Raw genomic sequence first — 115,343 nt, forward strand, 5'->3', positions numbered from 1 at the left:
AGCATCTGGTGAAAGCCTTTCCGTTACCCATTCAATGTATCCAAACTGATAATGGAGCAGAATTTACAAATCGTTTTACCACTCACCGTGACAAACCCACACTATTTCAAGTGCATCTGAAGCAGCATGGGATTCGCCATAAAGTTATACGACCTTTTACACCACGACATAACGGGAAAGTTGAAAGAAGCCACCGAAAGGATAATGAGCGTTTTTATGCAACTCATACTTTTTATTCTTTTGAGGACTTTGCCAAACAGTTGAAAGTGTATAATCGCAGGGATTATAACAACTTTCCTATGCGTCCATTAGGATGGAAATCTCCAAATCAGGTACTAAAGGATTATCTGGCATCTGTGTAACATATGTTTGACAAACCTACAGTTTTTACCTTCCCTTAAAGATTTTCCATATAGTACAAAACGACCACCACACAGGCGCGTCCTGCATGATGGTCGTTCTGTCAATATATTGGTATATAAGATTTACGCAAATCTTGTTGTGTTAATCTTTACACCAGGACCCATTGTTGAAGCAATTACAACGCTCTTAAGGTACTGTCCCTTAGCAGCTGATGGCTTTGCTTTTACAATAGCATCCATTAAGGTCTGGAAGTTTTCGTCTAACTGTTCCTCTGTAAAGGAAGCTTTTCCCACTGGCACATGGATAATATTGGCTTTATCAAGTCTGTACTCTATCTTACCAGCTTTGATATCATTAACTGCTTTTGTTACGTCCATTGTAACTGTACCAGCCTTAGGGTTTGGCATTAAGCCCTTAGGTCCAAGTACACGACCAAGACGTCCAACAACACCCATCATATCAGGTGTAGCTACAACAACATCGAAATCTAACCATCCGTCTTTCTGGATCTTTGGAACTAATTCCTCACCACCTGCGTAATCAGCACCGGCAGCAAGAGCTTCGTCTACCTTATCTCCCTTAGCGAATACGAGAACCTTAACTGTCTTACCTGTTCCATGAGGTAATACAACTGCACCACGTACCTGCTGATCTGCGTGACGTCCATCAACGCCCAGTCTTAAGTGAGCTTCGATTGTCTCATCAAATTTAGCTGTAGCCATCTTCTTTACCAAAGCAACTGCCTCTTCGAATTCGTAAACGGCTGTTTTGTCATAGAGCTTGCTTGCATCTATATATTTCTTACTCTTCTTCATTATAAACCTCCTGTGGTCTTATCGGGAGCGACCTCCCACCAAAATGTTTTTATTCTTAATTACTCTTCAACTGTAACGCCCATTGAACGAGCTGTTCCAGCGATCATGCTCATAGCAGTTTCAAGGCTTGCAGCATTTAAATCTTTCATCTTAAGTTCGGCAATTTCCTGAACCTTAGCCTTTGAGATAGTTGCAACCTTTGTCTTCTTTGAGTTAGCTGAACCGGATTTGATATTACAAGCCTTCTTGATCAGAAGTGCTGCAGGAGGAGTCTTAGTGATAAAGCTAAAGCTCTTATCCTGATAAACTGTAATAACAACAGGAATGATCATATCTCCTTCGTTAGCAGTTCTAGCATTGAATTCTTTTGTAAATGCAACGATATTAACACCATGCTGACCAAGAGCCGGTCCAACAGGTGGTGCAGGTGTTGCCTTTCCTGCAGGGATCTGTAATTTGATATATCCTTCTACTTTCTTCGCCATCTTAGCGCACCTCCAAAAATATTGTGGTAATAACGGGGGATACCCTTCCACTCACTCTTACAATTTCTTGATATCAGCGAATGCAATCTCTACAGATGTTGCACGGCCAAATATTTCTACATCGATGGTAATGGTCTGTTTACTTGGGTTAATTGCCTTAATACTACCCACGGTACCTTCCCAGGCACCTGCTGTAACCTCAACCATATCGCCTACTTCCGCATCGATCACGATTGTCTCCTTGTTGATTCCAAGGTACTTCATCTCATCATCTGATAACGGAACCGGTTTTGATCCCGGTCCTACGAATCCTGTAACACCTCTTGTATTACGAACTACATACCATGTAGCATCGTTCATAATCATATTGAGCAGGACATAGCCGGGAAACAGTTTTCTGGTAACAGCTTTCTGTACACCGTTCTTAACCTCAATGGATTCTTCTACGGGTACAGATACTTCTAATATCTGGTCCTGTAATTTTCTGTTTTCAATTGTTTTCTCAATATCAGCTTTAACCTTATTTTCATAACCTGAGTAGGTATGGACTACATACCATTTTGCGCTTTCTGCATCTGCCATATAATTCACCAACCTTTACTCATTATATTATGAAATTCAAGCCTATTTGTATAAGCCAGTCAACGACTGCAATAATAGCTCCGAGGATTACCGTTGAAACGATTACTACGGCTGACTGCTTAAACAGGGTTGTTCTGTCAAGCCATGTGATTTTCTTGAATTCACCCTTTAGTTCCTGGGTCCAGCTTTTCTTGAGAGCTGTTGATTTTTCTTCACTTTTTGCCATTAAACCAATCCTCCTTCACTGGTCCGGAACTATTTTGTTTCCTTGTGTACTGTATGCTTCTTGCAGAATCTGCAGTACTTCTTTGTTTCCATTCTGTCTGGATGCGTTTTCTTATCCTTTGTCATATTGTAATTACGCTGTTTACAATCCTGACATGCCAATGTTATTTTAACGCGCACTTCCATCTACCTCCATTACTTATTTTAAGGCATAAAAAAAAGACCTCTTTCATCGCACGATTAACAATAACACAAGTATACAGTGCAAGTCAAGAAATCTTTTTCTGTTTTTAGACATATTCTCTATTTTTTAATTTTATAAAGAAATATGCCGCATTTATTGGATTGTCTGTATTTACCCCTTCAGATCCTTTAAGGTATGGAATAATTCCATATCCGATTCTGTCAGTTTTACATTTGTACAGATCTGCTTTCCCTCCGGATCCGTGATCTTTACTTCTATAATATAGTCTTCTTTGATCCCGCTTGCCATCGCAGCCTGTAAAAACATCGGAAACTTCGGATGATTGGATGCAAATTTCTCCCATGCGGATTTTATCTTAAAAATTGATGCCGGATTTACCATATCTATCTCCTTATACGCCTGCAAGTTTTGCAGCTTCTCTCGTCCTGCAGACATATCTCTTATTAAAATATTATTCCATATTTATGATATCAGAATAATGCTGCAATCGCGCCAAGCAGTCCGTAGCTTACAACTCCCACGATCAGTCCTGCAAGTACAACACCACCCATAACGGCAAGTGCACTCTTCTTCCAGTCAAGATCTAAGAAGCTGGCTGCCAGAGTACCCGTCCAGGCTCCTGTACCCGGAAGTGGAACCCCGACAAACAACATCAGTGCGATATAGACTCCGCCGCCTGTTTTCTCAAGCAGCTTCTGTCCGCCTTTTTCGCCCTTCTGAATACACCATGTAAAAAATTTCCCTATATATTTCTTATCTTTTCCCCACATCAGAACCCGTCTGGCGAACCAGTAGATCACCGGAACCGGAAGCATGTTGCCGATCATACAGATGATCAGTGCACGAAATGTCGGTATTCCGAATACCGCTGCATATGGAATCGCACCTCGCAGTTCCACGATCGGAACCATAGATATCAGAAACATGATCAGATATTTTTTAAACATTATTATCTCCTACAATTTCTTTTTTATAGAATGGCTCTGTATTCTCTGTAACCTTTTTTCCAAGTCCGTTATCTGTTCCTGTAAGTGCGATTGGAATACCAAACGCAAGCGGTTTTATCTTTGGAAGAAGGGAATCAAATAAATCTTCTTCATCACCTTCAAAATCAATTGTGATCAGATACTCTTCATCTGAATTTTCTTTTTCCATCATCTGGATATAAGCTGCCTTTACATTTGGACGTTCAGCCAGGAATTTCTTTGCTTCATCCAACATATCAACCGGCATATATTTCGGACTTCTTAAACGGATCTTTGTATTTGCCGGAATTGTATGCTTCTTGATATTCGTATTCTTATGCTCCTCAAGCACACTCTTTCTGCTCTCATCCACTGTCTTTATAAGTGCATCCGGAACCTGCATACCAACTGTGTAGGGATCGATCACGATTCCCTGGATCTGGCCATTGGAATTCAGAACCAGTGGGGCAACCTCTTTATAAGTAAGTGCCATCTTCTCAACTTCTACTTCCTTGATCGCATGCTCGAATTCTTCGTCATTTGTAAAACATGGGAAGAAGTTCTTTCCTGTATTATCTGTGATAACACGGAAATTTACTCTGAATTTTCCATCTCCCATGATCCTTCCCTGATCATCTTTTACCGGTTTTGGATCCAGTGTTGCAGGCAGGATAAATCTCGCCTGTAACAGCTTCTCGATGAAATTCTTCAGATTCTGCTGATTGTTCTCTGCTTTAAATATTTCAATCGCCTCTAACAACGCTTCATTCTTTATCTTATTGCCATTTTCCATGCTTATTTTGCACCTTTCTCCTTTAAACTATCCTTATATTCTTTATATGCAGCTTCTGCTTTCTTACTTTCTTCGCTTCGCTTGGATGCTACCATCTCCGGCATAACATCGACCATTGGTTCCCCAATATACTCTGTCAGCTTCTTAAGGAATTCTCTTCCTCCTTTATAGGTTGCTACCGGAATTGCAACAACTCCCTGCGATGTCATCATTACATACCCTCTTACCACATGATAAAATGGTTTATGCTCATTCGCCTGCTCTCTGATATCTGCAATTGCATAACGCTTCCACCTTCCCGGTATCTTGCAGCAATACAGATATTCCTTATCCAGCTTTGCCGCTGATCCAACAATGCATCTGCACATCATACCGATCAATAATCCCAGAGCAATTGCTGCCAGAAGCAAAATCCTTCCGGTTCCCTTGAATACACTGTCAAATCCCAGAAGTGCTACAACAATAAATAATACGATAGCTGTACCAACAATAAATGCCAGATACCCAACTGTAGTGTATGCCTGATACTGTCCATTCTTATTTTTTTTGCATTTCGAATAATAACTGAACGGTGAATCAATAAGACCAAGGTCAGCTCCACACAACGGACAGTATTTCTGATTCAGTGTCGCATTTGCAGGAATTGACTTCCCACAGTGCGGGCAACGGAAAAACATCTGATTGATAATACCAGACAACAGCAGCATGATAACAAACAGTCCCCATCCGTATATGATCTTTCCAACAAATGTAAATATAAACAGTCCCAGAGTACCAATCATGGGCATAATTACAATACAACCCTTGGCAATTCTTAACTTCATTTCTTCCTCCATCCACAGCAGGATATTTCCTTTGCTATTTTCTATAACAGTTCTGCTGTGGCTATCTTCTTTCTATATTTCAGACTGGTTCAGATCCTAGATCTGCGCAAATGCCTGTTCCAGATCTGCGATCAGATCTTCCGCATCTTCCAGTCCACATGAATAACGGACAAGATCAGGATATACACCGCATGCTGTCAGTTCTTCATCATTCATCTGCCTGTGTGTTGCACTTGCCGGATGCAGACAACAGGTTCTCGCATCCGCTACATGTGTCTCAATCGAACCGAGTTTTAAGTGCTTCATGAATTCTTCCGCTGCTTTTCTTCCACCCTTTACACCGAAGCTTACAACGCCACAGGAGCCGTTTGGCAGATATTTTTCTGCAAGTGCATGATATTTGTCATTTTCCAGCCCGCAGTAATTCACATAAGCAACCTTATCATTCTGTTCCAGATATTTTGCAACTGCGAGTGCATTCTCACAATGACGCTTTACTCTGACATGCAGACTCTCCAGTCCGAGATTCAGGATAAATGCACTCTGCGGAGACTGTACAGAACCGAAATCACGCATCAGCTGTGCAGTTGCCTTTGTGATAAATGCGCCCTCTTTTCCGAACTTCTCTGCATATGTAATTCCATGATAACTGTCATCCGGTGTGGTAAGTCCCGGGAATTTGTCTGCGTATTTCATCCAGTCGAACTTTCCGGCATCTACGATGCATCCACCGACAGCTGCTCCATGTCCGTCCATGTATTTGGTTGTGGAATGAGTTACGATATCTGCTCCCCATTCGATCGGACGACAGTTGATCGGAGTCGGGAATGTATTATCTACAATAAGCGGTACTCCCTGCTCATGCGCTACCTTTGCAAACTTCTCAATATCTAATACGGTCAGAGCCGGATTTGCAATGATCTCACCAAATAATGCCTTGGTATTCGGACGGAACGCTGCACGGATCTCATCTTCAGATGCGTCCGGATCAACAAATGTGAAATCGATTCCCATCTTCTTCATCGTTACCGCAAATAAGTTATAGGTTCCACCATAGATGGAATTTGATGCTACAACATGGTCACCACAATTTGCAATATTAAATACTGCATAGAAGTTTGCTGACTGACCGGAACCGGTAAGCATCGCCGCTGCACCGCCCTCTAACTGACAGATCTTCTTTGCGACCAGATCATTTGTCGGATTCTGAAGTCTGGAATAAAAATATCCATCTGCCTCCAGATCGAATAATTTACCCATATCTTCACTTGTTGCATATTTGAATGTTGTACTCTGATAGATTGGAACCTGACGTGGTTCTCCGTTTCCCGGTTCATAACCTCCCTGTACACATGTTGTATTAATCTTGTATTTACTCATTACATCCTCCTGATAACTATATCTTCTGTGTTTTATGATCTATTCCAAGTTTCTGTATTCATATCCATTATTATTTCCAGTATAAATACCTGTCTTTTCATGTACCATTTAGCACATCAATTCATTATATAAAATTTATCCCGTTCCTGCAAGCACATGTACTCCTACAAAAATTAAAAATCCGTTAAGATTTCCTTATTTTTACGAAAGTGCAAAAATCTCCTTACATAGCTTTCTTCCCGACTGTGTCCGGAAGATCTTCTCATAAGCAGACCGGACTGCTTTGATATGCTCTTTATCCTCATACAGGTTCACAAGGAAATCTGCCTCTACCAGTATCTGATAATCCATTCCGTCAATATTGGAATAGGTATGGTGATGTCCGACCAGATAACATACCCGCTCAATAAAGGCGGCATCATCTGTCAATGGAATAAGCAGTTTTTCTGCTTCCGGCGGGCCTTCCTTTTCCTGTGTCTTTCCTGTATTATATCCATATTTCTTTTCTGAGTTCTTTATGCCTATATCATGCACAAGTGCAGCGACTTCCAGGATCTCCAGTTCTTCTCCTGTGACTCCTTCCATCTCCCCGATCAGCTTGGCAAAAGAATGAACCTTCAGAAAATGATGGATCCGTCTGGCATCTCCCGCATAATATTCGATCATCTTCTCTTTTACCCGAGATTTCAGCTCCCGGCTTGCAGGAATCGTATTTTCTACATTCTGCTGCAATCTCTCACTCTGCTCTGCTTCTGTACTCTGTTTCTGCTCGGTTTCCATTTCTTTCCTCCTGACTGTCTGCCGACCGTTTTAGTATATTTATTTAACCTGATCTATTTCTGTCTTATTTTCTTTTGTTTTTATCTGTACTCACATCCCCGATTATATATGGTTGCTACAGAATACGCAACTTTTTTCCTGTACGCCCTGTTCATCCAATATTTATGTCTTATCGTCTTCTGCAGATTGTTTTGTATTGTTTTCACTTATAGGTTGTCTTTTCTTTTCATATAGTAGTATAATTTTCAAGTGCAGGTTTTTTTAGGAGGTTTTACAAATGAAAGATAATTCCCGTCCAATCGGCGTATTTGATTCCGGTATTGGCGGTATCAGTGTTTTAAAAGAAATCGTTTCACTGATGCCGGAGGAAAATTATATATATTATGGTGATTCCGCGAATGCTCCATATGGCACACGCCAGATCACTGACATTCAGCATCTAAGCCGGAACTGTGTGGAATTCCTGCTTGAACATGGCGCGAAAGCGATTGTGATCGCATGCAATACTGCAACCAGTGCTGCTGCTGCCATGCTTCGTGCAGACTATCCGGACATCCCTGTGATCGGCATTGAGCCGGCATTAAAACCAGCCGTTCTCTGGAAGGAACATGACCGGATCGCAGTTATGGCTACCCCTATGACATTAAAACAGGATAAGTTTCTATCGCTTATGCATACATACGAAGACCGATCCGTAATCTACCGTGTACCATGTCCAAAGCTGGTTGGCTTTGTGGAAAACGGAGATCTGGACAGTCCGGAGCTTCATGATTATCTGCAGGAGATTCTATCGCCTTATCTGGAAAAGGGAATCGATGCGATCGTGCTTGGCTGTACGCACTATCCGTTTGTGGAAAAAATGATCCGAACCGTTGTCGGTCCGGATATCAAGATTTTTGTCGGAAGCCACGGAACTGCCGTAGAACTGCGTCGCCGCCTGATTGCCGCAGGCTTAAAGTCAGAATCTGCTGAACAGGGTACAGTCGAGATCTATAACAGTTGTACGACCGATGGGAACGCACATGTTGCCCTCTGCAGGAAGTTGCTGGCATTATAATGTACCGTACGGAAGAAGCTGGAGGCTATCATTCATTTCGCAAATCACTTTCGTTCTATTTCGCAAAAAGATTAACAGGTATCCGGTTTTATATACCCTTTGTTTCACAGACGCTCGCGCTCTATTTTTCACGTAACGGTACTAACCTCACTGCCTTTAGCAGTTCGCTAAGGACCGACGTGAAAAAAGGTCTGTTACATAAAGGTATATAAAACCGGATACCTGTTAATCTTTTTCTATGATCCTATTAGAGATTGCCGAATTCTTATGAACATACCATTTAATACAACTCTTCATCGTAGTATCGTAATAACAGTCCGGTCACGCGGTCATAGGCTGCGAAACCGTCTGAGACACCGTTCAGGTTCAGGCTTGTTTCAGTGAAGGTATTGGATTCCTGATTGACGGTATCCGTCGATAGAATGGCCTTATCCTCTACCTTTTTCCAAGTCTCCGGGAGCAGAAAGATGTCGTCGGAAAGCACCTGTTCGGAAATCCTCTCATTTGCCAGATACTGTTCTGCATCCTCCCCGATAGCCTCATAATAGGCATTATCTACATAGGACAATACACTCAGATACCCGGAATAAATAAAGAATGGATCTTCGCTGCCGATACAGGCAAGATAAGATATAAAGTTTGCCTCATCCTCATAGATATACCCATGCAGATGCGCCAGCTCATGGCAATAGGTTGCCGGATAATTTGTGATATACATATTTGCATTACAGTTTGCTTCCATCGAAAACGGGAAATAATACCCCGCCATATAACTCTGGCTCATCAGCCCGGAAAGCATCATATGCTTGACATCCGGATAGTAACCGGACAACCGTGGATACCGGCCGGACAGTTTCTGAAGAGCATTTCGCGCCTGTTCCTGCATATCTCCATCATATGTTATGTATCCGTTTTCATCCCGCTCTACTTTAGTGCTGTATTCGTTACACTGCTTTACGATATAATTGCGAAGCGCCTGCAATTCTTCTACCTTATACTGCCGTTCCTCTGTTTCCTCATTTACAGGAAGCGAGGAACAGTGATAATAGATCGTACAGTTTCCGGTCATAATAAGACAGACCGCAACCGTTATATATGCAATAACAAGGTCATAGATCCTGCAAAATCTCCGATATCCCTTATGCTTTCTTATAAAGATCAACAGAATATTCAGGATCAGAAATGCAAGGATCAGCAGGATTGCCGTAACGATCATAAGCTCCCCGATTGAAAAGGAAAACAGATTGCCAAATCTTGCAAATACTGCAACGATAACCGGATTCACATGTTCCGCATACCAGTCGCACCAGTTTTCCCATCCCATCTTTCCACTGATCCACGGAGCAGCCCACGCTGCTACATTTATCACTATGACCAGAATTATCCCTGTAAAAAGAAGGGGTCTGTGAATATGCCTTTTTTTCTTCTTTTCCTCTATTACATTCATAATTTTATTCTTCCTGCCAGATAGTGTATTTTCTGATATGCATCCTGTCAGATTCTCATACATACAACATCCTTTTCTACCTGTTCAGTATATCATCCTGCTCTGCTTTTTACGACACACTTCACAGATTTATAACAAAAACGCCCTCAAAGTTTGACATCTTCTCTGTCTGACGGCAGACCTGTCATTCTTTGAGGGCATTCTATTTCCTGTTATACTTTTTACTATTGGCACATATTTACGATAAAATCATTTCAGGTCTTCTACCAGTTCGTACAAAGCTTCTGCGGAATTGAAATTATCAGATGTGATCTCATCACTTGGAATGATAACATCGTATTTGTCTGCAATCTCTGCAATGATCGTTATGATATCCAGAGATTCCAGTATTCCATCATCTACCAGTGCATCTTCATTTTCAAAGTCAACATTCGGTTTGATCTTCTTTAACATTGCAATAAAATCATTCATAGTTTTATTCTCCTTTATTCTTTGATTCTGCTATCTTTTTTATTTCTTTTCGAAGAAGCGAGCCTTTAAATGTCTTCGGAACTTTCTCGATATAGAATATCTTCTGCGGTAACTTATAGCTTTCAACCTGTTGCTGCATATAGCTCTGGAATGCAGTTTCGTCAAATCCATCCTCTTGCACGATCAGCATAACCGGCAATTCTCCGGTGATCGGATCCTGAACGGAACTGTAAGCACAATCTGCCACACCCGGATACCGGATTGCAACAGTCTCTACCTCTGCCGGCGAGATCTTGCTTCCACCATAGTTGATAACATCATCTGCCCGTCCAACCAGAATAATACTGCCATCTTCATCCATATAGCCAAGATCATTTGTCATAACATATCCATCCACTACCGTTTTCGCAGTAAGCTCCGAATCATTGTAATAGCCCTCCATAACAATCGGACCACCCCAGGCCAGTAAAGCAGGCTGTTTCTCAGATCCATTCTCTATAACATTCCCTTCTTCATCTATAAACCGCACTAGAGAATTGACGGTCGGATATCCGATACAACCATTCTTATTCTGACGGCTGAATTCCAGAATACAGGAGCAACCAGCTTCCGACGATCCATAAAAATTATAAAGTCTTGTACGTGGAAGATACCGGAGCAGCTTTTCCTTGTCCGTTTCCGGAAGCGGGGCTGATCCCACCTGTATATAATCGATCTGATCGGCATATCCTGCAATCCTGTCATCTGACAAATGAAAGATCATTCCAAGTGTTGCCGGAGAAATTGCCATCGATGTTGCATGGTACTGCTCAAGCATCTTCCAGAGATTGCCTATCATAGCCATACCATTCATCAGACAGACAGTTCCGCCATTAATCATATCCGACTGATACCGTCTTATACCAAAGGAATGATTGAGTGGCATCGGTATGATCTCCACATTCCCCGGTTTCATCTGCGTTCCTTTCATAACATTTCCAGCAATCGCCACATCATTCTTATGATGCATGACAACACCCTTTGAGCTGCCGGTCGTACCCGTTGTGAACAACAGCATTGAACGTGAGTCTGCATTTGGAAGCGGAACATCCAGTTCTTCTGTATTCTCCATCTGTTCCATCAGCTTCTTCGGGGATAACCAGCGAAGTCCATCTGACTCTTTGTTTGAGATCAGCCATTCTGCATCCACCTTATCCCTGATTTCCTGCATACGCTCCGGTGAAGTAGATCGCTCAACAGGAATCACAAGCGCCTGCATATACTGCAAGGCTGAAAACAAAACCATATATTCAATATTCTGTGTGCATCGTAAAATAACATGTGCATTCTTTTTTATACCATTCTGAAGCAGGACATTTGCCATCTTTCTGATTGCCGTCCAATACTCCGCATATGTCAGATGTTTTTTTAACTCACAGACAGCCAGCGTATCCGGTTGTGTCTCTGCATATTTTTTTATATAATGAAGCACGGTTTCCATATCGATCCTGTTATTTCTCCTTTTTCTTTGTAATCTTTTTTACATTTTTCTTCCATTTTTCCATAAATTTCCGATCTTCCTCATCCCATACCTTACAGGCATCTTCCCAGCTTACCTTCTGATCCTCAGTCAGAGTTTCCTGCAACTGATACTTCTCCTTCAGATATGCCCCAAGAAAGCTTGTCACCTTTTTTGATCCTGCTATATTCGTATGCTTTGGATTATAGAAATCCGTTTTAAAATCAATATCCATCTCATCAACATACTGATTTAGATCCAGGCAGTCATAGCCCTGTTTCTTACAATAGGCATCCACAGCCAGATGCTCCCGGATCTGACTCTCATCCGGTACATACGGTGTCGCTATAAACAGCACCTTTTTTCCCAGTTCATTTGCCTTTTTCTCGATTGCATCCAGAGTATCCTTAGATGCCTGTGACAGTTCAAGACTCTGATTCGTTGTATAATCCGGTTTCTTGTTTTTGAGATTTGTGATCGTTGATTTTGGTCTTGCAAATTTATCATCACTGGACGGATTGTTCAGACGATTGATCATAAATTCCCGGTCAAATTCCATCAGGTTATTATGATATTTTAATATCTGAAACATCATTTCTGCTTTCTTCACAAAGCTTCCACCATGTATAGACTGAATTGCCTGCAACCTTGTTATGGATGGATTCATGCCGGATATAAGCAATTCAAACCAATAGTCCCGTTCTTCCTGGCTGTGATCATCATTTGTATTTCTGGCGATCATGGTTCTGACCTCGATAACAAACACGTCCACGTTCTGACTTTTTACCGCTTCTTCCATAATATATGGTGCCATATTCAGATCCTGGATCGAGCTAGCCAGCATAGCCGAGGTAAAATCCTGTTCCTCATATGCCTGTGGCGGATTCCAATAACGGAATATCGCACTGGATCCGATCATCAATGCATTGACCGTATCCTTTTCTTCCGCGTAATACTCTGCCCATGCCTCTGCGTCACTCTCATCCGGTCTGGCAAACTGTCCGACCTTCGATATAGAATATAACAATATGACAAAAAACAGTAGGATTGAAATTACTTTTTTTATTATTGCCAAAACCTTTTTCTTTCCTGTTTTCATGTTTTGTTCTCCTACCCTAAAACTGTTCATAGATGAATGCGATCTGACTGCCGGAACCATATACACCAAACGTCAATACACATAAAATTCCAACGATCAGAACCAGCCAGCGCAGCCAGAGATTCTGACGTAGCAGCCAGCTTCTGATATCCTCTTTGATCCCCATCTGCTCCCGGATCTCCTGTGCAACTGATACACATAACAGGATCATACAACCGATCAGAACCAGTCCCCATTCCCGCTGGGACAAAGCAAATGTATTTATAATGTCATAAAATGTACCACGGTCAACCACACAGGAAGCTATCATATGGAAGGAAGCACGAATTCCACTTCCCATAAAAATGATACGTCCGATCACGCATAATAAAAATGTCCGAAGCATCCGGAATATATTCCAGCTTATACAGTTTGTCCGTATATTCAGTTTCTCTGTTAATTTAGCAACCGGCTGCTCAAATAATGTCGATAAGCAGATCAGGATTCCGTGAAACAGTCCCCAGCCGATATAATTCCACTTTGCCCCATGCCAGAGTCCGGTCAGAATCCATACGCACAGGATTGGTACACAAGAGGCAAATCCGGTTCCTATGGCATTTCCCAGATATTTCCGCACCTTGGTATTCCATTTCAACAGGATCTTTGAAGTCGATACCGGATAGAATACATATTCTCTGAAGAACGCTCCGAGTGAAATATGCCATCTTCTCCAGAACTCCGGCAACGTCTGAGAAAAATATGGCCGCCTGAAATTTTCTCCAAGCGTAATGCCAAAGCACTCCGACGCACCACGTACGATATCCATGCATCCGGAGAAATCACAATAGATCTGGATGGAATACATAACCGCCGCCAGAAAGAAGATCATACCTTCATACTGATCAGAATGTTTAAATACTTCTGTCACAAATGGACTGATACGGTCTGCCATCACCATTTTCTTAAGTGCTCCCCACAGAATCAACCATGTACCTTTTATCACCGTATCATAATCAAACTTATGCTTTTCCCATAGTTGATGCGCAACCAGTTCATATCGCGCAATCGGTCCCTGCGTAATATGTGGAAAATATAATACATACGACAGATATTTCAGAAAATTCTTCTGTGCATGGATCCTTCCGTTATAGACATCAACCAGATAAGAGATCATCATAAAGGAATAAAAAGAAACTCCAAGCGGTGCAGGGAAATGCCAATCCGGAATCCGCTGTATCGCTTCGTATGGAAGAAAACGTTTGATGTTCTCGATGGCAAATCCTGTCACCTTGAATACAATAAGCGCACCTATTACGATCAGCAATGCCAGCACCAGATATTTCTTTCGTTTCTTTTTCTGTGCTGTTTTTATCTTTCTTGCAGCTCTCTTATCTGCATCCAGAAGCAGCCGGTCCTGTTCCTCCAGATTTTTCTCCATCAACATTGTCAACGGATATACCAGAAATGCAGTTCCAACTACGATCAGCAGATCATCAATCCCACTATAAGCATAGAAAACCACACTTGCGGCAAGGAGCACCCACCACTGGATTTTCTTTGGTACTATATAATATATTAAAACTGTAAATGCTAAGAATACTATAAATATGTATGATACGACAGACATGCCTTCTCTCCATTTCTTTCTCTTTGTTTCACGCCTGTTTCTGTATGGCTTTTTTTACACCGTACTGAATGCGCTCCAGTATTTTAATAACAATGTGCAAATTATCGACATTACAAGAATAATGATAAGGGAAATCTTCCAGCCTTCCCGGAACATATACTTTGGTTCCAGTCCATATCCCACCGGAATCGCACGGATCGACGTTGGCAGCATATAAGACAGGTTCACACCAATGGATGCTACATATATATACGGAATCGGATTCAGCCCACATCCCTGTGTGATTGAGATCACAAGTGGAATCGCAACCGCTGCCGTAGCTGTATTTGAGGTCACATCCGACAACAGTAGTGTTGCAGTCAAAATGATCAGGATCGTTACAAAACCACCCTTCATATCAAGGGAAGAAATCACTTCTCCAAGTGCTTTTGCAACACCTGTTGCATTGATCAGGCTTCCAAGTGCCAGACCTCCGGCAAATATATACATCAGATCCCAGACGATCTTTCCCTGCACCTGTTTCCAGACCATGATCCGTTTTCCCTCTTTATTTGTAAAAAGAAAGGCGATGATCGCACAGATGATAAATACATATGCAGGCTTTAATCCCGGCAATATATCCTGATAAAGCTGTCTGGTAAATGCCAGACCTGTTGCCACTACAAACAGCACAAGTGCGGATTTTTCTTCAAAGCTCATCTTTGGAAGCTTCCGGTACTGTTCCGCAAAATATTCACTGGAACCACCTAACAGATCTGTCTTCTTTACATCACGAAGAATAAATACTACATTGATCAGCATTAGGATCAGCATAACCGGAAGGAACCGGATAACCCAGGAGGAATACATATATTCTTTTCCGGTCAACTGCTGGATATATTCCACCGTTACCAGATTCATAGCACCACCAAGTGGAGATGCCAGACCACCAAGTCCTGTCGCATAGGCGATCGTCAGCAGGATCTTCGATGCCGTCTTGCTGTTTTTCACGTCATCCATTCCAATATATTTCAGCATAGAAACTGCGATTGGCGTGATCGTTGCGCATACTACTGCATTCGGAAGCACCGCAGATAATACCATTGACAACGCAAACCAGAACACAAGCTGCATTCTAAGACTGTTTCCGATCAGACGCAGAAACGTGATTGCAATTCGTTTGTCCAGTCCTGTATTTTCCCATAATACTGTTATGATCGAAGCTCCAAGCAATAGCAGAATCGTTTCGTCCGCATAATTCGATATTATGGCCTTCATCTCCGCCATAGGAACTACTGCATTGATCGCAATCGGCAAAAACGCCGTTACTGCATAATCTACCGGACCTGTTACCCACCAGTATGCCATCCAGAATACCGTTCCAACTGCTGCCCGTTCTGCAAATGTCGGCAGAACTGCATGCGGTAAAAGAAAGCATGCCAACAGGAATAGAACCGGTCCAAGTAACAAATGAATCAATCGTTTATAATTTCTCATATAATCCTCCAAGCAAGTCCTACTCGATATATTGTTCTTTCTACATAAAAAAAGAACCCTAATATCGGATTATAAAAATCCAATATTAAAGCTCTATTAAAAATTCGACATTCTTCTATTTATTTTTAAGGTTTTGGAATAAAAAATGTGAAAATACTTCCTTTATTCTTTGTACTTTCAACATAAATCCCTCCCCCATATAACTCAGCAATCTTCATTGCCTGTGAAAGTCCCAGACCAAAACCTTCCGCATTACGATCTTTTTCTTCCCGATAAAAGCTTTCAAATATTTTGGATATATTTTCTTTCTCTATTCCACAGCCTTCATCCTGAATACGAATATACGACTTTCCGTCTTTCTCTCCACAGGACACATAGATTTTAGTTCCTTCATTACTATACTTTACAGCATTTGAAAGCAAGTTATTTATAACAATATAGATAAGATTCATATTTGCATGTATGATAGTCGGCTGAAAGGAATATTCAAATGTAATCTGTTTCGTATCAATATATGCTATATCATCACATGCAGATTCAATTACATCCCGAACATCAATATCTTCCATACTGAATGTTGTCCCCTTTCTATCTATTGCAGTCATTTGAAGCAATTGATCAACCAGATTCTTCATACGGTTTGTCTGTCGCTCAAATACCTCTATACTTTTTATTGCTTCTTTATCCTGCTTCTTTTCTGCCACCTCTCTCGACACCTGGCATTGTGCATGCATAACAGCAATAGGCGTACGAAGTTCATGGGATACATTCGCATTAAATTCTTCCTGACGTTCCAACTCCTGCTGCACTCTCTGGTACAAATGATTATTTGCATCTGTTAACATCTGAAGTTCTTTAAAACATCCTTTGTATTCCAGACTATCCGTAAAATCCAGATTCTCCCCGCTCTTTTTTATCGATTCATTCAACTGTCTCATTGGTACAGCGATCAGATATCTTAATAAAAGGGCAAATAAAATAAAAAATGCGCCAACAACTCCTATCACCAAATATGACTGATGCCACAGTCCGCGATAATTTTCTTTCACCGCCTGTTCCGACATCATAGCACATACCAGATAAAAACTGTCATCCTCCGTTCCATTCTTCCTTTTTCCTCGTCTGGTTGCTACGTAATAACGCTCTCCCTGAAAGGTTACTTTTGTAAGACTCTGTAATCCGATATCAAGCCCGGTTCTGGAATCATCCGGCATTCTGCCATCAAGAAAACTTCCGTCTCTTGACTGTAAAACACATATACATTTTCGTTATAAGTATCTTTCTCTTCCGGATCGTAAAAATCGCTTTTTATATACGGATTCTCATTCTCATCAAATCCTATATTTTTTTTTGCACGTTTCACTTCCTGCGCCAGTTCTGTATAAGCCAGATATTTAGTATCCTCTTTGATCAGATTCTTCTGCATCAACAAAAGACATATCGTTCCTGCTGCAATGATAAGTCCACAAACAATAACAGTAAAATTAATAAATGAGATTTTCCTTTTTAACATTCCAGTCTATAACCTACTCCCCGGATCGTATGTATCAGTTTTTCTTTAAAAGGATCATCGATTTTTCTGCGAAGATATCGAATATATACATCAACTACATTTGAATTGATATCATCATCAATGCTCCATATATTTGCACGGATCTGCTCTCTTGTGACAACAATGTTCCTGTTACGCACCAGATATTCCAGGATTGCATATTCCCGGACTGTAAGATCGACAGTCACACCATCCCGGACAACCCGGTGATTATTTGTATCAATCTGTAATGACCCATAATTCAATATGCTGTCATTACTTATATGTACAGTACGAAGCATTACCCTTAACCTTGCGAGCAATTCCGAAAACTCAAACGGTTTTGTCATATAGTCACTGGCTCCTGCATCCAGTCCCCTGACAATATCCTGCGTTTCGGACTTTGCAGTCAAAAAAAGCACCGGAACCTGTATTCCTTCTGCCCGGATTGTTTTTAAAACCGACATACCATCTTTTTTCGGAATCATAATATCCATTATAACTCCATCGTAACTTGCCGTCTCCAGATAATCAAGTGCTGCCTGCCCGTCAAAACAGGCATCTACATTGTATCCTTCTTTTGTCAGTTTATTACATATTATATGATTCAGATCCAATTCATCTTCAACAACCAAAATGCGCATGGACACAACCTCCCTATCTTAATATACAATGGCATACCATCATTAAAATAAGATTAAAGGGACTGGCACCGAAAAATATTTTCAATGCCAATCCCTTTTATCATGCTTATTTTAGTTGTCACCAGGCATTTACTACCTGTTTATATTACTACTTCTCATTTCTCGCTGTCAATTTCTGACCGTCATAGTCAATGATGATCGCTGACTGGGTGGATACTTCACCTGCAAGGATCATACGGGCAACCAGTGTCTCAACATTCTTCTGAATAAAACGCTTCAATGGTCTTGCACCATAGACCGAATCATAGCCCTGATCGATGATCGCACTCTTAGCCTCATCCGTAAGCTTGATCGTGATCTCCTGTCCAGCCAGACGTTTGTTCAGATCCTTGACCATAAGATCAACGATACTGCCAATATTCTCTTTGCTTAATGACTTGAAGATGATCGTCTCATCGATACGGTTCAGGAACTCCGGACGGAAGTGCTGTTTCAGTTTGTTCATAACTGTCTCCCGTATCTCATCCGTGATCTCGCCACCGCCTTCTGCGATATCCACACCACCGATATTCGATGTCATGATGATGATCGTATTCTTAAAGTCTACCGTTCTGCCCTGTGAGTCCGTGATACGTCCATCATCCAATACCTGTAATAATACATTGAATACATCCGGGTGTGCCTTCTCTACTTCGTCGAACAAGACAACCGAATATGGTTTCCTACGGACTGCCTCGGTAAGCTGTCCGCCTTCATCGTAGCCTACATATCCAGGAGGCGCTCCGATCAGTCTGGATACACTGTATTTCTCCATATATTCACTCATATCGATACGAACCATGTTCTGTTCATTATCAAATAAAGCTTCTGCCAGTGTCTTTGCAAGCTCTGTCTTACCTACACCGGTTGGTCCAAGGAACAGGAATGAGCCGATCGGCTTGCTTGGATCCTTGATTCCTGCTTTGGAACGGATAATCGCATCGCTGACATATTCAACAGCTTCATCCTGACCGACAACCCTCTTATGAAGTTCATCTGCAAGATTCAGTGTCTTACTCTTTTCACTCGCCGTCAGTTTGGCTACCGGAATACCGGTCCACTTGGATACATCTCCGAAATTTCTTCTTCTGATACGACCTCATGTACCAGCTTTCGTTCTTTCTCCGATGCAGACTGCTCTGCCAGTTCCAGCTCTTTCTGAGCTGCCGGAAGTTTGCCATACTGCAATTCGGCTGCTTTGTTCAGATCGTAATTTCTCTGGGCAACCTGAATATCATTCTTGATCTTCTCGATCTCCTCTTTCAGGTTACGGATCTTCTCAACGCCTGCCTTTTCATTCTCCCATTTGGCTTTCAGATTATTTGCTTTATCCTTTAACTCTGCAAGCTCTGACTGTATATCCGCCAGTCTCTGCTTACTCAGGTGGTCTTCCTCTTTCTTCAGTGCGGCTTCCTCGATCTCAAGCTGCATGATCTTTCTTGTGATCTCATCAACTTCGGTCGGCATGGAATCCAACTCCGTCTTGATCATCGCACAGGCTTCATCGACAAGGTCGATCGCTTTATCCGGAAGGAAACGATCTGTAATGTACCGGTTGGAAAGCACCGCTGCACTTACCAATGCACCATCCGAGATCTTAACTCCATGGAACACCTCATATCTTTCCTTGATACCACGAAGAATGGAGATCGTATCTTCTACCGTCGGCTCATCGATCTGTACCGGTTGGAAACGACGTTCCAGAGCGGCATCCTTTTCAATGTACTGTCTGTATTCGTCAAGTGTCGTTGCACCGATACAATGCAGTTCGCCACGGGCAAGCATAGGCTTTAACATATTGCCTGCATCCATTGCGCCATCTGTCTTACCGGCTCCAACGATCGTATGCAGCTCATCAATAAAGAGGATTATCTCACCTTCTGATTTCTTTACTTCATCCAGAACTGTCTTCAGACGTTCCTCAAATTCACCACGATACTTGGCACCGGCAACCAACGCACCCATATCCAGTGCGAATATCTTCTTATTCTTCAAGCCTTCCGGCACATCACCTCTGACAATACGCTGTGCCAGACCTTCTGCAACCGCTGTCTTACCTACACCAGGTTCACCGATCAGAACCGGGTTATTCTTGGTCTTACGGGAAAGGATCCGGATCACGTTTCGTATCTCAGCATCTCGTCCGATAACCGGATCGATCTTCTGCTCTCTTGCCCGTTCCACCAGATCGTATCCGAACTTCTCCATTGCTTCATAGGAATCTTCCGGATTCTCACTGTCTACCTTTTTATTTCCTCTGATATCTGCCAGAGCCTTTAAAAATGTGTTCCGATCGATCGCCCATGTTTTAAGCAATGGCTTCACATCGGAATCGGCTTTTTCGATCAGTCCAAGGAACAGATGCTCAACCGATACAAAGCTGTCTCCCATCTGCTTTGCTTCCTTTTCAGCCTGAATGAGCGCCTTTGAAAAATTATTTCCGGCATACAGATTTCCGCCACTTACTTTTGGCAGTGATGCAAGCTTATCTTCCACCCTATTTACCGCTGCTGTTACATCTATATCGAGTTTTTCAAAAATCTTCGAAATAAGGCTTTCGTCTATCTCAAGCAATCCTGCAAGTAAATGAATCTGTGCAAGCTCCTGATTATCATATTCCAGGGCTTTATCTTTCGCTTTTTCTATTACTTCAAGCGACTTTCTTGTATATTTGTCCATATCCATAATCATTTACCTCCTAACATATAAAAACTACTGTAATTCAAGATACACTTTCATTACAGTAGTTAACATAACATTTTTTGTTAGCACTGTCAAGAGGTGAGTGCTAATTATTTTTATTTTATTTTTTCACACACATTTCAGGAATGATCACTGGGTAAAACTCACATCAAAAATCGTACCTCCGGATGGATTAGACCGGACTGTAATTGTCCCATCATGCGCACTTACGATTTCATGAACAAGCGCAAGTCCAAGTCCGACACCACCAAGTTCCCGGCTTCTGGATTTGTCCACACGAAAGAACGGTTCAAACACACGCTGCCTGAGTTCCTCCGGGATTCCATTTCCAGTATCCTCTATTGACAGGTAAATATGTTTTTCCTTTTGATATGCGGTCACTGTAACCCGTCCCCCAGAATGATTATATTTTATAGCATTCTCAACAAGATTGTATACCATCCTATAAATAAGGATATCACTTCCGATCATCCTTATATCCGTGCATTTTCCAATAAGTTTTATATTTTTTTCCTGTGCAAGCGGTTCCAGATCCGCCAATACTTCATCAACAAGAGCATTGACCATTATTACATCGTCTCTCCCCACAGTTTGAAGCTCGCTCATATCCAGAAGGGTTTTTACCATTTTACCAAGTCTGTCATTCTGTTCCGTAACCATCTTTATCGTTTGCTCGGTATCTGCATCATTGCCCGGATGCGGATTGGAATTATATGAATCAAGCTGTATCTGCATTAAAGATAATGGGGTTCGAAGCTCATGTGCTGCATTTGCGGTAAATTGTCTCTGTATATCAAATGCATCCGAGAGACGTTCAAGCATCTTGTTATACGAAACACTCAGTTGGTTCAGTTCTTTAACATTGTTTTCTTCTATTCGTGAATCTGCCAGATTTTGTGCCTGTACCTCTTCAATCTTATCAGAAAACTTACCAATCGGCTTTAGGGCATGTCCACTGATAAAATACGTGGCCACACCACCCAGAAGCGCCAGCAAGGCTGAAATTATCAGGCTGTTTTTTTTGTAGTCTGCCTTGTTATTGTACACCTGAACGGAAAAATCATTTGCAAAATCATCCCAGTTATCCTCCGGAATGCTGATATATATTTCATCCGAAGAGCTTCCGTTATCATCTCCCCTGGCATCAACAGTCTCTTGCAGAGAATCAATATAGTACACACCATTTTTATAAATAAGCATAGTCAGACATCCACATATAAGCGCAATATATAATGTAATTATACATGTAAGTCTCCACTGTAGCGATATTCTTTTCATCTGTCGGCCTCCTCTCGTATTTTATACCCTTCTCCCACCTTGTTCAAAATCGGATCATATCCGAGCACTGCCTTAAGCTTTCTTCTAAGCGAAGACATATGTACTCTAATTGCTCCACTAAAGCTGTCCACGGATGCATCCCAGACATGCTCCATCAATTCTTCCTGACTTACCGGTCTTCCCAGATTGAGAAGCAGATATTCTAAAATACCATTTTCTTTTCTTGTAAGGGAAACCTTTTCCCCTTTTGCATATGCCTCACGTTTTATCGTATCAAAGCTTATCCCGCCGCTTTCCAGACATACATCCTTCTGCACAAATTTTCTTCTTGTCAGACTTCTGATACGTGCTTCAAGTTCCTTTATATGAAATGGTTTTTCCATATAATCATTTGCACCTGCATCCAGTCCCTCAACCTTATCCGCGATCTGTCCTCTTGCAGATAATATAATAACCTTTGTCTCCTCATTTTCCCGTCTGAGTTCTCTTAAGATTTCCATTCCATCCATACCGGGCAGATTCAGATCCAAAACGATCAGATCATAATCCTCCGTAAGGATACATTCAAGAGCCTCTTCCCCATCATAACAGGTATCCACTTCATACCCAACACCATACAGGCTTTTCGCAACCATATCACATATTTGTTTCTCATCTTCAACTATTAATAATCTCAAAAATCTTTCACCTGTTTCTTAACAAAAATTTTACAACAGCTATTGTATAATACCCAGGTCAGTTGGTCAACAAACACAATCAAGAAAGGAGCTGCAATATCTTGAAGTACAGGAAAATATCTCAGATCGTTTTACTCATCACAGGTATAGCAATGATCAGCTATGGTGTAGTCAGAGGTGAAGCGGCTGCCGTGCTCAGCAAAGCAATAAAATTATGTCTGGAGTGTGTAGGAATTGGATAAGAACAAATCAATATCAAAAAAAACAGCCAGAATACGCGGATGGATACAGGCAGCTGCCACGCTGCTTACTAATATTCACATCCCCAATTTATTTAAAGGCAAGATCTATCAGGGCAAAGCTAAAACAGTATGCGTACCGGGATTAAACTGTTACTCCTGTCCCGCTGCAACCGGAGCGTGTCCGATCGGGGCATTCCAAGCAGTTGTCGGCTCATTCAAATTTAAATTTTCTTACTACATAACCGGTTTTTTCATTTTACTCGGTGTGATTCTCGGAAGATTTATATGTGGATTTTTGTGTCCATTTGGATGGTTTCAGGATCTGCTTCACAAAATTCCTGGAAAAAAGTTTTCCACAGCCAGGCTGAAACCGTTAAGATACCTGAAATATATCATCCTGATTGTTTTCGTTATACTTCTGCCGATGCTTGTAACGAACTCCATAGGAATGGGAGACCCGTTCTTCTGTAAGTATATTTGTCCGCAGGGTGTTCTGGAGGGGGCTATACCACTTTCACTTGGAAATGCAGCTATACGCTCTGCACTTGGAAAACTGTTTTCTTTTAAGTGCCTTATTTTAATTACGGTTATTATACTGAGTATTTTGTTCTACAGGCCTTTCTGCAAATGGATTTGTCCTCTTGGAGCAATCTATTCATTATTTAACAAGGTCAGCCTTATGAATATCAAGGTTGAAAGCAGCAAATGTGTCGGATGCGGTAAGTGTTCAAAGGCATGCAAAATGGATGTAGATGTATGCAAAACACCAAATCATCCGGAATGCATACGATGCGGAGCATGTATAAAGGCCTGTCCAAAAGACGCGATCTGCTATCAGTTTATGGGGAGACCATGTTCCCAAAAGGGACATAAGCAATCTTCCAAAACCAATGTGTAACAATCAGCCACACTAATATTATCTAAATTATTATTTAAAGGAGCAATTATCTATGAAGACAAAAAAAACATTAATACCTATTATCACTCTCTGTGCAGCATTATCTCTCACGGCATGTAGCGGATCAGGATCTGCCACAACTGAGAGTTCACAAAAAACCCAGACAGAAGCCACCACTGAAGCTGCGGACAATTCCAACACGAAGCTGGATGATTTATATCAGCAGGAGAACCAGATTTTTGCAGATCATGCGGATGTATGGAACAAGGTATTTGGCATGATGAATAAAAGCAGCGCTGATCCAAGCGGAGATTATGCCGATTATCTGGCCGGCGCCGTGGAATCAAACAAGGAATCCTTTACAGATGATGAACTGAAAACACTTAACGATGATATTGAAACCATCAGACAGATTGAAAAGCAGATATCCGAAATCGAAAATAATAATACAGGATCAGAAAGCGCCGACCAGAACGACAGTTCCGAAGAAATCACACCTTTCAAGAGTTTCTCCGGTAAGGATTTCGATGGTAATTCTGTTGACGAAAGCCTGTTTTCCAATAATGCGGTAACGGTCGTTAATTTCTGGTTTACCGGCTGCAAACCTTGTGTCGCAGAATTATCCAAGCTTAATGAATTAAACGATGCCATCAAATCGATGGGAGGCGAGGTAGTAGGTATCAACACAGAGACCTTTGACGGAAACGAAGATGCTATCAAGGAGGCCGCAGCCATTCTTGACAGTCAGGGTGCCAAATACCGCAATATTTCCATTGACTCTGATTCAAACATAGGTAAATATGCCTCCGACATCATGGCATTTCCTACAACCATACTTGTCGATAGGAATGGTAATATCGTCGGAGATCCTATGCTCGGCGGTATCGATGACCAGAATAACTATGACACTCTTATGAAACAGATCCAATCAGTAATCGATGCTGATAAATAGAATAAATAATCAGATTCAGGGGCAGGATAAAAAGCAAACTTTTTATCCTGCCCCTGATTGCATTCTTAATCATGCTCCTTTGTCTTAATCTTATTTTGTTATCTTGACTTTCTTTACTTTACTGTATTTACCATATACTTTCCTGCCTGTAGAATCCTTCTTATATGCACGGACCCGTACATAATAGGTCTTTCCTTTTTTCAGCTTCTTTATGGTCTTCGTTCTCTTCGTTGTATTGACAACCTTCTTGCCCTTGGTGAACTTAGAATTGGTCGCGTATGTGATCTGATATCCCTTTGCTCCGGATACCTTTGAATACTTCACAACCAGATTCCTGCCATTCGTATTCGTAACCTTAAGTCCGGTTGTCTTCTTCACCTTTATCTTCGACCACTTCGCATATACGGTATAATTCTTCTTTGAGCCTTTCTTGATCGAGGTTATCTTCTTCGTATAATTACTATTTGTATACCATCCCTTGAATGCATATCCCTTCCGGGTCGGTTTCTTTAATACAACCTTCTTCGCTGATGTATAGGTCTTCGGATTCTTCTTGTTATTCTTACCCTTATTTAACTTATAAGTAATCGTATATTTTTTCTGGCTTAACTTGCTGACCTGATGTTTCTCAACCTTCTTACATACAGAGCAGGTTCTGCTTTCTTCCCCTGCATTTGAGGTAGTCGGCTTCACTGTCACTGTCCATGCAGTCCAGGTATGACCCTTTGCTGCTATACTGACATTTGTCTGCACTGTCTTTCCACAGGTATCACAAACATAATGTCCACTTCCTGCCGCCGTACAGGTTGCTTTCTTATCTGTTACCAGACGCTTCGATACATGCTTGCAGATAAGCTGTGCCAGCTCTCTTCTCTCAACCGCTCCACATACAGAACAGGTTCTTGTTTCTTCTCCTGCCGTATCATAGGTAGCAGGTGTAACAACCTTCCATTCTCCACAGGTATGTTGATCCGCAAATTCTACTATGATCTTCTGTGGTTTTGTCACATTTTTGATCGTATACTTTCCATCTGCAAATTCTATCCTTGTGCCATTTGCAGATACAAGAACACATCGACCGGCTGCAGCCTTAACTGTAAAGGAATAATCCTCGCCATAACTGATTGTTTCTCCCCCTTTCTCCGGAAGGATCGTATAATCATCCCCACCGGATGGAATCGTAACCTCATATCGGTTCGGGATCACATCTTCTGCTTTCACATCTATGATGTAGTCTTTTCCAATGTTCTTAATAGTATAGCATCTGCCATCTGTCTTAAGTGCCTCTGCCACTTCATCAGACAGTTTATAATAGTTACCATCAAATCCCCTCACCGCTTCGTATACATAGACAACCGCATGGGCATTGCTGTATCTATCTCTTGCCGATAATGTATAGTCTGAATCTTCAACTACGTCGCCACCTGTTTCTTCCAGATAGTCCTGCGCATTCTCTGTAAGTGTAACTCTGTAATACTCGATGCATCCGTCAGGTTTCGTATTTGTCGCTCTGTTCATCGAAAGCTTAAGATCCCGACCGGTTACATCCGATCCCTCTAATCTGACACCAGCGGTTTCACTCTCTGCCTTCCAGTTATTCTCATAATACTTTATGGCTGCTAACTGATATTCTGCCTCTTCTAATTTCTCAAACCGATAAGAGCCATCTTCTGCTGATGTCGTCTTTTTTGTATCACCGTTTCCTTTTAATTTAACTGTTACACCCGGTACAGGATTGCCTTCGGGATCGCGAACAGTTCCGGAGATCGCATAAGTCTCTATATTCTTTTCAAAGATTGCGGTGTAGGTCTCGCCCTCAAAAACACCGTTTACCGCAGTTGGATAGAGTCCGGTTATGGAATAGGACGGACTACCCTCCTTGCTGTCAACCCACTTCACGAAATGCCAGCCAAGATCTGCCACCGGAAGAACTCCCTTTGGTGTTCCGCTTACTGCCTTGATCGTCTCTGTCAATTCACCGGAACCGGTCTTGTCACCTACCCATTTTACTGTTCCATGCTCGCCGGCCTTGTAGGTAAATGTAACTTCTGTTTCCTTTGTTGTGATCTCTACCGTATGATTTGCTGAGATATCGGATATCGTATAATTGCCATCCTCATCCGGCTTCAGTGTCTTTCCATCCAAGCTTACCCCTTCTAATATGCATCCTGTATCCGGTGTTACTGTAAATACAACAGTCTCACCGGTCTCGGTGATAAGCTCTGTCACTTTCTTCTTATCAACGCTTGCCGATGCATAACTACCTTCCGTCAATTTAAATTCCAGAGTATACAGGTCATATGCTTCTGCATATACATCCTTATCTGTAGTTAATACATGCGTGAAATCATACAAGGTCGTATGTTCCTTATCTTCATACCAGTCGAATGTATGAATCGCATCATTCTTTCCTGTTACAGTCGGTGCCTGGGTCTCGGTAACTGCATGGTTGTAATTCGTATATCCATATCCTGCAAGATCTTTACCACCGGTCGTATAATGGAAGGTCATCTGCATAACGCTTCTGCTTGTTTCTTCCTCTGTTAAATCAAGATACGGATATCGTTCGATTTCTGCTCCGCTTATTATCTGTTTCCATACAAATAACTGCTTTCCTCCGGAAGCCTTCAGATCTTCATTGATACCATTCTGCAGTTTCCAGGCAGCCTTACCGGATTCAAAATCTTCCGCTGTCATAGCTTCATTATCAGTAAATGTCACCTTATGTCCCTTCAAATCCATGGAATATCCGTAAGCTTCCACATCAATATCTCCCACATAACAGCAGGCAGATACCACTGCATTTCCCAAATAAGATGAAACACAACCTGCAATAGGCGCTGCAAATGCATGCGGTTCATTATTCTGGAAGCTGGTTGCAACATTTGTTGTCTTTATATTCGTGGAATAATTATAGCAGTCTCTTATCAGAGCATTCTCTACCCCTCCTACAATTCCTCCGGTATGGGAACCACCTTCAACATCTCCTGTATTATAACAGCCGTAGATCGTACCCTTACTACATATTGCATAAGCAGCAATACCTCCGGCGCAACTGTCCGAAGCTGTAACAGCTCCTGTATTATAACAATAATAGATTCCATACTGTGACAGAGAAACCGGAACCAATTCCTCCGCTTCCGTAGAACCGCTTCCCGAATCATCTGAAGATCCGCCGGATGTATCTTCCCACCCCCCAATAGATGGATTTACGATTATTACATCACCGCCTTCTGCCACACCGGTTCCTGCTGCAATACCTCCGACATATGTTCCTGTAAGTGCTCCTTTATTATAGCAGTTAGCAACATATCCCTTGTTATCTCTTACAATACCGGCTGCCTGACCGGTTGATGTAATTGGCGCTTCATTATAACAGTTCAGGATCTTGCCCTTATTCCAATCACAAATTCCTCCCACATCTCCGCTAATGCGTCCTCCGGTATTATTGATTGCTCCACGATTGACACAGTTTTTTACAATGCCATAATTCATATCTACTATGCCAAAGCAATTTTCACGCTGTTTATCGATCCATTCTACATCTGCTGTATTCACACAGTCATCCATAATTCCATAATTCTTATATACAAAAACAGCACCGCCATGCCCACAATATTTTGTGCGCAGTCTTCCGGCTGTACAGTTCGTAACGGATCCATTATTGAATCCTGCAAATACTGCACATGCAGTTGCATAAGACTTCTCGATCGTCAGATTCTTTAAAGCTCCCGATCTGCCAATATATCCGATCAGTCCGCCCTGATTATCATAACCCGGATTTTTCCGATACAAGCCCCGGATCGTCTTATGATTTCCGTCAAAAATTCCCTGATATATAATGTTATATTTCGTAAAGTTTACATTATAAGATCCGAGAGATGGCCAGTTGATCACATTTGTCGTTTCATCTGTCCATACATCCCATTCACTTGTATCATTCATCTCGATATCATTGCAAAGAACGACATTCTCCGACAGATGTGCCGTAGCATCATCTCCGTTTCCATTTACATAATCAGCAAACCAGTATAACTGTCCAGCATTGCTTACTGCATAGTATCCTATGTAGTTTTCGTCTAATCCAAATGCCTTGCAATTCTCTGCCGTGACCTGCTCAGCCGGCTGATAAGAACCATCCACCGTTGCAAATCCGTTTTCATCATAGGTCAGGCTCTTGCTGACTTCTCCACATGTACTACATTCTGCCGTATAGGTATATATGCCATCCTTTACACCGGCCAATTTCCAACCCACCTTTTCCTCATGGAAAGTGATGTGATCTCTTGGCACACCAAAGGTCTCTGTCAGGCATCTGTAAACCTCAAATGAATGTACTGTATAATACATCATCTTTAAACCTTTCCCTATCGTCTCTTTCGATGTAGTTCCATAATCTGTTAAAGTTAACTGCAAAGAATCCTTATCTTTGTGCGGAATCTCTACCATCGTTCGGTTCCATGAACCACAAAATACATTCATATTTAACTCTTTTAAAGAAAGAGGCAGCTTAATCTCACGTTGTTCTTTCAGATTTGTATTATTTTCTTTATATGTAGAAAATAAGCCTTCCGGCAAGGTATTCAAGGCACATCCGTCTTCAAATGTTATGTACTTGATTTTTGCATTTCCGCCACCATCCAATGAAGTCGCTGTAAAATCCGTCAAGCATTTTGGATATTCAAGGCTTCGCAGATTACTGATGCTAAATGCCCGAGTTCCAATGGTAGTCACGTTCTGCATATACGGCAACTCGGTTATATATATATAACGGAACGCTTCATTTTTAATTGTCTTAACACTGTCCGGAATCCGGAGTGATGATACCTTTGAGCATCCCATGAAAGCCTGCTCTTCAATCATCTCTAACTGATCAGGAAGTTGTATATCGGTAACATTACCGCAATATGCAAATGCTGCTTTTCCAATTGATGTCACGGAATCCGGAATTGCGATCTCCTGTAATCCGTCACAGTCATAAAATGCACATATACCGATCGTTGTGACTGTGCCAGGAATCACAAGCTTCTCCATCTGATCCAGATTTCGGAATGCTGATTCTCCGATTGTTGTAAGTCCTTCCGCTAATTCAACATCTTTCAAAGCGTAACAGGCATAAAAAGCTTCCTTTCCTATGCTTTCAACCTTTGAGCCTTTTTCGAACCGGATCGTCTCAAGATACTGTGAATTATAAAAGCACCTCTCCGGTATCGTTTCAATGGAAGCCGGAACCGTAAATTCTTTTAAAGACTTACAACCGTAAAGTAAATATTGAACATTCTTTCCAAATGAAGTAAGCTTGCATCCTTCCTCAAATGTAATCTTCTCCAGTGACTCATCCATATAGAACATGCCATGATTGAACGAACCTGAATTGAATTCTGTAACAGATGCCGGAATCGTGATCTCCTTCAGCTTCTTCTGTTGCTGCACCAGTGCTGTTGTTAATTTCTGCATCGTACTTGGAAGATAGATATATTCATACTGGAGATTTTCTGGTGGACTATATACATTAAAATATGTCAGTCCTTCTCCAACTTCTACCTGCACGATATTGTACTTGGCAAATACGTCTTCATAATCTGAAAATAATCCAAACTGACCGGAATAGTTTGTATCTTCGCCTCCATATGTGATCGTTGCAATATACTTTTTTTCTTCTGTAGAAGCATAGATACGCCATATATTTTTATAGCTGTCTACCTGCTCTACCAATGCCTCTCCGGTCTTCTGATAATGATATCCGATTCCCTCATCGACTTCTACCTCTGCTGCATCCTCCGTCTGTGCATACGTTGTCATTGACCCATAAAGCGTTATGGGCGTCGCAATCGCAAGCATGGCAAGCATGGCGGCTGTCAGATAATGCTTTTTCTCTTTGTTTTTAATTTACTCATATTTACCTCCCTTTCATTCATGCACGTATCCCTTATATCCCTAGTACCCCTGCATCCTGTTATACAGATGCTGTCGCATAGTTTATGATCATTTCCTTTAAACGTATCAACTCCGGCATATAATCCCTGTTATCCTCTGCGCCCCATATAAAGCCTCCCGCATAGTAGGTACATGCTGCCATCATCGTATGTATGGTCACACGGATAAATTCATCCTCCGGTATATCCGTGCGAAGGGTATGATCTTCCTTTGCTTTCTCATACATCATATGCAATCGGGTATCAGCCGAATACACCGACGTATGAATATTCTCAAACTGTTCCGGGTCTACGCCCTCATGCGTGACGTAGTGATTAAAGTTATCATTGTACTGAAGCAGTTCTTTATGATTCAGATACATTTCAATATAACTGTCCAGCGTGAATATGAATCGATCGATCGCCGGAATATCCTGAACCGATGAAATCGGTCTGTTTCTATCGAGCTCGTCCAGATATGATTTCCACTGTGCCATACAGACTGCGATCACGAGTTCTGTCTTATTCGAATAACACCGGAATAAGGTCGCCCTGCCGATACCGACCGCCTCTGCGATCTCGCCCATACTTACCGCTTCAATCTTCTTTTCTACAAAGATGCGAAATGCAGTATCCAGGATCCGCTGTCGTCGTTCATTTTCTTTTGCTTTTTGTTTCTCTGATTTGTTCATTACCGTGTTCCTTTTTTGATACGTACTGTATCATTAATTTTATAAGAAATAATATATAATGTCAATACTCATAAACACATCTTATATACAAGTCAAGGATTTTTCTGACCTCAAAAAAATCAGGCAGCCCTGCTTTGTAGGCTGCCTGTCTCTATTTAAGCTCCAGATATTTCTTAAGCTTTGGCTTTTTCTTTTTATAGTATTCCTGCAGCTTCTCCACCAACAGGGTGAGGTAGCGGAACAGGGATTCTGCCGCGAATCCGAATACCACCATAAGCAGTACGCAGATATTTGACAGATCGGTCAATGCAAATAACTTCTTCAGGAAAAATCCTGAGAATATAAATCCAATGATGTTCAGTCCGATCACACCATATTTCATCTTGTTTAACGGCTCACTGATCTTAAACAGGATCATAAAGCCAACAACGCAAAGCACCATTGTTGCGATCGTACCGATGCTTTCTTCCGGCAGGGCAAATACCTCACCGCAAATCACTAACGCGCCAACCGCAATTACGTCAGTAAGGCCACCCGGAAATGCTTTGAACATGACATTTGTAAGGAAATGTCCTTTGATCCGGTCTCTGTTCGGTTCAAGTGCAAGCAGAAATCCGGGAGCACCGATCGTAAACATACTGACCAATGAGATCTGCGCCGGTTCCAGCGGATAGGTGATCATAAAGATAACCGAGAACAGCGACATCAACAGTGAGAATATATTCTTAACAAGGAACAGGCTGGCGGAACGCTGTACATTATTTACAACCCGTCGTCCTTCGTATACCACATCCGGCATATGTGCAAAATCGGAATCCAGCAGAACGACCTGTGCTGCCTGTGTTGCAGCTTCACTACCGGATGCCATCGCCACGCTGCAGTCCGCATCCTTCATTGCAAGGATATCATTGACACCATCACCTGTCATCGCCACGGTATGCCCCTGCTTTTTAAGTGCCTGCACAAGCTTTTGCTTCTGCTTCGGCGTCACACGACCAAATACCGTATATTCCCGTACGGCTTTCTTAATCTTCGTATCCGTATCAAGTGTCGTCGCATCCACATAACTTTCTGCGTTGTCAATACCCGCCTGAACTGCGATCTGTGATACCGTCTTTGGATTATCACCGGATATAACCTTGATCGCTACATCCTGACTCTTAAAGTATGCAAAAGTCTTTACCGCATTTTCACGAATCGGATTTGCCAGTGCCACAAAGCCAAGCGGTGTTACTCTGTCAGATAATCCATTTGCAATACTGCTTCCTTCATATCTTCCAAATAACAGCACACGATCTCCCTTTTCGGCATAAGGAAGGATCTCTTTCTCGATTGACGCATAATCATCCCGCATGATGAATTCCGGTGCACCAAGCAGATAGATGCCATCCGAAAATGTAATACTGCCGTATTTCAAACTGGATGAAAATGCCAGACGGTCAAGCGGTACTCTGTGTTTTCCGACACTACCGTCTGCCTCATCGGCATATTTCTTCAATGCCTCCATCGTAGCGTTATTATCCTGTGACGCTGCTGTATAATCAATCAGCAGCCCTTTTAATTCGTCCGTCGTCTTTAACGGATTCCGGCTATCCTTACTTAAGAACATATCCTTGACACTCATAACAGGCTCTGTGATCGTTCCGGTCTTATCCACACATACACATCGACACGTGCCAGTGTCTCGATACTTTTCATATCATGCAGCAGGACTTTTCGTTTTGCCAGATTCATCGTACTGAGTGCCAGTGCAATCGTAGTAAGAAGATATAAGCCTCCGGGATCATACCAAGGATAGCTGCAACCGTTGAGGTTACACTCTTCCGGATCGAGTCATCATTTACGAAATGACTCTGCCAGAACAGGATGAGCCCGATCGGAATAATGATGATACCAACCCATTTTACAATCAGATTGATCGACCGGATCATCTCGGACTGTTCACCGCTTCCCATGGTCTTTGCTTCCATGCTGAGTTTTGAGATATAAGATTCATTTCCAACCTTTTCGAGTCTGGCATAGCATTCACCAGACACCACAAAGCTGCCGGACAAAAGGGAACTGCCGCTCGTCTTTTCTACCTCGTCCGCTTCACCGGTAAGGAGGGATTCATTTACCTGAATGCCGCCATCGATAACAACCGCATCTGCACAGATCTGCTTTCCGGCTGTCAGTAAAATGACATCATCCTTTACCAGTTCTTCCGAACGGATCTGCTGTAAAACCCCATCTCTGACTACATCTGCATGAGGTGCATTTAAAAAATTCATTTTTTCCAGTGTCTTCTTCGCACGCAGCTCCTGTATGATACCGATCAATGTATTACCTATGATGATCGGCAGAAAGGTCAGGTTCCGAAAAGAACCAACAAGGATCAATAATACTGTGATAATAAGAAATATTAAGTTAAAGTATGTAAGTGTATTCGACAGAATGATCTCTTTCGTCGTTTTATCCGTCGATATATCGGTCTGATTCGTCAGCCCTTTTTCGATTCGTTTCTTTACTTCGTTTTCTGTCAGTCCCCGGATCGAGGGATTGATCTGATTTGCATTTGTATCATCCATAAGATTTCCTCTCTGGTCTGTGTTCTTAAAACTTTTACACCATTCTACTACATTCTTATGGAAAGAAAACGAAAATAAATGTTAAATTTTGTTAATTCTTTATTCAGGCGATAGCCTGTCCCTAATTTTCTCTCTATCCGTTTATTGAACCAAATTTCAGTTTCTTTTTTGTAATCAGATATGCTATTACGCCACACAGAATTCCAACCAAAATGCCACCTAAGATATCGGTCGGGTAATGCACATACAGGTATAGTCTGGAAAATGCGATCAGCACCGCGAGCACCAATGCCGGATACCGGTATTTCTCTTTTGCAAAAAACAATACAGTTACTGCTGCAAAGGAAGCTGCCGTATGACCGGATGGGAATGAATAATCTGTCGGCTTCTTCACTAACAGGGAAATCCCTGTATTTACATCAAAGGGTCTTGTCCTTGCTACCGCATTCTTCAATATTCCATTACAAAGTATAACATCAAATACCAGTGCAAGTGCCATCAGAATCCCTGTTTTTCTGTGCTTCTTACTGATCAACAGCACGACCGTAAGTGCAATCCAGATAATCCCTGCATTTCCAAGTGTTGATACAAATGGCATCCCTACATCAAGAAATGCATTTCTCATATGTTCCTGTATAAAATCCAAAATCGTTAACTCCATCTGATTCACCTTTTGTCCTCCTGCCTGTATGTAAATCACACACTGTTTCTACCGGTCTGCTCTGTTGCTTCACTTATGCAAGTGATTTTGTATGTCTTTCAGATAAGTATCACTTATTTATTTTCCCCGGAGGATCTTCACACCACGAACAATCATGAATACACCTACGATCAACAATGCCGCCGACATTACAGTTGAGAACAATGAACTCATAACAGCCATAAGGCTTGCTGTCTGAATAAGCATGACAATAAAACTAAGCACGATAATGCTGTTTGCCAATATAAAACAACCTCCGACCACAATACATATGACTCCGGCATAAATATTTGCACCTTTTTGAACTACAGAACCAACCTTTCTTGCCTTCTCCCGCTGTGCAGAATCCATACCCATGCCGTTCATCATCTGGTCAAATTCCGGTGATAGTCCACTTCCATATCCTGCAGCATCATCATTTACCTGACTGGTATAGATCTTGTTTCCAGCATCTCCTGAAAATGGTGTGCCCGGAGTTCCCTGCTGCCATTGTGAATCCTGTCTGGTATCTGTAGCCCATGGTGATGTTTTCTCGCTATTTTCTATTATTATGTCTGCGGGTTGGCTGCCATACACACCATATGGGCCGTTATATCCGGACTGACTGTTGTATCCGGACTGACTATTATATTCGCCATATTGACTGTTATATCCGGAAGTCTGAACGACATCATCGCTCTCTCCTTTTATAAAGTTACGAATTCCCTGTATCAGAAGCAGCACTCCTATACCACCGAAAAACAAAAGGAAAAGTCTCATAATGCCTAACCCTTTTGCCAAAAGACCTACAAAGCCAAAACTCATGAATACCAAAGTTCCCAGAATGCAACCCAGTAATTGTTTGACCCGATTGGATACACTTTCCATCGAATTAATAAACAATACAATTCCTGTCAATGCAAATATCAATCCGAATCCAAGTACGATCCCCCATGTTAAGATTCCTCCCTGATCATACAGGTTTGTTATGCCCCAGACTCCGAGGGCAAGCATCATCACACCAAAGCAAAAGAAAACAAATGCTCCTATTTTTGCTCCTTTTTGTTCCTGCATAAAACCACCTCCGTTTATAGAGTATCACAGAACTGTGGCTTTTTGCACTCCTCCATATATATTTTTTCGATTTTGTCACCAAAGCCCTTCGATAAAACCGCTTCCGATGATGCTTCTGCTTCCTATAAAGCAAAAAAATCCCCCGCACTTGTCTCCTGTAGTTCTTCGGGCTACAGGCAAATGCGGGGAACCTTTTCTTTATTTGTTGATTTATTCACTCTAATAAGTATGTTTCTTTGACTTTGGTGCTGCAGCTTCAACCTCCTGTGCATTATGATTAGCTGTTGCACATACCTTCTGAACTGCTTTCTTTTTCTTCAATGGATGCTTTGGATTCTTATCCATGATCTACACTCCCTTTCTTATATCTGTATACATATACATAAGGGGTCATGTTTTTTATTCGCACGGCTCGATATCAACACATTTTATTCGATGGCAATGAAGTTCTCCTTTTCGATTGCTTCCGGTGCTTTCTTTGGAAGGGTCAGACGAAGAATACCACTTTCATATTTTGCATGTATATCCTTCTGACTGATACCGTCACCAACATAGAAACTTCTGCTCATGCTGCCGGCATAACGTTCACGTCTGATATACTTACCGGTCTTCTTATCTTTCTCATCCTTATCCAGACCTTTTGCAGCGGAAATGGTGATGTAGCCATCTTCCAGTTTGACATTTACTTCATCCTTCTTAAATCCGGGAAGATCAATGTCTACTTCATAGCTGTCATCTGTTTCACGGACATCCGTCTTCATCATGTTCTTAGCATGTTTGCCATACAACGGGCTTTTCTCCGGAAACATTTCCTTTTCAAAATCTTTACCGAATGGGAAATCATCCATCCAATCATCAAATAAACTTTCTCCAAAAATACTAGGTCTTAACATAAGTCATTACTCCTTTCAATTTCAAACCAGTGTCGGAAATCTCAGCTCTTATGGAACCTTGAGGCACTTAGACTTTTGTATGTTTAGCACTGTCAGAGAAACCTGAGGTGTCGAATTTGTATGTTATAAGTTCCGGGATTTTTTCTTTTATCTTCTTTCTTAATCCCTTTCCTTATCTTTAGCTATGTTATAGCACCATTTATTAGCACTGTCAAGAGGTGAGTGCTAATTTTATGTGAAGATTTTGTGAACTATCTGATTTCTATTTCTACACTTAAAAGAAAAAGCCAGACCGGCACTCACCGGTCTGGCTCTTTCTTCTATATAATTATAGGTTATTTGTAATTTACTCTACATCCTGTAAAGCTGCAAAGTCTTCCTCACCGGTACGAACCTTAACAACCTTATCAACACTGTATACGAAGATCTTACCATCACCGATATGTCCGGTATACAGAGCCTTCTTAGCAGCTTCAATAACTGCACTGACAGGAATCTTGCTGACTACGACTTCTACTTTAACCTTTGGAAGAAGGGTTGCATCTAATTCAACACCACGGTACATCTCGCCGGCACCCTTCTGGATACCACAGCCCATAACCTGATTCATTGTCATACCTGTAACACCGAGGTCATTTAAAGCTTTCTTTAAGATCTCAAACCGTGCAAGCTTTGCAATGATAACTACCTTGTAGATACCGCTTGGAGATGCTGTAACAGGAGCTTCCGCAACCTTGACTGCTGCATTCTTTAATGTGTCAGAAGCCTTATCATAATCAGCTACACCAAGATCTGTATTTTCATTTACATCCATTGTCATTGTATTTGATACATCAACGATACTGAAGCCAGCATATGCAGATGGAAGACCATGCTCGCATGAATCCAGACCAACAATTTCCTCTTCCTCTGATACACGAAGGCCGAAGATCCTCTTAATAAGAAGGAATGCAATTGTAATCGTAACTGCTGTCCAGAGGATGGTCGCGCCCATACCTACGAACTGAATACCGAGCTGCTTGAAACCACCGCCATAGAATAAACCTTTGGCTGCAATCTGGTTTGCACCATATGTTACGCCATCACCGATACCTCTTGCAAATGCAGGAGCTGTATCTGTAGCGAAAAGACCAACTGCGATTGTTCCCCAGATACCATTTAAGCAGTGAACTGCAACAGCACCTACAGGATCATCAATATGTAATTTGTAATCTAAGAGCCATACACCGAATACAACCAATACACCGGCAACAGCACCGATCACGATAGCACCGAAAGCATCACAGACATCACAAGGAGCTGTAATTGCTACCAGACCTGCAAGAGATGCATTCAGACACATTGAAACATCAGGCTTACCATATTTTACCCAGGTAATGATCATTGCTACAACTGTTGCAACAGCAGGAGCAATTGTTGTTGTTACAAATATTGAACCAAGTTCTGAAACGGTTGTTGCTGCTGCACCATTGAATCCATACCAGCCAATCCAGAGGATAAATACACCGAGACAACCGATCGGAAGGTTATGTCCAGGGAATGCATTTACTTTTTCAACCTTACCATCCTTGCCCTTTACAAACTTACCGATACGAGGTCCAAGGATTGCTGCACCGATCAATGCACAGATACCACCAACCATATGAATACAGTTAGAACCGGCAAAATCATGGAAGCCCATCTGAGCCAACCAGCCGCCGCCCCATGTCCAGTGTGCCTCAATCGGATAAATAACTGCTGAGATAATTGCTGAATATACACAATAAGAAATGAATTTTGTACGTTCTGCCATCGCACCGGATACGATTGTCGCTGTTGTTGCACAGAACACTAAGTTAAATACGAAGTTGGACCAGTCAAAATTTGCATAATCAGTAAATATGTCAAATCCCGGTTTACCGATCAAACCAACCATGTCTTCACCAAGTAAGAGTCCAAAACCAAGAAGGATAAATACAACTGTACCAATACAGAAGTCCATCAGGTTTTTCATCAGAATGTTTCCGGCATTCTTTGCTCTGGTAAATCCTGTCTCTACCATCGCAAATCCTGCCTGCATCCAGAATACCAATGCCGCTCCGATCAGGAACCAGACACCGTACACTTCACCAGAAATTGCATCTAAAATTTCACTTGTCATAGTTCTTACCTCCTAAAACTCAAAAATGCGATACATGGAGACTTATCCTTAACAGACGCCCCATTGCATCGCATTTTACTTCATTTTTCCCCTCATCCGGTCCGCGCGTATAGCCGGATATCAGGTTTTTCTTTGTCCTGTACCGGGGAACTTATGCCTCCCGATAAAAGAAAAAGGCACTACGAATATTTCGTAGCGCCTTTGCTATGTCCATGAGTATAGCACCGGGGATTACTCATGTCAACGATAAATTTATATTTTTTTTAGAGATTATTAACCATGCCTTTTCCAACTGATCATCACAGTTTATAGTTTCGCATTCTATACAAGTATTTATCTACTTTCTCTTCATCTGTGGGATCAGTATAAAGCTGCAATACAGGATTGCTATAACTGCCATGATCCCCCCTGCAAATCCGATATACCCCATCGATGCATGTGTACATACCAGTCCTCCGATCCAGGTGCCACATCCAATTCCCAGATTATAGATTCCTGAGAACATCGACATGGCAACAGCGGAGGCTTCCTCCGGAACCGCTTTGATTGTCTCTGACTGGAAAGTAACGTTAAATGCCGTTACAGCCATACCCCACAGCATACAGATCAATATCATTGTCCACGTAAATTTCGATGCCGGTTTCAGGCAAAGCATGACAACAGCAATCAGTGTGATCGATGCACGGATAAAATGATATCTGTGTTTGTCATATACACAGGAGAACAGAAAACTTCCAAGAATTCCGGCCGCTCCAAACAACATTAAAGTTATAGTAACAAGATTATCCTTAAACATTGCAACCTGCTTCAAAAACGGCTCAATATAGCTGTAGCCTGTATAGTATGCACCCGCAACTAAGAACGACATTAATATGATCCCAAGCATAACCGGGTTCTTCAATATCACCGGCAGTTCTTTCATTTTAAAGGATGTACCGCCTTCAACCTTCGGAAATACAAATGCCATATAGATAAGAACAAGAAATGCAACAACCGCAACACAGAAAAATGTCATTCTCCATCCTACATATAAACCAACAATCCTTCCAAGCGGAAGCCCAAATATCATCGCAATGGATGTACCGGTTACTACCATACTCATCGCAAACGACCGGAACTTCTCCGGCACGATCTTAACTGCTGCCGGTGATGCGATCGACCAGAAGACCGCATGTGCACAGGCAACTATGATCCTTGCCGCCATCAGCATCGCATATCCGGTTGCAACCGCTGATAATATCTGACCGATTCCAAATAATGCAATCGTTCCCAGCAACAGTTTTCGGAAGCTGATCCTTGATGCAAGCAGCATGAGTGGCAGTGATAGCAGCATAACCGCCCACGAATATGCTGAAATCAGCATCCCCGCTTTTGCCTCCGTGATCCGAAAATCATCTGCGATATCGGTCAGAAGTCCGATTGGCATGAATTCCGATGTATTAAATATAAATGCCGCTACCGTCATTCCGATGAGCGGCAGCCATTCCCTGATAGTTAATTTCTGATTCATTCTGCAATTATATCCTTTCCTGTAAATTCCTGTATTTTTCTATTTATACATTTACTGTTTTGCAACGCAGTCCGCTAATATATATTCTGTACCATGCAACGCAGTCTGTTAATATGCCTCCGTATTATGCAACACATTTATATGAAACCGATCTTGTATTATATGGTATTTTTTCCTATGAACCGCATCTGATATTATCCGGCATTTTTATTTTTATAGTAATTTTATTATCGGATTCCCAACTCCGCAAGTCAAAAAAATAGTCTTCTTCTTGTAATTTTTGCTGTTTTTACCGCTGTTTTTTCACGAAATTAAGCAAATTCTGTTGCATTAGCGTAGAAAAGTATGTATTATATTAAAATGTTGTGTTATTTTTATAAATATTTGATTTTTTCATAATATAATTCTTTATTTTATTCATATAATTTATCAGAATAACACATCACCACAATACAAAAATGAAAAGGAGAAAATCATGTGGGCAACTGTAAATGAAATCTTAACAAAAATCGATGATTTTGTGTGGGGTCCTCCACTTATGGTCCTTATTATGGTCGGTGGAATTCTTCTCACAATCCGGATGGGCGTTCTTCAGATCCGCAAACTGCCATTAGCACTCAAATGGATGATCAAAAACGAAGAAGAAGGCGAAGGCGAGGTTACTTCCTTTGGTGCACTGTGTACTGCTCTTTCCGCTACGATTGGAACCGGTAATATCGTTGGTGTAGCAACTGCGATCGGAGCCGGTGGACCGGGAGCATTATTCTGGATGGTACTTGCTGCATTCTTCGGAATGGCAACCAAATACGCAGAAGGTCTTCTGGCTGTCAAATATCGTGTCGTTGACAAGGACAACCATGCACTTGGCGGACCATTCTACTATATCGAAAAAGGTATGGGTTCAAAATGGAAATGGCTTGCAAAAATATTTGCTTTCTTTGGTATCTGTGTAGGTCTGTTCGGTATCGGAACCTTCTCTCAGGTAAATGGTATTTCTTCCGCTGTTAATTCATTCTTTGATCCTGACATGCAGTGGACGGTTAATATTCCAGGAATCGGTACTTATTCATGGACCGTTGTTATCGCTTCCCTGATCTTAAGTGTATGTGTTGCACTCGTTCTGATTGGCGGACTGAAGCGTATCGCAAGCGTATCCCAGATCATCGTTCCATTTATGGCTGTTATCTATGTTGTTATATGTGTGATGTTACTGATCTGCAACATCACTAAAATTCCTGAGGCTGTTGTTATCATTGTAAAGAGCGCTTTCAAGCCTTCTGCTGTTGCGGGTGGTATCGCCGGTTCATTTATCGTTGCTATGCAGAAAGGTGTCGCGCGTGGTATCTTCTCAAATGAAGCCGGTCTTGGTTCTGCTCCTATCGCAGCAGCCGCTGCCCAGACAAAGGAACCGGTTCGTCAGGGACTTGTATCCATGACCGGTACTTTCATCGATACTATCATTATCTGTACAATGACAGGTCTTTCCATTGTTCTTACCGGTGCATGGAAAGTGGAAGGTTTACAGGGTGTTCAGGTTACCACATATGCTTTTAACGAGGGACTTCCGATTCCTGCAACGATATCAAGCTTCCTGTTAATGCTCTGTCTGGTATTCTTTGCATTTACGACGATCCTTGGATGGGATTATTATTCTGAGCGTTGTCTGGAATACTTATCCGGCGGCAAAAAGAAATCCATCATGATCTACAGATGGTTATACATTCTTGCTGTATTTATCGGACCTTACATGACAGTTTCTGCTGTATGGACGATCGCCGATATCTTCAACGGACTGATGGCTATTCCTAATATGATCGCCATCTTTGCTTTAAGCGGTGTGGTTGCAAGGGAAACGCGTGATTTCTTCAGCCGTCATAATAAGCAGCCTTTTGAATAATTGACCGGGATCTTTTGCATTTCTCTTATATAAAGAGGACTCGGAGGTGCAGTTCCATACCTCCGAGTCCTCTTATTTTTTTGTGCTCTGTTAATTCTTTCCCTTAGCTATATAGTTGGTGGGTATTGAACCACTTTATAACACTTCATACCACATCAAATTTTGTTTTTGGGGTATCTGCTTTTATTTTAATAATCTATACCCTTATCTCTACCTTACTTTCGGGTATTATAGCCCATAGTAAGCATCCATACCCTGAAATCATTTTATTTATGGGTATAAAATCATTTTATTTTACACTATACCCATCTTCTTAATAATTTCCGGGTATCAGGTTAATCTCATAACATTTATACCCATATATGCGTTCAGTTCAATGACGATTCCGGGTATCACATTCATCTTCCGCATATTAAGCTATCCAAACGTTTTTTTGTATCAATGCTACCTCTCCGCAACAAAATTCCTTACATGGTAAAGGACGATCTGCATCAGGCGGGTACGGGCTTCGGTGCTTGCCCAGGCGACATGTGGCGTGATGAGCAGCTTATGGCTGTCCTTTATAGCAAGCAGCGGATTGTCCGGCTGTATCGGTTCCGTCCGAAGGACATCTACGCCTGCGGCTGCGATCGTGTCCTGCTTCAAGGCTTCTGCAAGATCTTCTTCGACTACGATCGGCCCACGTCCAAGGTTCAGGAAGATTGCATCCTTTTTCATCTTTGCAAATGCCGCTTTATCCATCAGATTCCCGGTATATTCATTTAATGGCGCATGAACCGATATGACATCAGATGTCCGAAGAAGTGTATTCAGGTCAACCTGCTCATAGCCCTCCTGTGCCGGTCTGCCGGATGCTGAATAATAGATTACATGTGCGCCAAATGCCTTTGCTATATCTGCCACCTTCCTTCCGATCGCACCAAGCCCAATGATACCCCATGTCTTTCCGGCAAGCTCTGTAAACGGCTCGCCAAACCAGGTAAATACATCGTTTTTCTGATATGATCCATTCTTTACATAATCATCATAATACCGGAGCTTTTCGAGCAGATAAAAAAGCATGGCAAATGTGTGCTGTGCAACGATCGTAGTGGAATATCCGGCTGCATTTCTCCATTCAATTCCCCGTTTATCCAGATAGTTCTTATCCAGATTGTTTGTTCCGGTTGCCGCTACACAGACCAGCTTCAGATTCTGAGCCGTTCCAACCGTCTGCTCATTTACCGGGACTTTATTCACAATGATAACATCTGCATCCTTCGCCCGCTCCGGAACTTCTTCCGGCTGTGACATCTCATATGTTACAACTTCTCCCAAAGCCTCAAAGCCCGTCAAGTCAATGTCTTCTCCTATCGTCTTACGATCTAAAAATACTATCTTCATATTTATTTTTAATCCTTTCATCTATTTTTGTTATCCGACATTCCATTCGCCTGCGTCTGCTGTCAGGGTGGATAGAAAACATAAAGTGTAATTTCCGTTATGATGCCTGCACCAGCTGCCGGCACAAAGCCCTTGTCTAAACCCGTAAGGGTAAGTTAGGGCGGCTGACGGCAAATAGGCGTGCGGGCAGAATAGGAAATGAAACGTGTTTTCTATCCCCCCTGACAGCAGGCACAGGCAAATAGAATAACTGATAAGCATATAAACTTATTTAAAATATGGGAGGATCAATCAAGATTCTCCCATACTGCTACCATAATTACTTTCATATTCTTCCTGACATCGAAATCCGGGAGCACATCTCCATCCTTGAAAATACATGCCTGAATACTCTTTCTGACCGTATAGTCCTTCGCTGCATGGAATAATCCATCCGTCGAATACCACAAATTTTTTCCTTCAATGGATATGCGCAGTTTCCATCCTGCAAATCGTTTTCCCGGTACTTCGTATCCGCATGCCCGCAGTGTCTGCCCTTCGGTATGTTCCCAGATCGTCTTATCCCTGTATTCCAGATTTCCACTCTTCAACCGGGTAAGCATTCCCGCATTCTCATCTCCATCGGAAGTCTCTGGGTAATGACTGACTGCTTCCTTATGGTTGCTGTTGTACCACACCATAAACGGATATCTGCCAAATGTTTCCTTCGTTGCTTCCAGTGCTTTTTCCGTTACAAAATCTGTACAGATCATATCCACACCAAGCTGGAATAGATAATTAGCATAAACAGCATCATCTGAAACCGTATAACAAAATGCATACAGTCCAGCATCATGTACCTTACGGACATTTTCCTTTGTTACAAAATTCGTCCGCATTGCAACACTGCATATTCCATGATCCAGACAATAAGTGAGGATCGAATCCAGCTTATCGATATTTAATCCAACCAGATACATATAATTTGCAAAATGATACACGGAGTCGATCTGTTCATACATCGGCTGGCTGTATACCTGCATCAGCAGACGATCGAGCAGACCTTCATCCTGCCGGAAATCCTCCAGCATAGCGGCAACCCGTTTCTCGTTCCCTTTTTTTATATTATGGAAATCAATTTCAAATGTATAGGCAGGTTCATTCTTTACTTTTTCATAGAACTGTCTCGCGTCCATGATCGAATGTCCGTGGATCGGTATCTGCATTGCCTGTTCATATGTCATATGCGCAAATTCCGGCTTATACGAAACCCCGGTGCACTTACAATTATTCTCTGTCCATCCATGACACAATACCAGACGGTCATCCTCCGTATAGGAAAGATCGATCTCAAACGACTGATAGCCTTCCTTTTTCCCATGTTCAAATGCCTCTGCCGTATTATGATAGGTTGTACCATCCATACCGCCAAATGCATGTGCCATCAGTTTTTTCGAGAATATCTCATATCCACAGTTTCTGCGGATTCCATGTTCATCCTCCCACTGTGCAACCAGATAGATCTCATCATCCGCAGCTTCATACAAAGATTCTACCGATGCTGCGATCGGTATCAACTGCTTGCAAACCGTGCCGTCATAAAAGGAATCGTGCCAGTTATGATCCGTTCCATACCATATCCAGCCTTCTTCTGTACGCTTTCTGGCATAATAACCGATGCACTTCAGATTGGAATTGGAAAATACTGTTTCAACAGTCAAATCCCCACCATCAGTATTTGAAACAAACTTTTTTTCTTTCCCGAAGCCCCCGTCCGGAAGCCAAAATGAACGGCGGACAAAACGTTCACCGTTCTGTCTGCCGCCATTTCCATCATAGATCAATGTATATTCTTTCTTTTCCTGTTCCCGTTTCCAAGGCAGATGAAACTTCATTTTCCGCTACCATCCTTTTATTTTCCAAGATCATCTTTGATCTGGGTGGTTGAAATGTCCGGTGTTCTTGGAAGATACACGACATCACAATAGTCTTTCAGAAAATCAAACTTTCCTTCCCAGTCATTTCCCATAACAAAGGTATCAATCTTAAATTCTTTGATATCTTCTGATTTCTGTTCCCAGCATTCCTCCGGAATGACAAGGTCAACATAACGGATTGCCTCTAATAACTGCTTTCTTTCCTCATAAGAAAAATAACATTTCTTATGCTTCTGATTCCAGTTAAATTCATCTGTTGAAAGTGCAACGATCAGATAGTCTCCCAATTCCTTTGCTCTCCGTAACAGATTGATATGTCCGTAATGCAGCAAATCAAAGGTTCCATATGTTATTACCTTTTTCATATTATTCTCCTTCTCTCATCACAGCAGCGTTGATCGCCTGTGTCAGATCTTTTGCATCCTTCATATAACAAACCGGACATGCATCCCCGATCATCTGACTGATATATGCATACTGCTCTTCATTCTTCACAAATACTGCCCTCATATAAGATGCACTTACCTGTAAGGCATCCTTCAGGAATGTATTATTATTTTCTGTGATCTCCTTGTACATAAGGTCACTGATAATCATTATTTTATTTGGCTGATCCATAAATGTCAATGACAGAAGTTTTTCCGGATCTGTCACATCAAGCAATACTGCCAGATCAAAGGCAGCACGTCCCAGAAACCGCCTGGCGGCTGCTGCATAATCATATTTCCATACGGACATTGCCTGTCCTATCGTAATCTTCCCACTTTCGTAAAGCTTCTTCGCTGTACGTCCCATCGCACTTGGGAAATAATCAGCGGTTGTTCCGATAACCGGAACTTTATTCAGTAACGGATATGCTGAATCCTTATTCTCATTGACCATATCCTGATTGCAGGAAATAAACAATTCCACCGTATCACTTCCGGCACAGTTTTCCGCTGTTTTTCTAAGCCACTGTGTCTCCGTACACTCGGATAGCGCATCTGAATAGATCATTACTTTCTTTTTCTTATTTTTCGGAATCGCTTCTACTTCAACTTCATCCTCGGTTCCCAGGAATAAACTGCAGAGCTTGTGCGCATTCTCAACAGAATCGTAAGCACAGAACTCCTGATATGCTGCTTCATCATCATAGGTCTTACCACGGTTGATCGCCGCAAGTACCTCTTCCGGTGTTACGGCCTTATCAAAAGGAAGCTCCATCAGATCCATATAAGTGCCACGTTTCTTACGATACAGCTCATAGTCAGCGCAATATAAAACAATCTGCCGGCGAAGTGCCAGATAATCATAGAATACACTGGAGTAATCCGTGATCAGTGCATCCGTCAATGCCAACAGCTTATAGCTGTCCACTGTCGGAGGAAACTGGCGGATCCTCTTAAACTGACTGTAATCCAGCGAATCGCTGACTCTGTGATGCAGATTTACATACAGGATCTGATCCTCTCGGAGATTTGCATCCAGATAATCCAGAAGCTCCTTTGATTCCGCAACAACCTGATCGACCTTAAGGTAATCCTTCCAGGTTGGCATGTAGGCATAAATGTGCTCCCCGTTCGGTGCAAGCATCTTGCGCAATTCTGTCTGGTCACTCTGCGCAGCCTCTAACATACCACCGGTTCTTGGATAACCGAGCTTTAAGACCTTACCCGGCATCAGGTCTGCAACCTTATAGGATTCCAGCATATGTTTTTTTGTATAATCATTTGGATATAACAGATAGTCTGCATCAATGAAATTGCTCTGCTGAATGCCATTCTTATGCTTTCCTTTTGCATTCTTTGCAAGTCCCAGCTTTTTAAGCGGGGTTCCATGCCAGATATTAATGTACATCTGACCTTCTTTCTTCACCCATGCAGCCGTTAAATACACCTCAGTCAGAAGAAACTGTGCCGTTTCGATCAACTCCATATAGACAGAATCCGGAGTCACCGCTTCTGTACGGCTCCATCCGTTCTGTCTGATATAGGTCTTTACAATCTCTTCTGTATCTTTGGCTGTTTTGACATAGATATGAAAATCTTTAAATGCATCGTTATGATTTAATTCATTTAAAATATACTGCATACTGCCACGGACATTTTTTCCGAGTCCCATCAGTACAACCCGTCCCGGTACGATCTTACTGTCATAGTAATAATCGGTCACCGTACGCTTGCCGACCGGAATCTGGTTCTCTTTCGCCCATGCCTCCATCTGCTGTAAACTGTTTTGTCGTTCCTGATACTCCGGTGTTCCTTCTCCGGTTACAGCATGATAATCCACCAGCCCATCTGATGATGGTTTCTTCCATATGTCTGTCTGAATTATGGAGCCGGTTCTTTTTCCTGACCTGCATCTATATTCTGCGGCTTTTTTTCTTCCTTTACATGCCGCTTAAATAATCCTGTTATCGAAAGCTTCATATCGTGTTAAAACTCCTTATCTTTTTAACCTGTTTTACCACTTATAGTATATCTATTTACAGGTAAACTTTCAATAACATTTTCCCCTGTGCCAGGTTCTATTTTCTGACTTTGTCTGAATTACACCGTCTGTTTCTTCTCCGTATCCATATCCTGCTTTCTTAAAAGCTGATGAAAAGCATCTCCGGCTTCCATATATGCTTCCTCGTAAAAATATTCCTGGGAATTTAAGACAGGTCCCACCATTGACAGTTTCTGATAACTGCCATCCGGCTGCTGCTCTCTGGCTTTCACATTATCGCGAAGCATCGTTGCAAACATCTTCCTGACTTTATTCTTCACCGTCTCATCATAAAGCGGCGCTGCGACCTCCACACGACGAAGTGTATTTCTCGTCATAAAATCAGCCGATGCGATATATACCTTATCCCTGTCATGCGTTCCGAAAATATAGATTCTGGAGTGTTCCAGGAAACGTCCTACAATACTTACAATATGAATATTATCGGTATCTCCCGGTATTCCACTTCTTAAGCAGTTAATGCCACGGATCGCCATGTCGATCTTTACTCCGGCTCTGGATGCATCGATCAGCTTATCTATGATCTTCTTATCCGTCAGTGAATTGATCTTGATTCCGATATAGGCGGGCTTTCCTTCCTTTGCGATCTGAATCTCATTCTCGATCATGGCAAGAACCTTATTCTGGAGACATTTTGGTGCAACCAGCAGATGTTCCATATCTTCTACTACAGAACCAAGCAGGATCGCCTGAAATACCTTTGCTGCTTCTTCTCCAATTCTCTTATCTGCTGTGATCAACGACAGATCCGTATATAATCTGGAAGTCTTTTCGTTATAATTTCCGGTTCCGACCTGCGTAATATACTGAATCTCATCTCCGACCTTTCTGGTGATCAGACACAGCTTTGAATGAACCTTTAAGCCATCAATTCCATATACGACATGGCAGCCTGCATCCTCTAACGTACGGCTCCACTCAATATTATTTGCCTCGTCGAATCTCGCCTTTAATTCAACCAGTACATCGACCTGTTTGCCATTTTCAGCAGCTTCGGTCAGTGCCTCTACCACCTTGCTGTTTCTTGCCAGACGGTAAAGTGTCATACGAATAGAGATAACCTCCGGATCACGGGCAGCCTCCTGAAGCATCTGCAGAAATGGTTTAATGCTCTCATACGGATAGGATAATAAAACATCATGATCCAAAATCTGTGGTATGATATGTTCATTGCTCTTTAACATCGGAGATGGCTGTGGGACACGTCTCTGATAGACCAGATTTGCATCTTTTCTCAAAATATCCTCAATCTGGAACAGGAATGAAAGATCGAGCGGAGCCTGATTTAAGAATACATGTGGCTCTTCCATCTCTGCATACTCACATACCTGTTTTATCATATCTTCATTGATATCACGGGATAATTCCAGCCGTACCGGTGCAAGCTTCTTTCTGAGCTTTACGATCTGTGCCATCTTATCTCTGTAATCAAGATCTTCATCATAGACGGCATTAAAATCAATATCCGCATTTCTCGTTACGCGGATCACAGATTTTTCCAGAACCTTATAGCCCTTATACACCTTTGGCAGGAAATGCAGGATCAGTTCCTCGACCAGCATATAGGTATCATCCTTTGTCGGAATCCGGATCAGCCTTGGAAATACAGAACTGCTGCATGGAATGATCCCGATTTTTTTCTTACCATTTCTTGTACCAAGAACAGCAAGCGCGTAAATCTCCTGTCCCTTCAAAAACGGAAATGGCTGCTTTCTTCCAACGATCATAACCGATAACAACGGTACGATCTCTTTCATGAAATAATCTTCCAAATATTTGCTCTCTGATTTTGCAAGTTCTTTAAAATCCGTCAGATGAACGCCCTTCTCACCAACCTCCTTCATAATGGAAGCATAGACGGCATCCTTTCTTTCGTTTAGTTCTGCAACTCGTTTTAAGATTGCCTCGATCTGCTCTCCCGCTGTCATATTTGTCTTGTTCTCCCGAAGTTTCTGGCTTAACAGCTTCTGATCCTCCAACGAACCGACACGCACCATAAAGAATTCATCCAGATTGCTCTGAAAGATAGACAAAAATGTCATCCGCTCGCACAATGGAACACTGGTGTCCTCGGCTTCTTCCAGCACTCGTTCATTGAATTTCAGCCATGATAATTCACGATTTTCATACAATCCGATATGATTCACCTTTTTTACCCGCTTTTCTTGCTGTATTTTCTCATTTGCCACTTCTGCATTTTTCAGATTCTTTTCTCCGTTATTCATTCTTTTTATCGCTCCTGTTATTTTCTCTTTTATGTACTGAAATATTCTTTGAATCGCCATACACCCCCTGTCAGATTACCCGTTGTTTATTGATCGTAAGCCAGAATTTCAGCCCAAGCACCTCGGCTGATTTCCTACACAGGATCATACGTTGTAAAAAGATCTCAAAATAATCCATAACGGCACACATAGATTTATCGATCTTTAATTTCAGCCCAATATGTGAATCCCTGGTAATCTTCAATTTGTTTTCTTTTACGGCATAGTTCACCCTGTCATGAATATCAAAGGATGAAATGTCCGTATTTCTGACTCTCGAATTTCTCACATCACTTTTATCCGCGATCAGCAATGCTGCTGCGATCGGATTTACCGGAAATGCCGCCGACTCATCGTGATTGCCTATTGCTGTTATGATCGTCGCTGTATCCTCCGGATCTGCACCCATATCATCCAATATCCGAAACGCCATGACCGCACCGGACTGCGCATGTCCTTCCCGGTTTACAACATTTCCAATATCATGCAGATACCCTGCAATACTCGCAAGCTCCGCTTCGCGCTCGGAATAGCCAAGCGTCAGCAGTATCTCCCTTGCCGTCTCTGCTACACGTTCCACATGTGCAAATCCATGCTCTGTATATCCCATTGCATGTAAGGATTCGTCTGCCATCCTTATATATGTCTGAACCGCTCTGTTCTTTTTTACATCTTCAAATGTTACTTTCATACGTCATCTATCTCTCTTCTACTTCACTGTTCTTCAATTTACACCATCCCATTTTTTGCTGCTATCAACCACTTGAAATTTTTTTGTAAAATTATGGTAAAATCATTCATTTTCCATGTATTACCAGCATTCTCCAAATGATTCCCCGTATTTCCGGCACTTTCGGCACCCCACCTGAAAAGCATCTGATAATTTTACATTTCTTTCTAAGTATATGTGATTCGCTGCTTTTCTATTTATGTAAAATGTATGTTTATGCAGATTCCTTCTGTATATTTTCTTCTGTATTATCTGATTTATTTTATAGTCGATACAGCGATCCATACATAAAAACAGACAGATTATAAGAACCTCAATGGGCTCTTATAACCTGTCTGTTCTCATGTTATAACTACGCTTTGTTTTTGGCTTTTGTTTATATCTGGGGATTTTTCTCCATGATACTCATATATGCCGGACGCATGATCCGGTTATTCGTGATCAGCTCCTCGATCCTGTGTGCGCTCCATCCAACGATACGTGCAACTGCAAACATCGCTGTATAAAGCTCCATCGGGATTCCCAGCATGTCATATACAAATCCGCTGTAGAAATCCACATTTGGACTTACACCCTTGAAGATCTTGCGCTGCTTTGCGATCAGCTCCGGGGCAAGCTCCTCTATGTTCTCATACAACCTGAGATCTTTTTCCCTGCCCTTTTCATGAGCCAGCTTAACGACATAATCCTTGAACACCCGCTCTCTCGGATCTGACAAGGAATATACGGCATGTCCCATACCATAGATCAATCCCTTATTGTCAAATGCTTCCTTGTTCAGGATCTTGCTTAAATATGCTTCTATCTCATCTTTATCTTCATAGTCTTTTATATGTCCGCGAATATTATCCATCATTTCCATAACCTTGATATTGGCACCACCATGCTTTGGTCCCTTTAAGGATGACATAGCAGCCGCCATTGTGGAATAGGTGTCCGAACCGGAGGACGTAACAACTCTTGTTGTAAAGGTTGAATTATTACCACCACCATGCTCCATATGAAGGATCAGTGCCGTATCAAGTACCTTTGCCTCTACCTTGGAATATTTCTTATCCGGACGAAGCAGCATGAGAATATTCTCAGCCGTTGACAGATTCTTTGCCGGACGATGGATGAACATACTGTCATTCTTTACATAATGATTATATGCATTATATCCATATACAGCCAGCATCGGAAATTCACTGATCAGCTGGATACACTGACGCAGAGAATTATTCACACCGGTATCCTTTGCATTCTTATCATAGGATGCAAGCGTCAGGATACTACGTGTCATGGAATTCATGATATCCTCTGTCGGCGCTTTCATGATAACATCTCTTGTAAAATTCGATGGCAGCGTACGAAGCCCACCGACGATCTTCTCAAATTCATGCTGTTCTTCTGCATTTGGCAGCTCACCCATCAACAGAAGATATGCCACCTTTTCAAACCCCAGTTCATCTTCTCCCAGACTTCCGATCAGATTCTCCACCCGATAACCCCTGTACCAGAGTTCTCCATCACAAGGTACTTTCTTGCCATCCTGCACCTTAGAGGATACAATCTTTGAAATGTTCGTCAGACCGGTCAATACACCAACTCCGCGGTCATCGCGAAGTCCGCGGTTTACCCCATATTCATCATATAATCTTGGTGCGATATAATCATTTTTCTCGCATATCTTTTCCTGTATTGCCACATACTCATTCATTTTCATCAGACTCATCATCGTTCTTCACCACCTGCATTTCTTCAATCTCACTCTCCATAACCGTATCCAGCTCCTTCATCAGGATCAACAGATTGATCATATTCTCTTTGCCGAATTTGTTAATTACATTTCCGTAAAAGTCCTTAATGATCGTTTCCTGCTCATGAAGCTGTTTCGCACCGGCATCCGTGATCGTTACATAAGTGCCGTCCGTACCATTTCCATCATGTGACCATTTGACATAGCCGCAATCTCTGAGATCCCTTACCGTCTTTGATGTCCTGCGAATGCTCATCTGCATCCGGACGGACAGATCAGTCAGATATGCCTTGCCGCCATAAATAGCAGAATCCCCGCTGATCGCCTCTATACTTTGCAGCGCGACATATTCCGCAACACTTAATTTAGAAAATAAATGCCGTACGGAGTCCCTGCTCATCATGTATTTTCTGTAGGTAAATTCATTCGATAATTTCGTAATATCAATTTCCTGTTCGACTTTCTGTTCCTGCATAAACAACCTCCCTTTCCGGTACACATATAAAAGCCCCTGTTATCGCTCCAACGTATATTGTTTCACTGAATTGTACACAACAACAAGTATAAGTGTCCCTTTGCTCTGTCAACTCTCTGTCCCTATGTAGTTTTATTTCCTGATCTTTTTATAGATTTTTCGTATCTGTTCCAAACATGAACGGAACAATGAATGAAAAGATTTTATTGAAATAATAGATTTAAATATACTCTACTTGATATGATAAATGAAACTTCCGGCTTCTGTCAACCGACTTTATCCTTATTTAAGAACTGCGCCGAAAATTTTAGAATTATGATAGAGAGGGATGGCGGCAGACAGGAATCCATGTAAGATACACATATATAGTTTTATTTGCAAGTAGCTGCCCTTAATGAATTAAAAATGAATAAGAATATACATATTATTCCGTAAGACGCTTCCACTCGTATCCTCGTGCAGCGGTACATAAAGTTGCAAAAGACGCAACTTAAGTACCGGCCTCGGATAAGGCTTACTCCATAATAGTATATCTCTCATCCATTTTATTCATTAATGGGCAGCTCAATATAATCTATACTCTACATATGTGTATCTCATTTTATTGCCCTGTCTGCCGCCATACCCTCTATCTATAAAAAGCAGCGTTATAAAGGCACTTAGATACAAAAATAAAGATACATTATCATCATGCAGCAAGCACGTTCGGACACGAATACTTAAAGTACAAATGGAAAATAGCATTACTATTATGTAGCAAGCCTTTTCCAACGCCGGTTCTTAGTGAGTCGCCATAGGCGAGGAACTTAGTACCGTTGCGTTGGAATAGAGTGCAAACGACTTGCGTAATAATATGTAATGTATTTTCCATTTTGTTTCAAAGGCTCCCGAACGTGACTTGCGTAATAATAAATAATGTATCTTTATTTTTGTTACATAGCCTTTATAATGCTGCTTTGATCTGCTTATAGATGCCCTCTGCGTCGAGTTCATACTTATGAAGCAGGTCCTTTGCCGGGCCGGACTCACCGAAGGTATCGCGAACACCGATCCTTGTTACCTTAACCGGATTCTTCTCTGCCAGACATTCCATAACCGCTGAACCGAGTCCACCGATGATCGAATGCTCCTCTACCGTGAACACTCTGCCGGTTGCCTGTGCTGCCTTTACGACAAGTTCCTCGTCAAGCGGTTTGATCGTGTGGATATTGATCACCTGTGCATCGATACCGTCCTCTGCCAAAAACTTCGCAGCTTCTAAGCTCTCAGATACCGGAAGTCCGGTTGCTATGATCGTGATATCCTTTCCAGGCCGTAATTCTACGCCCTTGCCGATCTCAAACTTGTAGGTTGTCTCATCATTAATGACCGGTACTGCCAGTCTTCCAAATCTCATATAGACAGGTCCTACATATTCATATGCTGCCTTTACGGCTGCTCTTGCTTCTACATCATCACATGGATTGATAACCACCATGCCAGGGATCTCTCTCATCAGTGCAAGATCTTCATTACACTGGTGGGTTGCTCCGTCTTCTCCTACGGAGATACCTGCGTGAGTTGCTCCGATCTTTACATTCAGATGTGGGTATCCGATACTGTTTCTTACCTGCTCAAAAGCTCTGCCTGCCGCAAACATCGCAAAGGAGCTCATAAACGGCACATATCCACAGGTTGACATTCCGGCTGCGATGCCTGCCATATTACATTCTGCGATACCACAGTCTACATGACGTTCCGGAAATGCTTTCTTGAAGATTCCGGTCTTTGTTGCTGCTGCAAGGTCTGCATCCAGTACGATCAGGTTCTCATGTTCTTTTCCAAGCTCAACCAATGCATTACCATAGCTGTCTCTTGTTGCGATCTTCTTTACTTCTGACATAACACGTCACCTGCCTTTTCCAGTTCTTCCATTGCAATCGCATACTCCTCGTCATTCGGAGCTTTACCATGCCATCCCACATTGTTCTCCATGAAGGATACTCCCTTACCTTTTACGGTATGGGCGATGATCGCTGTCGGCATTCCCTTGGTTGCCTTTGCTTCCTTGAATGCTGCATCGATCTGATCAAAATCATTTCCGTCGATATTAATTACATGGAAATTAAATGCTTCAAACTTCTTATCGATCGGATATGGGGAACATACATCCTCAACGGTTCCGTCGATCTGAAGGTTATTATTATCTACGATCACTACAAGGTTATCCAGCTTTCTGTGACCTGCAAACATAGCAGCCTCCCAGATCTGTCCCTCCTGGATCTCTCCGTCTCCGCACAGGCAGTAGGTTCTGTATTCCTTACCGGACATCTTTGCTGCAAGTGCCATACCGACTGCTGCAGAAAGTCCCTGTCCGAGAGAACCGGATGACATGTCCACACCAGGAATGTGCTTCATATCCGGGTGTCCCTGTAAATAAGAACCGATATGACGCAGGGTCAGAAGATCCTCAACCGGGAAAAATCCTCTCTCAGCAAGGGCTGAATAGTAACCCGGTGCTGTATGTCCTTTGGATAATACAAAACGGTCTCTGTTCTCATCCTTTGGATTCTTCGGATCCACATGTAATTCCTCAAAATAAAGATAAGTAAAAATGTCTGCTGCTGAAAGTGATCCGCCCGGATGTCCTGCTTTTGCAGAATGTACGGAGGAAACAATTCCCTTACGGATGTCAACAGCCTTTTTTTGAAGGTCTAGTTTGTTCATGTCTTTCTCCATTTCGTTTTATTTTCATTTTTATAATTGTCCCAGCACTTTTCCGATCTTGTCAGCGATCAGAAGATCTGCCTGACTGTCCGTCTGTGTCGGCGACATATTAATAACTACCAGGTGTTTTCCTCTGAAATACCGAATCAGTCCGGCGGCAGGATAAACAACCAACGAGGTTCCGCCAATGATCAATGTATCTGCCTCCGAAATATACCGGATCGCATTCTCAATGTCGTCATTGTTCAGACCCTCTTCATATAATACTACATCCGGCTTAATTATTCCACCACAACTGCATTTTGGTACACCATCTGATTGAATAATATAATCCAGATCATAGAATTTGTGACATTTTGTGCAATAATTTCTATGGATCGAACCATGCAGCTCAATCACATTCTTACTTCCTGCCATCTGATGCAGGCCGTCAATATTCTGTGTTACGATCACTGCAAGTTTCCCCTGCGCTTCCAGTTCTGCAAGTTTTTTATGTGCCATATTCGGCTTTGCATCTTGATAGATCATCTTATCCTTATAGAAACGGTAAAACTCTTCCGGGTCACGCATATAGAAGCTGTGACTGATGATCGTTTCAGGTGGATATTTGTATTTCTGATTATACAATCCATCCACACTGCGGAAATCCGGAATCCCGCTCTCTGTAGAAACACCCGCTCCACCAAAGAAAACCATACGTTCCGAACCTGCAACAATTTCTTTTAACTTTGCAATTTTCTCATTCATTTGTTCCATATATCAGTCTCCCTTCTGCATAATACAGGATCAGGCAATAGCGCAACCTTCCTATTGTAGTTCTACTATTGCCTGTCCTTGCTGTGTCACGGCATTGCCGTAACTTCTATATCCACTTTACAGGTACTGTCCACTGTGTATGTATCGCTGTCTTTTATCGACAGCTCAACCGTATTTGCACCAATGGATAATGTTTCCGCATCAATCGTTATCTTCAGATCCTTCGCTGTAAGCTTGGCAACCTCATCAGAAAGCCTGATATCACAACTGTATTTCCCTCCGGAAACTGAACAGCATAATCATAGTCCGTCAGTTTATTCTCAATCGTAATATCATTGGCTGATATCGTCATTGTTCTGCTGATATTCCGTTCAATCGCTACATGGACGCTGATGCTTGTATTCTCATCTGCCAGAACAACTCCATCAGGCAAATACTTGGATATCTCGATCGTACTTTCCAAATCTTCACTGCATCCGGATACATCGATATCATCTACTGTTATCTCCGTGAGATTCTGCAGCACATCTGCCGGTCCTCCAACTGTTATCTCATTCGGCACATATTCTACGTTCACTACTTTATAATTATCTGCCGGAACACCGGTTGTGTCCAGCTTTACTGCTACCGTTTTCGTCTTATAAACCGGTATAGTTACAGACACTCCGGTCACCTTGCTTTCCAGCTTCTTACCGGATACCGCGTCACCATTTGCATCATAGAAGATTGGTGTGCAGGTTGCTGTTACATCTGAAGTCCGTCCGGATACGTCCACCTGTACCTCTGCCTTCTCAATCCGTTCGATCACGCTTGCTGCTCCCTTTACCGTTATCAGATTCGGCGTAGATACCGGAATACCGGTCGTATATCCTTCTGCCGTTTCACCCTTTGTCGTAACCGTTACCGGCAGGGATGCCGTCTGTTCCTCCTCCAGTTCTACCTGGAGTACATTATCTACGATCGTAATGCTGATATTGTTATTTACAGACGATGAATTCGCTGTCACCGTAATATTTACAGCATTTGTGATCGACAATTTTGACATATCCGCAACTGCTGTAAAATCAGAAGCTCCAAGTGCATTTACAACTGAACGTCTGCCCTTTACGATGATGTCCACTGTTTCACCGGACACAATATCATACAACTGATTCTTGTCCGTGATCGCATCTGTATTGATCAGAGTAACCGGTATATCTCTGATCTGCCGTGTGGTTGAATAATCATCCACATTTAAAACTGTGACCCAGACAACAAATCCAAGGATCAATGATAAGAGTTTCCATCCCCAGTTACTGAATAATTTATCTTTCATTGCCGTCAGCCTCCTTTCTCTTATCAGAAGACTTTCCACTTTTTACATTACCTGAACTGGTCTTTTTCTCAGTACTCTTCTTTTTGCGTTTGCCATCCCTCTGCCGGCGTTCATCCTTTTTCTTTCCATCCTCCTGATTTAACAGTTCCAGATGGTTCCGGACACTTTCTGTATCCAGGTTTCGATACAGCTCGCCACCCTTTGCGATCGAGATCGAGCCGGTCTCCTCTGATACGATCAGTGTTACACTATCGGACACCTCACTGATACCTACACCTGCACGATGTCTGGTTCCCAACTCCTTGTTGATAGAGAGATTGGCTGACAATGGAAGATAACAGGTTGCTGCAACCACTCTGTTATTTCTGAGGATGACTGCACCATCATGAAGCGGTGTATTATGCTCAAATATATTAAGCAGAAGCTGGTTCGTTACAACCGCATCAACAGGGATTCCCGTATCAATATATTCACCCAGTGCGACCTTGTCTTCAATAACGATCAATGCACCTGTCCGGTTCGCTGATAAAACAGTTACTGTCTTGATCAGCTCATAAATCGTTTTGTCACTCAACTTTCTTTCATCTGCATCTTCATGCATGATATAATCAAAAAATTTCTTTCGTCCAAGTGTTTCCAGACCTCGCCGGAACTCCGGCTGGAATAAAATGATAACTGCCAGAATACCTATGCTGAACACATTTTTCAATATATACAGAATCGTATTAAACTGGAACAGGGATGCCAGAATCGTAAATAACAGGATTAGAACAATACCCTTTAACAGTGTCCATGCACGATTGCTCTTAAACCACATCAGTATCTTATAGATCACATATGAAAGGATCAGGATCTCAATAATGTCACTGATATCCGGTGTGGTAATGTAAAACCAGTCAAAATATGTTCTCATAAATGCCAGGATCTTATCCATTCGATATCTCTCCTTTCTGAATATTCCGGATATACAAAGGCTGTATCAGCCTTCCTATATGGTGGGATAAAGATATGACCTGACAAAAACGTCAGGTCATATGCAAGAATTCATTTTACCTCGTAACACCACTTACTGAATCTTCATCAGCGATATTCTGTGATACTGTATTGATCTTTTTTACGTTCTTCTGCTGTTTCGTCATAACGATCTTTGGAACAGCTTTTACATAATAATAATATTCCTCATCTTCAAACTGTGTATTCTCCACTCTTGAATAATCCACAACTGTTTTGAAGAACTGCGCTACAACCGCAATAATCACTGCACAGATCGAACCCAGCAGAATCTCTCCAATCGAGATGCTTGCATTGAGTACAACATTTCCAACCAGGAATAAGATAATCTCAAACAGACCACCAACAATAATTGCCGCATACCATGAATATTCAACCGATAATCTGTATATCACATGCGTAATAATAAGAACAACTGCAAATACAACAATCGTAAGCAGAAGATCTTTATTATCAATCAAATGCTGGAATATATATTTATAACTTTCAAGCATATTTTCTGTATCTGTTGTCTTACTCAGTTCTGCAAGATAATTGGATGCATCTAATGAAAAATAATAGAAGACAGCACCAAAAGCTAACGGAACGATCGCGATCGGTCCTACAAACATACCTGCAAGAATCGGAAGCACATACTGCATTTTAATAATGAAAAATAATGGGGCATACATGACCACCCATGTTGCTTTCGGGAAAAACCGGATATACAGGCAATACATGATAATAAATAAAACAATAAATGATATGCCTGTTTCTTTATTGCCCGAAAAATAATTCATAAATGCAACAACTCCACCAATTGCATAAGTAAGACTTTCCGGAATAAATGCACATACAACAGCAAGAAGAAAAATAACCAGCCCGCTGGATATCGTTTCATTATGTCCGCCTGTAATATGTACAATGGACCAGAACATCAGCAATGCGAGAATGAACCGGATAGCCGGTGCTACGATCCTATCGTATTTACTGCAAAAATTCTTAATTCCATCTCTGAATGTCAAAAGTGATGCCATGTTTACTTCCTCCTCTTCTTCCCTTTGGTTTTGTCCTCTTTCTCATAGAAAGCAATCAGCTTCTTCAGATCCTGATTGTACTTTATGATATGAGGCTTTGCCTTGGTGTATCTATAGGAGTATAGAAACCATGCAAGAACCATAAATACTACGCAAACAACCGCATATACTATAAGAAGTTTATATGCCAGACCGAACAGATCTATATCTACAAGCTCCGTGATCAGTTTGCCCATATTGTAATAAATATAGGCCGCTACCACGATCACAAATAATATCGTTGTCGATACCAGGGTCTTCAGACAGTTGTATTTTACATAGTCTGATTTGAAATATCTGCCTTTTTCCAGATCTTCTTTTCCTGTAGATTGTTCGTACATGGCAAGTCTGGTCATCAATCTGACCTTTTCTTCGTTTACCATCTTGTTTTCTCCTACTTCTTTTCTTTCTACAAAAATCAGCTTTTGTTATTATAATCCATACGAAAAGAATAAGCAAGCATGCGCCGGAAAAAGTTTCTTAAATAGAATTAACGCCTTAAAAATATTTCTTGAGTTCAGCAAATACCGGTTTCAGACGATCAGCGCGAAGGTCGAAGTCCATCTCCTTGTATGACCATGCCGCACGGCCGATACCATATTTTGCAAATACTTCATGGATGGCTTTATACCATAATACAGTGTTTGCCGGATCTGCGTTTTCGATCACACCATATTCACCACAATAAAGTGCTACATTTCGCTCCTTTGCAACAGCGATCGCATCGGCAAACAGGTCTTCAAAATATGCTGAATCAAGATTGCCCTTATAATCAAGGATCGACAGCGTTCCCGCAAGTTTTGCAGGCAGGTGTGCTTTTGCATATGCACAAAAATCTTCCATGCTGCCTTTGAATTCCATATGATAATCCGCCGGCATATCATCTACCACTGTGCGCCCTGATGTGTAAAAAGAAGAGGGTCATAGCTGTGGAAATTATATATGATATGTTCATCCATCGGCATCGGAATATCTCTGACTGCCTGCACGCTGTTATGCCAGTAACCACCGATCAGAATATCAGTTGCCGGTGCATATGCACGGATACGTTCGACACACTTTGGTGCGATCTCTGCCCATACAGCACCATCTTCTTTATCTACTACCTCATTTAATAATTCAAATGCAACTTTATCTCCATATCCGCCAAAGCGCTTTGCAAATTCTTCCCATAATCTGTAGAAGCGTTCCTGAAGAGCTTCGTTTCCAAAAAATCCACTCTGTTTTTCTCCCGGATCAAAAGAATAACCGGCGGTCTTATGCAGGTCAAGAATCATATTGAAACCATATTTATGTCCGAGTTCCAGTGCACGTTTGATCCGTGCAAAACCTTCTTCCTTATACTGTCCGTCTTCTGTCTCTACCAGATTATAATCCACCGGCAGTCTGAGATGATCCAGTCCCCAGCTTGTAAGCTCTTTAAAATCATCTTCCGTAATAAAATTATTGAATCTGTCCTCGGAATAATCACACTGGGAAAACCAGCCTCCCAGATTAACACCCTTCTGATACCCTTTCCATGTCTTCATATGCATGATCTCCTTTTCATTTAGCAAATAATAAATTTGTAATTGTTATTTTCTGAATTTATGATACTATAAATGCATATGTAGGGAATATAATATATCCGATTTTTATATCGCATAGCTGACCTTCATTGTTCTGATTGTATTTTTAGAGATGGACAATCCGTTCATTTGATAAAATAATGCCTATATGCAAATATTTTTATAGCTGTATATTATATGAAAGGAGTATTTCCATGAATAAAGAATTACAGAAACTGTTATTAGCGCAGCAGGAGGAACAGTCTTATCACCTGCCGATGGAGGCAGAGTATTCATTTTACCGGCGGATCGCAAATGGGGATATGGAGCTGCTGAAGCTAAATATGAATGCAGATACCATGGAAGGCATGGGAAAGCTGTCTTCATCCCCACTGCAGAACAAAAAGTACCATCTGGTCATTCTGACTGCCATGATCACACGTTTCTGTATCGAGGCCGGGTTGGATCCGGAACAGGCCTATACTTTAAGTGATATGCATATCCGAAAAATCGACGCATGTCTGACACCGGAACAACTGAATCCGCGAAAAGGAGCTGTTGTGAAGGATTTTGTACTTGCCATGCACGAGCTTCATAACAGTCCCGGACTGTCTTATCATGTCATGCAGGCCGTCTCCTACATCAACAACCATATCACAGAACCGATCCGGGTATCGGATGTCGCCGATGCAGTGAAGCTCCACCCGGACTATATGACCCGTCTGTTCAAAAAAGATATGAACTGCAGTCTCTCACAATATATCATAAAAGAAAAATGCAGGACGGCTCGCTACATGCTGTTAAACAGCCAGGCGAGCTGTACAGAAATCAGTTCATTTCTGTATTTTGCGTCCTGCAGTCATTTTGTAAATTGTTTTAAAAAAGAATATGGCCTGACACCGAATGCCTACCGCAAACAGATGGGTGGTCTGTCAAATGAGCGAAGCGATGCGTTCTAATACAACAGCAACGCCGTCTTCATTATTTGACAGAGTCTCATTCATGGGAATACCAAGCATCACCGCAAGTGTCTGAAGTCCTGCTGCTTTAGTTGCATCTGACCGGTTAAATTCAAGGTTATCACAGCCACCATCTACAGCATGGACACCCGGCCTTGTATTCAGATATTCTCTGGTTTCATCCCAACCGATCAGAATGCCATCCTCAGAGGAAGAAAAGAGAATGGCTCCTTTCTGAACATCGCGGGATTCTTTTCTAACATATCCTGCCAGATCATCCACCAGATGCATAATAGATATCTAACGCTTCCAGATCCCTGTATTCGCTGATCTCTGCGAAATCTGCATTTGTCATACCGAGTTCTTCACCTTCATATACATAAGGAGTTCCCTGCATCATATGAAGACAGGTTCCAAGCATCTTGGCTGAGATCACACGGTATTTCTCAGAATCATTTCCGAATCTGGAAACGGCTCTTGCAAGCAGGTGTTCAAAATCTGCCATTGTTCCAAGGCTTGGATCTATATCTTTATAATCTGCGATATCATATCCGTTATCCACCTGTGGAGATACTCATCGAAATCATCTCCCTCTGCTTCATATGTTCCTGCTCCGGCAACTGCTGTAGCTGCAGGGGCATTTGCTTTTTCAGTTCACTTGTGAAATACCAAAATGCTGCTGCAAATCCTACGATCGCAATACCGAGCACCGGTACGGAAAGGTATGCGGAAAGGACAAATCCGATCAGCACGAATGGAAGAAATTTCTTGATCGGCATGTAACGCATCAGCATACCGATACCGACAACAGGAAGGATACCTGCTGCGATGGAAAGACCATCCGTTACCCATTCCGGAATTACCTTTAAAATGAAGTTGACTACATTTGCACCAAAGATTACAACAATAAGCGTCGGAAGTGCTGTCTGTAAGGAACAGAGCAGCGGCCCGCACCATGCAAGGCGGTTCATGCTCTTCCATTTGCCTGCATTGTTATCATTCTGCATACGATGAGCAACAAAGTTGTCATCAATAAATATATATTTTGTACCAAGTCCACTTCCTATTTTTCTCAAAATATCATTCTGAATCATTTTATCTAGCAACTTACATGCACCTGCTCGTGTTTTATATTCACACAGTTCCATTGCCTGTTGTGTTGAAATACTATCATGGTTTTTAAGATAACGCATTACTCGTTGCTCTTTATTCATATTGCGTATTTCATCTGCTTCTGTTGCTGCACATGGAGAAAAAGCAAAAAAACAAGCAGAACTTGCCGACAGAGAATCAGGTTATACACTGACCTGGAATGACAATAAAGGACGATTTATCTGTAAAAAAAACGGCTCCAAATTGAATAATGGCTGGAGTTTCGATTCATCGAAAAGAATCGCCTATTGCACTGGGAAAAATGGTTATTTGTATGCCAAAATCAAAGACGGCAAATACTACACATATACTGCTAACAATAAAAAACCATCTTCAAAAGTATTCAAAAACAAGAAAAATACCATCATTCGGCTACATAAGAAAAATTTCTATGTAGGGGCTAACGGTCTTATTAACCTAAACAAAGGCTGGAAACTAAATAATAACGGATTATATACTTACTATGTTGAAAAAAACGGTACTGTTTCTGTAAAAATATCAAATGGTAAATTTAGAGCCTGGAACGGAAATAACACTAGATGGGATAAGAAAGATTTAAAGAAATATAAGGGAAAAATTTATACCTATAATGAAAAAATTTTTTTCGTGAATACGAACGGAAACATTTCAAGAGCAATGGGTTGGCAGGGATCTTATTTCATCGACAATGATGGCTGTGTAAAGTATTATGATGACGGAAGCACTTCTTACCGGATCACAAAAAATGGTGACATCAAGGCGTTGAAAGATGGCTGGAACGATGATGTCTATGTAAAAAATGGCAAGATACAGCGGTCAACAATCGTTAAATCAAGTGGCTGCAATTATTTTGTAGATAAAAATGGTAGCAGACAGGATTTTAAAGTGAAGAATAATCAGATTGTAAGACCGGATAATAGTATGGCGGTTTCATCCGGGATCTATACTGCAGCCGGAAAAAAATATCCGGTTGATAACCAGGGGAAGATCCAGAAAAACAGCACTGTGTTTATCAAGAATAAGGCTTATGAAACTGTGAGTGACGGATCTTTATCCAAGCAGCCGGCAAATCATGTTCATTTATGGAAGGCGGGTTCTGTAACAGAACAGATTGATCATAAAGCCAAGACAAAGGAAGTTCAGATCCCGGTCAATGAGTGGGACGAAGAAGTGTGGTCAAAGGATATAAAACACGTTTGTTTAAATTGTGTATGGAATAAAAAGCCTAAACAGGGCGAAAGCTGGGTTGACATTAATGGAGATGGAAAGTGGACAGCGAGGAAAGAAGGACAAATATATTTTAAAGACTTCTGTTATGATAGCGCCTCTGATCTAGAGGCTCATCAAAGAGGAACAACCCATGGACAGGCAGCATATGCCAAGGTCCTCCTTGATACCATCCATCATCCAACCGCAGACGAACCAAAGTATGAAACTACGACCGTTATAACCGAACAAGCCCGGTCTGAATATTATCAGGATTATACCTGTCGGGTTTGTGGAGAAAAAAATGAGCGTTTCTGCTAATATGGCTTATCCTGCTAGTATATATAATGGAAAACAGATAACAAGCGAACAATCATTATCAAAATACGGATTTTGTTATCTTGGAGAAGAAAGTAAATCAGACAACATCCTTCTCCCAGATACTTACCTGCAGTTACTCAAAGACCATAATATTCAATGAGTTACTAGATAAGATATGGTAAAGAAATATGGATCAGGAGATTGGGTTCATTGACATTACTATCTGGATATTTTATAATAAATATGTTAATAAATTCATTTGATCCTATTATAGGATGGGCGGAGAGTATATCTTTCCGCCTTTTTTTTACCAAAGTTAAAGCCCGAATCAAATACCGTAATCTTTTGGTTTTCAATATCCCGTAAATGGGGAAAGTGAGATAGGGAGAAAATTGGAGTAAAAAATCATTATTTATAATATTAAATGATTAATAATAGCGCATTGTGTCAAGTATAAGTATACTCCCTACAAACCAACGCATAGGCACATAAATTTATATATTTCTTAACCAGCAACGAATTGACAGTCCAAAATACAAATGTTTATAATAAAGTATGTCCTTTGAATACCACCCTGGTACGCATTCCTCGCGACCGGGGTGTTGTTATTTTATTAACGACGCGGACTGCGGCTGCGATCAGCTTCTTATAGCCGCCGCTTAAAAATTCGGTTGGCACTTTACCGAAAACCATAAGTAAAATTTTGAGATTTTATCAAAAATACTTACCGGAAAAATATTTACAGATTGTCTTTATAAGCATCCACTTACCAAAAGTTACATCAAACCATACAAGTTATTACATCAACGGTTTTTAAACCATTATTTCTGGTATGGTGGTTTTGTCGACAAATCAGGCACCGGAAATTAAGAGGAATTTTTATGTATAACAAGGACAATACTACCATTTCACAAAACTCAAGCACCAAACATTCCGCATTCAATATTTGTCAGCTTTTTCCACAACGAACGGAAGATGAATGCCTTGCAGAATTAAAACAATACCCAAAACTTTATTGGACATATAAGAACTGGCCTGATGACTGGAAAAAACGTTTTATGGAATTTATGGAAGGCAAAAAAAGTCTGCCACTAACCTATGATCCATTTTTCAAAAAAATCTTCAACCCAGATATATACCCGGAACGATTATCACGACTGATCAGCAGTATTATCGGCACAAATGTAACTGTTAAATATATTATGTCAAATGAAGACAGCATGCTTCCATCAACATCTCTCCTACTTCTGGATATTATCGTCCAGTTAGAAGACGGTTCTATCGCAAATGTAGAAATACAAAAAAATCCATACACATTTCCCGGTGAGCGAATGTCATGCTATTCCGCAGATCTACTACTTCGCCAATATACACGCGTAAAAAGCAACCTTGGGAAAGATTTCACATATAAGGATATGAGAACTGTTTATACAATTGTTATGTATGAAAAGAGTCCAAACGAATGTCTGAAAGACCGTTTTGCAAATATCTATCTGCATCATGGAAGAACCATTTTTAATACTGGTGTAAATCTGAGTCTTTTACAGGAATACTATGTCGTTAACCTTGACGTATTTAAAAATAGCAAGTATGCTAAAGATATCAACGATCTAAATGCATGGTTGTCTCTGCTAACCGCTGACTCTACAGACAACCTTGCCACACTGATATCCAACTATCCATGGATGGAATCTATATGCCAGGATATATCTGAATATCTGTATCGCCCTGAGGAGGTTATTAGTATGTTTTCAAAAGCATTAAAAAAGATGGATGAAAATACTGTTAATTTTATGATCGAACAGATGAAGAAAGCGTTGGAAGAAAAAGATGCCACAATATCTGAGAAGGATGCTGAAATTGCTGCATTACAGGCTAAACTTGCTGCGTTAGAACACTAACGCACGGTTCTTTAGCATAATTATTTTCCAACAATGTGATCATATAAAATAAAGTAATTTCGTTACAACGGATACTATAAAAAAGGGCTGCCGCACTAAGTGATTGGTGCGACAGCCCTTTTTTTCGGTGTCATTGCTCATAATAACATATACACAATCGTACTGCCTATGATGCTGACAAATGTATTCTTTTTCCACACATGAAGGGCGACACAAACTGCGGCTGCGATCAACTTCTTATAGCCGCCGCTTAAGAATTCGGTCGGTACTTCCTTCAGGCAGTATACGATCAGCACAGCCATGATGGCTGCCGGAAGGATTCGTCCGAGATACCGGATTTTTTCGGGGATTTGTTTTCTCTTTCCAAGAATGGTAAATGGGAGCGCCCGCATAAACAAAGTCGCCGCTGCAGACACAAGGATGCAGATCAGTACATATCGATCATTCATGGGCTTCCACCTTTCTTTCACAGATCAGCAACAGACCTGATACCAGAATCAAAGTTGGAAGAAGGAAATAATCTTTTCCTATTAACAGAAGCAACAGCACACCTCCGATAAACCCGGCAAGTGCCGGCAAATGCACTTTCACACTTCTCCATTGATCGATCGCGATCGTAATAAATAACGCTGTCATACAGAAATCGATCCCCTCTAATTTCACCGGAAGGATCTGACCGAGTATGCCGCCAAGCACAGCGCCCACCATCCAGGATATACGACTGAATAATGCCACATAAAACATAATATCCAATCTGCGTCTTCGGTCATTTGCCTTCTCTGCGTTGCGATCTCTTATCACCTCAGAAGACAGCATGGAACAGTTGACGGCATATGTCTCATCCGTCATTGTATGAACCATATATGGATAACGCTTACCCATTTTCTTGAAATCTTCAACAAATGTCAGTCCGTAAAAGAACTGTCTGCTATTCATGAACAATGCAGTCAGTGCGATCGTGAGGATCGATGCACCGCTACTTAAGAATGTTACCAGCACAAACTGAAATGCGCCAGTATATACCGTCAGGCTGGTAAACAACGACCAGAACCAGGAAAGTCCTGCTTCCTGCATCGTAAGTCCATATGCCATACTGACAAAGAGATAACTTCCGGTGATCGGCAAAGCCTTCACAAATGCCTGTTTTAATACTTCTTTTCTGTCTACAGTCTCCCCAGCCATAATTTTTCTCTGTGCTCCTAACTCACATTACAATATCTCTGAAATCTTTTCCAGTACCGCTTCTGCCAGCGCCTTGTGTCCTTCTTCATCCATGTGCTCCTGATCCCGTTCCGATGGTACGGCATAATCAGAAGCCGCCAGATAATAAAGTCCTTCTTCCTCTGCGATCTGCCGGTAAATCTCCGGCAGCTCTTTGGACACCTGTACAGAATTCTTTCCAAATTCCGGATCAAATCCATCCCAGACCTTCTCGCCCAGTGCGATCGGTGACATCAGAAGGATCTTCGCTGATGGCGCACCATCCCGGATCTGTCGCACAAGTTTACGGATACCTAAGCCGATACTGCCTGCCGTTGCACCATAAAATGTCTTACAATCATTTGTTCCAAGCATTAAAATGATCAGATCCTCCGGCTTATGGGTTTCTAATATGATCGGAAGGAGTTCACTGCCACGTCTGCCCGGACGAAGCGGATCGTCAAATACTGTAGTTCTGCCACACAGCCCTTCCTCCTGTACAATATATCCCTTTTCCATCAGTCCGGTTCCTACGATTCCGGTCCATCTGGTATCCCAGTCATAGCGTTCTGCCGTTCCCGGCACATAACCATATGTGTTTGAATCACCAAAGCATAATACCTGTCGCATGGCATTTCCTCCTTCTTATATTTTATCTTACTATTCCTAGTTGGAATGTATGAATTATATAACAAATTTCAACTAAAATACAATACATAAATATTAGAATTCGTTATAACTTTCTCTTATAGCAAATCACGCCGCACTAAATCAATATCCAATTCACATACGATATTTTTCTAATGATTACAATAAAAAACGCTACAGCACTCAGTCGCAGGGATGGCTCCTGTTATAAAATAACATTGCGAGATTTCGTTGTGAACTGCACATTGCCAGTAAATACGAGTGCTTGTTTGAGCTGAAAGCGAGTTAGCACAGAAGTATTTACGAATAGGGCAATGTCCAGAGAACAGAAATCGCAGCACGTTATTTATAACAGGAGCCATCCCCGTGACTGAGTGCTGTAGCGTTTTGAAGCTCTATTCTATGAATCACACATCCGGTATCCGACCCCTAATTCATTCGTTATGTAATTCTCCTTACCGGGAACTGCACCGAACTTCTTTCGGATATTCGCCATATTCACCTGCAGCTTCTTCCGGCTTCCCGAATCATTATATCCCCAGATCTCATTGATGATAAAACTGTAGGTCAGCATCTTACCTGCGTGCTCGGATAACAACGCTACGATATTATATTCTGTCTGTGTCAGCTTCACTTCATTTCCGGCGATCGTAACCAGTCTTGCATCATAATTGATAACCAGCTCTCCAACCTCGAATCTTCCACCTGGCCGCAATCCATCCTCCGCCCGATGCGTAGCGATACGGAGTGCTGAACGTACCCTTGCTACCAGTTCATTTGAACTGAATGGCTTGGTTACATAATCATTTGCGCCCTCATTGAGTGCCTCTACTTTATCCCTCTCATCAGAACGTGCCGATAAAACGATGATCGGTGTAAATGATGATTGCCGCACTTCCCTTAAAAATGTCATTCCATCCCGATCCGGCAATCCCAGATCCAGAATGACCAGATCAGGACGATGGGATGCAAACATCATCTGTCCCCCCCCGACAGGAATATGCGGAAACAGCCTGATATCCATTTGCTTCCATCAGCGCACTGATCAGATTATTAATATGTTCTTCGTCTTCAATTATCAATATCTTATATCTGTTATTAATCATTCTCTGTTTCCTCCATATCCAGTGTAAACCGCACAACAGCACCGCCATCCTGCAGATTCTCCGCAGAGATCTCACCACCATGTGCTTTTACGATCGTGGTACATACCGCCAACCCGATCCCTGCATTTTTCTTACTGCTGTCAAGTCCTGATTCACCATAAACCAGTTTCCCTGCAAATATATCCTTTACCTTATCAACCGGAATACCACATCCGTTGTCCCGGATCTCAAATACTGCAAAATGCCCACTCGTATATACACGAAGCCCAAGCTTATTCATCCCCTCTGCATGCTGAACTGCATTTTCTAACAGATTCAGGATCAACTGCTCGACTAAGATCGCATCCATCGGAATCATGATCAGTTCATCCGGAATGTCAATCTCAACATTCTGACCTTCATACCGTTTATTGAACTTAACCAGAACAGAATCTAACAGCTCATCCAGCGCAATCGGGATCTTAATGATCTTAACATTTTTTCCATCCAGTCTGGTAATCGATAACATGTTCTCAACCATTCGCGACAGCCATTGTGCATCCTGTTTGATTCCACGAAGCATGCTTTTTTTCTGCTCCTCCGTAAATTCATTCTTATCATCTAACATTGCAGAGCTTGCACCATAAATCGTTGTAAGCGGCGTCCGAAAATCATGGGATACGGATCGGAGCAGATTGGCCCGCATCTTCTCCTGCTCACTCTCTGCCTTTAACTGTTCCTGACTCTTCAACTTATTTGTAAATCCGCAGGTAATAACTGCAATAGCTATCATGATAACGGCAGAGATCATATTTTCCGGGATCGTAAAATTAATCTTAAAATACGGAAATGTAAATGCATAATTTACCGCCAGAATGCTGATGACAGATGCGACCGCACCATATAAAAAACCATCTGTGATAACGGATACCAGAAATACATCCAACAGAAAAATAGAGGGTATCAAAGTCTGATTTCCCCACTCCTTCTGCATAAACAGGGACAACAAAAATCCACATACCAATATCGCCGCTGTAATTAAAAAATTCTTCGTAAAATTCAGGAATCTGTTCATCGCTTTCTCCACTGTATCTTTTTGTAATCTGTTATAACAATCGTATCCATTTCAATCAATTCTGACAATCATTATTATATATTCATATTCTAACTGTCACAACATATATTGTAGCACGTTTTATGGTTAAGACATGGTAAAAGGCTAAAAAAAGAAGACCTGATACCTGCGTTTCTCGGTACAACTATCAGATCTTCCTTCATCCGTTCCAATGTATGCTTTTCATATTTTGCAACCATAATCTACTGCACTCATTCTGAGCTTCCACAATCTTGCAGCAAGGAGAGCTGATTGGGCTGAAGAATATATGTCCTCTCTGACATAAATGCATATATTATGAACTTTCCCACTCAATAATATATCGGTTTTCGATATATCTATGAAGTTATTATATCAAAACATTTATCAGATACAATAAACCTGTCGTAATCTGCAATGTTTCCGTCGTAATCGACATATTTCTACAAATTCCGAATACGGTTCTCTGCTTATGCAGTCAGATACAGATGAGCTTCTTTCTTGTTATTCCACTGGAATCCCTCATGCCGCTCCATAATAAACTGGATGATCTGCTTATTATTCCGTATCTCCTTTCTGTTGTCTGAATTCATCTCAATGCCCTTCATACGAAGTCCGATACCCTTAAGCACAACCTGAATATTTCCATCTGAGGATTCCGATGGTGCGATCTGAATCCGGAGTGTCCGGGGCAGTGACTCTGATACGGAATCCTGCTTATTCTCTCCCGGATCTTCATTCAACAAAATAACATTATGTACCATCCGCTCGATCAGATATCCCATGTCCAGTTCTACATTTGTATCAATCTGAATTTCTTCTGCTGCAACTTCCGGATGAATACCTGCACCCTCACAGGCAGATGTAACATTATTTAATACCAGATTCAGGATTGAAAGATTTATGTATTTTATATACTCCTTCTGTTTTCCCGGTTTCAGATCTTCCTGTAACTGTCTGATCTGCTCCTGTTCCTTCCGGACAGCTCCTGCCAGATCAAGTATATGCACATAATTATACAGATCATGCTTGATATCCCGCAGCCTGTTGTAATCCGCCAGAAGCTTCTCATAATCCTCTTTCTGCTGCTTCATCTTTGCTTCCAGAAAACGTATCATTTTTCTTTGATAGCTATTATATACGATCGTATACAGATGATAAGCAGCTATAAAAGCAGATGCCCAGATTCCCAGTGCTATAAACTGTGACATCAGATTAACCTCTTTTACCATAGTCACAAAATACACAACCAACATCATATATCCGGTTCCAACAGCCAGAATCCACACCATGCTTCTGACAAATGATTGTCTCCGGAACTTCCTGTATGGCATAAATTTCCGCATAAACCAGACTTCAATGATCGTTCCTATGCCCTCACGCAAGGCTTCTACTCCAAGCCAGACAAGCAATGCTTTTGCACTGTATAATACCGGTGTATCATTATATGCATATCCAAACAGTTCCTCGATCACTGCTGACATCGTCACCGTAACAAGATCAAATGTCATAATACCCACCATAAATGATACCAAATTTATAACCATGCACTCTTTACGGTATAATACAACGCCTACAAGCATCATCGCAAATCCAAAAATATAAATGATGGCACGAAGCCATGCAGGTGCATCAAGCTGTATACTTGTATTTATTAAAACGCGGAGGAAAAACATATTTAAAATATTCAAGCCCAGATAGATCCGGTCTCTTCTTCCACGATCCATTCCCATATATGCACCCAGATAAATATTAAATTGTAATGCCGTGATCAGGGCTGCTCCGAGCACCTGCAGGAATGTCCATATGTTCATTTTTATCTTCTCGCTTTCTTTATACCACCATCAATATGCGTATATATATTTTGATATTTTTCTTGTTTTATGGCAACCTTTTTATTATAATATTACCAGTTAAGCAAATGTTTTCTACAGTGAAATTACCGGTTACAGGGGGGCTGCCATATATGAAACTCAAACTTCTAATATGTGATGATTCAGATCTGCAATTAAAAGAAACAACCAGTTTTGCACATTCCTGTCTGGATGCTTTCGAATCCCTCACTTTCAAAATCGACTCCTGCGAGCCAGAGAAATTAAAAAAAAATGCTTGAAACCGATACGATTAATTATGATATTGCAATTTTAGATATCGAAATGGGAGACTTCAACGGTATCGATTTTGCTTCCGAGCTTAATCAATGCTGCCCACAGTGTTCAGTCATCTTTCTTACCAGCCATACCGATTATATCTCTGACTCTTATGAAGTCCGTCACATATATTATGTTACAAAGGATTCCATACAAGAATATCTGCCTAAGGCACTGGATAAAGCGATTCAGCTTGTAATTGAACGAAAGACACGCTTTCTGGACGTTATCTCCAACCGAAAACGGTACACTCTTCCATGCGACACAATCACTCATATTGAACGGCTCAGCCGCGAGATTATTATTTATACTGACAATGGGGAAGCCTATAAAGTGTACGAATCCCTTCAGGCTGTAAGCGAACGACTGCCGTCCTATTTCTCACAATGCCATAGTTCTTTCACGGTCAATCTTAGATATGTAAAAAATTTATCCTCACAGGAAACCGAACTGATTAACAAAATCAAACTTCCTGTCGGCAGACGCTATGCCAAACCATTCAAAGCCGACTACCTCAAATATATCTCCGAACATGCTATGTTGTAAATTACAAACACACAAACCATGGCTGTTCTATATGCCTTTTACAACATGATCGCTACTTCAAAGGTATCACCCTTGTCCGTGAACTCGACCGTTCCATCATACCTGGCAACAATCTGCCTGATAATACGAACACCTCTGCCGTGGTTTTCTGCATCCGACTTCGTTGTATGGAACTGATTCTCCATAACGGCGATCTCCGTTCTTTTGGAATTTTTAACAGTGATAAAGAAGTTACTTCCACGATTCAATATCGATACATGTATGAATCTTTTATTTTCCCCATTTGCATCCTGCACCGGCACACACTCGGCTGCTTCGATCGCATTGTCTAACAGATTGGCAAACAGACGAATCTTATCGACATCCTCCATACGAATCTCCGGTAACCCGGTTGGAATATTATAAGTAAATGCAATCTGCTTCTTCCTTGCAAGATCCCGCTTATCTGAGACCGCACAGTCAAGGATTGTGTCATTTGTCACAATCATCTGCCTGATCTCCTCAATCTCCTTCTTCTTTTTTTCTATGTACTCTTCGGTGTCTTTCTGCTCCCGGATCATTTCATTGATCTCGTTTGAAATCTCATATATCTTTTTGCTGGTGTCTTCTATACTCTTCATATGCGTATATGAAGATTGGATACTTTCTACAAACTGTTGTCTTTTTTTTCTTCAGATTTCTTGCTGAAATGATATTGTAGATCAGTGATCCTATAAGCACAATAACTACTGCTACTATGATCATCCAGTTTTTCTCGTTCATCTGTGGCATATTTATCCTCTGGTCAAACATATTTTTTCATATATTCTGTTATCTGAATTCTCCAAAAAACACTATAAATTTTAGTATATCTATTATTTCTTTCCTGTCAATAATATTTTTATCTCTAGTTTTTTGTTTCAGATAACACCCAGACTGTGTTTTTCTCTTTCTATAAAAATTGTATAAACAGGTTGACTCTTTTTATTTTAAAGCTATAATAGTTCTAAAAAGAACTTAATTAAGAAATGAGGAATATATATGATCCTACAATCACCATCCAATATTTTTGATATGACAAAAAGCCTGATGAAGCTTCAGGAAAAATATCTTGAGAGCATCCGGATAGACTATAAGCTTTCACGGATTGAAGTTATCATCATTACTTTTTTACACAATAATCCGGTACATGATACTGCCAGAGATATCGTAGAGTTTCGTATGCTACAGCGCGGAAATGTATCCACAGCCATTGATTCTCTCGCCGACAAAGGCTATCTGACCAGACATCCGGATACAAATGATAAACGGATCATTCATCTGAAGCTCTCCGATCGATCAATTCCTGTTGTACATGCGATTGAGAAAAAGCAGGACGAACTGATCTCCTGCATCTTTGAAGGTTTTTCAGATGACGAAAAGAAGAATTTTGCATCCTATAACAAGCGTTTGTATGACAACGTATTATCACATTTAAAATAATATGGTCACAATACTACTGCTTGAATACCGGGCTGTTCGTACAATACTATATTCAGGCAGGCTCATATTGCAATTAACTTTTATACAATATAAAACATCAATCAAAGGAACGAGGAATATACATGAAGAAACAAAGACAAGCCTACAGCATGACCGATTCTCCAAACAACACATCAAAAGCTTCACCACCAACCGGCGGAGAATCCATATCGAAAAACATCAGGGACAATCAACCGAATCGGATTGCACACAACTCAGGCTCATCCAACCGGGAATTTCTGGCAAAAGAACCGATCGGTAAATTACTGGCAAAGCTCGCACTTCCTACAGTCGCCGCACAGATGATCAATATGCTGTATAACATCGTTGATCGTATTTACATCGGTCATATTCCACAAAACGGTTCACTGGCACTTACCGGTGTCGGTGTCTGTATGCCCCTTATCATGATCATCTCCGCTTTCGCGGCTCTGGTCGGAAATGGCGGTGCTCCACGGGCTACCATCTATATGGGCAAAAATAAAAAAGACGATGCCGAGAAAATCCTCGGTAACTGTTTTACCATGCAGATCATCTTATCCGTTATACTGACTGCTGTTCTTCTGATCTGGAATCGCGACCTGCTTCTGGCATTCGGTGCAAGTAAGAATACCATTAACTATGCAACCTCATATATGAATATCTACGCAATCGGCACAATCTTTGTACAGCTCACTCTGGGTATGAATGCATTTATCACTGCACAGGCTTCGCCAAAGAAGGTATGTTGTCCGTACTGATCGGTGCGATCGCGAATATTATCTTAGACCCGATCTTTATCTTTGCGCTTCATATGGGGGTAAAAGGCGCGGCCCTTGCAACAATCATTTCTCAGGGTTGTTCCTGCATCTGGGTCTTAAGCTTCCTCTTCGGCAAGCGGACAACTCTCCGCATCCGTGTGAAAAACCTCGGTTTGCAGGCCTCCTATATCCTGCCATGTCTGGCACTCGGTTCTGCCGTCTTTATCATGCAGGGAAGTGAAAGTATCATATCCGTGTGCTTCAACTCCTCCCTTCTGAAATATGGCGGAGATATGGCCGTCGGTGCTATGACGATCCTTACCAGCGTCATGCAGTTCGCCATGCTCCCACTTCAGGGACTTGGCCAGGGTGCTCAGCCGATCATCAGTTATAACTATGGTGCAAAAAATGCATCCAGAGTAAAGGATGCATTCAAACTTCTGCTGAAGGTCAGCCTGACATATTCTGTTTTATTATGGCTTTGCATTATGTGTTTCCCTCAGGTTTTTGCATCCATCTTTACCCCGGATACTGCTCTGATCGAGTTTACTAAAGTTGCACTTAGATACTACCTCGCGGTTATGTTCTTATTTGGAGTCCAGATCTCCTGCCAAATGACATTCAATGCCCTCGGTAACGCTCCGGCATCCATCATCGTTGCGATCATGCGTAAATTCGTCCTGCTGATCCCACTGATCTTCATTATGCCACATATCTACACCGCAGATAAGACAATGGCTGTCTACATGGCAGAACCGATCGCAGACCTGATCGCCGTAACCTTCACCGCCATCCTGTTCTTCTTCCAGTTCAGAAAGGCACTACGGGAGATTGAATAAATTAATTAATAATCCTATCCGGTCGTTTATATTTTTTATCGAGCTTTTTCATGCTTTAATTCAGGCAACACCGTGGCACACATTGTAAAGAAGCTGGCACATCCGCCGATCAGATTCGAGATTGGCTCTGCCCAGAATACACCATCCACTCCAAGATTTCCGATTTTCGGAAGCAGAATGGTAAGCGGCACTACGATAAACGCCTTTCGAAGCAGAGAAAAGAAGGTAGCCTTTTTCGCCTTTCCAAGCGCAAGGAACACACTCTGTCCGGTAAACTGCAATGCCATAAAACAAAATCCGAAGAAATATATATGTAATGCCGGAACCCCTTTTGCGATCAGTTCCGGTGAATGATTAAATATACGGATAAACGGCTCCGGGAACAATCTGAGAGTGCCCCATGCCGCAAAAGTATAGGTTACGCATAATATAGTCAGGAAACGGATGGCTTTCCGTACCTTCTCATATGCCCCTTCTCCATAATTAAAGCTCATGACCGGAGATGCACCATTTGTAATACCCATAACCGGAAGTGTACAGATATCCCGCACGGAATTCAACACGGTCATAACGCCCACATAGATATCCCCGCCATAGACCTGAAGTGTCGCATTACATACAACCTGTACCAGACTGTTTGTAAATGCCATGATAAAGCTGGATACTCCCAGACTGATGATCCGCAAAACCCGCTTCCACTGCAGCCACATACAGCTCCATTTCAAATGAAGCACTGCCCGTTTTCCGGTCAGGAAGACAAGTACCCATACTGCCGAGCAAAACTGGGAAATGATCGTCGCAATAGCCGCTCCTCTTACTCCCAGATTCAAAACAAAGATAAATACAGGATCCAGTATTATGTTCAAGACTGCTCCGATCAGAACCGATATCATCCCTGTATTTCCAAAGCCCTGACTGTTAATAAACGGATTCATTCCTACCGATACCATGACAAATACCGTTCCCAGCAGATAGATCCGAATATAGGAGCCTGCATATGGGAATGTATCATCACTTGCGCCAAACAGATAAAGAATCGGCTTATAAAAGATCAGCCCGATAATCGTCAATACAATTCCTGTTCCGATCAATAAAGTAAAAGCATTTCCCATCAGATGCTCCGCTTCCTTATCATTACCCTTGCCACGTTCCATGGAACAAAGCGGTGCACCTCCATTTCCATACAGATAGGTAAAGGCTGTGATCAGTGAAATGATCGGAAAGCACAGACCTACCCCTGTCAGTGCAGTTGTACCGACTTCCGGGATCCGTCCGATGTAGATCCTGTCAACCACGTTATATAAAAGATTAAGTAGCTGTGCCAGAATCATTGGTACAGCTACTTCTATAATATTTCTATATACATTTCCACTTGAGAAATCTGTCTGATGTGCCTGCAATACCGTCTTCCTCTTTCAAAATAACATATAATATGATCCATTCCTACTTTCAAAAGCATTCTCTGTCAGAAAATGCTTTTCAGAACTGTCTTTTATATTATATTCTTTTTTGAAGTGAAGTCAAATAACACTTATCCTCTATGCGTGATAAAGGTTGACCGCCTTTTCGATCAGTGCCAGTTCCTCTTCTTCCATCTCGGTTGTTCTCTGCTTCTCAGCAGCCTTCAGATTACTGAGTATCTGTTCCGGCTTCGATGCACCGATCAAAACGGTTGTAACCTCCGGTTTGTTCAGCAGCCATGCAATCGCAAGCTCTGACAAGCTCATATTATAGCCTGCTGCAATATCATTTAACTCTGTCAGAAGCGGACGCATCGATACGACCTGATCCTCATGAAGGAACCGTCCATCTCTTGCCACCCGGCTATCCTTTGGAATATTCTGCAGATATTTATCAGTTAACATACCCTGTGCCAGTGGAGAAAAGCAGATCAGTCCTCTTCCGGATGCATATGTCTGCTTCAGCAGTCCGTTCTTCTCAACTGTCCGATCCAGAATACTGTAACGATTCTGGTTGATGATAAACGGACAATGCAGTTCATCCAGAATCCGTTCTGCCTTTGCCATCGTCGGACCGTCATAATTCGACAGACCTACATATAAAGCCTTACCGCTTCTTACGATCTGTGCAAGCGCTTCCATCGTTTCTTCTAACGGTGTGTTCGGGTCCATGCGATGGTGATAGAAGATATCTACATATGGAAGTCCCATTCTCTTTAAGCTCTGATCCAGACTCGCAATCAGGTATTTGCGGCTGCCCCAGTTGCCATAAGGACCTTCCCACATATCAAATCCTGCTTTTGTACTGATCACCATCTCGTCTCTGTAAGCACTCATTTCTTCCCGGAGGATTCTGCCGAAATTTTCCTCTGCGCTACCATATACCGGACCGTAATTATTTGCCAGATCGAAATGTGTGATTCCGTGATCAAATGCGGTAAAGCACATCTGTTTCATATTCTCATAATTATCTACACTACCGAAATTATGCCATAAACCAAGTGCGATCGGAGGAAGCATCAGACCACTTTTACCGCAATGGCGGTAAAAATCCGTTCCTTCTGTCTCTGTATATCTGGTCTTTGAAGCTGTATATTCTGCCATATAAACGAACCCCTTTCTATCTTAAACAAACAGGCAATTGTATCTTCTCTATGCCCTGTATTCCGGCACGTTTACAATTGCCTGTCTGTTACTTATTTACTGAATATTTTCATTATGCACCATAGCCATCCGGATTCATGCTCTGCCATCTCCATGAATCTGCGCACATCTCATCGATTCCGTATTCTGCTTCCCAGCCAAGTTCTTTCTTAGCAAGAGTTGCATCAGAATAACAGGTTGCGATATCACCTGCACGACGAGGCTTGATCTCATAAGGGATTTTCTTACCGCACGCCTTCTCAAATGCCTTAACAACATCTAAAACGCTGTATCCTTTTCCTGTACCCAGATTGTAAATCTTTACACCCGGATTCTCTTTGATCTTATTGATCGCTTTTACATGACCCTTGGCAAGATCTACAACATGAATATAATCTCTGACACCTGTTCCGTCCGGTGTATCATAGTCATCGCCGAATACACCAAGACAAGGAAGCTTTCCTACCGCTACCTGTGCTACATAAGGAAGCAGGTTGTTTGGAATACCCTTTGGATCTTCTCCGATCAGTCCACTCTTATGTGCTCCGATTGGATTGAAGTAACGAAGCAGGATTACATTCCATTCCGGATCTGCTGTGTGGATATCTGTCAGGATCTGCTCAAGCATATGCTTGGTCCAGCCGTAAGGATTTGTGCAGACACCCTTTGGACATTCCTCTGTGATCGGAATAAATGCAGGATTGCCATATACGGTTGCAGATGATGAAAAAATAATGTTCTTGCATCCATTCTCGCGCATTGCCTTGCAAAGTGTTAATGTACCCGCAATGTTATTCTCATAATATTCGAGTGGCTTACGAACAGATTCACCAACTGCCTTTAAGCCTGCAAAATGAATTACTGTATCCGGCTTTTCTTTTGCAAAGATTTCATTCATTGCATCCAGATCACGGATATCCTTCTCATAAAATGTTACATCTTTTCCTGTTATCTCTTTTATTCTTCCAATTACTTTCGGACTCGCATTATACAGATTGTCAACAACTACTACATCATATCCTGCTTCTAATAATTCAACGCAGGTATGACTTCCAATATAACCAGCACCACCTGTTACTAAAATCTTCATATCATAATCCTCCTGTAAAATAAATTCTTAACCTTCGGTTATCACAACATTTATCGGTACCGGATTCTCTGTTACGATAACCACTATCATCATTATACACGAGAATAAAAACTAATCAATAGTTTTTGCTAAATTTTTACTAAAAGTTAGTAAATTTTATTCTTTTTTGTTTACTGCATGAATTCTACCGCATGCTTCCGCTTCCATATCGGCATCAGATTCCGCTGGCAGGTTGGATTCTTCCGCTGTTCAATCCCGATCGTATGAAAGAAGGTCTTCCAGAGTTCGGTATATTCATCCTTCAATAATTCCGTCCGTCGGAGCGTCTTTATTTCCTCATCGGACAACTCCCGCAAATACATCTTCTGAGCCTTTTCCTTCATATATCGGTTCTGTTCTGAAATCTCTCTTTCTCTATCTGCCTGCTGTCCTGAGTAATGTTTTCCCGGATGGATCACCGCATACTTCCGGTTATCATCAAGGATCATAAAATATTCGTCCGGCATCCGGTCTGCAAAATGATCTGCCACCTGATAGATCACATCATGCTTCGGTTCCAGATGACAGACATACACCTTATTATCAATCGAATTGAATCTGGCAAATTCCCGAAAATGATGAATTTCATTTCCAACTGCCCGCCGAATCTCCAGCATCCGGCTGACCGGAGGCTCTGCAAGCATCCCGATCACCCTTGGTCCTGCCTGAAATCCGATCCGCAAAAACCGGTAGATATCGTCCAGTACATCATCTTCCATCAGACAGGCATAATACACATCGATATATGCCTGCATCCCGATCTTATTTCGAACGGAACGCAGAACCTTTTCCGTCTTTTCTGCATCGGCATCCACATGGACATACTCGTCAAATAAAGTTGCCTGCACGATCGGCTCTGTCCGTAACCGCACCCTATCATGTCCGACCCGGAGTGCATAGACCCATGCATCATAGATGCAGGTCATCATATCTTCTAATTGATGTTTACAGGTAAATATCCTCATATTTACATTCTCCCATCTATATCCTCATCTATCTATAAAATCTATCCTGACAATATTTCTTCATACAATCGTCTATTCTTAAATAGGATTTTACATTTATTCACAAATCAATTCGGAACTCCAAATACTCCCTGAGCATCAAAAAAGGATAACTGCTTATATTCTTCTTCCTTATGCTCTACCTGCCAGTTTTCTTTTGCATGCTCGCCTATCAGTTGTCTGGTAATATACTGCTCTTCGATCGGTATCTTATACATCATCCGTCCTCCACAGGTAATAAAATAATGCGCCCGTTTCAACACCACGCCCATCTTCTTCAGATGGTCAAATTCCAGATGTCCGTACCGTCTCGCCTTTACGATCCTGCCTGCTGATTTCGGTCCTATCCCCGGCACCCGGAGCAGCGTATCATAAGAAGCTGTCTGCACTTCGATCGGGAACTGTTCCAGATGCCGGATCGCCCAGTCGCATTTCGGATCCATCCGGACATTAAAATTCGGTCGCTCCTCCGACAACAATTCATCTGCCTGAAATCCGTAAAACCGCAGCAGCCAGTCTGCCTGATACAGTCGGTGTTCTCTCAGAAGCGGAACCGGAGTCGCAAGAGACGGAAGTGCCGAGTCCTCATTTACCGGAATATAGGCGGAATAAAAGACACGTTTCAGATCATAGTTCTGGTATAACTTCTGTGTCGTCTGAACCAGCGTATAGTCGCTCTCATCGGATGCCCCAATGATCATCTGTGTACTCTGACCTGCCGGTGCAAATGCCCGTGGCTTCCATGTATCCTGAGTTGCCGGAGCAAAGGAAGCAGCTTTCTTCCAAAGAGAGCCGCCTCCATTACTCTGTGCTCCGGTCAGCCGTAACTGTTCTTTCCCGAATATACTTCCCGGCAGGTAACGATTCCCCAGACTGCGTTCCATTCTTGCATCTTTCCCTATCAGGGTTCTTGTCTCTGCGATCGTATCACGCACCTTCCCCATCGGAGTCATGATCGTCTGGAAGCTCTTATTCGGAGCAAGCTTCTTCAGGCTCTCCGCAGTCGGCAGCTCCAGATTCACACTGATGCGGTCGGCCAGAAATCCGGCAGCCGCAAGCAGTTCATCCGGCGCACCCGGAATCGTCTTTACATGAATATATCCGTTGAACCTGTATTTTGTACGAAGGAGCTGTAAAGTTATACAGATCTGCTCCATCGTGTATGCCGGATCACGGATCACACCGGAGCTTAAGAACAGCCCTTCTATATAATTCCTTTTATAAAATTCGATCGTCAGTTCACAGATCTCCTCCGGCGTAAAAGTGGCACGCTTGACATCATTCGATACTCGGTTCACGCAATACTTACAGTCATAAATACAATGATTCGTCATCAGAATCTTGAGCAGAGAGATACAGCGCCCGTCTGATGCAAAGCTGTGACAGATTCCGCAGGATCGTGCATTTCCGAGCATTCCTTCCTTTCCTTTTCGATCCACACCGCTGGATGTACATGCCACATCATACTTCGCCGCATCCGCCAGTATATGTAATTTTTCCTGTGTGGTTTTATTTGCTTGTATTTCGAACATATGTTTATTATAAGACTTACGTTCGATTTTTCAAGTGGAAATTTTTGTTTTTTACATACGAAAAAGGCTTCCTGCCAGTGCCGGTATATATCCTTTATTCCACAGAACACTTGTGTTCTGTTTTTCACGTAGCGGTACTAGGCTCACTGCCTATCGCAGTTCACCAAGGACCGACGTGAAAAAAGGTCTGTTCCATAAAGATATATACCGAGCACTGGCAGGAAGCCTTTTTCTGTCTTTGTAATAAACTATATACATATTTCCACATTTAAAAATCAAACTGGTAATTGTTTCATATTGTGAAAATGTTACAGAATTGTTACAATCCCATTGTACTCGATCGATACATTTATAAATTACAACAGGAGGATTTTATTATGTGTATTAATTATAACTGTTCAGATCTTTGGAATATGATCTGTAAATATCTAGGTTTAGGCTGTTAAATTGTAAATAAAAACAACATATCAGAAATGAACAGTTTTTTAATCTGTTCACTTCTGATATGCTATCTTTTTATATTATTTTATTTGCTCCAAGAAATACCTTTGGATTCTGATGTCTTACTCTCAATAACTTTTTTGCCTACAGACTTATATGTTTTTATTCTATATGTATATTTTGTTCTATCTTTTTTTATACTACGGTCTGTATATGAACATACTGAAGGTCTGGTTATTATTTTTACAAGCTTGTATGAACTGTTTCCTGTTTTTCTGTATATTTTATAGCCAGAACATGGTTTTTTATTCCAAGTTAATTTAATACCATTCAAAGTTCTGCTGACTTTTCTAATATTTGTTTTTGGCGGAAGTATTTTAAATTCAGTCTTCATTTTTCCAGAATAGTTTCCATTAAACAAAATAGTTACTTTATAAGTTCCAACTTTTTTGCAACCAGAACTATATTTAACTATATAATTAGATTTGTTAATAATTTGTCCATTTGCCCCCCAAATAGTTACCTTTGGTTTCTGTACAGAACCATTATATGTAAATGTCTCTTTTGAAAGAGTTATCATTTCCGGATGATAGATAACACTTTTTATCTTATTTTTTCCACAATAAACACATTCTTCAACTATCTTTCCATTCTTTTCTTTCGTCGCCTTACTTACTGTTTTTTTGTACATATGTCCGATTTTATTTACTATTTCGGAATTTTTTTTGGCTCCACACCTTTTACAGTGAATCGATTTTATTCCAGTCTCTGTACAGGTTGCTTTTTTATCAATGCTATACTCCGTATTCCATAAGTGTCCAAGCATTGTGCCATTTAGATATGTTTCTGTACCTTTTGCAGAACAGGTTTCACATTTATAATAATAAACAGCCGGTTTTGTGCATGTTGCAGATTGCTTTAAATATTCCGATTGCGTTGATTTTTCTGTAAATTTATGTGGAACTTTTGAAATTACCTCTTTATATGTATCTCCACAGGAACATGTATATAATGCTATTCCTGTCTCTTTGCATGTTGGCTGCTTTATAATTTTCTTTGTATACTCATGTCTGTGCTGCTCTATGCTTACCACAAATCGATCCGATATATCTCCGTCTGTATAATAGTTTCCCAATGACGTCTCATTCTCTGAACATAACTTTGCAACATATGTTCCATTGTCTAACGGAATTGTAATTTTGTTTTTCCTGATAGCCCAATGTGACTGAACCGGCTTCTCCAAATCATTTATATTATATATAAACAAATTATAACAGGTACAATTTCTAAAACTGTTCCAGTTAAATGTAGTATTTCCATTCGATTTATTTGTCTTAATACTTGTAATAGATGGTTTTTGTGGGTCATTATTTACAGTAAACTGCGTAGATAAATCTCCATCTGTGTAATAATTTCCATTTGAAGTTTCATTTTCTGAACATAATTTTACTACATATGTTCCATTCGGAATAACGATTCTAAGTGTATTCTTTCGAATTGCCCAGTGTGATTGAACCGGTTCTGACAAATTATTCGTTGCATATAAAAACAAATTATAACATGTAGCATTTTTTACATTGTCCCATGTAAAATTAACATATCCATTTTTTCCTTCGATATTTATTTTTTTAATACTCGGCTTTGCGGGTGTATAGGAATCCGTAACTGTAACGTATACACCTGTACTACAATTAAATCCAACATTATTACGTCCCTCTATTATACAACAATAGGTACCCGCCTCATTAAATTTATAACTGACCATACCTCTGCTATTATTTACTTCAACGCTTGCATATCTACTTCCATCACGATCGATGCCTACATCCCTGATAGCTGCATCATCTATATTATATGTAAATGTAACCGTATCTCCCACATTTATAGAAGTCTTATCAACAGATATCGTGCAATTTTTAGGTATATTGGAATAACTCACACTGCTTGTATGCAAAATTGCTGCCCATGTAATATTGCCATATTTCCAGGAACATGTTCCGCTCTTATCCGTATAATTCCCATCTAATACATTTGTTGTATGTCCTGTAATCTTTGGAACACCATTTACCTTGCTTGTTATTATCGTTGTATGATTTGCTTCTCCAGTGTATGTAGTATCATAAAACATTACATCTCCCGGTTCTACCTGATCAGCTGATGGATTTTGAATAATTGTAAATCCCATATTCGCCAGTGTATCTTTCAAAGTAGGAACCCACGCAGTATATATATCCAATCCTCCTGCTTTTAAACATTGCGAAACAAAATTTGCACAATCCGAATCATATGTTTTATATGCCGGATTTCTCTTTGATCCTCCCCATGTCATCGCATAATTCACAGCTGCAATTGTATTATATGAAGCAGCTTTTACCGTCTTCATATTACTCTGTTCAATACCCGGAACTGTTATAAATAACAAAACAACTGTTAAAAAAATACTAATTACTTTTTTTGCTTTTCTACCCATATACTTTCACTCCTTCATTATATAAAACATTAGTTTATACTACTTTATCATATTTTATCCTACTTAACAATATTAAATACTCCTAAATGATATATTACTATTAAGGTAGGTGATTGAATGAAACCATTGAAAAATAAAGTAAGTATTACTTTGGACGAGGATATAATAAAGCAAATCAAAGAGTTGGCAGAAAATGATGATCGATCATTCAGTCAATATATTAATATGGTACTAAAAAATCATATTAACGATACATTGCAAAAATAATATTCATCATGAATACGTTAATTTATATGCAAAAAGGCTTCCTACCAGTGTATGTATATATCATTCACCGGCAGGAAGCCTTTTTATTATTAAATATTTTAACTATTTCTTCTTATTCTTCAAGTCTGTCACCAGAATCATTGCTGCACCGGCTACCATAACGATCGCACCGATCAGCAGGAAGATGGTTCCATAGCCAAGGCTATAGACTATATCGCCATTGGCATTATTCTTGATCTGAACCATTGTATTGACCAGATCGATCATGATCACAGTCAGAGTCAGGATCGCTGTAAGTAACGTCCATTTTCTTGCATTTTTAAATACCATTATAATACTTGTGATCAATGCAAAAAATATAACAAGGATTCCGTCTCCACTCAGGAAATTGACGGATTCTGTTGTTCCATCCACAGTCGCCTGAACGAACGGCTGGAAGTTTGCCCATATCAGAAGCATCGCCATAAGTCCGATCAGAACTCTTCCGATCGCGACAGGTTTCGGTGTCTCCATCTTCTCATTTGCTACATTTGAAAACCGTTTGGAGATTCCTCCATAGGTCTTACTGTAATCCATAATGGATAAATCTTTCTCTCTGTGCTCTCCACTGCCGGAGGTTGTCTGCACAGAATCTTTCTCATTCTGTTCTGCCATAAAAAACTCCTTTAATTACTGCTCCCGGAAAACGATCTTTCCTGTCGCTGTATCCATCCCGTCTACGATCGCCAAAGATTCCAGATGATATCCCAGATTCCGGATGATCTGTCCGCCGGTCTGGAAGCCTTTTTCGATTACGATACCGATTCCCGCAACATTTGCACCGGCTGATGTCACGATAGAGATCAATCCCTGAAGCGCACAGCCATTTGCGAGGAAGTCATCAATGATCAGAACATTGTCATCCGGATTCAAGAATTTCTTTGACACGATAACCTGATTCTTACATTTGTGGGTAAAGGATTCTACCTCTGCCACATATACTTCACCTTCTATATTGATGCTTTTTGATTTCTTCGCAAAGATAACAGGCACATCAAACTGTCGCGCTGCCACACATGCGATCCCGATTCCGGATGCCTCAATCGTGAGGATCTTATTGATCGGCGTTCCTTCAAAACGCTTCTTAAATTCTTCACCGATCTGGTCAAATAACCGGATGTCCATCTGGTGATTCAAAAAGCTGTCAACCTTTAATACATTTCCTTCTTTTACAATTCCGTCTTTTACAATTCTTTCTTCTAAGAAATTCAACTGTAGTTCCTCCTTGAGATTGCTTTCGTCCTTAACAAACAATTAGTACAATCATACATCATTTCTCGACGAGATTCTACTGGAAATGTATTTTTTTATGATTCGGATTATTTACGCCTACCAGTCTGATCCCATTTTGCTGAGTGCTGATGCAATACTATCAATTCCAAGCACAATCAGATACAGTCCGATCAGATAACCGAATGCGACAACTGCCATAATCGGTTCTATCAGAAGCATAACTCCGATCACGATACCGATGATATTCAACAACAGGGATACAAGTCCAAAGCTGTTACCTGCAAAATACCGTACAGTGCTGATATGGGACAGTCTGGATATACTGTGCATAATGATCCAGAGTGCAAAGAGCCAGATCACTAACCGTTGTGCGGCTCCCGGACAGAGGATCAGCATCATACCAAGCAGGGTACTTAAGATGCCGGAGGTCAGGGATACTGTCGGTACAACTCCCATATGCCGCTCCATCTTTACATAGAATATAATATCTGCTATACCGCTGACTGCTGCCACGATTCCGTAACAGATGACAATACTGTTCAACATACTTTCAGGACGGATCATCGTAAAGATGCCAAGTATAGTGAGTATAATTCCAAGTATCAGCTCCATCCAGCCAAATCCTGTTCGTTTCCTCATAATTCTCACCTCTTATCCTGTAAAATGCTCATAAATTCGTCTCCTGTGATCGTCTCTCTCTCATATAAAAAGGCTGCCAGTTCATCCAGCTTTTCCCGGTTCTCCTCTAAGATCTTACGTGCTTTTTCATGCTGAACCTTCACCAGTTCTACAACCTTGCGGTCGATCTCCCTCTGGGTTTCCGGTGAACAGGTAAGGGATGTATCCCCGCCAAGATACTGATTATTTCTCGCTTCCATCGCAACCATATCAAAGTCACCATTCATTCCATACTGGGTGATCATTGCCCGTGCGATCTTCGTTGCCTGCTCGATATCATTCGATGCTCCGGTCGTAACCTCACCGAATACCACTTCCTCTGCTGCACGTCCACCGGTAAAGGTTGCAATCTTATTTTCCAGTTCTTCTTTTGTCAGCAGATATCTGTCTCCCTGCTCCACCTGCATGGTATAGCCGAGCGCACCTGAAGTTCTCGGAATGATCGTGATCTTCTGTACCGGTGCTGAGTGCGACTGCATGGCCGCTACGAGCGCATGTCCGATCTCATGATAGGCAACCACATGCTTTTCTTTATCTGATAAAACAGCATTCTTCTTCTGATATCCTGCGATAACTACTTCTACACTTTCTTCAAGATCTGCTTCTGTAACGATCGTTCTGCCTGCCCGTACTGTTCGAAGAGCTGCTTCATTTACGATATTTGCCAACTCTGCACCGGAAGCTCCTGCTGCCATTCTTGCGATCGTATGGAAATCCACATCATCCGAAACCTTGATCTTTCTGGCATGTACCTGAAGGATTGCTTCCCTTCCTTTCAGATCAGGAAGTTCAACCGGAACTCTACGGTCGAATCGACCCGGACGGGTAAGTGCAGGATCAAGCGATTCCGGTCGGTTTGTTGCCGCCAGAATGATAACGCCGTTGTTTCCTTCAAAACCATCCATCTCAGTCAGGAGCTGATTCAATGTCTGTTCTCTTTCATCATTTCCTCCGATCTGTCCGTCACGTTTCTTACCAATTGCATCGATCTCATCGATAAATACGATACATGGGGCTTTCTCCTTTGCCTGCTTGAACAGATCTCTGACCTTGGAGGCACCCATACCTACAAACATTTCTACAAATTCCGAACCGGACATCGAGAAGAACGGTACATTGGACTCTCCCGCAACTGCTTTTGCAAGCATTGTTTTACCGGTTCCCGGAGGACCTACTAACAGGACACCCTTTGGCATCGAAGCACCGACATCCGTATATTTCGCAGGGTTGTGCAGATAATCAACGATCTCTGCCAGATTCTCTTTTGCTTCATCCTCTCCTGCGACATCCGAGAAACGGATACCATTTGTCGACTGCACATATACCTTGGCATTGCTCTTGCCCATTCCAAAGGACATCGCATTCTTACCGCCCGCCTGTTCGATCAGCTTCTTACTGAAATACTGGCCCAGTCCGATGAATATAATAATCGGAAGAAGAAATCTCAACAGGAAATTCCAGACCGGTGATACCGTTTCATCAACATTCTTTGAAAATACCGCTCCGGCATCGTATAACCGTTCCGTCAGTCCCGGATCATCCATAGCTCCGGTCTTATAGTATGTGTTCTTATCCTTGTCTGTGAAGATGATCTCGGAATCATCCACCTCTACTTCGCCAATATTTTTCTCATTGATCATCTTCATAAATGTTCCGTAATCTACTTCCTTGATCTGTATCTTCATCAGAAGCGGATAAATAAACATATTAAAAACCAGAAGAACGACCAGCACGATCCCATAATAGAAGATCAACGGCTTCTTGGGTGATTTTACTTCTTTCATATGTCTCCTCTCTTTCCGGCAGGTACCTGTAATTTCTACATATATGTACTGCCTTTTCCTGTATTATTTCTGAGTTTCGCAAATTATCGCAGCAATCGCCGCTGACCTGTGTTGACACAGCTTTTGGTATTGGTTATACAGGCAAAAGTCTGTTAGCACTCATGTCACAAGAGTGCTAAGTTTCTTTTAGAACAATATAGTCAGAAAAAAAGGAAATGTCAATCTCTTTTATAAAGATTTCACATTTCCTTTACAGCTTTTTATTTTCTATTATTTTGATACATCAATTATAAATTCCGGCGTTCCCATTGCTCCTGCGCCCAGCTCATATTTATTAAAAAATACCACAACCTGATCCTTGTCATTGATATAAAACTGTGTATCTTCATTGATCAGATCTTCCAGATCTAAATCTTCCCAGAGATAGAATTTCTTTTCGTCGTCCCAGGTATTAATCTGCCTCTGAACCTCATCGGCTATGATCTTCTTATAATTGCTGCCAAACCATTCTTTTAATGTAATATCCTTTCCTGTATCCAGATCAATGTTATAATAGAACATCTGGTAATAACCGGTTGCCCGGGTCTCATTTTCACTGATCACAAAGGATACATAATGTTCATCCAGACATTTGACCTCATAGTCAATGACGATATCATATGGAATAAAGTTCTTCGGATCTCCCCCGGTTAATATATAAGCATTATACTCTTCTTCCGCACGCTTCTTACTTGCTTCCACTTCCTGGTTGATCATCTTTGCTATCTCACGATTCACACGCTTTTCCAGTTCGGAATTTCCGGTATTATTCAACTGCGGAACTTTCACATTTACATATTTGGCTTCATCCGCATATTCATATTCCCGGAAGGTAAATACCTGACACACAGAACCGATAAACGGCGTATCGGCAGCTGCCTTTGCAAACGTCGGCGATACATTCAGCAGAACCACAAATATCAAAAATGTTGCAGCTACGGCCTCTCCTGCATAACGCAGTATATGTTTCTTCCGTCTCGTATATATATTAACAGGCTTCTGATCCGACATCCCTGTGCTCTCTGTCGTCAGTCCTTCTTCTATCGCATCCTGAACTATGGAATTCAATTGTTCCGGGATTTTTATATTTTCATATTCCTCTTTATTAAACTTCATCATAAACCTCCAAATCCAGCTTTAAGAGTTTCAAAGCCTTATACAACCTTGATTTTACTGTGTTGATATTATCTCCTGTAACCTCTGCGATCTTGTCAAATGGCATATCTTCAAAAAAACGCAGAAGAACGACTGTTTTCAATTTTGCCGGAAGCCGATCCATAGAATGATACAGATCGACATATTCCTCCTGCTTTCCCGTTCTGTCTGTACTGTCTTCAAGTGAATCATCCTCCTGCAGATAGACAACCTTTTTTTGTCTTCGCAAAGCCATCAGACATTCATTGATCAGTATACGATACGCCCATGTTTCAAAGTATTCCGGACTTTTTACCTGGCTCCGGTTCTGCAGTATCTTAACAACCGCATCATGAACCGCATCTAAAGCATCCTGTTCATTCTTCATATAGCTAAATGCCATCCGATAAAACTTCTCCTGATTATCCTCAATAAATCGTATCACCACAGTTGACCGGATTCCCGTATCTTGTGATTCCTGCTTTTTATAACCGGCACGTTCATTCTGATATTTCGTTTTTCTTAAAATACTACGCTCATTCACGTTCTGTTCCCTCTGTTAATATTTTTATTTATCCAGTGTATGTTCCTCCAGATATGTGAGCCATTTTTCACAATATTTCTTATTCAGATGAATTCCATCTGTGGCCGCATCATCCGGCAGAACTCCATCTGTTGATACCGCTTCCTGCACATTCACAAATGTAGCACCTTCATCCGCTGCAAGCTGCTCTAATCGTTTATTATATTCCGCGATCTTATCATTTCTGACATATCCGCCGGAATCCGATACCGCTTTACTTACCGGAAGTACCGACTGAATAAATATCTTTGCAGATGGATTTTGTGCCTTAATATCATCAATGATCTGCTTGTAATCTGAGATAAATATATCATTACTGATCCAGCCTGTCTCATTGATTCCAAACATTAAATATACACGATTATATCTTGTTCTGGCAAGTGCCTCCATCACTGACCGGTCTTCATCGTCCTGATGGATTACTTTTGCGGTATATGCGCTTGCAACAGTTAATCCCTTGTGTACATATGCGGTTGTCTGTATACCGGTTTGTAACACGAAGCCTTCCGTTCTGGAATCTCCGACAAATACCGCATCCGAAAAATCATTTGATTTGTCATCGCTCTTTAAATCCATGTTTTTTACTGATCCTGTTGTAGTATCATCTCCCCGGCCTGTCAGCAATGTCTCTTTCACATTACCGGTTCCGGAACTCTCTGTCGTACTTGTCTCTGTCGTACTTACCTCTGTTGTCACAGGCTCCTGCGTTGATCCTTCTACAATCGGTCTGTCTTTCGCCATATGTATAAACCGAATACTGATGCAGAACGCAAACAGAAGCATTGCTGCTGCCGTTCCACGCATAAATATCTGCTGTCTTCTTCTCCTTCTCTTTCTCTTTTGCTGCATTAAGAACATCTTTCTTCTTTTTTGTAATCTGACTCTATTCCTATTCTGACGCATTATCCGTTCCTCCTTATCTATCTCAAAAGTATTTCTTACTTTGTTTTCTATTATTTAGATGTTTAAGGATGAGAAAAAGTTGATACAAATTTATATTTTTTGAAAAAATTTTGATTTGACGAAATTTTAATCTGAAGTTCCTTGCTTTATGCAATAAGACTTTCCATAAAGAAAAAAACATCCGATCGGTTAACGACATATTCATATCTGTTATCCGATTAGATGTTTTTTGTTTATCTATTATTTTTACTTATCTGTTATTTTTATTATGCTTCTTCCCTTGCTTCCAGATCAAAATGCTCCCTGACCAGCTTCACAACTACACCGGAAAGCAAGAATACTGCGATCAGGTTTGGTATCGCCATCAGACCATTGAAAGTCTCTGCAATACTCCAGAGCAATCCAAGATCTAAGGTTGCACCAACGATAGCAACCAGTGAATAAACAAACATAAACGGCTTATTTACCTTTGTTCCGAACAGGAACTCGATACACCTCGCACCATATAATCCCCAACCAATAATAGTTGAAAATGCGAAACAGCACATTGCCACAGCTGTAAAAAGTGATACCCAGTTGCCATATGTAGCAGTAAACCCACTGATCGTAAGCTCAGCGCCCGCTGCCTGTCCATATGTGATCGGCACTTCGCTGCAAAGTATAACCAATGCAGTCAGGGTACAGATAACTATAGTATCTACGAATACTTCAAAGATTCCAAAGAATCCCTGTTTTACCGGCTTTCTTGTATCTGCACATGCATGTGCGATTGAACCTGTACCAAGCCCGGCCTCATTTGAAAAGATACCTCTTGATACACCCTTCTTCATGCTCATGAAAAAGCTTCCAACAACACCACCGGTTACTGACGCCGGTGAAAATGCGCCTTCCACAATCTCTTTAAATACTGCCGGCACATGATTGATATTTAAAATTACGACTCCAAGCGCAAGCACCACATAGAACAGCGCCATAAATGGTACCAGCTTCTCTGTTACCTGTCCGATTCTCTTAATCCCGCCAAGCAGGATCAATGCAAGCAGGACTGCGAGCACAATACCGATGACCAGATTTATGTTTGATACGGAATCCTTTGAAATAATTCCATAATTAAATAATGCAGAATCGATCGCTGTCGTGATCGTGTTTACCTGTGTGGCATTTCCTGTACCGAACACTGTGATCACACCAAATGCCGCAAACAGATATGCAAGCCAGTGCCAGTGTTTCTTCAGACCATTCTTAATGTAATACATCGGTCCGCCGACAAATTCGCCCTTATCATTCTTCTCCCGGAAATGAACGGCAAGTGTTACTTCTGAAAACTTTGTACACATACCAAGAAGTGCGGATATCCACATCCAGAAGACGGCACCCGGTCCACCGATAGCGATTGCTCCGGCAACGCCTGCTATATTTCCTGTCCCGACCGTAGCCGCAAGCGCGGTACACACCGCCTGAAACGGTGTCATGGCTCCATCAGCAGCCTGCTTCTTTCGAAACATTCGCCCGATCGTAACTTTCATCGCATATGGGAATTTCCGGATCTGCAGAAACCGGGTTCGGAAGCTTAACACCAGACCGACACCAATAATACAGATCATGGCAGGGACTCCCCATATAAAGTTATTGACTACATTGTTGATTGATTCAATTGTTTCTAACATATTTTACTACTAATTTCCTTTACTATAATCTGGCAGGTTTTTCGAATTCAGATCGTACGCCCTTAAATATGTCCATGCGTTTCGGTGAAAATATCCGAAATCTAAATCTCTTCACGTCCGGTTTTTGCACGAATAAGCATTAGAATTACAAATAACAGCACGATGCAAACCGGAAGCGCAAGCCATGAAAGTGCGGCAAGCTTTGCAGCCTGAAGAATTCCGATCAACAGATATCCAACCATACATACAGCAGCTACAACAAGTGCATATGGAAGCTGTGTAGATACATGGTTTACATGCTCACAATGTCCCCCGGCAGATGCCATGATCGTTGTATCTGAGATCGGGGAGCAGTGGTCACCGCATACCGCACCTGCCAGACAGGATGCGATAGAGATTACCATCATCTGTCCGGATGGGAATACGCCGATCACGATCGGGATCAGAATACTGAAAGTTCCCCATGACGTTCCGGTGGCAAATGCAAGTAAGGCTGCAACAATGAATATGATCATCGGCAGGAAGCCTTGCATGGAACCGGCAGAACTGGATACCAGATCAGCTACATATACCTTTGCGCCGAGGAGATTCGTCATACCGGAAAGTGTCCACGCCATTGTAAGGATCAGGATCGGTGCGATCATTGATTTGAAACCTTCCGGTATACATTCCGTAAATTCCCGGAAGGATAAGGTATCACGCAGCATGAAATAAATAAACGTAAATACCAGTGTAACAGCACCACCAAGCACCAGACCAACCGATGCGGATGAATTTGCGAATGCATCTACAAATGATGTTCCGCTAAAGAAACCACCTGTATATACCATTGCAATGATACAGCTTATGATCAGCACAACAACCGGCAGGATCAGATCCAGCACATGTGCATTTTCTTTTAAAATTTCTTCTTCATTATCTTCATATGGTCTTCCCGGAGTTGTGAACAGATCCCCTGCGATCGCATTTATTTCATGTCTCTTCATCGGACCGAAATCAACACGAAGAATGGTTACTCCAAGTACCATGACTAACGTAAGAAGCGCATACAGATTATATGGAATTGTCTGGATAAATACTGCAAATCCGTTAATTCCGGCATCTTCCGGTACGGATGATGTAACAGCGGCAGCCCATGAACTGATCGGTGCTATGATACACACCGGTGCTGCTGTAGCATCAATAATATAAGATAATTTGGCTCTTGATACTTTATGACGATCTGTTACAGGACGAAGGACACTGCCTACAGTCAGGCAATTAAAATAATCGTCTACAAAGATCAGGATTCCAAGAACCATAACGGATAATTGTGCACCAATCCTTGTCTTAATGTGTTTTGATGCCCATTTTCCAAATGCCGCAGAACCTCCGGCTTTATTTAACAGGGATACCAGAATACCAAGCATAACAAGAAATACCAGAATACCCGCATTTCCTGAATCTGAAAGCTTCGCGATCATACCGCCATTTTCATTAAACAGCATGGTATTGATACCTAACTCCAGATTGAAATTCGAATATAATAATCCACCTGTGATAATACCTGCAAGCAATGAGGTATAAACCTCCTTTGTGATCAGTGCCAGACCAATCGCAATAACCGGTGGAAGCAGAGATAATATCGTTGCATAGGTCTTACATTGATAATTCTCCGGATCTGCGATCTCCCCCGGTGTTTTACCGGTTACCACCATGAGTACGATTATGATCGCAATGAATATAAGCATCGCTATCTGTTTTCTTTTGATCTTCAATTTCTCTCCTCCAAAATTTTCTTTTGTTTTTTATGCCCTATGATAAGCATTCTGCTACATTCGTTTCCATAAAGGCACACTACTTTTCCAGTATAAAGTGCTATCCCTGAGAAATCAAGTTTTACCTGACATTTAAAAGGGTATTTTCGGAATTTGTTCCAAAAATACCCTGGATTCTTATTTTATATCAGTATTGTACCTCTTATAAATCAATTACTTTTAGAAATCAACCTCTGAATCATAATAACAGCACTTTAAGAGTTTCTCCATCTCTTCCTGACTTGGCTGTCTTGGATTTGATCCTGTACATGCATCCAATATTGCATTTGCTGCGATCTCAGGCAACCGCTCTAAGAATACATTCTCAGGTACAAAGCCCTGCTCTGCCGGATAACTGTCAGCACCATAATGTTTGATACAGTGCGGGATATTCAGATCATCGTTCATCTTACGCAGATAGTTGATCAGAAGTGTTACCTTCTCATCTAATGTATCACCGCCAAGTCCCATAAAGTCTGCGATCACTCCATATCTTTCTTTTGCAGTTTCATCCTTTGCATTAAATGCGATGACCTTCGGCAGATACATTGCATTTGCCGCACCGTGAATGATGTGTGCACCATAATCCGCAAATGCTGCACCTGTTTTATGTGCCATAGAATGAACAATACCCAGAAGCGCATTTGAGAATGCCATACCTGCAAGGCACTGAGCGTTGTGCATTGCATCACGTTTTTCCATGTCTCCGTTATAAGAACCAACCAGATCATTCTGGATCATCTTAATAGCATGTAATGCAAGCGGATCTGTGAAATCACAGTTTGCGGTTGATACATATGCCTCGATCGCATGTGTCATTGCATCCATACCGGTATGAGCAACTAACTTCTGCGGCATCGTCTCTGCCAGCTCAGGATCAACGATCGCTACATCCGGTGTGATCTCAAAATCAGCGATCGGGTATTTGATACCCTTCTGATAATCCGTGATAATTGAAAAGGCCGTTACTTCAGTTGCAGTTCCTGAAGTAGATGAAATTGCACAGAAATGAGCTTTTTTACGAAGGGAAGGAATACCAAATACCTTACACATATCTTCAAATGTAATGTCCGGATATTCATATTTGATCCACATTGCCTTTGCCGCATCAATCGGAGAACCTCCGCCGATTGCTACGATCCAGTCCGGTTCAAACTCCAGCATGGCAGCAGCACCCTTCATAACTGTTTCAACAGACGGATCCGGTTCAATGCCTTCAAATAACTGAACTTCCATTCCTGCCTCTTTCAGATTCTTTTCTACTTTATCCAGAAATCCAAAGCGTTTCATCGAGCCACCGCCAACACAGATCATCGCCCTTTTTCCTTTAAAAGTTTTTAATGCATCTAATGCATCCTTTCCATGATAAATATCTCTAGGTAACGTAAATCTTGCCATCTTTCCATCCTCCTATTACTCTATCTTATTGGTACGACTAAGGAGCCGCAAACGGCTCTTGCCTATAAAAAACAAAAAGTAGTGTACTACTACACTACTTTCTGATTATATCACAATTCTTTTCATTTCTCATTATATTTTTGTGAAATTTAAACAACTGTTTTTGTGAAAAATTAATTTTTCTAAACTTTTTATACAAAAAATGGCATTTTTCTAATGTTTGGCTACTTTCCTGCAAGAATCAGCTGAAGCAGGCTCTTATCCAACATTAATGCACGGTTCCAGGGATTCAGAATAATGCCCTCTATATCGTCCGTCATTAAAGCTGCCTCAAAGAGATGGCTGATATCTGCCATAAAGGTCGACATTACGGTTTCACCGCCCTTTATCTCCTCATCAAAGCTGGTAAATGCCATCCACCAGTACCTCTCATCCTCGGTCTGGATCGCCTGGATCTGCAAACTGCTCTCCGCACCCGCCGGTGGTATAACAGCAACAATGAACTGTCCATTTGCTCTCGCACGCCGTCTTATCACTGTAAGTGTATGTGCAAGCATTTCTTCTGTCGGTTCCTGCTGTAAAACAAGGATTGCTTCTTCAATTGTCTCATTTCCCTGCAGACCTTCATCTACAGGTATCTGATCTTCATATTTTTTCGTATCCATATACCGTCTGATCTCCCAAATATCTTCTCATATTTCATCTTGAAAATCTTCTTTATAACAGTCCCTGAATCAGAATGATCAGGATCAGAACAGGAAGTACAAACTGGAAATATGGTTTTAATTTTACGGACATTTTCACTCCGGAACCGGTATTTACTTCCTCAATATAATTATCAAAGCCCCAACCCCATTTCGTAACACAGAACAACAGATAGATCAGTGAACCGAGTGGGAGCAGAAGATTACTTACCAGGAAGTCCTCACTGTCTAATACATCCCTGCCACCGATCAGGTGCAAATCACTCCACACGTTGTATCCCAGAACACAAGGAAGACTTGCGATCAGTATGATGATACAGTTGATGAAAGCCGTTTTATTTCTGCTCCATCCAAACATATCCATCGCAAATGACATGATATTTTCAAATACGGCGATAACCGTAGAAAAGCTTGCAAATGTCATAAACAGAAAGAACAATGAACCCCAGATCCTGCCGCCTGCCATATTTACAAATACATTCGGCAGCGTTACAAATATCAGCTTTGGTCCTGCAGTGACCTCTACTCCATAGCTGAAGCATGCCGGAAAAATGATCAATCCTGACATAACAGCAACAAATGTATCCAGGGCACAGATTCGCACACCTTCGCCTGCCAGCGCATGATCCTTGCTCATATAACTTCCGAAGATCTCCATCGCAGCTACACCAAGACTCAGAGTGAAGAAGGCCTGATTCATAGCCGCGGAGATCACATTTCCGATACCGACTTTCTCAACCGTTGACAGATTTGGAATCAGGTAGAACCGTAAACCTTCACCGGCTCCTGATAAAGTAATGCTGTGAACTGCCAGTACCACGATCAGCACCAACAGTGCTGTCATCATAATCTTACTGATTCGTTCCAGACCATTCTGAAGCCCACGGCTGCATACGATAAATCCGACAATAACCGTCAGGATCATCCAGAAGCCCATCTGCTTCGGATCGGCAAGCAGATCCGAGAATACAGATCCGGTCGCATCCGCATCCATACCGGCCTTGAATTCGCCTGTGACAAATTTATAAAAATAAGATACCATCCAGCCGGATACGGTTGTGTAATACATCATCAGAACATAACAGCCAAGGATCGCAAACCATCCATGAATGTGCCATTTACTCTTTGGTTTTTCAAGCTCCTTATAAGCCAGAACTGCACTCTTTCTGCTGCCTCGTCCGACCGCAAGCTCCATCGTCAGAACCGGAAGCCCCATCGCCACAAGGAACAGCAGATAGAACAATACAAATATTCCTCCACCATTTTCTCCTACCACATATGGGAATCTCCATACATTTCCAATTCCAATCGCACATCCCGCACTTACTAATAAAAAGCCTAAACGGGATTTAAATGATTCTCGTTTCATATTTTCTACTTTTTCTCCTGTATTTCTTGCTTCTCTATGCCGATGCCTTAAGCATCCGATCTCGCATAAGAATTCTTCATCTGATTACTCAGTTCATATAAGACTTTGGAAAGCGTATTACCGGTCTCTTTCCGGAGGATATCTGCCATTTCCTGATTGGCCTGCTCTCGAAGCGCACTTCGTTTACCGACATCCGGTTCTTTTTCTATCTGCTCATCGTATCGGTTGATCACCTCATGCCCTTTCGCAAGCATGGTTTCCTGATACCGTTCGATATGAAACAGCGACTTGCTGTAAGATGCATCTGCCATCGCTGCGATCATCCGGCTGTTCCAGTAGAAATTATCGGTAGATACATCAGCGGTCGTGTTCGCCAGATATTCCGGTGTTGTGTCCACATTTGCATAAAATGGCACCATGACATTAAACGCATTTGAAGCAAATGCCACCCACTCGATCACACGGCTGTCCTCTGCTCCATATGGTCGCATCTGGATCGCAGACATGAAATCAGTCCGGTTAACGCCGATGGAACGATATGCACCTGCCATCTTCTTATCTCCATATGGAAGATATGGGTCATATGGTGTTCCCTGATAATGCGAGGACAACACATATTTGACATCCTCCATCGTCACCTTATACTCCGGAATCAGACTCCATGGAATGTCGTCCGATACCGGTGTGTAATCTGCATTTTCACCATCCCAGCGGTACGTCTTCGGATTCAGGTACCGCTCCATAAACCATGCTCTTGGCGTATTGTAGACATGATCCGAATCATCATGGCTGCCAAATATCTCTCTTGGATTAATGAATCTACCAAACGGCAGATCCGCATCTTCGTCCTTACGTTCTGTGCTTCTTCTAATAGTCAGATCCAGATGATTCTTCTCGATAAATTCCGCCAGATCTTTTGAGCACATATGTGCGTTCTGATCCGTTAATGCATCCTTCATATCAAATACATCCGTGCCGAACTGATTCGGCATCACAACATAGACATCATCCGGCACTTTCTTCGCGATCCAGTGATGTCCTCCGATCGTCTCCATCCACCAGATCTCATCCTGATCCTGGAATGCGATTCCATTCATCTCGTAGGTTCCGTACGTTTCAAGCAGATTTCCAAGACGTTCTACACCTGCTCTCGCACTTCTTATATATGGGAGTACCAGACAGACAATATCTTCTTCTCCGATTCCGCCCGATATTTCTTCGTTTCCGTTCTCTGCCGGCTGATACTCGACCAGAGGATCTGCACCGAGCACTCTCGGATTCGATGTAATGGTTTCGGTCGCTGTCATTGCAACATGGGCTGCATTTACACCGCTTGCCGCCCAGATGCCCTCACCATCGACTGCATTTGGCATCGAGGTATAGCGCATCGCTTCTTCCGGAAGCGGAATTTCCAGATGCGCCAGAACCGAATGGTAGATCTTTGGCTGTTCTTCCGGTTCTACGACTACAAATTTCTTCGGCATATAATGACCGGATCCTGAATCATCGTTTCTGGCAATGATCGTTGATCCATCATAGGATGCCTTCTTTCCAACTAATATCGTTGTACATGCCATCAGGCTTCACTCCTTTTTCAATCACAACTACTGTCTGAGTTTATTTTAACAACTGCTCCTTTAACACCTTGATCACACCCTGATTGCGCATCGTATCTGCTACATGGGCTGCTGCCTGCTTTACCTCATCTCTGGCACTTCCGATCGCATAGCTTTCCTTTGCACAGGCAAGCATACCAAGGTCATTGATATTATCACCAAATACCATAACTTCATCCGGTTTGATCTCATATTTATCAAGCAGAAACTGCAATGCACTTCCCTTGTTGATCGATGGTTCCGAACAGTCTACCCAGTAAACTCCGGCAGGTGCCAGCAGAACGGTATCCTTCCATTTGTCATAAAACCAGTCTTTTACGATCCGCTCTGCATCCTCCGGGTGGAATATCGAGATCTTCACGATATCATCATTAATATCGGTAAGATCCGGCACTGCCTTGATCTCATAGCGATATGCTTCCCGCATCCAGTTATACAGTCGTCCATCCTCGCTTCCAACATAGGCATAATCCCTTCCACAGAGCAACAGCTCTACATCCGGCAGCTTCTCTGCATCCTCCACGATCGCACGGATCAGGCCTTTCTCCATCGGACGTTTGAGCCATGTTTCGCCCTTGCTTCCTCTGACAAATCCGCCATTATCCGGGATATATAAGATCTGATCTGCAACCGGTGCAAATAACTTCTTAAGGCTCGCATACTGCCTGCCGCTTGCTGCTACAAAAGTTATATTCTTTTCTTTTAATGCCTTTATTACATCATAGATCTCAGGATTGATCTCAAATGTTCCGTCAGGAACAAGAGTTCCATCCACGTCACTTGCTACTAATTTTATCATTTTTACTTACGCTCCATTTTCATTTAACTAAAAACAGCCGTCCGGCAACATTCCTACAGGAAATCTCCTACAGGAACAAATGTCTCACGCCCTCCGCGTCAAAGGTCACCTGTGGTACATGATCTACCTCGATCTGGTAGAGTGCATTTGCTGCCAGATGCTCGGCTGCCTGCTCCAGATCACGGATACCGGAGGTATTCTTGAATTCTTCTATGACCGCATCCAGCCCATCCTCTGTAATGATACATTCATTCTCTTTCAGACCGATCCGCTTCAATACCTTTGGCAATGCAAATTTACTGAAAATGATCTTCTTTTCTTCAAAGGTATAATCCGGTATGTCGATAACCGCAAAACGTGACATCAATGGCGCACTGATATCTTCTTTATTATTTGCCGTTGCGATCGGATATACGCCAACGGTCGGGATCATACACTCCATATAGTTATCTGTAAATCCAAGATTATCAAGCAAAGTCAAAAGTACATCCGCAGGATTTCCATTTCCCTTTCCTGATGCAGCCTTATCAAGCTCATTGATAATAAATACCAGATTGGATTCTCCTGCGATCGAGAATGCTTCCATGATGATACCCGGCTTTGCATTTGCATAGATTCTGGAACTTCCTGTAAGCTGCTCCGGATCATTGATCGAACTCATATCAAGGGTTGTCCATGGCAGTTTCAGAATACGGGCAACCGCATACGCGATCTGTGATTTTCCGGTACCGGCAGGTCCGACCAGCAGAAGTCCATAAGCAGGAAGGGTATGAGTTCGGTTGATCTGGATAACCGTCTCCATAATCCTCTGTTTTACCCGTTCCATTCCATATAATTCTTCATCCAGGATCCGTCTTGCTTCAACCGGATCGATTGCTTCAAAATAATTGCTCTTCCACTGAATATTCATCATGATCGAGAGTGCTCTCTGTGCATGACGACGCTCCTCCGGTGACACCTCGTTTGATCTGGCAACAGCAAGATTTCTTCTCGCCCAGAGACGGATATTATCCGGCATCGTTCTGCCCGCACATGTCATAAAATCAGAAATGCTCTGAAGACTGGTCAGCTTCATATCGTCGCCTTCCTCATCCGCATCGTCATCCTCCTCGACTTCCTCTGACGCTGTACTTGCAAGCAGTCGTTCGATCATAAACTGTAAGAATCCATCTGCCGCAGATAACTTGGTTCCGCCACCAAATGCTGTCTCTCGGATTCTGTATACTGCATATCCATCTTCCAGATTTTTACCGGACAGACGTACATTGATATGATTTTCTCCCAGCCATTTGATCAGACTGACAAATCTGGAATCAATCTTTAAAATATCTGCTGAAAATGTCTCCCCATTTTCCTTGAATTCAAAAGCAGTACGCTTTGCCGGATTTGTAAAAACTCCCAGTGCATGATGGATCCACTGTCTCTCACTGTTGTCTAACACTAGAATCGGTTCCTCCGGTGTCTTTTCCTTTGCATTTGACTGAAATGCCGTATAGGTACAAACCGTATCCTCATTCTTTACCGGTTTATCACTGAAATCAAAAACTGGCATATATAATTTCTCCTTTTATCATTTTTTCTATTCTTCTACACCCGCAAGTGCTGTAATCTTTGCTTTTTCTCCTGTCAGTAAACATTTATTCTTATAAATGGCACCGTTACAGGTCAATATCCAGTTCTACCGGACAATGATCCGAACCAAACACTTCTGTATGGATCTTTGCATCTACCAGTCTGGATTCCAGAGCCTTTGAGGTCAGGAAATAGTCGATCCGCCATCCGGCATTCTTCTCTCTTGCCTTAAAACGGTAAGACCACCAGGAATAAATGCCTTCTGCGTCCGGATTAAAAAAACGAAACGTATCAACAAATCCACTGTCAAGCAGGGTACTGAATTTTTCTCTTTCCTCATCTGTAAATCCGGCGTTCTTACGATTGGACTTTGGATTTTTCAGATCGATCTCTGTATGTGCCACATTCATATCCCCACATACTACCACCGGCTTTGTCTGTTCCAACTGCTTCAGATACTCTCTGAAATCATCCTCCCACTTCATACGATAGTCCAGTCTGGCAAGCTCATTCTGTGAATTTGGCGTATATACAGTAACCATATAAAAATTATCATATTCGAGTGTGATGACTCGTCCCTCATGGTCGTGTTCTTCTATACCGATTCCATATGCCACTGACAACGGCTCTTTCTTTGCGAAAATAGCAGTTCCGGAATATCCCTTTTTCTCTGCATAATTCCAATATTGATAATAACCCGAAAGCTCCAGTTGAAGCTGTCCTTCCTGCATTTTTGATTCCTGAATACAAAAAATATCTGCATCTGCCTCTTTAAAGAAATCCATAAAGTTCTTTCCAACACATGCGCGAATTCCGTTTACATTCCACGATATCATCTTCATTGTAGTGCTTCCTCCTGTCTGATCTATGCGCCTCTTTACATGAAAAGCCCTGCATATTGCATACACCGAGACCTTCTATTCCACGTCCTGTTCTTCGGTGCTTTTACACAAAAAAGGCCATCCGCTACCTCCTGAAAGCTCCGCTCTGCCTACGCAATAGAAAAAAGAGTCATGGGTAATACGACAAATGCCGCACTTATTTCTAAACGAATGGTCATGTTTATTATACTACATGTGGTTTATCCGTCAAATAGATTCATTGCATTGTCGGTATTTCAGATTACTATTTCTATAACCGGTATCAGAATTTATCTGTTCATCGGAATCTCAATATCGAACTTTTCTATATCGATTATCGCATTTCCATCACAGAAAAACGAAATGCCATCTGCTGTCTGTGGCGTATAAATTGCTGTACTCATTGACAACGCTCCGTCATTCACAAACAGTTCTACCGAATTGCGGTCAAGAATAAACCGTAATGTTATCCGTTCTGCTTCCGATTCTACCTCTGCCCGCCTGATGCAGACTACATCCCGGTTCATTCCGGCAAATGTCCGGTCAACTTCGATCTCCCGTTTTCTTCTGTTATATGTAATTCTGGTATAATGCTCTGCATCTTTTGCTACATCTATATAAAACTCCTGAAATTCACCGGATTTTATTATTACTGTCATATCCAGCGTTCTTCCCTCTATCCCATCAAAGTTCTGCCCGCCTTCTACCTTTTCATTCGAATATGAAACCGGCCGAACCCGATATTGCTCCAGTTCTTTCACAGGCTTCTGGATGATCCTGCCATCTGACAGATATAATTCTCTTGGGATTGTCATCATGCCCTGCCACTCCTGTCCATCTGGGATAAATGAATTATGCCATGACTGCATCCATGCGATCAGGATTCTCCTTCCATCCGGAAGTTCTGTCGTCTGTGATGCATAAAAATCCAGACCTTTATCAAGTGTATGTGGCTGCCCCATTTGAAACTGCTTTTTTGCATGATCATATGTTCCAACAACATAGATCGCATTATTACCATTATGCAGTTCATTTTCCTGCGCCTGTACATCAGGTGGTGAAAACAACAGCACATCTTTTCCGTCCAACCTGAAATAATCCGGACATTCCCATACGCTTCCTAACCGTTCCATGTGCTCTGCAAATACACCTTCATATTTCCAACAACCTGCTGCTTTCTCAAAGGCTTCTGCCTCCTGTTCGGTAAGCTCTGTTTTTTCCAGATATTGATGTATTTCAGGATTTGAAAATAACGCGATCATTCCTTTATTCTGAGCATCCCGGCTGCAGGTCAGCATATAGTAAATACCATCTTCTTCCCATACCTCGGATCTCTGAAATCAATATGGCTGAATCCCTCCGGCATCACCGCTCCTGTGAGAACAGGATTGTTCTTCAGCTTCTTATAACCTACACCATCTCCAACTGCCATACACTGATTCTGAAGATTGCAGCCACCATTCTTATCTTTACTGACTCCTGTATAAAACAACACATGTCCAAGATTTGTCATAACTGCCGAACCGGAAAAGCATCCTTCCTCATCGTATTCCTTATCCGGTGCAAGTGCCGTCGGATACTGCTTCCAACTTATCATATCTTCACTTACCTGATGCCCCCAATGCATCGGTCCCCATACATTGCTATATGGATGATATTGATAAAACAAATGGATTTGTCCCTTATATACTGAAAATCCATTGGGATCATTCATCCAGCCGATCGGTGGTGTCACATGAAATAACGGTCTTTTATCAGCATCAACTTCATATTCTTTTTCATATTTTCTGGCTGCTTCTAATGTATGCATATTCTTTCTCCTTATCCAAGCTCCAACGCTGTCTTTGCAATTGCTCCGGGATACCCTTTCCCAGTTTACACGTCATCTCGTGCCACTGTTCGCCGCCCCACGAAGAAACCGACATGCCGTTATCCTCATATCCCATCTTCCGGTACATGGCAACCTTGGATTCCAGACAGGTAAGGATCAGTCGCTTTCGTCCATTCTGTCTTTCCCTGTTCTTATAACATTCCATCATCTCGGAAGCCAGCCCAATCCTGCGATATTCCGGCAAAACATCAACACCAAGGATCATTACATTTTCTCCGGCAGGATCATACAGATCTGCATTCTGAAAAAATTCATCACGCAAAACCGTTTCATTTGTAGACAGACCATTAATAAATCCGGCAATCTTACCTGTTGCTTTATTTACCGCAACCAGAAACATTTCCGGCACTTTCTCCACACGCAAATGCATCATCTCCGGAGTGCAGGCCTCATTCGGAGGAAAACAGATCCGTTCGATCTCTGCTGTTTGCTCTGCTTCATTCTTTTTAATATTTCGGAACTCAAATCTTACTAAATTTTCCTGTGTCACTGTTAAACTCCTTTTTGCTATTTGTTATGAACTCTGTATTATAGATAATATAGGAACTATTTTTTCAGGAGGTACTATTATGGGTATTAAAGACATTGATATAAACAAAGACGGGGTTACACTCGGCGATCATATTGAAAATATGAAAGAAAATCAATATATCTTTGGAATCTCCGCATCCTGCGGGATTCCATATTTTTTCCGGAAGACTTTCAGATCTTCTTTTCCACGGATCAACATGATATCTTCAAATATTCCGTTATGAATATCCTGAAAACCAGCGACCTGTTCACCGGTGCAGATGCTGCATTTGATGACCGGTCGTTTACTCTGACTGTCATATGATGCCTGCTCTTTCTTTTTTCGAAATAATCCCATATTAAACTTCCTTTACATTTCAATTTTTAATTCGCCAGTTGATATTCTTTTAACTGATTCCGTCTCGCTCTATAGTCCGGGCAATACCGCGCTACCTCTGACCAGAATTCTTTGGAATGATTCATATGTCGTCTATGTGCCAGCTCATGCACTACCACATAGTCAAGTAATTCATCCGGCAGATAATATAACTGATAATTAAAATTCACATTTCCGGCACTGCTGCAGCTTCCCCATCTGGTCTTCTGGTTGCGGATCGTGATGCGCCCAACTGTCACCTGCATAACCGCACAATAATACTTTACCCGATCTGCTATCTTATCCTTGATCTTCTGAATCTCTGCATCTGATAACGCATCCACAGATGGAACCTTAATTTTCGTTCGTGCATCCGCACGCTTTTTTACCTGATCCACCTTCTTTAAGATCCAATCCTGTTGTTTCTCTATAAATGCTTTTAATTCCCGGTCAGATAATCTCGCCGGAATCCTTGCAAGTACCGTTCCATCCGGTCGCACCTCCAGACCAAGACTTTTTCTCCCGGATCTTATAACCTGTACCCGGATATTTTCATTTGTCACTTTGTCATTCAGTATTATCTCTGTCAGCATATTTATAGCCGTCTATATTCCCATCCGATTATAGACAGTCTTCACCTCATGATTATAAATTTATTTCTTTATTACAGTGTCAACACACTGTACTCTTCCAGATTCCACACCTTTGTCACGATATCTGAATAGAACTCCGGCTCATGGCAGACTAACAAAACCGAACCGTGATAGTCTTTCAATGCCCGCTTCAATTCGTCCTTTGCATCCACATCCAGATGGTTTGTCGGCTCATCGAGGATCAACAGATTCGTCTCCTGATTGATCAGTTTACACAGGCGTACCTTTGCCTGCTCTCCACCGCTTAATACCTTTACCTTACTCTCGATATGCTTGGTTGTCAGTCCACATTTGGCAAGTGCCGATCGCACCTCATACTGTGAAAATCCCGGAAATTCCTGCCAGATTTCTTCCAGACAGGTATTTTCTGTTCCGGCCATTTCCTGTTCAAAATAACCTTTATACAGATAATCACCCAGATGTACCGTACCGGATATCGGCTTGATGATTCCAAGCAAACTCTTAAGCAGCGTACTCTTTCCTATACCATTTGTACCAACGATCGCGATCTTTTCTCCACGCTCCATTCGCAGGTTGATCGGTTTGGAAAGTGGTGCCCGTTTGTCATATCCGATCACCAGATCCTCAGTTTCAAATAACATCTTGCCCGGTGTCCTCGCTTCCTTAAAATAAAATTCCGGCTTTGGGCGTTCCCTGGCAAGTTCTATCACATCCATCTTGTCCAGCTTCTTCTGTCTGGACATCGCCATATTTCTTGTGGCAACACGCGCTTTATTTCTGGCAACGAAATCCTTCAATTCACTGATCTCCTGCTGCTGTTTCCGGTAAGCAGCCTCCTGCTGTGCCTTTCTCGCCTCGTATACTTCCAAGAATTTGTCATAGTTGCCGACATAGCGGTTCAACTCCTGATTCTCCATATGATAGATGATATTTACGACATCATTTAAAAATGGAATATCATGACTGATCAGGATGAATGCGTTCTCATACTCCTGCAGATACCGTTTCAGCCATTCGATATGTTCTGCATCCAGATAGTTTGTCGGCTCATCAAGCAGCAGGATCTCCGGCTTCTCAAGTAACAGCTTTGCAAGTAAAACCTTGGTACGCTGACCACCACTCAGATCTGTTACGTCATGATCCAGTCCAAGTTCCAGAAGCCCCAGCGCTCTTGCTACCTGTTCCGTCTTAGCATCGATCATATAGAAATCGTGGTTGGTCAGAAGATCCTGCAACGTGCCGACCTCCTCCATCATTTCCATGATCTCTTCATCCGTTGCATCCGCCATGCTGTCATAAATCTGGTTGATCTTCTCCTCCATCTCAAACAGGTAGGAAAATGCTGATTTCAACACAGATTCGATCGTCATTCCCTTTTCCAGTACCGCATGCTGATCCAGATAGCCAACACGCACATGCTTGTTCCATTCCACCTTACCTTCATCCGGCGCAAGTGTTCCTGTCACAATATTCATAAAGGTACTTTTACCTTCACCATTTGCTCCAACCAGTCCGATATGTTCACCGGCAAGCAGCCGGAAAGATACATTATTGAAAATGGCTCTGTCTCCAAAACCATGTGTCAAATTTTCTACATTTAAAATCATTCGTCTTACCCTTTTCCGTTTATTTCGTGATAAGGTTACTATACCTTATGGATGGGATTCAGACAAGATAACTTTTTCCCATTCCTCGATTTTCTTTTTCCCCCGCCTATGCTAGAATGTGATTGCAGATGGTATTCGTGTGTGCACTTATCTACTTCTATATTTGTGTATCCTTAACATTCCCAATCAGGGGACGCTTCCGCTCGTTTCGGTCTGCAGCGGTACTAAGATGCCACTTATGTGCCATCAAGTACCGGCGACCTCAAATGCCCCTGTATTGGCAAGTTAAGATACACAAATAACATATAGGTTACGAATGCATACACGAATATCATCTGCAAATACAGCAAGAGGTGATTTTTATGATTCAGATAGATTTGATCACCGGATTCTTAGGTTCCGGTAAAACTACATTTATAAGGAAATATGCTAAATACCTGATCGATCAGGGCTTAAATATCGGCATTCTTGAAAACGATTTTGGTGCAGTCAATGTCGATGCCATGCTGTTACAGGATATCCTTGGTGATAACTGTACACTGGAAATGGTTGCCGGCGGTTGTGATGCCGACTGTCACCGCAGACGATTCAAAACCAAGCTGATCGCAATGGGAATGTGTGGTTATGACCGCGTTCTGGTAGAGCCATCCGGCATCTTCGATATGGATGAATTCTTCGATGTCCTGCACGAAGATCCGCTTGACCGTTGGTACACGATTGGAAATGTTATCACGATCATTGATGCCACACTGGAGCAGAATCTCTCCGAGGCTTCCCGTTATCTTCTGGCTTCTCAGGTGGCACAGGCTGGCACTGTCTTATACAGCCACTCACAAGAAGTTACACCGGAACAGTTAGCCTCTACCAAAGATTATGTAAAACAGTCATTTGACATTCTGCACTCTAAGTCCACGCCAAAGCAGATAGTTCTGGAAAAGAACTGGAAAGATCTGACCGATGAAGACTATAAAGCGATCCTCTCATCCGGCTATCAGGATGCCAATTATACGAAACTCTGGTTTGATGACAAACAGACCTACGACAGTCTGTACTTCATGAATATGGATTTTACAGAGGATTTCTTAAAAGAAAGCTGCCAGAAAATCCTGCACGATCCAGCCTGTGGTAAGGTCTTCCGGATTAAAGGGTTTCAAAAACTCGCTGATGAAAACTGGATATCCATCAACGTCACCCACCAGAAGACCGAGATCAAACCGATCCCAAATGGACAGGCGATCCTGATCATCATAGGCGAAGGACTAAATCAGGAAGCTGTGGAAGGATATTGGGGAAAATCGAAGCCTTGAGTAAATTTTCTCTATATTTTCTCCCCTCTCTGTGGTATTCTCTTATAGGGCACTTCATTTTCTTAAGTGTCCACCGTATATTGATTAATTTACGAAGGAGAATTTCAAAAAATGAAACGCATTGGCTTCGACAATGACAAGTACCTGTCCATGCAGTCTGCGCACATCAGAGAACGTATCGAACAATTTGGAGATAAACTGTATCTGGAATTTGGCGGCAAATTATTTGACGACTATCATGCCTCCCGCGTACTTCCGGGATTTGCACCGGACAGCAAATTACAGATGCTCTTACAGCTTGCAGATCAGGCAGAAATGATCATCTCGATCAACGCCGCTGATATCGAGCGCAATAAGATCCGTCACGATCTGGGCATCACATACGATCAGGATGTTATCCGTCTGATCGATGTATATAAAAAGAAAGGGCTGTATGTCAGCAGCGTGGTTATCACACGATATGCCGGACAGCCATCTGCCGATATTTTCCAGAAGAAACTGGAAGCGATCGGCATCAAGGTCTACCATCACTATTCCATCGAGGGTTATCCGAATAACATTGACTATATCGTAAGTGATGAGGGCTATGGAAAAAATGATTATGTAGAGACAACCCGTCCGCTTGTCATTGTTACTGCACCGGGTCCGGGAAGCGGCAAGATGGCGACCTGTCTGTCACAGCTCTACCATGAGAACAAGCGTGGCATCAAGGCCGGCTATGCCAAATTTGAGACTTTCCCGATTTGGAATATCCCACTTAAGCATCCGGTCAATCTGGCTTATGAAGCCGCTACCGCAGACCTAAACGATGTTAATATGATCGATCCTTTCCATCTGGAAGCTTATGGGGAAACAACCGTCAACTACAATCGTGATATCGAGATCTATCCGGTTCTGGCTTCCATGTTCGAAGGGATCTATGGTTACTGTCCATACAAATCCCCGACCGATATGGGTGTAAATATGGCGGGAAACTGCATTATTGACGATGAAGCCTGCAGAGAAGCGTCCAAGCAGGAAATTATCAGACGATATTATCAGTCTCTGAACCGTTTCGTCAAAGACGAAGCGACCAAAGACGAAGTATACAAACAGGAACTTATCATGAAGCAGGCGAAGATCACTGTCAATGATCGTGCTGTTGTTCCGGTTGCAAATAACCTTGCACAGGAAAATGGTTCCGCCGCCGCAGCCTTAGAACTGCCGGACGGAACGATCGTTACCGGTTCCACTTCCGATCTGCTCGGTCCTGCATCTGCTGTATTATTAAATGCAATTAAGGTACTTGGAAATATTGATAAAAATACACATCTGATCTCACGTACCTTTATAGAACCGATCCAGCACTTAAAGACCGGATACCTTGGCAGCAAGAATCCTCGTCTTCATACCGACGAAGTTCTGATCGCATTATCCATGTGTGCCGTATCCGATCCAAATGCAAAGCATGCATTGGAACAGCTTCCAAAGCTGTCCGGCTGCCAGCTCCATGTATCATCGATCCTGTCCACAGTCGACATGACAACCTTTAAGAAGCTCGGCATTGAACTTACAAACGAAGCCGTATATGAAGGTGCTGCTACGCAGGAGAATGCATAGAGAATCATAAAAAAGCCAGATAAACACAATAATTAATGTTTATCTGGCTTTTTTGCCCTATAACGCTCTTTTTACAACCGCATATTTAACAATATCCTGCATGTCCTGATAACTATCCAACACCATATCACGGACACCCCTACTTCTTCAGAAAATGCTCCCGGTTCGGGAATTCCTGTCGAAAGGCTTCAAGTGCTGCCTGTTGGAATACCGCAAACTCCTTATCCATATGAAGCATATGCGGTGTGGCAAATGCGATCGTGCTGACCTGATCTGCGATCTTCTTTGCTACACTTTCATCGGATAACTGCCCCATGCCAAATACAACAGAAGTAAATCCACGTCCGTTCTTGCTGACACCGATCAGCTTCAGGAAAGCATTTTTAATCTCATAAAATATCATTTCCTGCTTCTCGATATCCAGATTGTCATAGTTTCCGAGGAATAAACCTGTCAGGACTTCCGCAGCCTGCTTTCTTTTCTGTGCGCCAAGCTCATGCCGCCACCTTCTGCGATATATTTCATCTGCATCAGATAGCCCACAAATGCATCATTCTTTGGTTTTCGTTTGCCATACCGGGCAATCCAGAGCTTCTCTCGAAATGCGTCCAATTCGTCCTTTGGATCTCCTGTATGTTCTTTTAGAAATGCCTGTCGTTTCTCAGCATCAATTTCATTATAAAAAGATTCAATCCATATATCCTGCATACCTGCAAACCTCCTGCTGCATAGCTATTTTTGCAAAAATTCATCCACATTATTAACATCGACCTTACGATACTGTGCCATATAATACCGTTCATCCTCAAGTCCTAATACTCTCACATCATTTCCACGGAACAAGGCTACTGCAATCAGTGCAATCTTTCTTGCCTGTGCTTCTCTGTCATTATAGACAGTTCCTTGCATAGTGCCCAGCCGAACAGCTTCCAGCGCATCATCTAATCCATCGATACCAAAGATGACCGGATAATCACTCTGCATATATCCGGCATTCTTATAAGCCTCGACTGCACCGAGTGCCATCTCATCATTATTGGAAATAAGCATTTCTATCTGATCCCCATATTGACTGATCAACCGGCTCATTCGGTTCTCTGCCTGTGCGCGGTTCCAGTCTGCAAACTGATAGGTCAGTTTCTCAAGCTTCACACCATTTTCAAGAATGGTCTTTACCGAACAGTCTGTCCGGCTGATCGCATCCTGATGTCCGGCTTCACCCTCTAAGAGTACATACTGGATCTTACCATCCTGATTGCGATCCACCTCCGGATGATTCTTTATATATTCCGCAGCAATCTCCCCCTGCATCTCGCCGGACTGTGCTGCATCACATCCGACATAATACAGCTTATCCCATTGCAGCAGATCCTCTCTTACCGGCTCTCTGTTAAAGAAAATCACCGGAATATTATTCTGTCTTGCGAGTCTTATAATATTTGACGGAGCAGTTCGATCGACCAGATTTACACAAAGCACATCGCATCCGGCATCGATCATTTCCTCCACCACTTCATCCTGCTCCTGCTGACTGTTATCTCCGCTTCTGACTGATACGATAACCTTCATATCACTTGCTTCTAATGCTTTCAGATCCTCCTTCAATATATCTGTCATTGCGTTGATAAACGGATCATCCGGCGTATACGTAACAACGCCGACCCGCAGAGTTCTGTCTTTCTGATTTTTCCTGCTGTCGCAGGATACCAGAGACATCATAACTGCCAATATGCATATACAGGCTATTATTTTTCTTATTTTCTTTCTATTCATACGAATATAAAAACCTTTCTGTCTCTTCCGAAAACAGGTCATCCTTATAGATTACCCGTATCGCTTCTTCATGACTTTTTAATGTATATAATGGTCGTCCAAGTTTCTTTGCGATCTCATTTACACTCTCATAACCGATGCTGTACCCATCCGGCACAACAAGGCATTTAATCTTGTTGTAATCAAGCAGGGCTATGGATTTCATGCTTGTACCTACCCCATATATTTCTGCCCCTTTATAATACCCATTTTCAGCATTTTCTCCGAGTGTATCGAGAGCTTCTGTATCCATAGCTGCTATATAATCAACCGCTTCCAGGGAATCCACCGCCTTACAGGTATCTTTACCGCTATTCTGATTATACGCCCAGGCAAACTCACAGTTATATCCTGCAAGTGCATCGGTAAGTCCCTTTACACGGCTGACACTTGCCTCAGTCTCTGCCCGTCCAACAATCACTCCGATCTTCTTGCCTGCCGACTTATCTGTATCATTTTTTATGATCTGCCTGCCGAGAGTATAGCCGATCTGATAGTTATCCGGCTTTATCGTTACAAATCCGGTCGATTCTGTGTCATCTGCCATATATGCATCCTCCGTTATCAGAACAAAGGTCTCTTTCTCCGCCTGCAAAGACGTAAGCATATCTTTTGTATCTGTTCCGGGAGCCGGACAGATGATAAATGCATCCACATCATTTTCAAGCTGTTCATCGATCAGCTCTTTTTCATCATCTACACTTACGATCTCATCTGTATTACAGATGATCAAATGAATATTATTTACCTGCGCAGACTGCTTCAGTCCATTAACCAGACCTTCCCATCTGGTATTACCGGAATCCGGAAGAATAACTGCCACACGTTTCTGTGGATTATCTTCCCGAAAGATCCGGTTGATAAATATACCGGCAATGGCAACCAGGATCAGCTCTGCTA

General features: G+C 41.9%; 105 protein-coding genes and 4 pseudogenes (1 of these 109 running past the window's edge). 15 read left to right on the top strand and 94 right to left on the bottom strand.

All coding sequences use genetic code 11. The features are described 5' to 3' along the window. Window positions 1–362, top strand: a 362-nt coding sequence (locus tag DXA07_RS03150) for an integrase core domain-containing protein (RefSeq protein WP_147352401.1), incomplete at its 5' end; no start/stop codon positions are given. A 123-nt stretch (window positions 363–485) separates the two neighbouring features. Here DXA07_RS03150 and rplA read toward each other — a convergent pair. The 11 genes from rplA to DXA07_RS03205 all read right to left on the bottom strand — a co-directional run bounded on the left by rplA (window position 486) and on the right by DXA07_RS03205 (window position 7,303). Beyond that, the gene (gene rplA / locus DXA07_RS03155) at window positions 486–1,178 is read right to left on the bottom strand and encodes a 50S ribosomal protein L1 (RefSeq protein WP_021943593.1); all 693 of its coding nucleotides are present in this window, start codon (window positions 1,176–1,178) and stop codon (window positions 486–488) included. Between the two features lie 59 nt (window positions 1,179–1,237). Continuing rightward, complete coding sequence (gene rplK, locus DXA07_RS03160) at window positions 1,238–1,663, bottom strand: 50S ribosomal protein L11 (RefSeq protein ID WP_008401096.1); 426 nt, start codon at window positions 1,661–1,663, stop codon at window positions 1,238–1,240. A gap of 57 nt (window positions 1,664–1,720) precedes the next feature. Beyond that, a complete protein-coding gene (gene nusG / locus DXA07_RS03165; protein WP_008401095.1) occupies window positions 1,721–2,245 on the bottom strand; it encodes a transcription termination/antitermination protein NusG in 525 nt (174 codons plus the stop codon). 22 nt (window positions 2,246–2,267) lie between these two features. Continuing rightward, the gene (secE, locus tag DXA07_RS03170; protein WP_008401094.1) at window positions 2,268–2,471 is read right to left on the bottom strand and encodes a preprotein translocase subunit SecE; all 204 of its coding nucleotides are present in this window, start codon (window positions 2,469–2,471) and stop codon (window positions 2,268–2,270) included. 29 nt (window positions 2,472–2,500) lie between these two features. Further along, complete coding sequence (rpmG, locus tag DXA07_RS03175; RefSeq protein WP_008401093.1) at window positions 2,501–2,650, bottom strand: 50S ribosomal protein L33; 150 nt, start codon at window positions 2,648–2,650, stop codon at window positions 2,501–2,503. Window positions 2,651–2,825: 175 nt separating this feature from the next. Further along, complete coding sequence (locus DXA07_RS03180; protein ID WP_021943590.1) at window positions 2,826–3,056, bottom strand: hypothetical protein; 231 nt, start codon at window positions 3,054–3,056, stop codon at window positions 2,826–2,828. An 89-nt stretch (window positions 3,057–3,145) separates the two neighbouring features. Then, complete coding sequence (locus DXA07_RS03185; RefSeq protein ID WP_117808720.1) at window positions 3,146–3,622, bottom strand: small multi-drug export protein; 477 nt, start codon at window positions 3,620–3,622, stop codon at window positions 3,146–3,148. After that, complete coding sequence (locus DXA07_RS03190; protein WP_117822941.1) at window positions 3,615–4,433, bottom strand: enhanced serine sensitivity protein SseB; 819 nt, start codon at window positions 4,431–4,433, stop codon at window positions 3,615–3,617. The genes DXA07_RS03185 and DXA07_RS03190 overlap by 8 nt, the downstream gene beginning before the upstream one ends. A gap of 2 nt (window positions 4,434–4,435) precedes the next feature. Beyond that, window positions 4,436–5,257 (bottom strand): zinc ribbon domain-containing protein, encoded by an 822-nt coding sequence (locus DXA07_RS03195; RefSeq protein WP_226801033.1) that lies wholly within the window; start codon window positions 5,255–5,257, stop codon window positions 4,436–4,438. A 96-nt stretch (window positions 5,258–5,353) separates the two neighbouring features. After that, entirely contained in the window at window positions 5,354–6,637 is a 1,284-nt protein-coding gene (locus tag DXA07_RS03200; RefSeq protein ID WP_117808723.1) for an O-acetylhomoserine aminocarboxypropyltransferase/cysteine synthase family protein, read from the bottom strand. 201 nt (window positions 6,638–6,838) lie between these two features. Then, complete coding sequence (locus DXA07_RS03205; RefSeq protein ID WP_117785384.1) at window positions 6,839–7,303, bottom strand: HD domain-containing protein; 465 nt, start codon at window positions 7,301–7,303, stop codon at window positions 6,839–6,841. A 391-nt stretch (window positions 7,304–7,694) separates the two neighbouring features. Between DXA07_RS03205 and murI the strand changes: the two genes are divergently transcribed. After that, on the top strand, window positions 7,695–8,474 hold the full coding sequence (gene murI, locus DXA07_RS03210; RefSeq protein WP_117785297.1) for a glutamate racemase: 780 nt from the start codon (window positions 7,695–7,697) through the stop codon (window positions 8,472–8,474). A 280-nt stretch (window positions 8,475–8,754) separates the two neighbouring features. On the opposite strand, the gene DXA07_RS03215 is transcribed toward murI, so the two are convergent. The 12 genes and pseudogenes from DXA07_RS03215 to DXA07_RS03265 form a co-directional block, all read right to left on the bottom strand. Beyond that, window positions 8,755–9,921, bottom strand: a complete 1,167-nt coding sequence (locus tag DXA07_RS03215; RefSeq protein WP_182427445.1) for a DUF3810 domain-containing protein — start codon at window positions 9,919–9,921, stop codon at window positions 8,755–8,757. Window positions 9,922–10,170: 249 nt separating this feature from the next. Further along, window positions 10,171–10,392 (bottom strand): phosphopantetheine-binding protein, encoded by a 222-nt coding sequence (locus DXA07_RS03220; RefSeq protein ID WP_008401081.1) that lies wholly within the window; start codon window positions 10,390–10,392, stop codon window positions 10,171–10,173. A gap of 4 nt (window positions 10,393–10,396) precedes the next feature. After that, window positions 10,397–11,872 (bottom strand): class I adenylate-forming enzyme family protein, encoded by a 1,476-nt coding sequence (locus DXA07_RS03225; RefSeq protein ID WP_118483383.1) that lies wholly within the window; start codon window positions 11,870–11,872, stop codon window positions 10,397–10,399. A 10-nt stretch (window positions 11,873–11,882) separates the two neighbouring features. Next, complete coding sequence (locus tag DXA07_RS03230; protein ID WP_118483385.1) at window positions 11,883–12,989, bottom strand: hypothetical protein; 1,107 nt, start codon at window positions 12,987–12,989, stop codon at window positions 11,883–11,885. Between the two features lie 16 nt (window positions 12,990–13,005). After that, on the bottom strand, window positions 13,006–14,595 hold the full coding sequence (locus DXA07_RS03235) for an MBOAT family O-acyltransferase (RefSeq protein ID WP_118483387.1): 1,590 nt from the start codon (window positions 14,593–14,595) through the stop codon (window positions 13,006–13,008). A 54-nt stretch (window positions 14,596–14,649) separates the two neighbouring features. Beyond that, window positions 14,650–16,071, bottom strand: a complete 1,422-nt coding sequence (locus tag DXA07_RS03240; protein WP_117808728.1) for an SLC13 family permease — start codon at window positions 16,069–16,071, stop codon at window positions 14,650–14,652. A 125-nt stretch (window positions 16,072–16,196) separates the two neighbouring features. After that, window positions 16,197–17,285 carry a HAMP domain-containing sensor histidine kinase gene (locus tag DXA07_RS03245; protein WP_243015402.1) on the bottom strand — a complete coding sequence of 363 codons (1,089 nt, stop codon included), beginning with the start codon at window positions 17,283–17,285 and terminating at the stop codon, window positions 16,197–16,199. Next, window positions 17,228–17,584, bottom strand: coding sequence for a hypothetical protein (locus DXA07_RS13275; RefSeq protein WP_243015403.1), 357 nt, complete (start codon window positions 17,582–17,584; stop codon window positions 17,228–17,230). Before DXA07_RS13275 ends, DXA07_RS03245 begins: the two co-directional genes overlap by 58 nt. Next, window positions 17,578–18,246, bottom strand: a complete 669-nt coding sequence (locus DXA07_RS03250; RefSeq protein ID WP_117808730.1) for a response regulator transcription factor — start codon at window positions 18,244–18,246, stop codon at window positions 17,578–17,580. Before DXA07_RS03250 ends, DXA07_RS13275 begins: the two co-directional genes overlap by 7 nt. 148 nt (window positions 18,247–18,394) lie before the next feature. Beyond that, window positions 18,395–20,970 (bottom strand): annotated as a pseudogene (gene clpB, locus DXA07_RS03255) (ATP-dependent chaperone ClpB). A gap of 147 nt (window positions 20,971–21,117) precedes the next feature. Next, window positions 21,118–22,266, bottom strand: a complete 1,149-nt coding sequence (locus DXA07_RS03260; RefSeq protein ID WP_117822955.1) for a HAMP domain-containing sensor histidine kinase — start codon at window positions 22,264–22,266, stop codon at window positions 21,118–21,120. After that, entirely contained in the window at window positions 22,263–22,943 is a 681-nt protein-coding gene (locus DXA07_RS03265; protein ID WP_117808733.1) for a response regulator transcription factor, read from the bottom strand. The genes DXA07_RS03260 and DXA07_RS03265 overlap by 4 nt, the downstream gene beginning before the upstream one ends. A 98-nt stretch (window positions 22,944–23,041) precedes the next feature. On the opposite strand from DXA07_RS03265, the gene DXA07_RS03270 reads away from it, so the two are divergent. From DXA07_RS03270 to DXA07_RS03280, 3 genes are read left to right on the top strand one after another with little or no spacing between them, the layout of a single operon-like run. Further along, entirely contained in the window at window positions 23,042–23,185 is a 144-nt protein-coding gene (locus DXA07_RS03270) for a CD1871A family CXXC motif-containing protein (RefSeq protein WP_117785383.1), read from the top strand. Next, window positions 23,178–24,083: a 4Fe-4S binding protein gene (locus DXA07_RS03275; protein WP_118483389.1), complete on the top strand. Its 906-nt coding sequence runs from the start codon at window positions 23,178–23,180 to the stop codon at window positions 24,081–24,083. Before DXA07_RS03270 ends, DXA07_RS03275 begins: the two co-directional genes overlap by 8 nt. A 52-nt stretch (window positions 24,084–24,135) precedes the next feature. Continuing rightward, window positions 24,136–25,035: a TlpA disulfide reductase family protein gene (locus DXA07_RS03280; RefSeq protein ID WP_118483391.1), complete on the top strand. Its 900-nt coding sequence runs from the start codon at window positions 24,136–24,138 to the stop codon at window positions 25,033–25,035. A 90-nt stretch (window positions 25,036–25,125) separates the two neighbouring features. On the opposite strand, the gene DXA07_RS03285 is transcribed toward DXA07_RS03280, so the two are convergent. From DXA07_RS03285 to DXA07_RS03320, 10 genes are all read right to left on the bottom strand, one after another. Beyond that, entirely contained in the window at window positions 25,126–30,876 is a 5,751-nt protein-coding gene (locus tag DXA07_RS03285; protein WP_182429561.1) for a leucine-rich repeat protein, read from the bottom strand. Between the two features lie 115 nt (window positions 30,877–30,991). Further along, window positions 30,992–31,642 carry a TetR/AcrR family transcriptional regulator gene (locus DXA07_RS03290; RefSeq protein ID WP_118483395.1) on the bottom strand — a complete coding sequence of 217 codons (651 nt, stop codon included), beginning with the start codon at window positions 31,640–31,642 and terminating at the stop codon, window positions 30,992–30,994. 151 nt (window positions 31,643–31,793) lie between these two features. Continuing rightward, window positions 31,794–33,299 carry an HAD-IC family P-type ATPase gene (locus DXA07_RS13915; protein WP_348980733.1) on the bottom strand — a complete coding sequence of 502 codons (1,506 nt, stop codon included), beginning with the start codon at window positions 33,297–33,299 and terminating at the stop codon, window positions 31,794–31,796. A 73-nt stretch (window positions 33,300–33,372) separates the two neighbouring features. Further along, on the bottom strand, window positions 33,373–34,209 hold the full coding sequence (locus DXA07_RS13920) for a hypothetical protein (RefSeq protein ID WP_348980734.1): 837 nt from the start codon (window positions 34,207–34,209) through the stop codon (window positions 33,373–33,375). Between the two features lie 133 nt (window positions 34,210–34,342). Then, complete coding sequence (locus DXA07_RS03300; RefSeq protein ID WP_118483595.1) at window positions 34,343–34,870, bottom strand: phosphatase PAP2 family protein; 528 nt, start codon at window positions 34,868–34,870, stop codon at window positions 34,343–34,345. A 117-nt stretch (window positions 34,871–34,987) separates the two neighbouring features. Continuing rightward, a complete protein-coding gene (locus DXA07_RS03305) occupies window positions 34,988–35,962 on the bottom strand; it encodes a hypothetical protein (RefSeq protein WP_118483397.1) in 975 nt (324 codons plus the stop codon). A gap of 219 nt (window positions 35,963–36,181) precedes the next feature. After that, complete coding sequence (locus tag DXA07_RS13670; RefSeq protein ID WP_021943566.1) at window positions 36,182–36,307, bottom strand: hypothetical protein; 126 nt, start codon at window positions 36,305–36,307, stop codon at window positions 36,182–36,184. A gap of 83 nt (window positions 36,308–36,390) precedes the next feature. After that, entirely contained in the window at window positions 36,391–36,855 is a 465-nt protein-coding gene (locus tag DXA07_RS03310) for an Hsp20/alpha crystallin family protein (protein WP_118483399.1), read from the bottom strand. A gap of 346 nt (window positions 36,856–37,201) precedes the next feature. Further along, on the bottom strand, window positions 37,202–38,995 hold the full coding sequence (locus tag DXA07_RS03315; protein ID WP_182427447.1) for an ammonium transporter: 1,794 nt from the start codon (window positions 38,993–38,995) through the stop codon (window positions 37,202–37,204). Between the two features lie 337 nt (window positions 38,996–39,332). Then, entirely contained in the window at window positions 39,333–40,505 is a 1,173-nt protein-coding gene (locus DXA07_RS03320; RefSeq protein WP_117822971.1) for a sugar transporter, read from the bottom strand. Between the two features lie 475 nt (window positions 40,506–40,980). Between DXA07_RS03320 and DXA07_RS03325 the strand changes: the two genes are divergently transcribed. Further along, window positions 40,981–42,402, top strand: a complete 1,422-nt coding sequence (locus tag DXA07_RS03325; RefSeq protein ID WP_117822973.1) for an alanine/glycine:cation symporter family protein — start codon at window positions 40,981–40,983, stop codon at window positions 42,400–42,402. A gap of 444 nt (window positions 42,403–42,846) precedes the next feature. On the opposite strand, the gene DXA07_RS03330 is transcribed toward DXA07_RS03325, so the two are convergent. The 17 genes from DXA07_RS03330 to DXA07_RS13285 all read right to left on the bottom strand — a co-directional run bounded on the left by DXA07_RS03330 (window position 42,847) and on the right by DXA07_RS13285 (window position 61,770). After that, window positions 42,847–43,785 carry a D-2-hydroxyacid dehydrogenase gene (locus tag DXA07_RS03330; protein ID WP_118483599.1) on the bottom strand — a complete coding sequence of 313 codons (939 nt, stop codon included), beginning with the start codon at window positions 43,783–43,785 and terminating at the stop codon, window positions 42,847–42,849. A gap of 287 nt (window positions 43,786–44,072) precedes the next feature. Further along, window positions 44,073–45,659 carry a phosphatidylinositol-specific phospholipase C/glycerophosphodiester phosphodiesterase family protein gene (locus tag DXA07_RS03335; RefSeq protein WP_118483401.1) on the bottom strand — a complete coding sequence of 529 codons (1,587 nt, stop codon included), beginning with the start codon at window positions 45,657–45,659 and terminating at the stop codon, window positions 44,073–44,075. A 17-nt stretch (window positions 45,660–45,676) separates the two neighbouring features. Continuing rightward, window positions 45,677–46,066: a glycerol-3-phosphate cytidylyltransferase gene (tagD, locus tag DXA07_RS03340; protein WP_021943559.1), complete on the bottom strand. Its 390-nt coding sequence runs from the start codon at window positions 46,064–46,066 to the stop codon at window positions 45,677–45,679. A 1-nt stretch (window position 46,067) separates the two neighbouring features. Next, complete coding sequence (locus tag DXA07_RS03345) at window positions 46,068–47,969, bottom strand: CDP-glycerol glycerophosphotransferase family protein (protein ID WP_118483403.1); 1,902 nt, start codon at window positions 47,967–47,969, stop codon at window positions 46,068–46,070. A 260-nt stretch (window positions 47,970–48,229) separates the two neighbouring features. Then, complete coding sequence (ppk1, locus tag DXA07_RS03350) at window positions 48,230–50,416, bottom strand: polyphosphate kinase 1 (protein ID WP_348980735.1); 2,187 nt, start codon at window positions 50,414–50,416, stop codon at window positions 48,230–48,232. 70 nt (window positions 50,417–50,486) lie between these two features. Beyond that, window positions 50,487–51,146, bottom strand: a complete 660-nt coding sequence (locus tag DXA07_RS03355; RefSeq protein ID WP_118483406.1) for an HD domain-containing protein — start codon at window positions 51,144–51,146, stop codon at window positions 50,487–50,489. A 415-nt stretch (window positions 51,147–51,561) separates the two neighbouring features. After that, window positions 51,562–52,899: a citrate/2-methylcitrate synthase gene (locus DXA07_RS03360; RefSeq protein ID WP_348980742.1), complete on the bottom strand. Its 1,338-nt coding sequence runs from the start codon at window positions 52,897–52,899 to the stop codon at window positions 51,562–51,564. Continuing rightward, a complete protein-coding gene (locus DXA07_RS03365) occupies window positions 52,877–53,398 on the bottom strand; it encodes a MarR family winged helix-turn-helix transcriptional regulator (RefSeq protein WP_117808847.1) in 522 nt (173 codons plus the stop codon). Before DXA07_RS03365 ends, DXA07_RS03360 begins: the two co-directional genes overlap by 23 nt. A gap of 943 nt (window positions 53,399–54,341) precedes the next feature. Further along, window positions 54,342–55,280: a transketolase family protein gene (locus DXA07_RS03370; protein ID WP_117808846.1), complete on the bottom strand. Its 939-nt coding sequence runs from the start codon at window positions 55,278–55,280 to the stop codon at window positions 54,342–54,344. Continuing rightward, window positions 55,268–56,104: a transketolase gene (locus tag DXA07_RS03375; protein WP_117808845.1), complete on the bottom strand. Its 837-nt coding sequence runs from the start codon at window positions 56,102–56,104 to the stop codon at window positions 55,268–55,270. The genes DXA07_RS03370 and DXA07_RS03375 overlap by 13 nt, the downstream gene beginning before the upstream one ends. 30 nt (window positions 56,105–56,134) lie before the next feature. Then, complete coding sequence (locus tag DXA07_RS03380; RefSeq protein WP_117808855.1) at window positions 56,135–56,851, bottom strand: NAD-dependent protein deacylase; 717 nt, start codon at window positions 56,849–56,851, stop codon at window positions 56,135–56,137. A 223-nt stretch (window positions 56,852–57,074) separates the two neighbouring features. Continuing rightward, the gene (locus DXA07_RS03385; RefSeq protein ID WP_118483408.1) at window positions 57,075–58,175 is read right to left on the bottom strand and encodes a CdaR family protein; all 1,101 of its coding nucleotides are present in this window, start codon (window positions 58,173–58,175) and stop codon (window positions 57,075–57,077) included. Then, window positions 58,165–59,109, bottom strand: a complete 945-nt coding sequence (gene cdaA, locus DXA07_RS03390; RefSeq protein ID WP_117808843.1) for a diadenylate cyclase CdaA — start codon at window positions 59,107–59,109, stop codon at window positions 58,165–58,167. Before cdaA ends, DXA07_RS03385 begins: the two co-directional genes overlap by 11 nt. A 115-nt stretch (window positions 59,110–59,224) precedes the next feature. Next, window positions 59,225–60,202 carry a hypothetical protein gene (locus tag DXA07_RS03395; protein ID WP_117808842.1) on the bottom strand — a complete coding sequence of 326 codons (978 nt, stop codon included), beginning with the start codon at window positions 60,200–60,202 and terminating at the stop codon, window positions 59,225–59,227. A gap of 2 nt (window positions 60,203–60,204) precedes the next feature. After that, window positions 60,205–60,624, bottom strand: coding sequence for a hypothetical protein (locus DXA07_RS03400; protein WP_117808841.1), 420 nt, complete (start codon window positions 60,622–60,624; stop codon window positions 60,205–60,207). Between the two features lie 115 nt (window positions 60,625–60,739). Continuing rightward, window positions 60,740–61,132 (bottom strand): hypothetical protein, encoded by a 393-nt coding sequence (locus DXA07_RS13280; protein ID WP_243015404.1) that lies wholly within the window; start codon window positions 61,130–61,132, stop codon window positions 60,740–60,742. After that, on the bottom strand, window positions 61,126–61,770 hold the full coding sequence (locus DXA07_RS13285; protein ID WP_243015405.1) for a cellulase family glycosylhydrolase: 645 nt from the start codon (window positions 61,768–61,770) through the stop codon (window positions 61,126–61,128). Before DXA07_RS13285 ends, DXA07_RS13280 begins: the two co-directional genes overlap by 7 nt. A gap of 233 nt (window positions 61,771–62,003) precedes the next feature. Between DXA07_RS13285 and DXA07_RS03410 the strand changes: the two genes are divergently transcribed. Next, entirely contained in the window at window positions 62,004–62,747 is a 744-nt protein-coding gene (locus DXA07_RS03410; protein ID WP_173783654.1) for an AraC family transcriptional regulator, read from the top strand. On the opposite strand, the gene DXA07_RS03415 is transcribed toward DXA07_RS03410, so the two are convergent. The 4 genes and pseudogenes from DXA07_RS03415 to DXA07_RS03425 form a co-directional block, all read right to left on the bottom strand. Beyond that, complete coding sequence (locus DXA07_RS03415; protein ID WP_117822987.1) at window positions 62,721–63,038, bottom strand: hypothetical protein; 318 nt, start codon at window positions 63,036–63,038, stop codon at window positions 62,721–62,723. The two genes, DXA07_RS03410 and DXA07_RS03415, sit on opposite strands and share 27 nt — an antisense overlap. A gap of 1 nt (window position 63,039) precedes the next feature. Continuing rightward, window positions 63,040–63,225: pseudogene (locus DXA07_RS03420) on the bottom strand (alpha-amylase family glycosyl hydrolase); the annotation flags it as partial. 40 nt (window positions 63,226–63,265) lie between these two features. Beyond that, window positions 63,266–63,309, bottom strand: a pseudogene (locus tag DXA07_RS13925) (hypothetical protein); the annotation flags it as partial. Further along, window positions 63,302–63,853, bottom strand: coding sequence for a PTS sugar transporter subunit IIC (locus tag DXA07_RS03425; RefSeq protein ID WP_243015406.1), 552 nt, complete (start codon window positions 63,851–63,853; stop codon window positions 63,302–63,304). The gene DXA07_RS03425 and the pseudogene DXA07_RS13925, both read right to left, overlap by 8 nt. A gap of 652 nt (window positions 63,854–64,505) precedes the next feature. On the opposite strand from DXA07_RS03425, the gene DXA07_RS12925 reads away from it, so the two are divergent. Further along, window positions 64,506–65,405, top strand: coding sequence for a hypothetical protein (locus tag DXA07_RS12925; protein WP_147352403.1), 900 nt, complete (start codon window positions 64,506–64,508; stop codon window positions 65,403–65,405). A gap of 881 nt (window positions 65,406–66,286) precedes the next feature. Next, the gene (locus DXA07_RS03435) at window positions 66,287–67,306 is read left to right on the top strand and encodes a PD-(D/E)XK nuclease family transposase (RefSeq protein ID WP_117822991.1); all 1,020 of its coding nucleotides are present in this window, start codon (window positions 66,287–66,289) and stop codon (window positions 67,304–67,306) included. Between the two features lie 137 nt (window positions 67,307–67,443). On the opposite strand, the gene DXA07_RS03440 is transcribed toward DXA07_RS03435, so the two are convergent. The 7 genes from DXA07_RS03440 to DXA07_RS03465 form a co-directional block, all read right to left on the bottom strand. Next, window positions 67,444–67,755, bottom strand: coding sequence for an AzlD domain-containing protein (locus DXA07_RS03440; RefSeq protein WP_021943205.1), 312 nt, complete (start codon window positions 67,753–67,755; stop codon window positions 67,444–67,446). After that, on the bottom strand, window positions 67,748–68,488 hold the full coding sequence (locus DXA07_RS03445) for an AzlC family ABC transporter permease (protein ID WP_118483411.1): 741 nt from the start codon (window positions 68,486–68,488) through the stop codon (window positions 67,748–67,750). Before DXA07_RS03445 ends, DXA07_RS03440 begins: the two co-directional genes overlap by 8 nt. Window positions 68,489–68,515: 27 nt before the next feature. Beyond that, entirely contained in the window at window positions 68,516–69,136 is a 621-nt protein-coding gene (locus DXA07_RS03450; protein ID WP_117808828.1) for a GDSL-type esterase/lipase family protein, read from the bottom strand. 418 nt (window positions 69,137–69,554) lie between these two features. Further along, entirely contained in the window at window positions 69,555–70,133 is a 579-nt protein-coding gene (locus DXA07_RS03455; protein WP_348980736.1) for a response regulator transcription factor, read from the bottom strand. Next, window positions 70,108–70,260 (bottom strand): hypothetical protein, encoded by a 153-nt coding sequence (locus DXA07_RS13930; protein ID WP_348980737.1) that lies wholly within the window; start codon window positions 70,258–70,260, stop codon window positions 70,108–70,110. The genes DXA07_RS03455 and DXA07_RS13930 overlap by 26 nt, the downstream gene beginning before the upstream one ends. After that, window positions 70,253–71,314, bottom strand: a complete 1,062-nt coding sequence (locus DXA07_RS03460; protein WP_021944505.1) for a DUF4118 domain-containing protein — start codon at window positions 71,312–71,314, stop codon at window positions 70,253–70,255. Before DXA07_RS03460 ends, DXA07_RS13930 begins: the two co-directional genes overlap by 8 nt. A gap of 488 nt (window positions 71,315–71,802) precedes the next feature. Continuing rightward, window positions 71,803–73,146 (bottom strand): hypothetical protein, encoded by a 1,344-nt coding sequence (locus tag DXA07_RS03465; protein WP_118483413.1) that lies wholly within the window; start codon window positions 73,144–73,146, stop codon window positions 71,803–71,805. 291 nt (window positions 73,147–73,437) lie between these two features. On the opposite strand from DXA07_RS03465, the gene DXA07_RS03470 reads away from it, so the two are divergent. Next, window positions 73,438–74,028 (top strand): LytTR family DNA-binding domain-containing protein, encoded by a 591-nt coding sequence (locus tag DXA07_RS03470; protein ID WP_118483415.1) that lies wholly within the window; start codon window positions 73,438–73,440, stop codon window positions 74,026–74,028. 38 nt (window positions 74,029–74,066) lie between these two features. Here DXA07_RS03470 and DXA07_RS03475 read toward each other — a convergent pair whose 3' ends face one another. After that, the gene (locus DXA07_RS03475) at window positions 74,067–74,648 is read right to left on the bottom strand and encodes an ATP-binding protein (RefSeq protein ID WP_118483417.1); all 582 of its coding nucleotides are present in this window, start codon (window positions 74,646–74,648) and stop codon (window positions 74,067–74,069) included. Between the two features lie 400 nt (window positions 74,649–75,048). Here DXA07_RS03475 and DXA07_RS03485 point away from each other — a divergent pair, with 400 nt between their 5' ends. Both DXA07_RS03485 and DXA07_RS03490 read left to right on the top strand, forming a co-directional pair. Further along, window positions 75,049–75,489, top strand: a complete 441-nt coding sequence (locus DXA07_RS03485) for a MarR family transcriptional regulator (protein ID WP_021944509.1) — start codon at window positions 75,049–75,051, stop codon at window positions 75,487–75,489. Window positions 75,490–75,611: 122 nt separating this feature from the next. Further along, window positions 75,612–77,107 (top strand): annotated as a pseudogene (locus tag DXA07_RS03490) (MATE family efflux transporter). Window positions 77,108–77,142: 35 nt separating this feature from the next. On the opposite strand, the gene DXA07_RS03495 reads toward DXA07_RS03490, so the two are convergent. The 6 genes from DXA07_RS03495 to DXA07_RS03520 all read right to left on the bottom strand — a co-directional run bounded on the left by DXA07_RS03495 (window position 77,143) and on the right by DXA07_RS03520 (window position 86,286). Then, a complete protein-coding gene (locus DXA07_RS03495) occupies window positions 77,143–78,507 on the bottom strand; it encodes an MATE family efflux transporter (protein ID WP_118483421.1) in 1,365 nt (454 codons plus the stop codon). A 138-nt stretch (window positions 78,508–78,645) separates the two neighbouring features. Then, window positions 78,646–79,671: an aldo/keto reductase gene (locus DXA07_RS03500; RefSeq protein WP_117808818.1), complete on the bottom strand. Its 1,026-nt coding sequence runs from the start codon at window positions 79,669–79,671 to the stop codon at window positions 78,646–78,648. A 112-nt stretch (window positions 79,672–79,783) separates the two neighbouring features. Then, entirely contained in the window at window positions 79,784–80,800 is a 1,017-nt protein-coding gene (gene galE / locus DXA07_RS03505) for a UDP-glucose 4-epimerase GalE (RefSeq protein WP_008402329.1), read from the bottom strand. Between the two features lie 170 nt (window positions 80,801–80,970). After that, a complete protein-coding gene (locus DXA07_RS03510) occupies window positions 80,971–81,804 on the bottom strand; it encodes a TIGR03915 family putative DNA repair protein (protein WP_118483423.1) in 834 nt (277 codons plus the stop codon). A gap of 107 nt (window positions 81,805–81,911) precedes the next feature. After that, entirely contained in the window at window positions 81,912–83,375 is a 1,464-nt protein-coding gene (locus tag DXA07_RS03515) for a putative DNA modification/repair radical SAM protein (RefSeq protein ID WP_118483425.1), read from the bottom strand. A gap of 526 nt (window positions 83,376–83,901) precedes the next feature. After that, a complete protein-coding gene (locus DXA07_RS03520; protein ID WP_118483427.1) occupies window positions 83,902–86,286 on the bottom strand; it encodes an amidase domain-containing protein in 2,385 nt (794 codons plus the stop codon). 117 nt (window positions 86,287–86,403) lie between these two features. Between DXA07_RS03520 and DXA07_RS03525 the strand changes: the two genes are divergently transcribed. Continuing rightward, window positions 86,404–86,553, top strand: a complete 150-nt coding sequence (locus DXA07_RS03525; protein WP_118483429.1) for a DUF6364 family protein — start codon at window positions 86,404–86,406, stop codon at window positions 86,551–86,553. A 102-nt stretch (window positions 86,554–86,655) separates the two neighbouring features. Here DXA07_RS03525 and DXA07_RS03530 read toward each other — a convergent pair whose 3' ends face one another. The 22 genes from DXA07_RS03530 to DXA07_RS03630 all read right to left on the bottom strand — a co-directional run bounded on the left by DXA07_RS03530 (window position 86,656) and on the right by DXA07_RS03630 (window position 109,725). Next, window positions 86,656–87,207 carry a hypothetical protein gene (locus DXA07_RS03530; protein ID WP_118483430.1) on the bottom strand — a complete coding sequence of 184 codons (552 nt, stop codon included), beginning with the start codon at window positions 87,205–87,207 and terminating at the stop codon, window positions 86,656–86,658. A gap of 15 nt (window positions 87,208–87,222) precedes the next feature. Then, window positions 87,223–87,804, bottom strand: a complete 582-nt coding sequence (locus DXA07_RS03535; protein ID WP_021944516.1) for a xanthine phosphoribosyltransferase — start codon at window positions 87,802–87,804, stop codon at window positions 87,223–87,225. Window positions 87,805–87,921: 117 nt separating this feature from the next. Further along, on the bottom strand, window positions 87,922–88,464 hold the full coding sequence (locus tag DXA07_RS03540; RefSeq protein ID WP_117808815.1) for a DUF308 domain-containing protein: 543 nt from the start codon (window positions 88,462–88,464) through the stop codon (window positions 87,922–87,924). A 5-nt stretch (window positions 88,465–88,469) separates the two neighbouring features. Beyond that, window positions 88,470–90,287: an ATP-dependent zinc metalloprotease FtsH gene (gene ftsH, locus DXA07_RS03545; protein ID WP_118483432.1), complete on the bottom strand. Its 1,818-nt coding sequence runs from the start codon at window positions 90,285–90,287 to the stop codon at window positions 88,470–88,472. A 270-nt stretch (window positions 90,288–90,557) separates the two neighbouring features. Then, window positions 90,558–91,445 (bottom strand): DUF3298 and DUF4163 domain-containing protein, encoded by an 888-nt coding sequence (locus tag DXA07_RS03550; RefSeq protein WP_118483434.1) that lies wholly within the window; start codon window positions 91,443–91,445, stop codon window positions 90,558–90,560. Continuing rightward, a complete protein-coding gene (locus DXA07_RS03555; protein WP_118483436.1) occupies window positions 91,432–92,004 on the bottom strand; it encodes a sigma-70 family RNA polymerase sigma factor in 573 nt (190 codons plus the stop codon). Before DXA07_RS03555 ends, DXA07_RS03550 begins: the two co-directional genes overlap by 14 nt. 24 nt (window positions 92,005–92,028) lie before the next feature. Continuing rightward, window positions 92,029–92,946 (bottom strand): GDSL-type esterase/lipase family protein, encoded by a 918-nt coding sequence (locus DXA07_RS03560; RefSeq protein WP_118483438.1) that lies wholly within the window; start codon window positions 92,944–92,946, stop codon window positions 92,029–92,031. A 266-nt stretch (window positions 92,947–93,212) separates the two neighbouring features. Then, a complete protein-coding gene (locus tag DXA07_RS03565; protein WP_118483440.1) occupies window positions 93,213–94,613 on the bottom strand; it encodes a sodium:alanine symporter family protein in 1,401 nt (466 codons plus the stop codon). Between the two features lie 101 nt (window positions 94,614–94,714). Next, a complete protein-coding gene (locus tag DXA07_RS03570; protein WP_330584347.1) occupies window positions 94,715–96,370 on the bottom strand; it encodes a Na+/H+ antiporter NhaC family protein in 1,656 nt (551 codons plus the stop codon). Between the two features lie 219 nt (window positions 96,371–96,589). Next, on the bottom strand, window positions 96,590–97,807 hold the full coding sequence (locus DXA07_RS03575) for an iron-containing alcohol dehydrogenase (protein WP_021944524.1): 1,218 nt from the start codon (window positions 97,805–97,807) through the stop codon (window positions 96,590–96,592). A gap of 224 nt (window positions 97,808–98,031) precedes the next feature. After that, a complete protein-coding gene (locus tag DXA07_RS03580) occupies window positions 98,032–98,472 on the bottom strand; it encodes an SseB family protein (RefSeq protein WP_117808595.1) in 441 nt (146 codons plus the stop codon). A gap of 52 nt (window positions 98,473–98,524) precedes the next feature. Beyond that, window positions 98,525–99,880: a sodium-dependent transporter gene (locus DXA07_RS03585; protein WP_117823019.1), complete on the bottom strand. Its 1,356-nt coding sequence runs from the start codon at window positions 99,878–99,880 to the stop codon at window positions 98,525–98,527. A gap of 47 nt (window positions 99,881–99,927) precedes the next feature. Further along, complete coding sequence (locus DXA07_RS03590) at window positions 99,928–101,457, bottom strand: C69 family dipeptidase (protein WP_117808597.1); 1,530 nt, start codon at window positions 101,455–101,457, stop codon at window positions 99,928–99,930. 40 nt (window positions 101,458–101,497) lie between these two features. After that, a complete protein-coding gene (locus tag DXA07_RS03595; RefSeq protein ID WP_118483442.1) occupies window positions 101,498–102,295 on the bottom strand; it encodes an HAD family hydrolase in 798 nt (265 codons plus the stop codon). A gap of 67 nt (window positions 102,296–102,362) precedes the next feature. After that, the gene (locus DXA07_RS03600) at window positions 102,363–103,847 is read right to left on the bottom strand and encodes an AAA family ATPase (protein ID WP_118483444.1); all 1,485 of its coding nucleotides are present in this window, start codon (window positions 103,845–103,847) and stop codon (window positions 102,363–102,365) included. Between the two features lie 106 nt (window positions 103,848–103,953). Beyond that, complete coding sequence (locus tag DXA07_RS03605) at window positions 103,954–104,709, bottom strand: exodeoxyribonuclease III (RefSeq protein ID WP_118483446.1); 756 nt, start codon at window positions 104,707–104,709, stop codon at window positions 103,954–103,956. Window positions 104,710–105,017: 308 nt separating this feature from the next. Continuing rightward, window positions 105,018–106,025, bottom strand: a complete 1,008-nt coding sequence (locus DXA07_RS03610) for a GH32 C-terminal domain-containing protein (protein WP_348980738.1) — start codon at window positions 106,023–106,025, stop codon at window positions 105,018–105,020. After that, a complete protein-coding gene (locus tag DXA07_RS13935; protein ID WP_348980739.1) occupies window positions 106,019–106,537 on the bottom strand; it encodes a glycoside hydrolase family 32 protein in 519 nt (172 codons plus the stop codon). Before DXA07_RS13935 ends, DXA07_RS03610 begins: the two co-directional genes overlap by 7 nt. Then, on the bottom strand, window positions 106,506–107,108 hold the full coding sequence (locus DXA07_RS03615) for a GNAT family N-acetyltransferase (RefSeq protein ID WP_118483448.1): 603 nt from the start codon (window positions 107,106–107,108) through the stop codon (window positions 106,506–106,508). The genes DXA07_RS13935 and DXA07_RS03615 overlap by 32 nt, the downstream gene beginning before the upstream one ends. A gap of 153 nt (window positions 107,109–107,261) precedes the next feature. Continuing rightward, window positions 107,262–107,486, bottom strand: a complete 225-nt coding sequence (locus DXA07_RS03620; RefSeq protein ID WP_117823027.1) for an aspartate dehydrogenase — start codon at window positions 107,484–107,486, stop codon at window positions 107,262–107,264. Between the two features lie 26 nt (window positions 107,487–107,512). Further along, complete coding sequence (locus DXA07_RS03625; RefSeq protein ID WP_243015407.1) at window positions 107,513–108,097, bottom strand: M48 family metallopeptidase; 585 nt, start codon at window positions 108,095–108,097, stop codon at window positions 107,513–107,515. A 71-nt stretch (window positions 108,098–108,168) separates the two neighbouring features. Then, window positions 108,169–109,725 (bottom strand): ABC-F family ATP-binding cassette domain-containing protein, encoded by a 1,557-nt coding sequence (locus tag DXA07_RS03630; RefSeq protein WP_118483452.1) that lies wholly within the window; start codon window positions 109,723–109,725, stop codon window positions 108,169–108,171. 362 nt (window positions 109,726–110,087) lie between these two features. Between DXA07_RS03630 and DXA07_RS03635 the strand changes: the two genes are divergently transcribed. Then, window positions 110,088–111,032, top strand: coding sequence for a GTP-binding protein (locus DXA07_RS03635; RefSeq protein WP_118483454.1), 945 nt, complete (start codon window positions 110,088–110,090; stop codon window positions 111,030–111,032). Between the two features lie 111 nt (window positions 111,033–111,143). Then, the gene (locus tag DXA07_RS03640) at window positions 111,144–112,631 is read left to right on the top strand and encodes a DUF1846 domain-containing protein (protein ID WP_021944537.1); all 1,488 of its coding nucleotides are present in this window, start codon (window positions 111,144–111,146) and stop codon (window positions 112,629–112,631) included. Window positions 112,632–112,770: 139 nt separating this feature from the next. On the opposite strand, the gene DXA07_RS13940 is transcribed toward DXA07_RS03640, so the two are convergent. The 4 genes in view from DXA07_RS13940 to DXA07_RS03655 are tightly spaced (at most 24 nt apart) and all read right to left on the bottom strand, a layout consistent with a single transcriptional unit that may run on beyond the window. Continuing rightward, window positions 112,771–113,178, bottom strand: coding sequence for a DUF6553 family protein (locus tag DXA07_RS13940; RefSeq protein ID WP_348980743.1), 408 nt, complete (start codon window positions 113,176–113,178; stop codon window positions 112,771–112,773). Next, the gene (locus tag DXA07_RS13295; protein ID WP_243013724.1) at window positions 113,085–113,339 is read right to left on the bottom strand and encodes a DUF6553 family protein; all 255 of its coding nucleotides are present in this window, start codon (window positions 113,337–113,339) and stop codon (window positions 113,085–113,087) included. Before DXA07_RS13295 ends, DXA07_RS13940 begins: the two co-directional genes overlap by 94 nt. A 24-nt stretch (window positions 113,340–113,363) precedes the next feature. After that, window positions 113,364–114,404 (bottom strand): galactose ABC transporter substrate-binding protein, encoded by a 1,041-nt coding sequence (locus DXA07_RS03650; RefSeq protein ID WP_118483456.1) that lies wholly within the window; start codon window positions 114,402–114,404, stop codon window positions 113,364–113,366. Next, on the bottom strand, window positions 114,397–115,343 hold the 3' portion of the coding sequence (locus DXA07_RS03655) for a substrate-binding domain-containing protein (RefSeq protein WP_118483458.1). 28 nt of this gene lie beyond the right edge of the window; the window shows 947 of its 975 coding nt (coding positions 29–975); its start codon lies beyond the right edge, outside the window; the stop codon is at window positions 114,397–114,399. The genes DXA07_RS03650 and DXA07_RS03655 overlap by 8 nt, the downstream gene beginning before the upstream one ends.

It is taken from the genome of Clostridium sp. AM54-37XD, from assembly GCF_003478225.1.
GTDB classification, from domain to species: domain Bacteria; phylum Bacillota; class Clostridia; order Lachnospirales; family Lachnospiraceae; genus Coprococcus; species Coprococcus ammoniilyticus.

Coding starts and splice junctions, on each gene's coding strand:
- DXA07_RS03315 (WP_182427447.1), bottom strand. CDS start 38,995: ATGACAAGTGAAATTTTAGATGCAATTTCTGGTGAAGTGTACGGTGTC.
- DXA07_RS03485 (WP_021944509.1), top strand. CDS start 75,049: ATGATCCTACAATCACCATCCAATATTTTTGATATGACAAAAAGCCTG.
- DXA07_RS03640 (WP_021944537.1), top strand. CDS start 111,144: ATGAAACGCATTGGCTTCGACAATGACAAGTACCTGTCCATGCAGTCT.
- DXA07_RS03500 (WP_117808818.1), bottom strand. CDS start 79,671: ATGGCAGAATATACAGCTTCAAAGACCAGATATACAGAGACAGAAGGA.
- DXA07_RS03595 (WP_118483442.1), bottom strand. CDS start 102,295: ATGATAAAATTAGTAGCAAGTGACGTGGATGGAACTCTTGTTCCTGAC.
- DXA07_RS03370 (WP_117808846.1), bottom strand. CDS start 55,280: ATGTCAGAAGTAAAGAAGATCGCAACAAGAGACAGCTATGGTAATGCA.
- DXA07_RS03235 (WP_118483387.1), bottom strand. CDS start 14,595: ATGTCTGTCGTATCATACATATTTATAGTATTCTTAGCATTTACAGTT.
- DXA07_RS03190 (WP_117822941.1), bottom strand. CDS start 4,433: ATGGAAAATGGCAATAAGATAAAGAATGAAGCGTTGTTAGAGGCGATT.
- DXA07_RS03355 (WP_118483406.1), bottom strand. CDS start 51,146: ATGAAAGTAACATTTGAAGATGTAAAAAAGAACAGAGCGGTTCAGACA.
- DXA07_RS03510 (WP_118483423.1), bottom strand. CDS start 81,804: ATGAGGATATTTACCTGTAAACATCAATTAGAAGATATGATGACCTGC.
- DXA07_RS03380 (WP_117808855.1), bottom strand. CDS start 56,851: ATGAATGAGAAAATTGCAAAGTTAAAAGAAATTGTTGCAGGTTCGGAA.
- DXA07_RS03565 (WP_118483440.1), bottom strand. CDS start 94,613: ATGTTAGAAACAATTGAATCAATCAACAATGTAGTCAATAACTTTATA.
- DXA07_RS03470 (WP_118483415.1), top strand. CDS start 73,438: ATGCTTGAAACCGATACGATTAATTATGATATTGCAATTTTAGATATC.
- DXA07_RS03525 (WP_118483429.1), top strand. CDS start 86,404: ATGAAACCATTGAAAAATAAAGTAAGTATTACTTTGGACGAGGATATA.
- DXA07_RS03520 (WP_118483427.1), bottom strand. CDS start 86,286: ATGGGTAGAAAAGCAAAAAAAGTAATTAGTATTTTTTTAACAGTTGTT.
- DXA07_RS03590 (WP_117808597.1), bottom strand. CDS start 101,457: ATGGCATGTACAACGATATTAGTTGGAAAGAAGGCATCCTATGATGGA.
- rplA (WP_021943593.1), bottom strand. CDS start 1,178: ATGAAGAAGAGTAAGAAATATATAGATGCAAGCAAGCTCTATGACAAA.
- DXA07_RS03450 (WP_117808828.1), bottom strand. CDS start 69,136: ATGCGACAGGTATTATGCTTTGGTGATTCAAACACATATGGTTATGTG.
- DXA07_RS03455 (WP_348980736.1), bottom strand. CDS start 70,133: ATGATGTTTGCATCCCATCGTCCTGATCTGGTCATTCTGGATCTGGGA.
- DXA07_RS13920 (WP_348980734.1), bottom strand. CDS start 34,209: ATGGATGATACAAATGCAAATCAGATCAATCCCTCGATCCGGGGACTG.
- DXA07_RS03550 (WP_118483434.1), bottom strand. CDS start 91,445: ATGATGAAGTTTAATAAAGAGGAATATGAAAATATAAAAATCCCGGAA.
- DXA07_RS03515 (WP_118483425.1), bottom strand. CDS start 83,375: ATGTTCGAAATACAAGCAAATAAAACCACACAGGAAAAATTACATATA.
- DXA07_RS03260 (WP_117822955.1), bottom strand. CDS start 22,266: ATGAAAAGAATATCGCTACAGTGGAGACTTACATGTATAATTACATTA.
- DXA07_RS03310 (WP_118483399.1), bottom strand. CDS start 36,855: ATGTTAAGACCTAGTATTTTTGGAGAAAGTTTATTTGATGATTGGATG.
- DXA07_RS03220 (WP_008401081.1), bottom strand. CDS start 10,392: ATGAATGATTTTATTGCAATGTTAAAGAAGATCAAACCGAATGTTGAC.
- DXA07_RS03185 (WP_117808720.1), bottom strand. CDS start 3,622: ATGTTTAAAAAATATCTGATCATGTTTCTGATATCTATGGTTCCGATC.
- DXA07_RS03280 (WP_118483391.1), top strand. CDS start 24,136: ATGAAGACAAAAAAAACATTAATACCTATTATCACTCTCTGTGCAGCA.
- DXA07_RS03305 (WP_118483397.1), bottom strand. CDS start 35,962: ATGCAGGAACAAAAAGGAGCAAAAATAGGAGCATTTGTTTTCTTTTGC.
- DXA07_RS03240 (WP_117808728.1), bottom strand. CDS start 16,071: ATGAGAAATTATAAACGATTGATTCATTTGTTACTTGGACCGGTTCTA.
- DXA07_RS13295 (WP_243013724.1), bottom strand. CDS start 113,339: ATGCAGGATATATGGATTGAATCTTTTTATAATGAAATTGATGCTGAG.
- DXA07_RS03205 (WP_117785384.1), bottom strand. CDS start 7,303: ATGATCGAATATTATGCGGGAGATGCCAGACGGATCCATCATTTTCTG.
- DXA07_RS03585 (WP_117823019.1), bottom strand. CDS start 99,880: ATGAAACGAGAATCATTTAAATCCCGTTTAGGCTTTTTATTAGTAAGT.
- DXA07_RS13935 (WP_348980739.1), bottom strand. CDS start 106,537: ATGCATACATTAGAAGCAGCCAGAAAATATGAAAAAGAATATGAAGTT.
- DXA07_RS03395 (WP_117808842.1), bottom strand. CDS start 60,202: ATGGCATCACTTTTGACATTCAGAGATGGAATTAAGAATTTTTGCAGT.
- secE (WP_008401094.1), bottom strand. CDS start 2,471: ATGGCAAAAAGTGAAGAAAAATCAACAGCTCTCAAGAAAAGCTGGACC.
- DXA07_RS03245 (WP_243015402.1), bottom strand. CDS start 17,285: ATGCCGGATGATTCCAGAACCGGGCTTGATATCGGATTACAGAGTCTT.
- rplK (WP_008401096.1), bottom strand. CDS start 1,663: ATGGCGAAGAAAGTAGAAGGATATATCAAATTACAGATCCCTGCAGGA.
- DXA07_RS03335 (WP_118483401.1), bottom strand. CDS start 45,659: ATGAAGTTTCATCTGCCTTGGAAACGGGAACAGGAAAAGAAAGAATAT.
- DXA07_RS03445 (WP_118483411.1), bottom strand. CDS start 68,488: ATGGCTGGGGAGACTGTAGACAGAAAAGAAGTATTAAAACAGGCATTT.
- cdaA (WP_117808843.1), bottom strand. CDS start 59,109: ATGGATAAGATCCTGGCATTTATGAGAACATATTTTGACTGGTTTTAC.
- DXA07_RS03465 (WP_118483413.1), bottom strand. CDS start 73,146: ATGAACATATGGACATTCCTGCAGGTGCTCGGAGCAGCCCTGATCACG.
- DXA07_RS03530 (WP_118483430.1), bottom strand. CDS start 87,207: ATGGCAGAACAGAATGAGAAAGATTCTGTGCAGACAACCTCCGGCAGT.
- DXA07_RS03415 (WP_117822987.1), bottom strand. CDS start 63,038: ATGCATCTGGTGGATGATCTGGCAGGATATGTTAGAAAAGAATCCCGC.
- DXA07_RS03625 (WP_243015407.1), bottom strand. CDS start 108,097: ATGCTGACAGAGATAATACTGAATGACAAAGTGACAAATGAAAATATC.
- DXA07_RS03330 (WP_118483599.1), bottom strand. CDS start 43,785: ATGAAGATAGTATTTTTAGATCGTAAGACGATAGGAGAAGACATTGAC.
- DXA07_RS03285 (WP_182429561.1), bottom strand. CDS start 30,876: ATGCTTGCGATTGCGACGCCCATAACGCTTTATGGGTCAATGACAACG.
- DXA07_RS03365 (WP_117808847.1), bottom strand. CDS start 53,398: ATGCAGGAACAGAAAGTCGAACAGGAAATTGATATTACGAAATTATCG.
- DXA07_RS03650 (WP_118483456.1), bottom strand. CDS start 114,404: ATGAATAGAAAGAAAATAAGAAAAATAATAGCCTGTATATGCATATTG.
- DXA07_RS03375 (WP_117808845.1), bottom strand. CDS start 56,104: ATGAACAAACTAGACCTTCAAAAAAAGGCTGTTGACATCCGTAAGGGA.
- ppk1 (WP_348980735.1), bottom strand. CDS start 50,416: ATGAATAACGGAGAAAAGAATCTGAAAAATGCAGAAGTGGCAAATGAG.
- DXA07_RS13930 (WP_348980737.1), bottom strand. CDS start 70,260: ATGATTAATAACAGATATAAGATATTGATAATTGAAGACGAAGAACAT.
- DXA07_RS03460 (WP_021944505.1), bottom strand. CDS start 71,314: ATGAACAGATTCCTGAATTTTACGAAGAATTTTTTAATTACAGCGGCG.
- DXA07_RS03230 (WP_118483385.1), bottom strand. CDS start 12,989: ATGAAAACAGGAAAGAAAAAGGTTTTGGCAATAATAAAAAAAGTAATT.
- DXA07_RS03320 (WP_117822971.1), bottom strand. CDS start 40,505: ATGAATCAGAAATTAACTATCAGGGAATGGCTGCCGCTCATCGGAATG.
- DXA07_RS03290 (WP_118483395.1), bottom strand. CDS start 31,642: ATGAACAAATCAGAGAAACAAAAAGCAAAAGAAAATGAACGACGACAG.
- DXA07_RS03635 (WP_118483454.1), top strand. CDS start 110,088: ATGATTCAGATAGATTTGATCACCGGATTCTTAGGTTCCGGTAAAACT.
- DXA07_RS03540 (WP_117808815.1), bottom strand. CDS start 88,464: ATGAGGAAACGAACAGGATTTGGCTGGATGGAGCTGATACTTGGAATT.
- DXA07_RS03250 (WP_117808730.1), bottom strand. CDS start 18,246: ATGCGCATTTTGGTTGTTGAAGATGAATTGGATCTGAATCATATAATA.
- DXA07_RS03325 (WP_117822973.1), top strand. CDS start 40,981: ATGTGGGCAACTGTAAATGAAATCTTAACAAAAATCGATGATTTTGTG.
- murI (WP_117785297.1), top strand. CDS start 7,695: ATGAAAGATAATTCCCGTCCAATCGGCGTATTTGATTCCGGTATTGGC.
- DXA07_RS13285 (WP_243015405.1), bottom strand. CDS start 61,770: ATGAAGACATGGAAAGGGTATCAGAAGGGTGTTAATCTGGGAGGCTGG.
- DXA07_RS03195 (WP_226801033.1), bottom strand. CDS start 5,257: ATGAAGTTAAGAATTGCCAAGGGTTGTATTGTAATTATGCCCATGATT.
- DXA07_RS03225 (WP_118483383.1), bottom strand. CDS start 11,872: ATGGAAACCGTGCTTCATTATATAAAAAAATATGCAGAGACACAACCG.
- ftsH (WP_118483432.1), bottom strand. CDS start 90,287: ATGAAAGAAGTAAAATCACCCAAGAAGCCGTTGATCTTCTATTATGGG.
- DXA07_RS03475 (WP_118483417.1), bottom strand. CDS start 74,648: ATGAAGAGTATAGAAGACACCAGCAAAAAGATATATGAGATTTCAAAC.
- tagD (WP_021943559.1), bottom strand. CDS start 46,066: ATGAAAAAGGTAATAACATATGGAACCTTTGATTTGCTGCATTACGGA.
- DXA07_RS03630 (WP_118483452.1), bottom strand. CDS start 109,725: ATGATTTTAAATGTAGAAAATTTGACACATGGTTTTGGAGACAGAGCC.
- DXA07_RS03600 (WP_118483444.1), bottom strand. CDS start 103,847: ATGCCAGTTTTTGATTTCAGTGATAAACCGGTAAAGAATGAGGATACG.
- DXA07_RS03610 (WP_348980738.1), bottom strand. CDS start 106,025: ATGCTGACCTGCAGCCGGGATGCTCAGAATAAAGGAATGATCGCGTTA.
- DXA07_RS03560 (WP_118483438.1), bottom strand. CDS start 92,946: ATGCGTCAGAATAGGAATAGAGTCAGATTACAAAAAAGAAGAAAGATG.
- nusG (WP_008401095.1), bottom strand. CDS start 2,245: ATGGCAGATGCAGAAAGCGCAAAATGGTATGTAGTCCATACCTACTCA.
- DXA07_RS03580 (WP_117808595.1), bottom strand. CDS start 98,472: ATGGATACGAAAAAATATGAAGATCAGATACCTGTAGATGAAGGTCTG.
- DXA07_RS03180 (WP_021943590.1), bottom strand. CDS start 3,056: ATGGTAAATCCGGCATCAATTTTTAAGATAAAATCCGCATGGGAGAAA.
- DXA07_RS03200 (WP_117808723.1), bottom strand. CDS start 6,637: ATGAGTAAATACAAGATTAATACAACATGTGTACAGGGAGGTTATGAA.
- galE (WP_008402329.1), bottom strand. CDS start 80,800: ATGAAGATTTTAGTAACAGGTGGTGCTGGTTATATTGGAAGTCATACC.
- DXA07_RS03360 (WP_348980742.1), bottom strand. CDS start 52,899: ATGAGTCTGATGAAAATGAATGAGTATGTGGCAATACAGGAAAAGATA.
- DXA07_RS03440 (WP_021943205.1), bottom strand. CDS start 67,755: ATGAATGATCGATATGTACTGATCTGCATCCTTGTGTCTGCAGCGGCG.
- DXA07_RS03605 (WP_118483446.1), bottom strand. CDS start 104,709: ATGAAGATGATATCGTGGAATGTAAACGGAATTCGCGCATGTGTTGGA.
- DXA07_RS03215 (WP_182427445.1), bottom strand. CDS start 9,921: ATGAATGTAATAGAGGAAAAGAAGAAAAAAAGGCATATTCACAGACCC.
- DXA07_RS03410 (WP_173783654.1), top strand. CDS start 62,004: ATGAATAAAGAATTACAGAAACTGTTATTAGCGCAGCAGGAGGAACAG.
- DXA07_RS03620 (WP_117823027.1), bottom strand. CDS start 107,486: ATGGGATTATTTCGAAAAAAGAAAGAGCAGGCATCATATGACAGTCAG.
- DXA07_RS03385 (WP_118483408.1), bottom strand. CDS start 58,175: ATGAAAGATAAATTATTCAGTAACTGGGGATGGAAACTCTTATCATTG.
- DXA07_RS13670 (WP_021943566.1), bottom strand. CDS start 36,307: ATGGATAAGAATCCAAAGCATCCATTGAAGAAAAAGAAAGCAGTTCAG.
- DXA07_RS03300 (WP_118483595.1), bottom strand. CDS start 34,870: ATGGAGTTAACGATTTTGGATTTTATACAGGAACATATGAGAAATGCA.
- DXA07_RS03575 (WP_021944524.1), bottom strand. CDS start 97,807: ATGGCAAGATTTACGTTACCTAGAGATATTTATCATGGAAAGGATGCA.
- DXA07_RS13275 (WP_243015403.1), bottom strand. CDS start 17,584: ATGTTAAAAAGGAAAATCTCATTTATTAATTTTACTGTTATTGTTTGT.
- DXA07_RS03400 (WP_117808841.1), bottom strand. CDS start 60,624: ATGGTAAACGAAGAAAAGGTCAGATTGATGACCAGACTTGCCATGTAC.
- DXA07_RS03435 (WP_117822991.1), top strand. CDS start 66,287: ATGTATAACAAGGACAATACTACCATTTCACAAAACTCAAGCACCAAA.